Annotated in this window: 102 protein-coding genes, 3 tRNA genes and 2 pseudogenes (1 of these 107 cut by a window edge); 63 read left to right on the top strand and 44 right to left on the bottom strand. The window is 63.3% G+C overall.

The features are described 5' to 3' along the window. The 3 genes in view from HCN50_RS17090 to HCN50_RS17080 are tightly spaced (at most 28 nt apart) and all read right to left on the bottom strand, a layout consistent with a single transcriptional unit that may run on beyond the window. Nucleotides 1-637: the 5' portion of a TRAP transporter substrate-binding protein gene (locus HCN50_RS17090; protein WP_171710843.1), read on the bottom strand. Its footprint begins 347 nt before the window's first position; the window shows 637 of its 984 coding nt (coding positions 1-637); it begins with the start codon at nt 635-637; its stop codon lies off the left edge, out of view. Nucleotides 638-665: 28 nt separating this feature from the next. Further along, nucleotides 666-1,931, bottom strand: a complete 1,266-nt coding sequence (locus tag HCN50_RS17085; RefSeq protein ID WP_171710842.1) for a TRAP transporter large permease — start codon at nt 1,929-1,931, stop codon at nt 666-668. Further along, on the bottom strand, nt 1,931-2,554 hold the full coding sequence (locus tag HCN50_RS17080) for a TRAP transporter small permease (protein WP_171710841.1): 624 nt from the start codon (nt 2,552-2,554) through the stop codon (nt 1,931-1,933). The genes HCN50_RS17085 and HCN50_RS17080 overlap by 1 nt, the downstream gene beginning before the upstream one ends. A gap of 176 nt (nt 2,555-2,730) precedes the next feature. On the opposite strand from HCN50_RS17080, the gene HCN50_RS17075 reads away from it, so the two are divergent. Next, nucleotides 2,731-3,411 (top strand): GntR family transcriptional regulator, encoded by a 681-nt coding sequence (locus HCN50_RS17075; protein ID WP_171710840.1) that lies wholly within the window; start codon nt 2,731-2,733, stop codon nt 3,409-3,411. A gap of 134 nt (nt 3,412-3,545) precedes the next feature. Here the strand turns inward: HCN50_RS17075 and HCN50_RS17070 are convergent, their stop codons facing one another. From HCN50_RS17070 to HCN50_RS17060, 3 genes are read right to left on the bottom strand one after another with little or no spacing between them, the layout of a single operon-like run. Beyond that, nucleotides 3,546-4,904, bottom strand: coding sequence for a TRAP transporter large permease (locus HCN50_RS17070; protein ID WP_171710839.1), 1,359 nt, complete (start codon nt 4,902-4,904; stop codon nt 3,546-3,548). Continuing rightward, a complete protein-coding gene (locus HCN50_RS17065) occupies nt 4,901-5,455 on the bottom strand; it encodes a TRAP transporter small permease (RefSeq protein WP_171710838.1) in 555 nt (184 codons plus the stop codon). Before HCN50_RS17065 ends, HCN50_RS17070 begins: the two co-directional genes overlap by 4 nt. Next, nucleotides 5,452-6,474 carry a TRAP transporter substrate-binding protein gene (locus tag HCN50_RS17060; protein WP_171710837.1) on the bottom strand — a complete coding sequence of 341 codons (1,023 nt, stop codon included), beginning with the start codon at nt 6,472-6,474 and terminating at the stop codon, nt 5,452-5,454. Before HCN50_RS17060 ends, HCN50_RS17065 begins: the two co-directional genes overlap by 4 nt. A gap of 396 nt (nt 6,475-6,870) precedes the next feature. Between HCN50_RS17060 and HCN50_RS17055 the strand changes: the two genes are divergently transcribed. Further along, entirely contained in the window at nt 6,871-7,107 is a 237-nt protein-coding gene (locus tag HCN50_RS17055) for a pentapeptide MXKDX repeat protein (RefSeq protein WP_171710836.1), read from the top strand. Nucleotides 7,108-7,230: 123 nt separating this feature from the next. Here the strand turns inward: HCN50_RS17055 and HCN50_RS17050 are convergent, their stop codons facing one another. Together HCN50_RS17050 and HCN50_RS17045 are read right to left on the bottom strand one after the other, a co-directional pair. Next, nucleotides 7,231-7,584, bottom strand: coding sequence for a DUF6481 family protein (locus tag HCN50_RS17050; RefSeq protein ID WP_171710835.1), 354 nt, complete (start codon nt 7,582-7,584; stop codon nt 7,231-7,233). 228 nt (nt 7,585-7,812) lie between these two features. After that, on the bottom strand, nt 7,813-8,058 hold the full coding sequence (locus HCN50_RS17045; protein WP_171710834.1) for a hypothetical protein: 246 nt from the start codon (nt 8,056-8,058) through the stop codon (nt 7,813-7,815). 210 nt (nt 8,059-8,268) lie between these two features. Here HCN50_RS17045 and HCN50_RS17040 point away from each other — a divergent pair, with 210 nt between their 5' ends. The 4 genes from HCN50_RS17040 to HCN50_RS17025 all read left to right on the top strand — a co-directional run bounded on the left by HCN50_RS17040 (nt 8,269) and on the right by HCN50_RS17025 (nt 10,199). Next, nucleotides 8,269-8,517, top strand: a complete 249-nt coding sequence (locus HCN50_RS17040; protein WP_171710833.1) for a hypothetical protein — start codon at nt 8,269-8,271, stop codon at nt 8,515-8,517. Between the two features lie 44 nt (nt 8,518-8,561). Then, nucleotides 8,562-8,864 (top strand): hypothetical protein, encoded by a 303-nt coding sequence (locus HCN50_RS17035; RefSeq protein ID WP_171710832.1) that lies wholly within the window; start codon nt 8,562-8,564, stop codon nt 8,862-8,864. Between the two features lie 717 nt (nt 8,865-9,581). Beyond that, nucleotides 9,582-9,743 (top strand): hypothetical protein, encoded by a 162-nt coding sequence (locus HCN50_RS17030; RefSeq protein WP_171710831.1) that lies wholly within the window; start codon nt 9,582-9,584, stop codon nt 9,741-9,743. A 117-nt stretch (nt 9,744-9,860) separates the two neighbouring features. After that, nucleotides 9,861-10,199: an H-NS histone family protein gene (locus tag HCN50_RS17025; protein WP_311968060.1), complete on the top strand. Its 339-nt coding sequence runs from the start codon at nt 9,861-9,863 to the stop codon at nt 10,197-10,199. 231 nt (nt 10,200-10,430) lie between these two features. On the opposite strand, the gene HCN50_RS34800 is transcribed toward HCN50_RS17025, so the two are convergent. Then, the gene (locus tag HCN50_RS34800; protein ID WP_171710830.1) at nt 10,431-10,682 is read right to left on the bottom strand and encodes a PilZ domain-containing protein; all 252 of its coding nucleotides are present in this window, start codon (nt 10,680-10,682) and stop codon (nt 10,431-10,433) included. A 260-nt stretch (nt 10,683-10,942) separates the two neighbouring features. Here HCN50_RS34800 and HCN50_RS17015 point away from each other — a divergent pair, with 260 nt between their 5' ends. Further along, a complete protein-coding gene (locus HCN50_RS17015) occupies nt 10,943-11,218 on the top strand; it encodes a hypothetical protein (protein WP_171710829.1) in 276 nt (91 codons plus the stop codon). 40 nt (nt 11,219-11,258) lie between these two features. Here HCN50_RS17015 and HCN50_RS17010 read toward each other — a convergent pair whose 3' ends face one another. The 3 genes from HCN50_RS17010 to HCN50_RS17000 form a co-directional block, all read right to left on the bottom strand. Then, complete coding sequence (locus tag HCN50_RS17010; protein WP_171710828.1) at nt 11,259-11,543, bottom strand: DUF3551 domain-containing protein; 285 nt, start codon at nt 11,541-11,543, stop codon at nt 11,259-11,261. Between the two features lie 171 nt (nt 11,544-11,714). Continuing rightward, nucleotides 11,715-11,972 carry a hypothetical protein gene (locus tag HCN50_RS17005; protein WP_171710827.1) on the bottom strand — a complete coding sequence of 86 codons (258 nt, stop codon included), beginning with the start codon at nt 11,970-11,972 and terminating at the stop codon, nt 11,715-11,717. A gap of 112 nt (nt 11,973-12,084) precedes the next feature. After that, nucleotides 12,085-12,161, bottom strand: a tRNA-Arg gene (locus HCN50_RS17000). Between the two features lie 305 nt (nt 12,162-12,466). Here HCN50_RS17000 and HCN50_RS16995 point away from each other — a divergent pair. The 6 genes from HCN50_RS16995 (at nt 12,467) to HCN50_RS16970 (ending at nt 23,646) form a co-directional block, all read left to right on the top strand. Further along, nucleotides 12,467-17,680, top strand: a complete 5,214-nt coding sequence (locus tag HCN50_RS16995; RefSeq protein ID WP_171710826.1) for an alpha-2-macroglobulin family protein — start codon at nt 12,467-12,469, stop codon at nt 17,678-17,680. 29 nt (nt 17,681-17,709) lie between these two features. After that, nucleotides 17,710-19,824, top strand: a complete 2,115-nt coding sequence (pbpC, locus tag HCN50_RS16990) for a penicillin-binding protein 1C (protein ID WP_512699170.1) — start codon at nt 17,710-17,712, stop codon at nt 19,822-19,824. A gap of 79 nt (nt 19,825-19,903) precedes the next feature. After that, a complete protein-coding gene (locus tag HCN50_RS16985; protein WP_171710824.1) occupies nt 19,904-21,646 on the top strand; it encodes an ArnT family glycosyltransferase in 1,743 nt (580 codons plus the stop codon). A 1-nt stretch (nt 21,647) separates the two neighbouring features. Further along, complete coding sequence (locus HCN50_RS16980; protein ID WP_171710823.1) at nt 21,648-22,493, top strand: phosphatase PAP2 family protein; 846 nt, start codon at nt 21,648-21,650, stop codon at nt 22,491-22,493. A gap of 71 nt (nt 22,494-22,564) precedes the next feature. Continuing rightward, nucleotides 22,565-23,308 carry a glycosyltransferase family 2 protein gene (locus tag HCN50_RS16975; protein ID WP_171710822.1) on the top strand — a complete coding sequence of 248 codons (744 nt, stop codon included), beginning with the start codon at nt 22,565-22,567 and terminating at the stop codon, nt 23,306-23,308. After that, nucleotides 23,308-23,646: a lipid-A-disaccharide synthase N-terminal domain-containing protein gene (locus tag HCN50_RS16970; protein ID WP_171710821.1), complete on the top strand. Its 339-nt coding sequence runs from the start codon at nt 23,308-23,310 to the stop codon at nt 23,644-23,646. Before HCN50_RS16975 ends, HCN50_RS16970 begins: the two co-directional genes overlap by 1 nt. Here the strand turns inward: HCN50_RS16970 and HCN50_RS16965 are convergent, their stop codons facing one another. Beyond that, nucleotides 23,647-25,335 carry a Na/Pi cotransporter family protein gene (locus HCN50_RS16965; protein WP_171710820.1) on the bottom strand — a complete coding sequence of 563 codons (1,689 nt, stop codon included), beginning with the start codon at nt 25,333-25,335 and terminating at the stop codon, nt 23,647-23,649. It lies immediately after the preceding gene. Between the two features lie 260 nt (nt 25,336-25,595). On the opposite strand from HCN50_RS16965, the gene HCN50_RS34485 reads away from it, so the two are divergent. Then, nucleotides 25,596-25,844 (top strand): PilZ domain-containing protein, encoded by a 249-nt coding sequence (locus tag HCN50_RS34485; RefSeq protein ID WP_171710819.1) that lies wholly within the window; start codon nt 25,596-25,598, stop codon nt 25,842-25,844. Between the two features lie 171 nt (nt 25,845-26,015). After that, entirely contained in the window at nt 26,016-26,843 is an 828-nt protein-coding gene (locus HCN50_RS16955; RefSeq protein WP_171710818.1) for a tetratricopeptide repeat protein, read from the top strand. A gap of 37 nt (nt 26,844-26,880) precedes the next feature. Here the strand turns inward: HCN50_RS16955 and HCN50_RS16950 are convergent, their stop codons facing one another. From HCN50_RS16950 to HCN50_RS16930, 5 genes are all read right to left on the bottom strand, one after another. Then, nucleotides 26,881-28,164, bottom strand: a complete 1,284-nt coding sequence (locus HCN50_RS16950; RefSeq protein ID WP_171710817.1) for a CpaE/TadZ family protein — start codon at nt 28,162-28,164, stop codon at nt 26,881-26,883. Beyond that, entirely contained in the window at nt 28,161-28,904 is a 744-nt protein-coding gene (locus HCN50_RS16945) for a CpaD family pilus assembly protein (protein WP_171710816.1), read from the bottom strand. Before HCN50_RS16945 ends, HCN50_RS16950 begins: the two co-directional genes overlap by 4 nt. 40 nt (nt 28,905-28,944) lie before the next feature. Next, the gene (locus tag HCN50_RS16940) at nt 28,945-30,405 is read right to left on the bottom strand and encodes a type II and III secretion system protein family protein (RefSeq protein ID WP_171710815.1); all 1,461 of its coding nucleotides are present in this window, start codon (nt 30,403-30,405) and stop codon (nt 28,945-28,947) included. A gap of 17 nt (nt 30,406-30,422) precedes the next feature. After that, a complete protein-coding gene (gene cpaB / locus HCN50_RS16935) occupies nt 30,423-31,220 on the bottom strand; it encodes a Flp pilus assembly protein CpaB (protein WP_171710814.1) in 798 nt (265 codons plus the stop codon). Nucleotides 31,221-31,500: 280 nt separating this feature from the next. After that, entirely contained in the window at nt 31,501-32,163 is a 663-nt protein-coding gene (locus HCN50_RS16930) for a GntR family transcriptional regulator (protein ID WP_171710813.1), read from the bottom strand. Nucleotides 32,164-32,281: 118 nt separating this feature from the next. Between HCN50_RS16930 and HCN50_RS16925 the strand changes: the two genes are divergently transcribed. From HCN50_RS16925 to HCN50_RS16900, 6 genes are read left to right on the top strand one after another with little or no spacing between them, the layout of a single operon-like run. Then, on the top strand, nt 32,282-33,082 hold the full coding sequence (locus HCN50_RS16925) for an enoyl-CoA hydratase/isomerase family protein (protein WP_171710812.1): 801 nt from the start codon (nt 32,282-32,284) through the stop codon (nt 33,080-33,082). Nucleotides 33,083-33,090: 8 nt separating this feature from the next. Then, the gene (locus HCN50_RS16920; protein ID WP_235977041.1) at nt 33,091-34,344 is read left to right on the top strand and encodes a CaiB/BaiF CoA transferase family protein; all 1,254 of its coding nucleotides are present in this window, start codon (nt 33,091-33,093) and stop codon (nt 34,342-34,344) included. Between the two features lie 51 nt (nt 34,345-34,395). Continuing rightward, the gene (locus tag HCN50_RS16915; RefSeq protein ID WP_171710811.1) at nt 34,396-35,388 is read left to right on the top strand and encodes a tripartite tricarboxylate transporter substrate binding protein; all 993 of its coding nucleotides are present in this window, start codon (nt 34,396-34,398) and stop codon (nt 35,386-35,388) included. An 11-nt stretch (nt 35,389-35,399) separates the two neighbouring features. After that, complete coding sequence (locus HCN50_RS16910; RefSeq protein WP_171710810.1) at nt 35,400-35,882, top strand: tripartite tricarboxylate transporter TctB family protein; 483 nt, start codon at nt 35,400-35,402, stop codon at nt 35,880-35,882. Nucleotides 35,883-35,894: 12 nt separating this feature from the next. Further along, nucleotides 35,895-37,421, top strand: coding sequence for a tripartite tricarboxylate transporter permease (locus tag HCN50_RS16905; protein WP_171710809.1), 1,527 nt, complete (start codon nt 35,895-35,897; stop codon nt 37,419-37,421). After that, nucleotides 37,418-38,449 (top strand): 4-hydroxythreonine-4-phosphate dehydrogenase PdxA, encoded by a 1,032-nt coding sequence (locus HCN50_RS16900; protein WP_171710808.1) that lies wholly within the window; start codon nt 37,418-37,420, stop codon nt 38,447-38,449. Before HCN50_RS16905 ends, HCN50_RS16900 begins: the two co-directional genes overlap by 4 nt. A gap of 149 nt (nt 38,450-38,598) precedes the next feature. On the opposite strand, the gene metC is transcribed toward HCN50_RS16900, so the two are convergent. After that, entirely contained in the window at nt 38,599-39,792 is a 1,194-nt protein-coding gene (gene metC / locus HCN50_RS16895) for a cystathionine beta-lyase (RefSeq protein ID WP_171710807.1), read from the bottom strand. 337 nt (nt 39,793-40,129) lie between these two features. Between metC and HCN50_RS16890 the strand changes: the two genes are divergently transcribed. Genes HCN50_RS16890 through HCN50_RS16875 form a run of 4 tightly spaced genes read left to right on the top strand, consistent with a single transcriptional unit; the run spans nt 40,130 to nt 44,647 of the window. Continuing rightward, nucleotides 40,130-41,143 carry an amino acid ABC transporter substrate-binding protein gene (locus HCN50_RS16890; protein WP_171710806.1) on the top strand — a complete coding sequence of 338 codons (1,014 nt, stop codon included), beginning with the start codon at nt 40,130-40,132 and terminating at the stop codon, nt 41,141-41,143. Nucleotides 41,144-41,167: 24 nt separating this feature from the next. After that, a complete protein-coding gene (locus HCN50_RS16885; protein WP_171710805.1) occupies nt 41,168-42,373 on the top strand; it encodes an amino acid ABC transporter permease in 1,206 nt (401 codons plus the stop codon). Then, nucleotides 42,370-43,893 carry an amino acid ABC transporter permease gene (locus HCN50_RS16880; RefSeq protein ID WP_171710804.1) on the top strand — a complete coding sequence of 508 codons (1,524 nt, stop codon included), beginning with the start codon at nt 42,370-42,372 and terminating at the stop codon, nt 43,891-43,893. The genes HCN50_RS16885 and HCN50_RS16880 overlap by 4 nt, the downstream gene beginning before the upstream one ends. A gap of 10 nt (nt 43,894-43,903) precedes the next feature. Next, complete coding sequence (locus tag HCN50_RS16875) at nt 43,904-44,647, top strand: amino acid ABC transporter ATP-binding protein (RefSeq protein ID WP_171710803.1); 744 nt, start codon at nt 43,904-43,906, stop codon at nt 44,645-44,647. A 75-nt stretch (nt 44,648-44,722) separates the two neighbouring features. Here the strand turns inward: HCN50_RS16875 and HCN50_RS16870 are convergent, their stop codons facing one another. Together HCN50_RS16870 and HCN50_RS16865 are read right to left on the bottom strand one after the other, a co-directional pair. Next, on the bottom strand, nt 44,723-45,763 hold the full coding sequence (locus HCN50_RS16870; protein WP_171710802.1) for a cysteine synthase A: 1,041 nt from the start codon (nt 45,761-45,763) through the stop codon (nt 44,723-44,725). Between the two features lie 90 nt (nt 45,764-45,853). After that, nucleotides 45,854-47,083 carry an SAM-dependent methyltransferase gene (locus HCN50_RS16865; protein WP_171710801.1) on the bottom strand — a complete coding sequence of 410 codons (1,230 nt, stop codon included), beginning with the start codon at nt 47,081-47,083 and terminating at the stop codon, nt 45,854-45,856. An 891-nt stretch (nt 47,084-47,974) separates the two neighbouring features. Here HCN50_RS16865 and HCN50_RS16860 point away from each other — a divergent pair. The 8 genes from HCN50_RS16860 to HCN50_RS16825 all read left to right on the top strand — a co-directional run bounded on the left by HCN50_RS16860 (nt 47,975) and on the right by HCN50_RS16825 (nt 60,745). Beyond that, nucleotides 47,975-49,378, top strand: coding sequence for an efflux transporter outer membrane subunit (locus tag HCN50_RS16860; RefSeq protein ID WP_171711414.1), 1,404 nt, complete (start codon nt 47,975-47,977; stop codon nt 49,376-49,378). Beyond that, nucleotides 49,368-50,804, top strand: a complete 1,437-nt coding sequence (locus HCN50_RS16855; RefSeq protein ID WP_171710800.1) for an efflux RND transporter periplasmic adaptor subunit — start codon at nt 49,368-49,370, stop codon at nt 50,802-50,804. Before HCN50_RS16860 ends, HCN50_RS16855 begins: the two co-directional genes overlap by 11 nt. A gap of 46 nt (nt 50,805-50,850) precedes the next feature. Further along, nucleotides 50,851-54,000 carry an efflux RND transporter permease subunit gene (locus tag HCN50_RS16850; RefSeq protein WP_171710799.1) on the top strand — a complete coding sequence of 1,050 codons (3,150 nt, stop codon included), beginning with the start codon at nt 50,851-50,853 and terminating at the stop codon, nt 53,998-54,000. Next, nucleotides 54,001-57,105 (top strand): efflux RND transporter permease subunit, encoded by a 3,105-nt coding sequence (locus tag HCN50_RS16845; RefSeq protein WP_171710798.1) that lies wholly within the window; start codon nt 54,001-54,003, stop codon nt 57,103-57,105. A gap of 36 nt (nt 57,106-57,141) precedes the next feature. Further along, a complete protein-coding gene (locus HCN50_RS16840) occupies nt 57,142-57,873 on the top strand; it encodes a tRNA-uridine aminocarboxypropyltransferase (protein ID WP_171710797.1) in 732 nt (243 codons plus the stop codon). A gap of 553 nt (nt 57,874-58,426) precedes the next feature. After that, nucleotides 58,427-58,753, top strand: coding sequence for a hypothetical protein (locus HCN50_RS16835; RefSeq protein ID WP_210264976.1), 327 nt, complete (start codon nt 58,427-58,429; stop codon nt 58,751-58,753). Nucleotides 58,754-58,955: 202 nt separating this feature from the next. Continuing rightward, nucleotides 58,956-59,915: a hypothetical protein gene (locus tag HCN50_RS16830; RefSeq protein WP_235977040.1), complete on the top strand. Its 960-nt coding sequence runs from the start codon at nt 58,956-58,958 to the stop codon at nt 59,913-59,915. 167 nt (nt 59,916-60,082) lie between these two features. After that, a complete protein-coding gene (locus HCN50_RS16825; RefSeq protein WP_171710796.1) occupies nt 60,083-60,745 on the top strand; it encodes a hypothetical protein in 663 nt (220 codons plus the stop codon). Between the two features lie 28 nt (nt 60,746-60,773). On the opposite strand, the gene HCN50_RS16820 is transcribed toward HCN50_RS16825, so the two are convergent. Then, entirely contained in the window at nt 60,774-60,953 is a 180-nt protein-coding gene (locus HCN50_RS16820; RefSeq protein ID WP_171710795.1) for a hypothetical protein, read from the bottom strand. Between the two features lie 175 nt (nt 60,954-61,128). Further along, nucleotides 61,129-61,554 carry a DUF6766 family protein gene (locus HCN50_RS16815; RefSeq protein ID WP_171710794.1) on the bottom strand — a complete coding sequence of 142 codons (426 nt, stop codon included), beginning with the start codon at nt 61,552-61,554 and terminating at the stop codon, nt 61,129-61,131. A 192-nt stretch (nt 61,555-61,746) separates the two neighbouring features. Here HCN50_RS16815 and HCN50_RS16810 point away from each other — a divergent pair. After that, nucleotides 61,747-61,820: transfer RNA gene (locus HCN50_RS16810), tRNA-Cys, on the top strand. Nucleotides 61,821-61,879: 59 nt separating this feature from the next. Here the strand turns inward: HCN50_RS16810 and HCN50_RS16805 are convergent. Together HCN50_RS16805 and HCN50_RS16800 are read right to left on the bottom strand one after the other, a co-directional pair. Next, the gene (locus HCN50_RS16805) at nt 61,880-62,059 is read right to left on the bottom strand and encodes a hypothetical protein (protein WP_171710793.1); all 180 of its coding nucleotides are present in this window, start codon (nt 62,057-62,059) and stop codon (nt 61,880-61,882) included. Nucleotides 62,060-62,316: 257 nt separating this feature from the next. Further along, nucleotides 62,317-62,970 carry a TetR/AcrR family transcriptional regulator gene (locus tag HCN50_RS16800; protein WP_171710792.1) on the bottom strand — a complete coding sequence of 218 codons (654 nt, stop codon included), beginning with the start codon at nt 62,968-62,970 and terminating at the stop codon, nt 62,317-62,319. Nucleotides 62,971-63,070: 100 nt separating this feature from the next. Here HCN50_RS16800 and HCN50_RS16795 point away from each other — a divergent pair, with 100 nt between their 5' ends. Further along, on the top strand, nt 63,071-63,892 hold the full coding sequence (locus HCN50_RS16795; RefSeq protein ID WP_171710791.1) for an NmrA family NAD(P)-binding protein: 822 nt from the start codon (nt 63,071-63,073) through the stop codon (nt 63,890-63,892). A 2-nt stretch (nt 63,893-63,894) separates the two neighbouring features. Next, entirely contained in the window at nt 63,895-64,380 is a 486-nt protein-coding gene (locus HCN50_RS16790) for an anthrone oxygenase family protein (RefSeq protein ID WP_171710790.1), read from the top strand. A gap of 40 nt (nt 64,381-64,420) precedes the next feature. Here HCN50_RS16790 and HCN50_RS16785 read toward each other — a convergent pair whose 3' ends face one another. Next, a complete protein-coding gene (locus HCN50_RS16785; protein ID WP_171710789.1) occupies nt 64,421-64,600 on the bottom strand; it encodes a hypothetical protein in 180 nt (59 codons plus the stop codon). A 270-nt stretch (nt 64,601-64,870) separates the two neighbouring features. On the opposite strand from HCN50_RS16785, the gene HCN50_RS16780 reads away from it, so the two are divergent. The 6 genes from HCN50_RS16780 (at nt 64,871) to HCN50_RS16755 (ending at nt 72,060) form a co-directional block, all read left to right on the top strand. After that, nucleotides 64,871-64,945 (top strand) — tRNA-Asn (locus HCN50_RS16780). Between the two features lie 142 nt (nt 64,946-65,087). Beyond that, nucleotides 65,088-65,753, top strand: a complete 666-nt coding sequence (locus HCN50_RS16775; RefSeq protein WP_171710788.1) for a protein-L-isoaspartate O-methyltransferase family protein — start codon at nt 65,088-65,090, stop codon at nt 65,751-65,753. Nucleotides 65,754-66,000: 247 nt separating this feature from the next. Continuing rightward, a complete protein-coding gene (locus tag HCN50_RS16770) occupies nt 66,001-67,407 on the top strand; it encodes a TolC family outer membrane protein (RefSeq protein ID WP_171710787.1) in 1,407 nt (468 codons plus the stop codon). A gap of 313 nt (nt 67,408-67,720) precedes the next feature. Further along, nucleotides 67,721-68,428: a PopZ family protein gene (locus HCN50_RS16765; protein WP_171710786.1), complete on the top strand. Its 708-nt coding sequence runs from the start codon at nt 67,721-67,723 to the stop codon at nt 68,426-68,428. Nucleotides 68,429-68,665: 237 nt separating this feature from the next. After that, nucleotides 68,666-71,533 carry a valine--tRNA ligase gene (locus HCN50_RS16760; RefSeq protein WP_171710785.1) on the top strand — a complete coding sequence of 956 codons (2,868 nt, stop codon included), beginning with the start codon at nt 68,666-68,668 and terminating at the stop codon, nt 71,531-71,533. A 140-nt stretch (nt 71,534-71,673) separates the two neighbouring features. Beyond that, nucleotides 71,674-72,060: a VOC family protein gene (locus tag HCN50_RS16755; RefSeq protein WP_171710784.1), complete on the top strand. Its 387-nt coding sequence runs from the start codon at nt 71,674-71,676 to the stop codon at nt 72,058-72,060. A gap of 152 nt (nt 72,061-72,212) precedes the next feature. Here HCN50_RS16755 and HCN50_RS16750 read toward each other — a convergent pair whose 3' ends face one another. Next, nucleotides 72,213-74,462, bottom strand: coding sequence for a glycoside hydrolase family 113 (locus HCN50_RS16750; protein ID WP_171710783.1), 2,250 nt, complete (start codon nt 74,460-74,462; stop codon nt 72,213-72,215). A 730-nt stretch (nt 74,463-75,192) separates the two neighbouring features. Here HCN50_RS16750 and HCN50_RS16745 point away from each other — a divergent pair. The 4 genes from HCN50_RS16745 (at nt 75,193) to HCN50_RS16730 (ending at nt 79,940) form a co-directional block, all read left to right on the top strand. Beyond that, nucleotides 75,193-76,035 carry a helix-turn-helix domain-containing protein gene (locus tag HCN50_RS16745; protein WP_235977039.1) on the top strand — a complete coding sequence of 281 codons (843 nt, stop codon included), beginning with the start codon at nt 75,193-75,195 and terminating at the stop codon, nt 76,033-76,035. A 187-nt stretch (nt 76,036-76,222) separates the two neighbouring features. Beyond that, complete coding sequence (locus tag HCN50_RS16740) at nt 76,223-76,849, top strand: (2Fe-2S)-binding protein (RefSeq protein ID WP_235977070.1); 627 nt, start codon at nt 76,223-76,225, stop codon at nt 76,847-76,849. 2 nt (nt 76,850-76,851) lie between these two features. Continuing rightward, nucleotides 76,852-77,829 (top strand): FAD binding domain-containing protein, encoded by a 978-nt coding sequence (locus HCN50_RS16735; protein WP_171710781.1) that lies wholly within the window; start codon nt 76,852-76,854, stop codon nt 77,827-77,829. Next, nucleotides 77,826-79,940 (top strand): xanthine dehydrogenase family protein molybdopterin-binding subunit, encoded by a 2,115-nt coding sequence (locus HCN50_RS16730; protein WP_171710780.1) that lies wholly within the window; start codon nt 77,826-77,828, stop codon nt 79,938-79,940. Before HCN50_RS16735 ends, HCN50_RS16730 begins: the two co-directional genes overlap by 4 nt. Before the next feature lie 441 nt (nt 79,941-80,381). Here HCN50_RS16730 and HCN50_RS16725 read toward each other — a convergent pair whose 3' ends face one another. Next, a complete protein-coding gene (locus HCN50_RS16725) occupies nt 80,382-80,987 on the bottom strand; it encodes a DNA-3-methyladenine glycosylase (RefSeq protein ID WP_171710779.1) in 606 nt (201 codons plus the stop codon). 158 nt (nt 80,988-81,145) lie between these two features. Between HCN50_RS16725 and lipA the strand changes: the two genes are divergently transcribed. Both lipA and HCN50_RS16715 read left to right on the top strand, forming a co-directional pair. Beyond that, nucleotides 81,146-82,105: a lipoyl synthase gene (lipA, locus tag HCN50_RS16720; RefSeq protein ID WP_171710778.1), complete on the top strand. Its 960-nt coding sequence runs from the start codon at nt 81,146-81,148 to the stop codon at nt 82,103-82,105. Between the two features lie 9 nt (nt 82,106-82,114). Beyond that, on the top strand, nt 82,115-82,594 hold the full coding sequence (locus tag HCN50_RS16715; protein WP_171710777.1) for a type II toxin-antitoxin system RatA family toxin: 480 nt from the start codon (nt 82,115-82,117) through the stop codon (nt 82,592-82,594). Here HCN50_RS16715 and HCN50_RS16710 read toward each other — a convergent pair. Next, complete coding sequence (locus HCN50_RS16710) at nt 82,591-83,322, bottom strand: FadR/GntR family transcriptional regulator (RefSeq protein WP_171710776.1); 732 nt, start codon at nt 83,320-83,322, stop codon at nt 82,591-82,593. The two genes, HCN50_RS16715 and HCN50_RS16710, sit on opposite strands and share 4 nt — an antisense overlap. A 178-nt stretch (nt 83,323-83,500) precedes the next feature. Between HCN50_RS16710 and HCN50_RS34795 the strand changes: the two are divergent. The 3 genes and pseudogenes from HCN50_RS34795 to HCN50_RS16700 all read left to right on the top strand — a co-directional run. After that, nucleotides 83,501-84,028: pseudogene (locus tag HCN50_RS34795) on the top strand (NAD(P)-dependent oxidoreductase); the annotation flags it as partial. After that, on the top strand, nt 84,026-84,469 hold the full coding sequence (locus HCN50_RS34790) for an NAD-binding protein (protein ID WP_376700303.1): 444 nt from the start codon (nt 84,026-84,028) through the stop codon (nt 84,467-84,469). The pseudogene HCN50_RS34795 and the gene HCN50_RS34790, both read left to right, overlap by 3 nt. Nucleotides 84,470-84,573: 104 nt before the next feature. After that, entirely contained in the window at nt 84,574-86,247 is a 1,674-nt protein-coding gene (locus HCN50_RS16700; RefSeq protein WP_171710774.1) for a thiamine pyrophosphate-binding protein, read from the top strand. A gap of 6 nt (nt 86,248-86,253) precedes the next feature. Here the strand turns inward: HCN50_RS16700 and HCN50_RS16695 are convergent, their stop codons facing one another. Further along, nucleotides 86,254-86,856 carry a CinA family protein gene (locus HCN50_RS16695; RefSeq protein ID WP_171710773.1) on the bottom strand — a complete coding sequence of 201 codons (603 nt, stop codon included), beginning with the start codon at nt 86,854-86,856 and terminating at the stop codon, nt 86,254-86,256. 1 nt (nt 86,857) lies between these two features. Continuing rightward, complete coding sequence (locus HCN50_RS16690) at nt 86,858-88,054, bottom strand: bifunctional 2-C-methyl-D-erythritol 4-phosphate cytidylyltransferase/2-C-methyl-D-erythritol 2,4-cyclodiphosphate synthase (RefSeq protein WP_171710772.1); 1,197 nt, start codon at nt 88,052-88,054, stop codon at nt 86,858-86,860. A 284-nt stretch (nt 88,055-88,338) separates the two neighbouring features. Here HCN50_RS16690 and dusB point away from each other — a divergent pair, with 284 nt between their 5' ends. The 3 genes from dusB to ntrC are packed head-to-tail and all read left to right on the top strand — an operon-like array spanning nt 88,339 to nt 91,964. Next, nucleotides 88,339-89,340, top strand: coding sequence for a tRNA dihydrouridine synthase DusB (gene dusB / locus HCN50_RS16685; RefSeq protein ID WP_171711412.1), 1,002 nt, complete (start codon nt 88,339-88,341; stop codon nt 89,338-89,340). Then, nucleotides 89,337-90,512 (top strand): two-component system sensor histidine kinase NtrB, encoded by a 1,176-nt coding sequence (locus HCN50_RS16680; protein ID WP_171710771.1) that lies wholly within the window; start codon nt 89,337-89,339, stop codon nt 90,510-90,512. Before dusB ends, HCN50_RS16680 begins: the two co-directional genes overlap by 4 nt. Before the next feature lie 9 nt (nt 90,513-90,521). Next, entirely contained in the window at nt 90,522-91,964 is a 1,443-nt protein-coding gene (ntrC, locus tag HCN50_RS16675; RefSeq protein WP_171710770.1) for a nitrogen regulation protein NR(I), read from the top strand. A 45-nt stretch (nt 91,965-92,009) separates the two neighbouring features. Here ntrC and HCN50_RS16670 read toward each other — a convergent pair whose 3' ends face one another. The 8 genes from HCN50_RS16670 to HCN50_RS16640 form a co-directional block, all read right to left on the bottom strand. Further along, a complete protein-coding gene (locus tag HCN50_RS16670) occupies nt 92,010-93,629 on the bottom strand; it encodes a DHA2 family efflux MFS transporter permease subunit (RefSeq protein ID WP_171710769.1) in 1,620 nt (539 codons plus the stop codon). After that, a complete protein-coding gene (locus HCN50_RS16665) occupies nt 93,626-94,672 on the bottom strand; it encodes an HlyD family secretion protein (protein WP_210264998.1) in 1,047 nt (348 codons plus the stop codon). Before HCN50_RS16665 ends, HCN50_RS16670 begins: the two co-directional genes overlap by 4 nt. Nucleotides 94,673-94,771: 99 nt before the next feature. Next, nucleotides 94,772-95,725 carry an MBL fold metallo-hydrolase gene (locus HCN50_RS16660; RefSeq protein ID WP_171710767.1) on the bottom strand — a complete coding sequence of 318 codons (954 nt, stop codon included), beginning with the start codon at nt 95,723-95,725 and terminating at the stop codon, nt 94,772-94,774. 103 nt (nt 95,726-95,828) lie between these two features. Then, nucleotides 95,829-97,034 carry an NAD(P)/FAD-dependent oxidoreductase gene (locus HCN50_RS16655; RefSeq protein WP_171710766.1) on the bottom strand — a complete coding sequence of 402 codons (1,206 nt, stop codon included), beginning with the start codon at nt 97,032-97,034 and terminating at the stop codon, nt 95,829-95,831. A 540-nt stretch (nt 97,035-97,574) separates the two neighbouring features. Further along, complete coding sequence (locus tag HCN50_RS16650; RefSeq protein ID WP_235977037.1) at nt 97,575-97,832, bottom strand: hypothetical protein; 258 nt, start codon at nt 97,830-97,832, stop codon at nt 97,575-97,577. A 100-nt stretch (nt 97,833-97,932) separates the two neighbouring features. Continuing rightward, nucleotides 97,933-98,061: a hypothetical protein gene (locus HCN50_RS34275; protein WP_283812105.1), complete on the bottom strand. Its 129-nt coding sequence runs from the start codon at nt 98,059-98,061 to the stop codon at nt 97,933-97,935. A gap of 19 nt (nt 98,062-98,080) precedes the next feature. After that, a complete protein-coding gene (locus tag HCN50_RS16645; protein WP_171710765.1) occupies nt 98,081-98,743 on the bottom strand; it encodes an SDR family NAD(P)-dependent oxidoreductase in 663 nt (220 codons plus the stop codon). A gap of 102 nt (nt 98,744-98,845) precedes the next feature. Next, entirely contained in the window at nt 98,846-99,784 is a 939-nt protein-coding gene (locus tag HCN50_RS16640) for a helix-turn-helix transcriptional regulator (protein WP_376700293.1), read from the bottom strand. On the opposite strand from HCN50_RS16640, the gene HCN50_RS16635 reads away from it, so the two are divergent. Continuing rightward, nucleotides 99,783-99,935 (top strand): hypothetical protein, encoded by a 153-nt coding sequence (locus HCN50_RS16635; RefSeq protein ID WP_171710763.1) that lies wholly within the window; start codon nt 99,783-99,785, stop codon nt 99,933-99,935. The two genes, HCN50_RS16640 and HCN50_RS16635, sit on opposite strands and share 2 nt — an antisense overlap. A 268-nt stretch (nt 99,936-100,203) precedes the next feature. Further along, a complete protein-coding gene (locus HCN50_RS16630) occupies nt 100,204-101,136 on the top strand; it encodes an AraC family transcriptional regulator (protein WP_171710762.1) in 933 nt (310 codons plus the stop codon). Nucleotides 101,137-101,163: 27 nt separating this feature from the next. Here HCN50_RS16630 and HCN50_RS16625 read toward each other — a convergent pair whose 3' ends face one another. Further along, the gene (locus HCN50_RS16625; RefSeq protein WP_311968081.1) at nt 101,164-102,018 is read right to left on the bottom strand and encodes a catalase; all 855 of its coding nucleotides are present in this window, start codon (nt 102,016-102,018) and stop codon (nt 101,164-101,166) included. A 368-nt stretch (nt 102,019-102,386) separates the two neighbouring features. Between HCN50_RS16625 and HCN50_RS16620 the strand changes: the two genes are divergently transcribed. The 4 genes from HCN50_RS16620 to hflX all read left to right on the top strand — a co-directional run bounded on the left by HCN50_RS16620 (nt 102,387) and on the right by hflX (nt 108,047). Beyond that, on the top strand, nt 102,387-104,720 hold the full coding sequence (locus HCN50_RS16620; RefSeq protein ID WP_171710761.1) for a sensor histidine kinase NtrY-like: 2,334 nt from the start codon (nt 102,387-102,389) through the stop codon (nt 104,718-104,720). Nucleotides 104,721-104,737: 17 nt separating this feature from the next. Beyond that, the gene (gene ntrX / locus HCN50_RS16615) at nt 104,738-106,108 is read left to right on the top strand and encodes a nitrogen assimilation response regulator NtrX (RefSeq protein ID WP_171710760.1); all 1,371 of its coding nucleotides are present in this window, start codon (nt 104,738-104,740) and stop codon (nt 106,106-106,108) included. Between the two features lie 302 nt (nt 106,109-106,410). Next, on the top strand, nt 106,411-106,659 hold the full coding sequence (hfq, locus tag HCN50_RS16610) for an RNA chaperone Hfq (protein ID WP_006020546.1): 249 nt from the start codon (nt 106,411-106,413) through the stop codon (nt 106,657-106,659). 11 nt (nt 106,660-106,670) lie between these two features. Further along, nucleotides 106,671-108,047, top strand: coding sequence for a GTPase HflX (gene hflX, locus HCN50_RS16605; RefSeq protein WP_171710759.1), 1,377 nt, complete (start codon nt 106,671-106,673; stop codon nt 108,045-108,047). 6 nt (nt 108,048-108,053) lie between these two features. On the opposite strand, the gene mazG is transcribed toward hflX, so the two are convergent. Then, nucleotides 108,054-108,869, bottom strand: a complete 816-nt coding sequence (gene mazG, locus HCN50_RS16600; RefSeq protein ID WP_171710758.1) for a nucleoside triphosphate pyrophosphohydrolase — start codon at nt 108,867-108,869, stop codon at nt 108,054-108,056. A gap of 128 nt (nt 108,870-108,997) precedes the next feature. On the opposite strand from mazG, the gene queC reads away from it, so the two are divergent. Further along, complete coding sequence (queC, locus tag HCN50_RS16595; protein WP_171710757.1) at nt 108,998-109,711, top strand: 7-cyano-7-deazaguanine synthase QueC; 714 nt, start codon at nt 108,998-109,000, stop codon at nt 109,709-109,711. Here the strand turns inward: queC and HCN50_RS16590 are convergent. The 3 genes from HCN50_RS16590 to nthA are packed head-to-tail and all read right to left on the bottom strand — an operon-like array spanning nt 109,708 to nt 111,400. Further along, nucleotides 109,708-110,094, bottom strand: a complete 387-nt coding sequence (locus HCN50_RS16590; protein ID WP_171710756.1) for a nitrile hydratase accessory protein — start codon at nt 110,092-110,094, stop codon at nt 109,708-109,710. The genes queC and HCN50_RS16590 overlap by 4 nt on opposite strands. Continuing rightward, entirely contained in the window at nt 110,091-110,753 is a 663-nt protein-coding gene (gene nthB, locus HCN50_RS16585; protein ID WP_171710755.1) for a nitrile hydratase subunit beta, read from the bottom strand. Before nthB ends, HCN50_RS16590 begins: the two co-directional genes overlap by 4 nt. Continuing rightward, complete coding sequence (gene nthA / locus HCN50_RS16580) at nt 110,753-111,400, bottom strand: nitrile hydratase subunit alpha (RefSeq protein WP_171710754.1); 648 nt, start codon at nt 111,398-111,400, stop codon at nt 110,753-110,755. Before nthA ends, nthB begins: the two co-directional genes overlap by 1 nt. A gap of 62 nt (nt 111,401-111,462) precedes the next feature. On the opposite strand from nthA, the pseudogene HCN50_RS16575 reads away from it, so the two are divergent. Both HCN50_RS16575 and HCN50_RS16570 read left to right on the top strand, forming a co-directional pair. Then, nucleotides 111,463-112,223, top strand: a pseudogene (locus HCN50_RS16575) (PA4824 family protein). Nucleotides 112,224-112,292: 69 nt separating this feature from the next. Next, the gene (locus HCN50_RS16570; RefSeq protein WP_171710753.1) at nt 112,293-113,099 is read left to right on the top strand and encodes an enoyl-CoA hydratase/isomerase family protein; all 807 of its coding nucleotides are present in this window, start codon (nt 112,293-112,295) and stop codon (nt 113,097-113,099) included. Nucleotides 113,100-113,127 lie beyond the last annotated feature (28 nt).

Raw genomic sequence — 113,127 nt, 5'->3', positions numbered from 1 at the left:
GATCCGCCTCGAGACCGTCGACCTGGCCGTTCGCCATGGCATCGAACACCTGGGGCGTCGGGATCGGCGTCGGCGCCGCGCCGAGCGACGAATAGAAGTCGCGGTAGACCGGCGTCGGGTTGATGCGCAGCTTCATGCCCTTAATATCGGCCAGACCAGTCAGGTCTTTCGACGAGAAGATGGCGCGCATGCCGGTGATGCCCCAGCCGAGGCCGATCGTGCCGGTTTCCTGTGGCAGCACGTCGAACAGCTTGATCGCTGCCGGATGGCGGACGAATTTCGCCACCGACGGTGTCGAGCGCACGATGTAGGGCGCATTGATTGCCGCGATGTGCGGAACGCGCGAGCCGAGCTCGGCGGCTTGGATGAATCCCATGTCGAGCGCGCCGGACTGCAATTGCTGCATCATCGCCGGCTCGTTGCCGAGTTGGCCGGAGTGAAACACCGTCATGGTCAGACGGCCGTTGGTCGCCGCCTTGAGATCGTCGCCGAGCTTCAGCGCCGCCTTGTTCCAGGAATGGCCATTGGGCGTAATCAGGCCGAGGCGGAATTCCTTGGCTTGAGCCAGCGCCAGCGACGGCGCGAACAGCGGCACGGCCGCGCTGGCGGCAAGGAAGCGGCGACGCGAAAGAGACATGGCAAGGCTCCTAAAGGGGTTTTCGGGTTTACTTGATGAGGACGAGGGAAAGGGGCGGGTAGAGCGACAGCAGCACCAGAAGGATGCAGGAGATGCCGAACAGCGGCAGCGTCACCATGAACATCTTTCCGGGCTTGGCGCCGGTGACGGCGGCCGCCACGAAGAAGCAAAGACCGACCGGAGGTGACAGCAATCCGAGCACGAGATTGATCACCACCACCACGCCGAACTGGCGCGGATCGATGTGATAGACCTCGGTCGCAACCGGCAGCAGGATCGGCACCGTCATGATCAGGCCGGGAATGCCATCGATCACCGTGCCGATGATCAGCAGGATCACGTTGCAGAGGAGCATGAAGCTGACGGGATCCTTGGCGACCGACTGGATCCAGCCCGCGGTCTCCTGCGGCACCTTGCCGAAGATCAGCACCCAGGAGAACACGGCGGCAGCCGCGACCAGGAACAGCACGATCGCCGAGTAGATGCCGGCGCGCAGCATCATCTGCGGAAGCTGCGAAAACTGGAATTCCTTGGTCCAGTATTTTCCGACCAGCGCGGCGGCCACGGCGCCGACGGCCGCGGACTCCGTCGCGTTGGCGAGCCCGCCGAGGATGCTGCCGACGATCACGATGGGAATGAGAAGCGTCGGCGATGTCCGCAGGATCGTCGCCACGCGCTGCCGTGGGGTCTGATAATCGGCCTTGGGATAGTTGTAGATGTATCCCATCAACGCGATGACGATGCAGAACATCACTGTCAGGATCACGCCCGGTACGATGCCGGCAATCAGCATGTCGCTGACGGAAACCTGCGCCAGCACGCTGTAGACCACGAACATCACCGAGGGCGGAATGATCGGTCCGAGCATGCCGCCGTAGGCGGTCAGACCGGCGGCAAAGGTCTTGTCGTAACCCTTCTTTTCCATCTCCGGCACCATGATCTGCGCCATGATTGCGACCTGCGCCGTCGCAGATCCCAGGATGGAGGAGATGAACATGTTGGCGAGGATGTTGACGTAGGCGAGCCCGCCTTTCAGCGAGCCGACAAAGGCCATTGCCATGTCGACAATGCGCCGCGTGATGCCGCCGCCGTTCATGATTTCGCCGATCAGGATGAACAGCGGGATCGCGATCAGTCCATAACTGTCGACGCCGCCGAAAAGCTGCAGCGGGTAGGACTGGAACAGCACCGGATTGCCCGACGCGATGATGTAGACGAAGCCGGCCAGGCACAAGCAAAGGCCGATCGGCACCCCGACCAGCATGATCGCGATGAAGGCGGCTGACGTGATCACTAGTTGACCCCGTCGAGTTCGGAGAGCTGAAAGCCCTTCGGCGGCGTCCGCGGCACCAGTTCGAGATCTTCGAGCAGGTTTGCGAGCCCATGAACGGTCATGGAGACCGCGAAGATCGGCAGCGTCAGATAGAGCACCCAGGTCGGCCAGTTCAGCGTCTGCGTTCGCTCGGTGTAGAGGAAGTTGAACGTCTCGGCGGCGAGCTTGCGCGCGTCGAAACCGGCGCGGGCCAACCCGATCGGATCCATCCAGAGGAAGCAGGTGATGATCAGGGTCACGCCGAACACGACGACCATTGCCGTCGCGATGACCTTCGCGATCTTCTGATTCCGCGCTGACAAGCGTTCGGTCATCATCGTGACCGCGAAGTCGAGCCGCAGCCGGGTCATGGCGGAGGCGCCGATGAAGGTCAGCCAGACCACGCAATAGACCGCCGATTCATCGATCCAGTAGATCGGGAAATGCGAATAGCGGGTGACGACGTTCACCAGGATCAATGCCGTCAAGAGATACATCAGGCTCATCAAGGCGATGCGCTCGAAGGCGAGCAGGAGACTCGAAGCCCTGACAACGATCCGCCAGGCGCTGAACGCCGGCGCTTGCGCAATCGTCTGGTCGATCATGAAGAGCCCCGCTGCCCCCTCGGAAATTTCCCGTGCTATTCGAGGGTGTATAATTTATACAATCTTGTCAAATGGTGATTGTGGGCACGGACAGCTTTTGCTGGGGCGGGGCCACGTCAACGTGCGAAACAGGGCCGCCTCGATCGGAAGGGCCGGCAATGATGACGGAAGATCAAATGAAAGGCGCTCTGAAGCACCGGACGCTGTCGGCCGCGATCGTCGACCAGCTCAGGCAGGCCATTCTCGACGGCACCTATCCGGCCGGCTGCCAGCTGCGGCAGGATGCGCTCGGCGACGCGTATGGCGTGAGCCGCATTCCGGTGCGCGAAGCGCTGTTTCAGCTCGAGGCCGAAGGGTTGGTGCGAATCGTCCCGCAAAAAGGCGCGATCGTCTCCGAGCTGTCGCTCGACGAAATCAACGACGTGTTCGATCTTCGCGGGATCATGGAGCCGCGGCTCCTGGCGCAGTCCGCACCGCATTTTGCGGAAGCAGATTTTGCCGCGCTGGACGATATCCAGAAGCGCTTTGAGAAGGCGATCAAAGCGGGCAATGTCAGCGAGTGGGGGCAGCTCAATGCCGATTTCCATATGGCGCTGTACGCCCACGCGCGGCGGCCGCGGACCAAGGCGATCGTCGTGGCGCTATTGCAGACCAGCGACCGCTATACGCGCCTGCAGCTTTCCAACACCAAGGCGATGGGGAAGGCCGAAAAGGAGCACGCCCATCTGATCGCGCTATGCCGGGCGAAAAAGATCGACGAGGCCTGCCGGTTTCTCGAGCGGCATATCGAGGCTGTCAGGACGGACCTGTTGCAGGTGGTGGGCGGCGGCTCGATCGCGGCGCGGGCCGGGCGGTGAAGGTTGACATCGGCGCAGGCCTAACCGCGTCATTGCGAGGAGCGAAAGCGCGAAGCAATCCATCCTTCCTCATACGCGGAGGGATGGATTGCTTCGCTTCGCTCGCAATGACGGGGTGAGAGCGATCGGAAGCCTCACCTCCCTCCATCCGGGCCCATTACGAGATCCGGCAGCCAGGTCGAAATCCCCGGGAAGAAGCACAACAACAGCACCGCCAGCATCATCAGCAGCACGAAGGGCAGGGTGCCCCAGATCACTTCGCTCAAGGGAATGTCGGGAGCGACGTTGCGAATGACGAAGATGTTCAGGCCGACCGGCGGGTGGATCAGCCCCATCTCCATCACGATCGTCATGACCACGCCGAACCAGATAATGTCGAAATTGGCGGCGCGCAGCGGCGGCAGGATGATCGGAGCGGTCATCAGGATGATCGACACCGGCGGCAGGAAAAAGCCGAGCACCACCACCATCAGCAGGATCGCGGTCAATAGCTCCCAGCGCGGCAGATGCATGGCGACGATGGATTCCGCCGCCGACTGCGAAATGTGCAAATAGCTCATCACGTAGGAATAGAGCAGCGACATGCCGATGATCATCATCAGCATGGTCGATTCGCGGATGGTGGATTTGAGGATCGGCGACAGGTCGCTCGGCCGCCATACGCTGTAGATCACCGCAATCAGCGCCAGTGCCAGAAGCCCGCCTAACCCTGCGGTTTCCGATGGCGTCGCGTAGCCGCCATACAGCGCGATCATCACGCCGGTCAGCAGCAGCACGAACGGGATCACCCGCGGCAGCATGGTGAAGCGCTCGGCCATCGTGAATTCGTCGCGCTGCAGGATGGCGGCTTCCGCTCCGGTCTTTTCATACAGCACCTGCGCTGCCGCAAACTCCTTGCGGAAGCGCAGCACCGCGTAGATGCCGAACAGCGTCACCAGGAGCAATCCCGGGCCGATGCCGGCGAGGAACAGCCGTCCCAGCGATTTCTCCGCGGCGACCGCGAACAGGATCATGGTGATCGAGGGCGGCAGCAGGATGCCGAGCGTGCCGCCGGCGGCGATGATGCCGGCAGCAAAGCCGCCGGAATAGCCGCGCTTGCGCATCTCGGGAATGCCGGCCGAACCGATCGCCGAGCAGGTCGCGGGCGAGGAGCCCGCCATGGCCGCAAACAGCGCGCAGGCGAATACGTTGGCGACGCCAAGTCCGCCAGGCACGCGATGCAGCCAGGCATGCAGCGCGGAATAAAGATCCTGACCGGCGCGCGATTTGCCGATCGCCGCGCCCTTGAGAATGAACAGCGGGATCGACAGCAGCGTGATCGAGGCCATTTCCTCGTAGACGTTCTGCGTCACGGTATCGAGTGACGCAGCCGGCATGTAGATCGCCATGAAGACGACCGCGACGGCGCCCAAAGCAAAAGCAATGGGCATGCCGGAAAACATCGCAAACAGGGTCGCCAGTCCGTAACTGATACCAATTCCAAGAACGCTCATCGACGTGAAGCACCAGCAAAGGGAATAATGATCTGCAACAGGATCTGCAGGCACAGCAGCGTCATGCCCAGTGCCATCAGGACGTAGGGGATCGCGAGCGGCGGCGACCACATCGAGTTCGACACCTGGCCGTCGACATAGGCCTCATGCGCCAGCGTCCAGGATTTCCAGGCAAAGAAGGCGCAGAACAACAGGCTCGCGACATCGACGAGCCACAGCCGGATGCGGTTGGCGAGCGGCGACATCAGCCCGACAAAGGCCTCAATGCCGATATGGCCGCGCTGGCCCTGCACATAGGCAGCCGTCATGAAGGTGGCGCCGACGAGCAGAAACACCGCCGCCTCGTCCTGCCAGTAGTTGGGGCTGTGGAACAGGGCGCGGCCGAGCACGCTGTAACTGAGGATCACGCAGGCCGCGATCAGCGCGAGCGCGGCAAAGACCACGATGACGCTGTTGCATAGCGCCAGCGTCCGGCCGAGCGCCGCCACGAGCGGATTGCCCGTGGCGGCTTCGGAATGGTCCTTCTGATCCGGAACCGGACCATGCATCATGCGGCAACGTCGCTGGCAAGCTTCAGCAGATTGGCCGACGTCGCCGTCTTGGCGCTGTAGTCCTTCCACGCGGTATCGCGCGCGATGTCCCGCCACTTGCCGACGGTCGCGACATCGAGCTTGCTGACCTTGGCGCCGGCCTTCTCATAGACCTTGGCGACCTCGATATCGTCGTCCTGTGCGCCCTTGCGGCCGAACGCTTCCAGTTCGCTGCCGACCGACAGGATGATGTCCTGGTGGTTCTTGGGCAATTTGTCGAAGATCGCCTTCGACATCATCAAGGGCTCGAGCATGAACCAGTAAGAGGCGCCGGCACCCGAGGTCAGCGACTTCGCGACCTCTTCGAGGCGGAACGAGATCAGGCTGGTGGAGGAGGTGATGCCGGCATCGCAGGCGCCGGTCTGCATCGCGGCGTAGATTTCGTTCGACGGCACCGAGAGCACGGCAGCGCCCGCGGTCTGCAGCACCATGTCCATTTCGCGCGAGCCGCCGCGCACCTTCAGCCCCTTGGCGTCTTCGGGGAGGACGATCGGTCGGGAACGGCTGGCGACGCCGCCAGCCTGCCAGATCCAGGTCAGCAGAATGATCCCCTTGTCGGCGAGGAAGTCGGTCAGTGCCTTGCCAACCGGCTCCTTCTTCCAGCGTAGGCCCTGGTCATAGGTTGCAACCAGGCCCGGCATCAGGCCGATATTGGTCTCCGGCAATTCGCCGCCGGCGTAAGGCATCGGATACAGGCTGATATCCAGCGCACCTTTGCGCATCGCCGAAAATTGCGCGTTGGTCTTGATCAGCGAAGAGTTCGGATAGACTTCGGCCGCGATCTCGCCGCCGCTTCGCTTGGCGACTTCAGCGGCGAAGGTGCGGCACAGCCGGTCGCGGAAGTCGCCCTTGTCGATGGTGCCGCCCGGGAATTGGTGCGAGATCTTCAGCGTGGTGGCGGCATGGGCGGTGCCGGTGCCGAAGCGAAGAACGGCGGGCGCGGCAAATGCCGATGCGATGAGATGGCGGCGTGTGAGCATGGTTTCTCCCCTGCAAATGGTTCTTGGGTCGGCGATCCGGACCGGCAGCCCATCCAAGCCGGTATTCGTCCCGAAGTGGCTCTAGTCTGATAGTTCGAGGCGGTGTGATAGGTCGAGGTGGTGCGCGACGGCAAGCCCTGATCCCAGCCCCAGACCAAAGCCCGCTACGGTTGCGGCGCACGCCCCGGGGACAGCCGTTCGCAGAAGACTCCGTCAATAATGCGTCCAACATCGGGCACCCGCGGAGCACGAGCGCCATCATTTTGCCGGCTTCAACTAACCGTGAGAATGGAAGAAATTTTTGGGTATGGCGGGTAACGAAGCCGGTCGCAGCATCGTCGTTGGGGAAGCGGCAGATGTCGCATCTTGAGAAACCAACCCAAAGGACGACCACCCATGACCACGACCCGCTTCAGCCTCGGCCTTTCTGCCGCGCTCGTTTCGCTTGGCCTTGCCTTCGCGCCAGCCGCCTTCGCTCAGGACAAGATGGGCAAGGACGACGGCATGAAGAAGGAATCCATGTCCAAGGACGCGATGAAGAAAGATGACGGCATGATGAAGAAGGACGGCATGAAGCACGATGGCATGATGAAAGACGGCATGAAAAAAGACGACGGCATGAAGAAGAACTGAGCCGCACCGTCATGCCGGGGCGATGCACAGCATCGAACCCGAGATTCCGGGTCTGGTGCTAACGCACCACCCCGGAATGACCGAGTCCGGGCAGGCGTGCCAGCACGGACCGCGCCTCGCCGCCTACCTCTTCTTGCCCTTGCTCTTGCGCGCGGCGTACCGCGCGTCGCGCTTGGCCTTCTGCTCGGCTTCCAGCGCCGCCTGTCTGGCGGCCTCCTCTTCCTTCTCGCGCGCGATCCTGGCCGCTTCCGCCGCAGCGGCCTCGGCCTCGCGGCGCTTCTGCTCGGCCTTTTCGGCTTCCTTTGCCTCTCGTGCCTTGGCGCGGGCGGCGGCGAGGGCCTCGCGCTCGGCCTGACGGCGCTTCACCTCGGGATCATCAGGTCCTGGTTGGGCGCGAAACTTGTTCAGGATGTTCTGCCGCGCCTGCATCGCGGCCTTCTGGCGGTCCGCGAAGTTCGGTTCCTTGAATCCACTCATTTAAAGAGGCCTTGTCGCTTTCACTCTTGGGGTTGGGCGCCCACGGGCGCGGAATGGCGCCTAGGTAAGTGAACCCGGGCCAAAATGCCAGCGTCGAAAGCGAGCCGGCAGAGCAGGGGAGACTTGCGTGAATAGCAAATGACCCGAACCGACGCTGACGAGCCGACTACATCAGGCTTGCGGTGCTCTACGGATCACGTCCGGCAGGCATACTTTGCTTGAAACGCGCTAGAAGCTTTCGCGCCGCCCGCCGGGCCGGAGAACGCGGGCGACGGTCATCGCCGTCATCGCCACCCGATCCGCGATCCGCTGTGCCTCCAGCCTTTCGCGGGCTTTCTCCCTGACAATGATCTCGATCAGTTCGAGCCGCCTGGTCTCGTCGACTGCATCGGCCAGCAATTGCTTGTAGCGAAGGTAGTCGTAGCTTGCTTCCTGCTTGCCGGACTCCTGCCCGCCTGTTTCCTGCCTGTCCATCGCACGCCCCGCACACGCGCTCGCATCGAACCGGCAATTTCGATCAAGGGTTGCGGGCGTGCAACGGATTTGCGCGACTTATACCCCGTTTCCCCGTCCACGGGCTCTGCACACAAGCCCATGTAATGTGATTTTCTTCACAGGGCCAGGGCCGGGGCGACCCTATTTTCCGGGCTTCCAAAACAGCTTCCAAAACAGGAGCGACCCGCCATGCCACACAATTGGTGGACCCGCAAAAACCTCGTTCTGGCCGCCGCGGCCGTCTCGCTGGCCTGCATCACCGCTTTCGCGATGTTCGGGCTGTCCACGCCGGAGCCGGTCTTGAGTGCAGCCCTTGGTCCGGAATGGCAGTGCAGCCGGTTGGCATTCGTGTTCACGACCTGCAGCCGGGTCAAGAACAGCCAGTCTACGCCCGTCCGCGTTGCCAAAGTCTCGGTGTGCGGCCGGTTGCGGACGTAATAGGATTGGGCCGGACGCGGTGTGGCCTCAAACTGGAGTTTCCTATGCGAAAACTGACTCGTTTTGTGGTGGCCGCATCCGCGGCGGCACTCACATTCGTGCCGGCCGGCGTCGCTCTGGCGCAAGACAAGGCGGGTGGCGGAACCACCACAACGGCAGACCCACCGGCGGCCGCGCCGGAAACCACCCCTGAGAAGGGCAATGCCGCGCCGAAGAAAAAGAAACCGGCCAGGATGACCCGGCAGCAGGAGATCGACCGTTCGATCGACCGTGGCACGGTGCCCGCGCGTTACCGGAGCTCGGTGCCGAAGCAGTATCATCAATATATTCCGTTCGATAAACGGTAAGACGCGGCGAATAGCTGCATCCGCTACAATCAATTTGTCACACGGAACAGTCCGGCGCTTGCTCACCGTACTCGTACGGATTGGCTGCGCCGAGAAGGCGCATCTATAACAGCGGCGCTTGCAGCGGGGGGCAGGGCGTTCGTTCATCACGACGAGCGCGACCACTGGAGGCCACGAGGCCCGGACTCCTAGGCACTCCGGGCCTCGTCTACTCGCCAGTCACGGCGGCTGAGCCACTACCGGCTTGTCCCGAACTAACCCAGCAGCCGGTAGATGATGCCGGTCGACGCGCCGGCCAGGCAGAACGCCAGCGTCATGCAGACCAATGCCTCGTCGCGATCCAATTCGGGGGGTGGCGGGCTCAACAAATCCTCGCGCGGCCGTTTCACTTCATGCAGCAGGAAAACGCTTTGAGGGCATTCCGTTCCTGGCGCGAGAGGTTTGTGCCCATCTTAGCGCCGATTTCGGTTCCGCAGGAGGCCCCCACCGCTCGATAGGATAATCTGCGCCGGATAAAAATCGTTATGATTCAAGAGCTTTTTAAAGTTCCCTTAAATCATAAATGAGTTCCTGTTGAGGCCGCACCGCCGCGCGGCCCGAATAGCCGGGCGCCGCTCCTATCACCTACCCCAGGGGGACGAGCGCTCGGCTATTATGGGCATCCCCTGATCGTGCGGACAAAAGCCGCAAGTGATCCCGTCGTGGAGGCTTGGAAGAATGGCCGGCCGCGCGATTGGTAACGATGAAAATCCTGCCGAACGCCCCGTCTCGCGCGCGCTGCAACCGGGTTGTGTCCGCGATCAAATCATCAACAGTTGTGCGACGCTGTGGATGGAAATCTGGTGCGGCTTCAAGCGGATTCCATTACGGTTGCGCTGAGTAAGAAATACAAATCTGCTGGAACTTTTCGGGCCGAACGAGGTTCTCAATCGGCCTTATTCTGCTCGTTTGCTTAGCAACGATGACAACCACATCGAATCATGATTGGGGACGGTCGTGAACCGAATTGACTTCAAATCAATGTCCACGGACGAGCTATGGGCACTCCACGAAGAAGTTGCTGCCAGGCTTGCAACGGCACTGCTCGCGGAGAAGCGTCTGCTCGAAGATCGCCTGAAGCAACTCAACGGCGGCATTGAAGCCGAGCGCACAAAATCATCGAGCCCAAGATCGTCGACCGGGCGGCGTCCGTATCCAACGGTCGTTCCGAAATTTCGAAATCCGGATCGGCCATCCGAGACTTGGGCAGGGCGAGGGAAGACGCCCCGCTGGCTTGTTGCAAAACTGAAGTCCGGCAAGCGGATCGACGACTTCCGCATAAGGCACGTAGCGTAAGCAAGCGCCGGCGGCCTCTTTGGCAGAGGTAGCGGCGCAGAGCGAACGGACGATCCCAGGACATTGCTCGAACACCTGTCGCGGACCAAGACGGCTCGCGCGCGAGAGGATTGCACGAAAGCTCCCAGCCGGCGTTGGGATGTTCAAGTGCAACCGAAAGCAGCAGGTTCGACGCAGCGCGTTCCTACTAGTTCCAATCCTGGCGCTGTTTCGTTGCCGGACGTGGATCGATCAGTTTTGAAACGCAACACCGATGAAATCGCCTTGCCGCCAGATCACGCGGCACTCGCGAACGGTATGAAATTTGTCGAAAGTCAGTTCGAAATTCAACGGCAGCAAATTCAGACTGTGAAGTTCAATGCCGGCCCCGGAATTCGTGATGTCCTGAACGCGGCAGGTAAGGACGCCGCGCTGGGTGTCAAAGAACAGCAGCGCGTCTTTTGAGATCGTTGTCCTCGCGATAGATCGGCGTTCAAGTTCCATCCTAATACCACCAGTTCGTGCCTGCCCTGGCAATCAGAGGCTATCGAATGGCCCGCAGGCAGCAACCAGCTTCGGTCTTCTTCGTAAACAATCAATTTTAATCATCCCAAAAAGCCGGGGTGATTCCGGGAGCGGCCGTCTCCGAATGGCCTGCAGTTGCGCCTTAAGCACAGCTCGGGCTGTTCCGTGTGTGGAACTCATGAACGGACTTGATGCATGGGCGAAAGCCGTGGCCTCTCTAATACATAGAGGGGAATCAGATGATCTTACGTTGGGTGTATGTGCTGGCGCTGTGTCTTGGAACATCAAGCGCCGGATTTGCGAGCGAACAGTCAGGCATCTTGCGTCGGATTTCATGCCCTGTCGTGCGGTACTATGTGGCGAAATACAGTGCGCCCGCTGCGGAGCAATGGGCCCGGAGCAAGGGCGCGAGCGACGCCGAGATCGATGCGGCCCGGCGCTGCCTGAAGCCCGAAACCACGCGAACGGCGAAGACTCCATCCCGGCCGCTTGCGCTCGGCACCTACGGCTGGTGACCTCGGGCGCCGAGGCCGGCGGCGTGCAGCAGACCGGCTTTCAATACGGCTGATAGCGCCTCTGGCGTTTGCCGCGCCCGGCGTTCGGCCCGCCGTAGTATGGATTGACGACGCATTGGGCGCTGCGGCCCGATGCCGACGCCTGACACTGCGCCATCGTTCGATAGTGGCACTCGAAGTAGTAATCCACGAAGCCCTGGTAGACCTGCAGGCAAACGGGGTAGCTCGGATCGTAGGTCTGGGCGCGGGCGGATGAGGGCGGGGCGATCGTCGCGGCTAAAACTGTCAAAGCGATTGCTGTGGCAGATGCATGCGGCAGCTTCATCCTGATGTCCTCCCAGACTTCCCCGCGGAATTATCGCGGTCCTCTCCCAACGACAAAACACCAGCGCGCGGAGCTTGTTCCGGCAGGAAGCAGGTAGCCCGCATTCGCGCCTTGGGGCGCGCACTCGCTCGACCCGTTGATCCATCCGACGTTGGCGGCGCGCAGCTCAGTTCAGACTTCCCAGTCCTCAAACCCATATTCCCGATAGATCGCGGCGCGATCCGAATGGGGGTTCAGCCGGCACTTGGCCTGGGCGAGATGCAGGTTGATGGTGCCGGGCTGGCAATTGGCCGCCAAGAGTTTCCGGATGTCGTCCATCTGCTGGCGCGATTGCTGGGTTGGTTCGAGCTGCTCGAGCGCGACCAGCGCCGTCGCCAGCGCTTCCGTGACCACCCATTCGTCGTGGCCGGTGATTCCCTTTCTTGGCATGACGACCGTATCCTTTGTCAGGGCAACGGAAGCAATTCTTGGCCGGCATCATAGGCCCAGAATCCAACCGAGACGACAATGAAGTCGAAATTGCGGAAAGGCGTAGCGGTAGTGGCGATCCCGGCAGGATTCGAACCTGCAACCCGCGGAGTAGAAATCCGCTACTCTATCCAGTTGAGCTACGGGACCGTCTGGAGCGATAGGCGGCTGGCAACCACCTAGGTCTCTCTAGCACTGCCAATATGAAAAATCCGCTTTCCCGCCAAGACGGTCGAACCGATTTCCTTAAAGGTGCGACAAAGCCAGACGACGGGCCATAGCCCCGCCCCTGACACATATGCCTGTCCGCCGGCGAGGCGGCGGGCGGGACCGGTTGGACTGCCTAAGCCATGCACGCGACCTTTTCGCAAGCCAATGCTGCCGCCATCAGTCCGTCACCTTTTCGCGCCTTTTTTGATCGTTACGCGGCATCTGTCCGCCGCAAGGAGCCCATCATGATCGGTTTGGTTCGCGCCTCAGTGATTTGCGCAGCGCTGGCGCTCGGCCTGACGGCGGCAGGAGCCGCAGACAAGGCGTTCAAGCGCGATGAGCTGGCCGATTCGGCCGTGAAGCTGGAGGCCCAGATCAAGAGCGAGGCGGGGCCGGTCGCGAAATCCTCCGCCACGCTGCGCAACGATGCCGACGCCGCTTTCAGGCGCTCCGACTTCCGCGTCGGCTTGCAGATCCTGGGCCAGATCGCCGCCACCACGCCGGAAGACAGCGCCAACTGGCTGAAGCTCGCCAAGACCATCTTCCAGATCCGCGCCGCCAGCTCCAGCGAACAGACCTTCCTCTATGAGCGCGCCGCGACCGCCGCCTACATCGCCTATCAGCGCGCCGGCAACCAGGCTGAGGAGGCCGATGCGCTGGCCGTGATCGGCCGGGCGATGTCGGAGCGCAAGCTGTGGCGTCCGGCGCTGGATGCTTTGCGGATGTCGCTCGATATGCGTGAAGTCGCCGAGGTCCGCGGCCAGTATGAGAAGATGCGCGACCAGCACGGCTTCCGTCTGCTCGACTATACGGTCGATTCCGACGGCGCCTCGCCGCGGGCCTGTTTCCAGTTCTCCGAGGACCTTGCCAAGCGGGTCGATTTCGCGCCCTTCGTGGCACAGGCCGGCACCGACAAGCCGGCGCTGACCAGCGAGGGTAGGCAGCTCTGCGTCGACGGGCTGAAGCATGGCGAGCGCTACAACATCAACCTGCGCGCCGGCCTGCCGTCCACGGTGAAGGAGAGCCTGCCGAAGTCGGCCGAATTCAACATCTATGTCCGCGACCGCAAGCCGTTCGTGCGCTTCACGGGGCGCGCCTATGTGCTGCCGCGCACCGGCCAGCGCGGCATTCCGCTGGTCAGCGTCAATACACCTGCAGTGAACGCCAACGTGTTCCGGATCGGCGACCGCAATTTGATCAACACGGTGGTCGACAGCGATTTTCAGAAGACGCTTTCCAGCTACCAGCTCTCGGATTTGGGCAACGAGCGCGGCGTCAAGGTCTGGTCGGGCGAGCTCGCGACCGCCTCAACGTTGAATCAGGACATCGTGACCGCGTTCCCGGTCGACCAGGCGCTCGGTGACCTGCAGCCAGGCGTCTATGTCATGACGGCAGCGGCCAAGGGCCCCGGCAGCAGCGGCGACGATGACGGCTCGCTGGCAACGCAATGGTTCATCGTCTCCGACATGGGCTTGACGGCGTTTTCCGGCAATGACGGCATCCACGTCTTCGTCAATTCACTGGCTTCGACCGAACCGGTCGCCAAGGCCGAAGTGCGGCTGGTGGCGCGCAACAACGAGATCCTGGCAAACCGCAAGACCGACGAGGCCGGCCACGTGCTGTTCGAGGCAGGGCTGGCGCGTGGCGAGGGCGGGCTGTCGCCGGCGCTTCTGACCGTCATGAGCGAGAAGGCCGACTACGCCTTCCTCAGCCTGAAGACCAATGCCTTCGACCTCACCGACCGCGGCGTATCCGGGCGGGTGGTGCCCCCTGGCGCCGACGCCTTCGTCTATGCCGAGCGCGGCGTCTACCGCTCGAACGAGACGGTCTATCTGACCGCGCTGCTGCGCGACGGGCAGGGCAACGCGATGGCCGGCGGGCCGCTGACGCTTGTGATCGAGCGGCCGGACGGCGTCGAATTCCGCCGTGTCGTGCTGCCTGATCAGGGTGCCGGTGGGCGCTCGATGGCCGTGCCGCTCAATTCCGCGGTCCCGACCGGAACGTGGCGGGTCCGCGCCTTTACCGATCCCAAGGCTTCGTCCGTGGGCGAGACCACCTTCATGGTCGAGGACTACATCCCCGAGCGGATCGAATTCGAGGTCTCGGCCAAGGAGAAGGTGATCAAGGCTGAGTCTCCGGTCGAACTGAAGGTCGCTGGCAAGTTCCTTTATGGCGCGCCGGCGTCCGGCCTGCAGCTCGAGGGCGACATGCTGGTTGCGCCGGCGGCTTCAGGGCGACCCGGCTATCCCGGCTACCAGTTCGGCGTAGCGGACGAGGAAACCGCCTCCAACGAGCGCACACCGATCGAAAACCTGCCCGAGGCCGACGCCAATGGCGTCGCGACTTTTCCAGTGTCGCTAGCCAAGGCGCCGACGTCCACACGTCCGCAGGAGGCGCAGATCTTCATCCGCATGGTGGAGACCGGCGGCCGTGCGGTCGAGCGCAAGCTGGTGCTACCCGTGGCGCCGCAAGGCGCGCTGATCGGTATCAAGCCGCTGTTCGGCGACAAGAGCGTTGCCGAGGGCGACAAGGCCGAATTCGACGTCGTGTTCGTCAGCCCGGATGGAAAACAATTGGCGCGGGATGGCCTGCGCTACGAACTTCTGAAGATGGAGTCGCGATATCAGTGGTATCGGCAGAACTCGTCCTGGGAATATGAGCCGGTTAAGTCGACCAAGCGCGTTGCCGACGGCGACCTGACGCTGACCGCTGACAAGGCAGCGCGCGTGTCAGTATCTCCGGAGCCTGGCCGCTACCGCCTCGACGTCAAATCGAACGAGGCCGATGGTCCGATCACCTCCGTGCAATTCGACGTCGGCTGGTATTCCGACGGCAGCGCCGACACGCCGGATTTGTTGGAGACCTCGGTCGATAAGCCGGAATATGCTTCGGGCGACACGATGGTGGTGTCGGTCAATGCCCGCACCGCCGGCAAGCTGACCATCAACGTGCTCGGCGACCGCCTGCTGACGACGCAGACTGTCGACGTCAAGGAAGGCACGCAGCAGGTCAAGCTCACCGTCGGCAAGGACTGGGGCACCGGCGCTTATGTGCTGGCGACGCTGCGCCGTCCGCTGGATGCAGCGGCGTTGCGCATGCCCGGCCGGGCAATCGGCTTGAAATGGTTCGGCATCGACAAGAAGACGCGGACGTTGCAGGTCGCGTTGTCGCCGCCGCCGCTGGTTCGGCCCGGCACCAGCTTGAAGATTCCCGTCAAGCTTGGCGGACTCAATCCGGGAGAGGACGCCAAGATCGTCGTTGCCGCGGTCGATGTCGGTATTCTCAACCTGACCAATTACAAGCCACCGGCGCCTGATGATTACTATCTCGGCCAGCGCCGGCTGACGGCTGAAATCCGTGATCTCTACGGCCAGTTGATCGACGGCATGCAGGGTACCCGTGGCCAGATCCGCACCGGCGGCGATTCCGCCGGCGCCGAGCTGCAAGGCTCGCCGCCGACGCAGAAGCCGCTGGCGCTCTATTCCGGCATCGTTACGGTCGGCGCCGACGGCACCGCCGAGATCAGCTTCGACATTCCGGAATTCGCGGGCACCGCGCGGGTCATGGCGGTGGCGTGGACTGCGACCAAGCTCGGCCGCGCGACGATCGACGTCACCGTGCGCGATCCCGTGGTGCTGACGGCAACCCTGCCGCGCTTCCTGCTCAACGGCGACAAGGGCACGGTGAGCTTCGATCTCGATAATGTCGAGGGCGCGCCCGGCGACTACAGCATCAGCGTGAAGACCTCGGGTCCGGTGAAGGTGACGGGCAACCCGACCACCACCGTCAAGCTCGCGGCCAAGCAGCGCACGTCGATGTCGTTGGCGCTCGATGCCGGCGGCGCTGGCACCGCCAATCTCGACGTCGACATCAAGGGCCCGAACGGGGTGACGCTGGCGCGGCATTATGCGCTCGACGTCAAGGCGGCAACGCAGGTGCTGGCGCGACGCTCGATCCGCACGCTGGCCAAGGGCGAGAGCTTGACGTTGTCCCCGGACATGTTCTCCGACCTGGTGTCGGGCACCGGCAGCGTGTCGCTCTCGGTCAGCCTTTCCACCGCGCTCGATGCGGCGACCATCCTGAAGGCACTGGATCGCTATCCGCACGGCTGCTCCGAGCAGATCACGAGCCGTGCCATGCCGCTGCTCTATGTCAACGACCTCGCGGCGGGCGCGCATCTGGCGATGGATACCGCCATCGACCAGCGCATCAGGGATGCGATCGAACGGCTGCTGGCACGGCAGGGCTCGAACGGCTCGTTCGGCCTGTGGTCGGCGGGCGGCGAAGACGCCTGGCTTGATGCTTATGTGACCGACTTCCTGACACGAGCCCGGGAGAAGGGCTTTGTGGTGCCTGATGTGCTGTTCAAGAACGCGCTGGATCGTATCCGCAACTCGGTGGTCAACGCCAACGAGCCGGAAAAGGACGGCGGCCGCGATCTCGCCTACGGCCTCTACGTGCTCGCCCGCAACGGCGCAGCTCCGATCGGCGATTTGCGCTATCTCGCCGATACCAAGCTGAACAATCTCGCAACGCCGATCGCGAAGTCACAGCTCGCCGCGGCGCTGGCGCTGGTCGGTGACAGGACGCGGGCGGAGCGGGTCTATGCGGCGGCGGTGGAAGCGCTCGCGCCGAAGCCTGCGTTGGAGTTCGGCCGCGTCGATTACGGTTCGCAGCTTCGCGATGCGGCGGCGCTGGTCTCGCTCGCCAGCGAAGGCAACGCGCCGCGCGCGACGCTGACGCAGGCCGTGCAGCGGGTCGAAGCGGCGCGGGGGCTCACGCCCTACACCTCCACACAGGAGAATGCGTGGATGGTGCTCGCCGCGCGGGCGCTGTCGAAGGAAACGCTGGCGCTCGAGATCGATGGATCGCCGGTCAAGGCCGCGGTCTATCGCAGCTACAAGGCGGAGGCGGTGGCCGGCAAGCCGGTCAAAATCACCAACACCGGTGATGCGCCGGTCCAGGCGGTGGTCTCGGTGTCGGGTTCGCCACTTACGCCGGAGCCGGCCGCGTCCAACGGCTTCAAGATCGAGCGCAGCTATTTCACGCTCGACGGCAAACCCGCCGATGTGACCAAGGCCAAGCAGAACGATCGCTTCGCCGTGGTGCTGAAGATCACCGAGGCCAAGCCGGAATACGGGCACATCATGGTGGCCGATTATCTCCCGGCCGGCCTTGAGATCGACAATCCACGCCTGGTGTCGTCGGGTGACAGCGGTACGCTGGACTGGATCGAGGACGGCGAGGAGCCGGAGCACACCGAGTTTCGCGATGACCGCTTCACGGCGGCGATCGACCGCGCCAGCGACGACCAGTCGGTGTTTACGGTGGCCTACATCGTGCGCGCGGTGTCGCCCGGCAAATACGTGCTGCCGCAGGCCCATGTCGAGGATATGTACAACCCCTCGCGCTACGGCCGCACCGGCACTGGCTCGGTTGAGGTGCGTCCGGCGAAATGAGCAAAGAGTTGCGCCAACAAAAGGGAGACGTGGGTGCCCGGGCCAAGCCCGGGCATGACGGTGGTATGGGCCGTCGCCGCTTCTTCCGGATCGCGGTGTCTCTCGCCTTCGTCCTCATCGTAATCACTACCGCGTTCACCGCCTGGATCGCCTCACTCGGCCCGTTGCCGCTGGAAGCGGCGCGCAAGGTTTCGACCACGGTCGTCGACCGCAACGGCAAGCTGTTGCGTGCCTATGCGATGGCTGACGGCCGCTGGCGGCTACCGGTGGATGCGAAGACGTCCGTCGATCCCGGCTATCTCAAGCTGCTGCTGGCCTATGAAGACCGCCGGTTCTGGTCGCATGGCGGCGTCGATCCGCTGGCGCTCGGGCGCGCGGTGCTACAGTTCTCAACTAGCGGCCATATCGTGTCCGGCGGCTCGACCATTACGATGCAGCTGGCGCGGCTCATCGAGCCGCGGCGCGAGCGTTCGGTCTACGCCAAACTGCGGCAGATGGTGCGCGCGATCCAGCTCGAGCAGCAACTGAGCAAGGACGAGATCCTCGATCTTTATCTGGCACTGGCGCCGTTCGGCGGCAATCTCGAAGGCATTCGCGCCGCTTCCATCGCCTATTTCGGCAAGGAGCCGAAGCGGCTTTCGCTCGCCGAAGCCGCGTTGTTGGTCGCGCTGCCGCAATCACCGGAACGCCGCCGGCTCGACCGTCATCCGGAAGCGGCGCACGCCGCCCGCGACCGCGTGCTGGCGCGGATGGTCGAGGATGGCGTGGTGTCGAAAGAGGATGCGGCGCAGGCCAAGGCGGTTGCCGTGCCGCGGCTGCGCAAGCCAATGCCGATCCTGGCGCCGCATTCCTCCGATGCCGCGATGGCGACGGTGAAGGATGCGCCGCTGATCAAGCTCACGCTGGACGCGGGCTTGCAGAAAACGCTGGAGACGCTGGCGCGCGACCGTGCCGTGGCGCAGGGGCCGAACATTTCGGTCGCCATCGTCGCCGTCGACAATGAAAGCGGCGACGTGCTGGCCCGCGTCGGCTCATCCGACTATTTTGACGAACGCCGCGCCGGGCAGGTCGACATGACCCGCGCGGTGCGTTCGCCGGGATCGACGCTGAAACCGTTCATCTACGGGCTCGCGTTCGAGGACGGGTTTGTGCACCCCGAGAGCCTGATCGACGACCGTCCCATTCGTTTCGGCTCCTATGCGCCGGAAAATTTCGACATGACATTCCAGGGCACGGTGCCGGTGCGCAAGGCGCTGCAGCTCTCGTTGAACGTGCCGGCGATCGCGCTGCTCGACCGCGTCGGCTCCAGCCGGCTGTCGTCGCGGCTGAAGCAGGCCGGTGGCAATCTCGTGCTGCCGAAGGACGAGGCACCGGGTCTCGCGATGGGCCTTGGCGGCGTCGGCGTCACGCTCCAGGATCTGGCGCAGCTCTATGCCGGACTGGCGCGGCTCGGCGCGGCCAAACCGCTGCGCGAGGTCATGCTGGCCAACGATGATCGCGAGCCGTTGCGCCTGATGGACCAGGTCGCCGCCTGGCAGGTCGGCAATGTGTTGCTCGGCACGCCGCCGCCGGAAAACGGCGTGCACAACAAAATCGCGTTCAAGACCGGCACTAGCTACGGCTATCGCGACGCTTGGTCGGTCGGCTTTGACGGCCGCATCACGATCGGCGTGTGGGTCGGGCGCCCCGACGGCGCGCCGGTGCCGGGTCTGGTCGGCCGCACCGCCGCTGCGCCGATCCTGTTCGACGCGTTTGCGCGCACCGGCAAAATCCCGGCCGCGTTGCCGAAGGCGCCGAAAGGGGCGCTGATTGCTGGCAACGCCAAGCTACCGCTGCCGTTGCGGCGCTTCCGCCCGGTTGGCGAACTGATCCGGACCGGCAGCGATGCTGCGCCGCGGATCCAGTTTCCGCTGAACGGCTCGCGGATCGATGTCGACCGTTCAACCGGCGGGCAGGGCGCGCCCATGCCGGTCAAGGTGGCCGGCGGCGTGCTGCCGCTGACCGTCATGGTGAACGGCACTTCCGTCGGCGAGATCGACAGTCGCCGCCAGCGTCTGGTCGACCCGCCCGGACCGGGCTTTGCCCGGCTGACCGTGATCGACGCGACGGGGGCGGCCGACACCGTGGTGATCCGGGTACAGTGACGAAAAACCCTTCTGTTGACCACGACTTAGAGGGATTTGTGGTGTTGTTTGCAGTGCGGTTTCATCGTATGCGAACGGCATGGTGGAAACCTTGCACCCCCCACGCTTTGGATCGGGCCAACAGCCAGTAAAACCTGCGCATTCCGGCCGCAGGCTGGCCGTTGCGTTCGACTTCGCCACTGCGAACCATTTTCGCGCCATCGCGTTCCTGATGCTCTGCTGCATCGTGCTTTTCCTGCCCGGATTCTTCAACATTCCGGCGATCGACCGCGACGAGGCGCGCTTTGCGCAGGCCACCAAGCAGATGGTCGAAAGCGGCGATTACGTCGATATCCGCTTCCAGGACGATGTTCGCTACAAGAAACCGGTCGGCATCTATTGGCTGCAGGCCGCCGTGGTCGAAACCGCTTCATCGCTCGGGCTGCCGCGGGCGCAGTTGCGCATCTGGCTCTACCGGATTCCCTCGCTGATCGGCGCGATCGGCGCGGTTCTCCTGACCTATTGGACGGCGCTCGCCTTCGTCACCCGGCGCGGGGCCGCGCTGGCGGCGCTGATGATGTGCAGCTCCGTCCTGCTCGGGGTCGAAGCGCGGCTCGCCAAGACCGACGCGATGCTGCTGTTGACCGTTGTCGCTGCGATGGGCGCGATGGCGCGGGTGTATCTGGCCTGGCAGCGCGGCGAGGACCCGGTGCGGCCACCCTGGACCGCGCCCGCAATCTTTTGGACGGCGCTGGCCGGCGGCATCCTGCTCAAAGGGCCGCTCATCCTGATGTTCGTCGGACTGACCATCCTGGCACTCGCGATCCTCGACCGCTCGGCGGCATGGCTCTGGCGGCTGCGCCCAGTGTGGGGGCTGATGTGGACGCTGGTGCTGGTGCTGCCGTGGTTCGTTGCGATCTTCTGGCGCGCGGGTGAGGCGTTTTTCTCCAATTCACTTGGCGGCGACATGCTGAGCAAGCTGGGCGCGCAGGAATCCCACGGCGCGCCGCCCGGGCTTTACCTCTTGCTGTTCTGGGTCACGTTCTGGCCGGGCGCGGCGCTGGCGGGAATGGCGGCGCCGGCGGTATGGCGCGCGCGGCGCGAGCCCGGTGCGCAATACCTGCTGGCATGGCTGGTCCCGTCATGGATCGCGTTCGAGCTCGTGCTGACCAAGCTGCCGCATTACGTGCTGCCGCTCTATCCAGCGATTGCGATCCTCACCGCCGGCGCGCTCGAGCGCCGCGTGCTGTCGCGGTCCTGGCTGATACGCGGCGCGGCCTGGTGGTTTGTCATTCCGGCGGGGGCGTCGGTGATAACCGTTATCGGCGCCATCAAGCTGACGCATTACCCTGCGTTTCCGGCTTGGCCGTTTCTGGCGGCCGCGATGATCTTCGGGCTGATCGCCTGGTGGATGTTCGAGGACAGCCGCGCCGAACGCTCGCTGTTGAATGCCGTCGCCGCCGCCATGTTTCTGGCGATCGGAATCTACGGCGTCGTCATGCCGTCGCTGACCGCGATGTTTCCGAGTGCCGAGATCGCGCGCGCGCTTCGCAACGTGGTCTGCGTCGGGCCAAAGGCCGCCGCGGCGGGCTTTCACGAGCCGAGCCTCGTCTTCATGACCGGTACCGGCACGCTGCTGACCGACGGCTCGGGCGCTGCGGATTTCCTCGGGCAGGGCAGTTGCCGCTTCGCGCTGGTGGAATCGCGCACCGAACGCGCCTTCGTGCAGCGCGCCGAAGCAATCGGGCTGCGCTACAATGTAGCGAAGCGGATCGAGGGCTATAACATCTCGCAGGGCAAGGCGGTCTCGATTGCGATCTTCCGCTCGGAAGGCACGGAGTAAGATGGCTGCGCCTCCTGCTGTCGGCGAATCTAAAAACTACCTCTCGCGCTTCGTCACGCTGGCGTGGCAGTCACTGGCGCAACTCGTGCGCTCGCCGTCACATTCGCGGCGGGCCGAAGCCGCGCGCCGGGCGGCGCGGCACGTGTTGTGGCTGACAGCCGGCCTCGGCGGTGCGGTCATCGTGCTGATGTACGCGATCGATGTGTGGGAAATCAGCCAGATGCCGAAGCGCGGCACACCCTCGCTGTGGTGGGTTCGCATTCTCACTGATTTCGGCAAGGACGAATATGTGCTGGCGGTGCTGGGCGTGCTGCTCATTGCAGTTGCGGTCGTCGCACCAGCCCTGGATGGCATCAAGCGCTCGCTGCTGCTCGGCCTGGGAACGCGGCTGCAGTTCCTGTTCTGCGCGGTCGCCGTCTCCAGTCTGGTGACCGAAGTGCTGAAATATTGCGTCGGCCGCGGCCGGCCCTTTGTCGGCGGCGAAGCCAACGCCTTCCACTTCTCCCACTTCGCAGGAAACCCGGCCTATTTCAGCTTCCCCTCCGGGCACGCCACCACCGCCTTTGCACTCGCTTTTGCGGTATCGGCGCTATGGCCGCGCGCACGGGTGGCGATGGCCGTTTACGCTGCGATCATTGCGGCGACCCGTCTGGTGCTGCTGGCGCATCATCCGAGCGATGTGGTCGCCGGCGCCCTGATCGGCATCATCGGCGCAATGTTCGTGCGATACTGGTTTGCGGCCCGGCGCCTGGGGTTTGCGATCCAGCTTGATGGCAGCATTGTGCCCCTCGTTGGGCCCTCCTCGGGGCGCCTCAAAAGGGTTGCCGGGGGGCATTTCGCCCCATAAAAGCGGACGCCGCCAGACGGCCCGAGTTGCCCGGTTCCGGGTGCTCCCAAACCAACCAGACGAGTGCCGATTTGACCCCAGCCGACAGAGATGCGGTCGCCGTTTCGATCGTTGTGCCGGTGCGCAACGAGGCGGACAATGTCGCGCCGCTGATTGCGGAAATCGTCGGTGCGCTCGGCAGCCGCTGGGCCTACGAGATCATCTACGTCAATGACGGTTCGACGGATGCGACCGCCGAGCGGCTGGCGGCGATGATGAAACAATATCCACAGCTCCGGCAACTGAAGCATGACACATCGTCCGGCCAGTCGGCAGCGGTGCGCAGCGGCGTGCGGGCCGCGCGCGGCATCATTGTGGCGACGCTCGACGGCGACGGTCAGAACAATCCCGTGTTTCTGCCGGATCTGATTGCCGCGGTTGAACAAGGCGGCGGCCGCATCGGCCTCGCCGCTGGCCAGCGGGTCGGGCGCAAGGATACCGGTTTCAAGAAGCTGCAGTCGCGGATCGCCAACGGCGTTCGCAAGGCGATCCTGCACGACGGCACCCGCGATACCGGCTGCGGGCTGAAGGCGTTCCCGCGCGACGTGTTCCTCTCGATGCCGTATTTCGACGGGCTGCATCGGTTCCTGCCGGCGCTGGTGCGCCGCGAGGGCCTCGACATCGCCTATGTCGACGTGATCGACCGGCCGCGGCGGTCCGGCGTGTCCAATTACGGCTTCTTTGACCGGCTATGGATCGGGATCATGGATCTCGCCGGCGTGTGGTGGCTGATCCGCCGCAAGAAGCCGACGCCTGTTGCGACCGAGGTATCTTGATGCTGATTCAATACGGCCAGGCGCTCGGCGATTACCTCTATGACGTCTTCGTCGCCAAATTCGATTTCTGGCTGGCCTTTGGGCTGATCGCGCAATTGCTGTTCACCGCGCGCTTTCTGGTGCAGTGGATTTCGAGCGAGCGCGCCGGACGAAGCGTGATCCCGATCGCGTTCTGGTTCTTCTCGATGGGGGGCGGGACGATGACGCTGATCTACGGCATCGCCAAGCGTGAGCCCGTGATCATCATCGGCCAGTCGCTGGCCACGATCATCTACATCCGCAACATCATGCTGATCCTCAAGCACCGCGGCAAGGCATCGAAGACGCTGGATCGCTGATTACGGGCGGCTCGGCGCCGCCGTGGGCAGCGCGGGCAATTCGCTTTCGGCGCTGCGATGGGCGGCGAGTTCGCCGGCCGCGTCCAGCACGGGGTAGGCGACCGAGCAGATATGCGAATGGATGCGTCTGAGATCGCGCAGCACGTCGAGATGAAGTGACGTGGTCTCGATGGTTTCGGGCCGGCCTTCGCGCAAGCGGTCGAGATGCCGTTCGGTCGCGGCGAGCTCCGTGTTGCGCAGCGCGGCTTTCTCCGCCAGCAGCTTCCGTGCCTCGTTGACGTCCCCGGACATGAAGACGCCGAACGCGATCCGGAGCGAATCCATCGTCCGCTTGTGAAAGGCTGAGAGCTCCTCGGCGCCCTCGGCCGAGAACTGGAATCGCCGCTTGATCTTCTTGGTGGCGAGCTCGCTCAAATTCTTGTCGATGATGTCGCCGATATGCTCGAGGTTGATGGCGAAGGAGACGATCTCCATCGCCCGCTGCCCCTCGCGCTCGTCGAGGCTGCCGCGGGTGAGCTTGGTGACATAGAGCTTGATCGCCTCGTCGAGGCTGTCGACGCGGTTGTCCATCCGCGACACCTCGTCGACCAGCGCGCGGTCGTTGGTTATCATCGCCGCCATCACCTTGCGCAGCATGATTTCGACGTGATCGCCCATATGCAGGGTCTCGCGGGCAGCATCGGCCAGCGCCAGCGAGGGCGTCTCCAGCGCGCTCTCATCGAGATAGCGCGGCCCCAGCGCGTCGGCCTCCTTGATGCGTTCGGGCAGCAATCTCTTCAACAGCCGCGCCAGGCCGTCGAGCAGGCCGATGAAGAGAAGGGCGGTCGCGCCATTGAAGGCGATGTGGAATAGCGCGGTTGCCTTGGCGGCATCCGGTTGCCAGGCGATCAGGAACTCCGCGATCGGTTGCAGGAACGGCGCCACCAGCAGGATTCCGACCACGCGATTGAGCAGGTTGCCCAGCGGCAGGCGATAGCTTGCGGGATTGTCGCGGCGGGCGCCCTCGACGATCGGGTTGATGGCGCTGCCGAGATTGGCGCCGAGCACGAGGGCCAGCGCCGCGTAGGGCGTGATGAAATGCGCATAGGCCAGCGACATCACCAGCAGCACGCTGGCAACCGAGGAATGCACCACCCAGGTCACGATCGCCGCGAACAGGATGCAGAGCACGGGATCGCCGGTGATCGCATTCATGAACACGCGCACGCCCGGTGCATTCTCCGCCGGCGCCAGCGTATTGAGCAGGATATGCAGCGCCAGCAGCATCAGGCCAAGCCCGATAAAGACACGGCCGATGTCCTTGACGCGCGAGCGCGGCCCGCTGCGGAAAGCGACCAGGCCGATGATGAACAGCACGGGCGCGACGGCGGCGATGTTGAACGAGAGGATCTGCACGATCAGCGTTGTGCCGACATTGGCGCCGAGCATGATGGCAAGCGCGGGCACGAGGCTGACGAGCCCCTCCGACGTAAACGAACTCGTGATCAGCGCCGTGGCGGTGCTGCTCTGGAGCAGCGCAGTCAGGCCAAGGCCGGCGGTGAAGGCGGTGAACCGGTTGCTCAGGGCCTTTGCGAGCAAGAGACGCAGGTTCGGCCCGAACGCGCGCAGGATCCCGCTGTGGACCATGTGGAGGCCCCACAGCAGCAGCGCCACGCCGCCCATCAGGTCGAGAAGAACGAGGCTTCCCATGCGCGTCTGTTTCCGCCAAATCGAGTCGAGCGGTCAGGCTATCGCCTCACGAGGGGGGATCAACCCTTTAATTTGCCGAAAATTGCGTCGCTGAGCATGTTGCCCCGCCACGACCTGGTTCGAAGTCCTAGGGCCGGCTTGGGTAAACAGAGTTCAAATACAACCGCTACATTGCGCGCCGCCGCGCTAGGTCAATTCCAACGATTCTTCTGTAAAGCTGGCCTTCGAGTGAATCACATCGAGCAGGGTCAGGGACCGACATGTTGGCAGCGAATCGCCGCAGAAGCGAACGACGTGCGTGTAGAAACTTTGCGAAAATACAGTTTGCGACCGGCGGATTGCCGCGTGACTGCATGATCACGGACATGTCGGATGGCGGTGTAAAGATCATCGCCGAATATCCCGAAATCCCTTCCGAATTCACGGTGATCTTCTCGGAGGGAAGGCCGCGTCAGTGCCGGTTGGCATGGCGGATCGGCTGCGAACTCGGCGCGCAATTCCTCGACTAGCCATCCTGATCGCGTCGACCGACACGGCCAGTGCAGAGCGGGGCACCAAGGCGCAACTGGCCACGAGGCCCCGCGAAGGTTGCTCATTACCGTGGCAGCGGGTCAGTTTAACCCGAATTTAGGGTTAAGCTGGGAACACTGCTGGACAGTTGCCGCCGTGAGTCCCGCTACATGCTCCAGAAGTTGTCCCATCCGCCCCGCGCCGCGCGACTGCTTGCGTGCGCATCCACCTTGATCCTGGCGTTGGGCCTTGGCGGCTGCCAGACCTCAGGGCTGTCAGACGTTACCGGTTCGATCGACGAGAAGGCCGAGGCCAGCCGGGCCAGCGATCCGCGCCGCGATGTCGAACTCTATCAGGAACGCTATCGCAGCAATCCGAAGGATGCCGACGCGGCGCTGAAATACGGCAAGGCGTTGCGTGCCACGGGACAAAGATCGCAGGCGGTCGCGGTGCTCGAACAGGCTTCCATCGCCCATCCGGGTGACAAGCGCTTGCTCGCCGCCTATGGCCGTGCGCTCGCCGACAACGGCAACTTCCAACAGGCCTTCGACGTGCTCGGTCGCGCCCACAGCCCCGACGATCCGGATTGGCGGCTGCTCTCGGCACAGGGGGCGACGCTGGATCAGCTCGGCCGCTATGAGGAAGCGCGACAATATTATGCGAGCGCGCTGAAAATCGCCCCCGACCAGCCGTCGGTGCTGTCCAATCTCGGACTGTCCTACGTGCTTTCGAAAGAATTGCCCAAAGCCGAGGAGACGCTGCGCCGCGCCCACAGCGTTGGGGGAAGCGATCCGCGCGTGCGCGCCAATCTGGCGCTGGCGGTTGGCCTGCAGGGCAATTTCACCGAGGCGGAAAAGATTGCGAAGGCCGACCTACCGCCCGCCGAGGCCGCCGCCAACGTCGCGCAATTGAAGCGGATGCTGTCGCGAAAGGACAAGGAAAACGCGCGAGCCGAGGCCGGCAGGCTGCCGATTGCCGCGGCCGGACGTTCCGATTAAGCGCCGGCGGCCAGGTGCGGCCGCCGTCATTCTTTGCTCACGCCCTGCGGGCTGTGGCACCCTGCAGCTTTTTGATAATCGGGGTCAGGAACGATGTCCGCGACCGTTTGCTCACGGCATGGCCCGTCATGCGCTGCGCGATCTGCAGGAACATCTGGGCGGTGCGATGCCGGGCTGAGATCTGCGCGATCATCTGGCCGTTATTGGCGGCGGTACCGAACATTTTCGAATCGAACGGAATGGCGGCGATGGGCTGGCTCTCGATCGCCTTGGCGAATTCGCGTACCGAGATTTCGGGACGCTTGTGCATGCCGACCTGGTTGAGGCAATAGAGCGGCGGACGGTCGTTGGGCCGCGCCGCCTTCAGCACGTTCAGCATGTTCTTGGCGTTGCGGAGGTTGGCGAGATCGGGCTCGGCAACGATCAGAATGTCGTCGGCGCCGACCAGCGTGCGCTTGGTCCATGCCGACCATTGATGGGGCACGTCGAGCACGACGCAGGGGGTCGTCATCCGCATCGTATCGAAGATCGCATCGAACGCGTCGGCACCGAAATCATAGACCTGGTCCAGTGTCGCCGGCGCCGCCAGCAGGTTGAGGCGGTCGGTGCATTTCGCCAGCAGACGTTCCATGAAGGCCGAGTCCGGCCGTTCCGGCTGAAAGACCGCGTTGGCGATGCCTTGCACGGGATCCTGGTTGTAGTCGAGGCCGGCGGTGCCGAAGGCGAGGTCGAGATCGATCACGACGGAATCGAGTGCAAGGTCGCGCGCAATCGCCCAGGCGACATTGTGCGCGACGGTGGATGCACCGACGCCGCCCTTGGCACCGACGACGGCGACGATGCGGCCGACCGCCACGGCCTCGGAAGCCGCGTAAAGGCCGCATATCGCACGGACGACGTCGATGGGTTCGATCGGGCCGGTGACGTAGTCGCTGACGCCGCGCCGCACCAGTTCTCGATAGGGCGTGACGTCGCCGGCGTTGCCGATCACGACGACGCGGGTGCCGGCGTCGCACACGGTCGCGAGCTCGTCGAGCCCCTCGAGGATATCGGAGCCCGGTTCGGTCTCCAGCAGAATGACATTCGGTGTCGGCGCGGTGTGGTAGGCCTCGATGGCGGCGGCAATGCCGCCCATGTGAACCGTGAGGTGGGCCTTGCCAAGACGGCGGTCTTCGCTCGCCGCGCGCACTGCGGTTGCGATTGCGACGCTGGCGCAAAACGCCTGTACCGATACGCGTGGCGCCGGCGAGATGTATTCCTCGGGCTGCGCCGGCGCGTCGTCAAGTTGATCGTCGGAGTTTGGAAAGACGCGGCTGATCATTTGCCTGTATCGCTGAGTTTGGCCTTGTCGGCTTCGGGGTAAGTGGTCGCGGTCGACGTGCCCTTGCGGTATTTCTCAAAGGCGATGTCGCGCCGTGCCGTATAGGCGGCGCTCTCGGGACGCGGCTGTTCGAGATCGGCGGGATTGTCGATCATCGCAGCGAGGTTGCGCTGGGTGGCGCAGCCAAAATTGTGGTAGGAGCGGTTTTCGCTATAGGCGACATTGTCGATGTTCGGCCCGAGGTCTTGCGGCCACAGCCCGCACGGACCGGCCACGGCTGAAATCTTCGGGTAGCTCAGCCTGATCGTCGGCAAGGTCCTGCTATCGTCGGGGTGGTAGTGACGCCGCGTGATGGCGCGCGCGGGCACGCCGCCCGCCATCAGCACCGATCGGATTTCCTGATACGACGACGCGGCCGCGTGCGCGTTCGCGGTGTCGATCGGGACATCGGCGACGATTGCGCCGGTGCCTTCGCGCATCCAGGCCTGCGCCAGGCCCATGACGTCGGCGCGTTGCGGCCCGGAGAGGCCGCCGCGGCCGCGGCCGACGAACACGACGATCGAGTGATCGGCTTCGGTTACGGCAATCGGATGACGGTGGCGGTAATCATCAGATACGCTCGCGGTCGTCACGATTTCCGTGGATTGCCACGTGCAAGCGCCGAGTGTCGCCGAAAGGCCGAGAAGGGCGCTAAGCAGCCCCCCGACCTTAACGCGATGGAGCGGTGTTCTGGTTGTCATCGGTCTGTCCTCGTCCCCACGCGGTGAACAGTTCTGAAACTCAATCAATGATGAAGCCAAAGTTGCCCTGGACGCCGGCGACCGGATCGACGCGGGCAGCGAGGCCGTAGATGCGGTTGATGCGCCCGAGCAGCGTGGACTGGGAATCGGCAGCCGGCGCGAAGCCGTCATCGGGCCGCGACAGTTCCTTCTGCGCGACCGCGCGCACGACATACGGCGTCACGAGAACCATCAGTTCGGTCTCGTTGTTGACGAAGTCCTGGCTGCGGAACAGCGCGCCCAAAACCGGCAATTGATCAACCCCGGGCAGGCCGTTGACGGCCTGCTTGGTCTGCTCCTGGATCAGGCCGGCCATCGCCATCGAGCCGCCGGATGGTATTTCCAGCGTGGTCTCTGCACGCCTCGTCTTGATCGAGGGAATGGTCGTTCCACCGGCACCGCCAGTCAGGGAGTTTTCGGTCGAGACTTCCGACACTTCCGTCATCACCCGCAGGCTGATCCGTCCCTCAGTCAGCACTACCGGCGTGAAGTTGAGCGAGATGCCGAATTTCTTGAAGCTGACGGTCTGGACGCATTGTCCGATCGTACCAGGCGTGGTTGTTTGGCAGGTCACCCCGGTCGGAATGGGAAATTCGCCGCCCGAGATAAACGTTGCGGATTCGCCGGAGATCGCGGTGAGATTGGGTTCGGCAAGCGTCCGCACCACACCGGCGGTTTCCATCGCGCGAAGCGTCGCCCTGACCGACGGCGCCGAGCCGAATTGCCCGATCAGACTATTGCCGGGGACGAGCGGCGCGTTATTTGCCGTGAAGGGATTGTTATTGTTGAAAAGCACCGAGGTGTTGCCAACATTCATGCTGGCGCTGAGATCGATGCCCATCTGTTTGATGATATCGCGACGGACTTCCGCGACAGTGACCTTCAACATCACCTGGTCGCGGCCGCGAACGACGATCGAGTTGACGACCTTCTCGGATCCACCGACCAGCCGCGCGGCGATCTCGCCGGCCTGCTGGGCTTCGACCGGGCTCGATACCGAGCCGGTCAGCAGCACGCTGTCGCCGACGCCTTCGATCTGGATTCCCGGCATCGCCTGTCGCAGCGCGGCACGCACGCCGTTGAGGTCGCGCTTGACTGCGATGTCGTAGGACGCGATCTGCTGGCCATCGCCGTCGAAAAACACCACGTTGGTCTGGCCGACGGCGCCGCCGATGATATAGGCGCGTTGCGGGGAGCGAATAACGGCATTGGCGATCTTCGGATCGGCGACCAGCACATCCTTCACGTCGCGCGGCAGATCGACGACCATCGACTTGCCGATGCCGAGCGACAGGAAGCGCATCTTGACCGGACCGATGGCGGAGGTCGTCACCGGATCTTTCTCCGACTCGGCTGCGACGACGGGCAGCAACGGGCCGAGCGTCAGCGCGCCGACGGCCGACAACAACAGGGCGCGCACCGCCACGGTCCGCATCGCCGACTTATTTTCCCCAAACTTCATTTCAGGAGTCCTTTCGGTCACTTCTGTGCCGTCGTTTGATTGGCGACTCCGTAGCGAACCACGTTGACGCTCTCGCTTCGTCTTTTGACCTGTTCCTCGGTCTGGCCCTCGGGCGCATTGGCATCGGTGATGCTGCGCAGCGCGAGCGAGAGCGAGCCGCTCTGGCGTGCACGCGCCAGCGTCTCGGCCTGCTCGGGCTTCAGTTCGAGTGTGGCGGTGCGGCCGACGAGGGAGTTGCTGCCCTCTTTTTCTTTCGGCGCCTGATCGATCGCCAGCACGCGGATGTTGGAGAGAATGATTTCCGACTGGGCGACGTCGGCTCCCTTGCTGTCCGGATTCTTGTCGCGCTTGGAAAGGATGACGTCGACGCGGTCGTTGGGCAGGATGAAGCCGCCGGCGCCGGTTTCCGGCGAGATCTCGGTCGAGATCGCCCGCATGCCGGTCGGCAGGATGGCGGCCATGAAGCCGGAGCCGTTGGCTTTGACCAGCTTCTGCTCGCGGATCGGCTCGCCTGCGAAGAACGGGATGCGCGCGATCGAGCCGGCGGTTTCCTGGATGGCGTTGGCCTTGCTGGCACGGTTGATCAGATTGCTGCCAGCGGCCGCGGCAGGCCAGGCCTGCCATTGCAGGTCCTCGGGCTTGACCTGCTGGCCGAGCCCGATGTCGGACTTCGCAACCAGAATTTCCACCGTGGGCAACTGTACGACCGGTTCGGGCGCCGGTCGGGATTTTTCATCCGTGCCACGGACGAGATAGGCGGCGACGCCGCCGGCACTCAACGCGATAGTCAGGACGACAACACGTGCGATGTTCATACGCTTTACGATCTACTCTTACGCCTACGCAGGGATGCCCCGCCAACACAGCCATCCCGAAAGGATGACTAGGCATCAAAGGTATAAGGGAACTTGAGGCGTGAATTATTTGGTTGATCGCGCGGCGGGATTCGCCGTCATGGTGAACGACTGGTTATCGTTCGGAAGGGCGCACTCTGAAAAAGACCGCAGGCCGCCCAATGCGCGCACCAACGGTCGACGTCGTCACTAGAGATGGACATGCGCTTCGGGCGTCCATCAGGCCTCAGGCCTGACGCTGCTATGACGCGCGGGCCTGTTCTGCCGGTTCGGTCTCCGCGAAGCCGGCCTGCAGGACCTCGTCGCGCTTGTGGCGCAAGTGCGCGCGCAGGATATGCGACAAGCCCACACTGTCACGGCGTTGCAGTGCATTGAGGATCGCTTCGTGCTCCTGCACCGCCAGCGCCCAGCGTCGCGGCGTCATCGGCGTGACATAGCGGGCACGGCGAATGCGTGCCGTGACCGATTCATAGAGGCCCGACAACACGGGATTGCCGGCCGCGGCAATGATCGCCTCGTGGATGGTGCGGTTGCAGCGGTAGTACTGCAGAAGGTCGCGATCGCCGTAGTGGCGCAGCATCGCTGCATGAGCAGCCGCGATGTCGGCGATCTCGGCGTCCGTGATGCGCTCGCAGGCGAGTTCGCCGGCCAGCGCTTCAAGCCCCTGGCACACCTCGAACAGGTCGCGCATGTCCTTGTCGGTCAGCCTGGCTGCCCGCGAGCCGCGGTTCGGCAGCAATTGGACCAGGCCTTCTGCGGCAAGCACCTTGAGGGCTTCGCGCAACGGCGTCCGCGAGATCTGCAGCCTTTCACAAAGGTCGCGCTCAGGGATCCGCGCCCCCGGTGGAATTTCGCCATCGAGCAGCATCGCGCGGACGCGGCCTACGACTTCCTCATGAAGCATCCCAAAATCCAATTTGAATGCAAAAATGGCTATATCACCGGATTCTTTCCTGTTCCAGCTTGATAAATGGAATTTTTGCATTCAAATTGGTAAAAATCCATTAATAAGGGCCAGCAGCATGGATCAGGACGTGGCGGTACGGGAGGGTGATCTACTGTTTGACCTCGAAGACGGCATCGGCCGGATAACCTTCAACCGGCCGCAGGCGCGCAACGCCTTTACCTTCGAGATGTACGAACGGCTGGCCGAGATCTGCGAGCTCGCCAACCGCGACCATGCGATCAAGGTGCTGCTGCTGCGGGGGGCCGGCGACAAGGCGTTTGCCGCGGGCACCGACATCAATCAGTTCCGTGCCTTCGCGGCGCCGCAGGACGCGCTCGACTACGAGAACCGCATCGACCGCGTGCTCGGGATTCTGGAAACATGCCGGGTGCCGACCATTGCCGCCATCAACGGCGCCTGCACCGGCGGCGGGGCGGGCATCGCGGCCTCTTGCGATCTGCGCATCGGCACCAGAAGCACGCGGATAGGCTTTCCGATCGCACGCACGCTCGGCAATTGCCTCTCGATGTCGAATGTCAGCCGCATTACCGCGTTGATCGGCCCGGCGCGTGTCAAGGATCTGATCTTCACGGCACGGCTTGTCGACGCCGAGGAGGCGGCCTCGGTGGGCCTGCTCAACGAGGTCGTCGCTGATCTCGCAGCGCTCGAGAAGCGCGCCGACGAGATCGCGCGGCTGGTTGCCGGCAATGCGCCGCTCACGTTGAGTGCGACCAAGCAGGCGGTGGCCCGGCTGCAGAAACGGCTGACGCGCGAGGAGGGCGAGGACCTGATCCTAATGTGCTACACCAGCCAGGATTTCCGTGAAGGGCTCGACGCGTTTCTCACCAAGCGCCCGCCGCAATGGCGCGGCCAATAGGAGCCCGCATGTCCCTTCAAGACGACACGATGCCGCGTTCGGGGCCGCTCGCCGGCCTCAAGGTCATCGATCTCACCCATGTGATGGCGGGGCCGACCTGCACGTTGATGCTCGCCGACATGGGCGCCGACGTCATCAAGATCGAGAAATGGCCGAATGGCGACGACACGCGGCACTCGGTGCCGCCGAAGATCGGCGACGAGGCGGCTTCCTTCCTGATGATGAACCGGAACAAGCGCGGCATCGTGCTCGACCTGAAGACCGCGGGAGGTAAGGAAGTGCTGCGGCGGCTGATCGCCGACGCCGACGTGCTGGTCGAGAACTTTGCGCCGGGCGCGATGGAGCGGCTAGGCTTCGGTTATCAGGAGCTGCATCGGGATTTTCCGGCGCTGATCTATTGCTCGCTGTCCGGCTTCGGCCGCACCGGCCCCTACAAGCATCGCCGCGGCTTCGATCTGGTGGCGCAAGCGATGAGCGGCATCATGAGTTTTACCGGCGAGCGGCCGGACGGTCCGCCGGTCAAATGTGGCCCGCCGCTGTCCGATATCACGGCCGGTCTCCTCGCCAGCATGGGCATCCTTGCCGCCTATTCGCACCGGCTCAAGACCGGCGAAGGGCAATGGGTGGAGACCTCGCTGTTTGAGGCGGCGCTGGTTCAGACCTATTGGCAATCGACGATAGCGCTCGCCAGCAACTTGGCGCCGCGCGCCATGGGCTCGGCCCATCCGCTCAACGCGCCGTATCAGGCGTTCGAGGCGTCCGATGGCTGGCTCGTGGTCGGCGGCGCCAACAAGAAGCACTGGCTGTTGATGCTGGAAGCGCTCGGCGCGCTGGAGCTGGCTTCCGACCCGCGGTTCGTCAACGGCTCCGACCGCATGGCGCATCTGAAGGAGCTCGAATTCGAGCTGAGCGCGCGCTTCCGCAAGAACACGCGGGCGCATTGGCTGGCGGCGCTCGACGAGAAGGGCGTGCCCTGCGGCCCCGTGCACGACATGCTGGAAGCGCTGAACGATCCGCAGACACTCGCGCGCGACATGGTGGTCGAAGTTGAGCATTCGACGCTCGGTCCGGTCAAGACGATTGGACTGCCGGTCAAATTCTCGGCGACACCCGGCAAGGTGCGTTCGGGTGCGCCGGTTTATGGCGAGCATACCCGCGAGGTGCTGCGCGAACATGGTTTTGACGAGGCGCAGATCGACGCGTTCGAGCGCGAGGGCGCGATCGTTGCCGCCGCGGCCGGCCGCAAGGAGCAGGTCGCCTGACGAGAAAACGAAATACGAACCGCAACAAAAATGTCTACCCGGAGGAAAGCCATGAAGATCGTGTCAAAACTCCTGCTGTCCACGACATTGCTCTTGCTCGGGGGCGCGCTTCCGGCAACTGCGGCCTGGAAGCCGCAGAAGCCGATCGAGTTCGTCGCAACCGCGGGACCGGGCGGCGGCACCGACAATCTCGCGCGCGCTGTCCAGAGCATCATCACCAAATACAAACTGACCGACCAGCCGGTGGTGGTGGTCAATAAGGGCGGCGGCAGCGGGGCGGAAGGCTATGTCTACGGCAAGGCGTCCGCGGGCGATCCGTACAAAGTGATCTTCGGCACCTCGAACGCCTGGCAGCAACCGCTCGTCTCCAAGGTCGCCTTCAACTACACCGATCTCACCCCGATCGCCGCGATGGCGCAGGACGAGTTCCTGCTGTGGGTGAAGCAGGATGCGCCCTACAAGACCGCGGGCGACTTCCTCAAGGCCGCGGCCGCGTCCGAATTCAAGATGGGCGGTGCGCAGTCCAAGGATACCGACGAGGTGCTGACGCGGATGATCGAGAAGGTGGCGAAGGTCAGGTTTACCTACATCCCCTTCAAGAGCGGCGCCGAAGCCGCAGTGCAGCTCGCCGGCGGCCATATTGATGCCCACGTCAACAATCCGTCCGAGAGCCTCGGGCAATGGCGCGGCAGCACCCAGCGCCCGCTGTGCGCCTTCAGCGCGAAGCGGCTGCCGCAGGGGCCGAAAGTCACGACGTCGGAAGGCTGGAGCGATGTGCCGACCTGCGTCGAGCAGGGGCTCGCGATCTCGCAATATGAGCAGCCGCGCACGGTGTGGCTGCCAGGCAAGGTCAGCCCCGAGCAGACGGCCTTCTACGTCGATCTCATGAAGCAGGTGCAGGCGACACCCGAATGGAAGGAGTACATCGAAAAGACCTCGCAGGTCGACACCTTCCTGACCGGCAAAGCATTCGACGATTTCATCAAGCAGGACCTCGAACACGTAAAGCAGGTCGCGGGCGAACAGGGCTGGCTGGTGAAGTAGGGGCGCGAGCGATGATCTCCCGACGTGCGCTCGAGATAACCGCTGCGGCGCTGACCGGAATCTTCGGCGTCGCGGTCATCGTATCCAGCATCGATAACGGCATCGGCTGGTCCAGCGCCGGCGTCGACGCCGGCACGTTTCCGTTCCTGACCGGCGTCATTATCGTGCTCGGCAGCCTTTACAATCTGGGGCAGGGCGCGCTCGGACGCGGCACCCTTGCAATCGTCAGGACGGCCGTCACGTCGTCCGAGTTGCGCCGCCTCGCGGGCTTGTTCGTTCCAGCCGCGATTTTCGTGGCCGTCATTCCCCTGGTTGGAATGTATCTCGCCTCCGCGGGCTATGTGTTTGCGGTGCTGGCTTTCCCGAGGCGGCAATCGGTCTTGCGCGCGCTTGTCATCGCCGCGGCGACCCCGCTGGCGCTCTACGTCGTGTTCGAGCGCATGTTCCAGGTGTCGCTGCCGCACGGCGCGCTCGCTACAGCGTTCGGTTTCTGAAGGGACGGGGCGATGGAAAATCTTCAATCGCTGCTGCACGGCTTCACCATCGCGATCACCGTTCCGCATCTGACGCTGATGGTGGTCGGCGTCCTGCTCGGCATCCTCGTCGGCGTCCTGCCGGGCTTGGGTGCGCCAAACGGCGTGTCGCTGTTGCTGCCGCTGACCTTCGGCATGCAGCCGGTGTCGGCGATCATCCTGCTTTCGAGCATGTATTGGGGCGCGCTGTTCGGCGGCTCGGTGACGTCGATCCTGTTCAACATCCCCGGCGAGCCGTCGTCGGTCGCCACCACGTTCGACGGCTATCCGATGGCGCGCGACGGCAGGCCGACGACGGCGCTGGCCACCGCCTTCGGCTCGGCGGCGTTCGGTGCGCTTGTTGGCGTGATCCTGATTACGTTTCTGGCGTCCTGGGTGGCGCAGGTGGCGCTTGCCTTCGGGCCGCCCGAATATTTCGCGGTCTATTTCCTCGCCTTCGCCAGTTTCATCGGCATGGGCGGCGCGGCGCCGATCAAGACGTTGGTGGCACTCGCGATCGGGTTTGCGATCGCGGCGATCGGCATCGACACGGTCTCCGGCAGCGTGCGGCTCACCATGGGTATCGACGAGCTGGTGAAGGGCGTTAGCTTCGTCGTTGCCGTGATGGGACTGTTCGGGATCGGCGAATTGCTGATCGCGGTGGAGGAGGAATTCCACGCCCGTGCGGTGTCGTCGAGGGTGGACTGGAAGGAAGTCTTCCGGGCGCTCGGCCGTCTGCCGCACCATGGCGTGGCGTTGCTGCGCAGCGCCGCCATCGGCTGCTGGATGGGCATTACGCCGGGCGGTCCGACCGCTGCGTCCTTCATGAGCTATGGCATCGCCAAGCGCTTCTCACGCAATGGAAGTCGTTTCGGCACCGGCGAGGCCGAGGGCATCGTCGCGCCGGAGACCGCCGACCATGCCGCCGGCACCAGCGCGCTGTTGCCGATGCTTTCGCTCGGCATTCCCGGCTCAGCCACGGCCGCCGTCATGATGGGCGGGCTGATGATCTGGGGATTGAATCCCGGACCGATGCTGTTCGTCGACCAGAAGGATTTCGTCTGGGGGCTGATCGCCTCGATGTATGTCGGCAACATCGTTGCGGTGGTGCTCGTGCTGCTCACCGTTCCCGTGTTCGCTGCGCTAATGCGGATTCCGTTCGCCGTCATCGCACCCCTGATCGTCATCATCTGCGTCGTCGGCGCCTATTCGGTCTCGAATTCCTATCTCGACATCGTCCTGATGCTCGGCTTCGGCGTCTTCGGCTATCTCTTCAAGAAGCTGCATTATCCGTTGGCCCCGCTGGTGCTTGCGATCGTGATCGGCGACAAGGCCGAGGATGCGTTTCGCCAGGCCATGCTGATGTCCAAGGGATCGCTCGGGATATTCTTTGCAAACCGGCTGGTGACGACCCTCGTTCTGGCCGGGATCGCGCTGTTGCTGCTTCCGCTCGCCCTGCAGATCGTGCGTCTGCTGCGAAAAACGGATGAAGCTGCTCATGAAAAGGTGAGGATCATATGAACGTGCAGACGCACGGCAAGCCGGTGATCGCGCTGGCGATGGGAGACCCCGCCGGCATCAGTCCGGAGCTGACCGCCAAGCTCGCCGGGCTCGACGAAATCCGCTCCCATGCACGCCTGATCGTGATCGGCGACCGCCGCGTTTTCGAGGAAGGCGCGCGTGTGGCTGGCGGCAAGGTCGACCTGCCGAATGTAGCGCCATCCGCCGATCTCAGAACAATCGGCAGTGACGCCGCCTTCATGGATCTCGGCCATCTCGATCCCGCGACTATCGAACGCGGTGTCGCCAGCCAGGCCGGCGGCGCGTTCGCGCTGGAGAATTACCGTCGTGCGCTGACGCTGGCGCGTGACGGCCGGGCCGATGCCGTCTGCTTCACGCCATTCAACAAGAAGGCAATGCGGCTCGCACGCGCGGAGTATGACGATGAGATTGCGTTCTCCGCCGAGATCGCCGGCCTGAAAACGCCGGCCAGCGAATTCAACGTGCTCGACAGGCTCTGGAATGCCCGCGTCACCTCGCACATCGCGCTCAAGGACGTGGCCTCGCGCCTCTCCATTGAACGTATTCATCACGCGCTGAAGCTGACCGATGCCTGCATGCGACGGGCCGGCTTTGCCGAGCCGCGTATCGCGGTGGCCGGGCTCAACCCGCATGCCGGGGACGGCGGCAATTTCGGCCGCGAGGAGATCGACGTGATCGAGCCTGCTGTCATGGCCGGCCGGGCCGAAGGAATAGCCGCGGAAGGGCCGTTTCCGGCCGACACGGTTTTCCTGCGCGCCAAGAACGGGGCGTTCGATGCGGTGCTGACGATGTACCACGACCAGGGCCAGATCGCGATGAAGCTGATGGGCTTCGATCGCGGCGTGACAATGCTGGGCGGCTTCCCGTTTCCGATCTGCACGCCGGCCCATGGCACCGCCTATGACATCGCAGGCCAGGGCGTCGCCTCGATTGGCGCCAGCCGCGCGGCCTTGTTGCTCGCGGCTGAGATGGCCGATGCGGCCAGGCTGGGCACTCGGGCGGCGTGAGGGGGTCGGCTACAGTCTGATGAGATTAGTCTAGCTTCAGTCGATCGCCTGCTGCGCCGGCCCTCGCCGGCTACTTTGCATGGGGTTGTTTTCGATATTTTGTTTGGACGGTCAACGAACCATCAGGCCGGACCTGATCTCATCACGCTTCAGGCGGCAGCCTTCAACGCCGCAAAACCACGCTCGAGGTCGGCCTTGAGGTCGTCGACGTCCTCCAGGCCAATGTGCAGCCGCAGCGCCGGCCCGCCCGGCGACCATTTTGTCGCGGTGCGGTATTCATTGCAGTCGAACGGGATGATCAGGCTCTCGAAGCCGCCCCACGAATAGCCCATGCCGAACAGCTTGACCGCATCGAGCAGGGCATCGACCGCTTTCTGCGGCACCGGCTTCAGGACGATGCTGAACAGGCCGGAGGCGCCGGTGAAGTCGCGCTTCCAGATGGCATGGCCGGGATGGCTCTCGAGCGCGGGATGCAGCACCGTCAGCACTTCGGGACGGCCGGCAAGCCAGCGCGCCATCTCAACGCCCGAGCTATAATGCTGTGCGAGCCGCACCGAAAGCGTGCGGGTGCCGCGCAGCGCCAGGAAGACGTCGTCGGGCCCGGCGCACACGCCGAGCAGGCGGATGCCCTCGGTGAGCAGCGGCCAGGCTTTCGCGTTGGCCGAAATCGTGCCGAACATGATGTCGGAATGGCCGCCAACATATTTGGTGGCGGCTTGCATGCTGATGTCGACACCCTGGTCGAGCGAACGGTGAAACAGGGGCGTTGCCCAGGTATTGTCGTCGATGACGAACGCGTTCCTCGCATGCGCGACCTCGGCGATGGCGGGGATATCGCTCATTTCAAACGATTGGGAGCCGGGCGCCTCGACCAGCACCGCGCGTGTATTGGGCTTGAACAGCTTTTCGATTCCGGCACCAATCAGCGGATCGAAATAGCTGACCTCGACGCCGAAGCGGGCCAGCATGCCGTTGCAGAAATTGCGCGAGGGCCGGTAGACGTTGTCAGTCACCAGCAGATGATCGCCGGCCTTCAACACCGAGAGCAGGGTGGTGGTGATCGCGGCAAGGCCCGACGGCGCCAGGCCGACGCCGGCGCATTGCGGACCTTCCAGCGACATCAAGACGTCCTGCAGCGCCCGCGTGGTCGGGCTGCCATGACGCCCGTACGAGAACTCGGCACGATGGGCATGCAGGTCTTCGGCGGTCGGGTAGAGGACGGTCGAACCGTGGTAAACCGCCGGGTTGACAAAACCCCTCTGTCCCTTGGTGTCACGGCCGGCGGTGACCAGCCTGGTTTCGGCTTTTTGCGGATTGGACGGACCGTCGTTCGAAAAGCTCATGCGTTTGCATTATCCAAGACGTTATGCCGCAGCCGCAACTTGACGGCGAAAACACCGTCGGTCCGGGGGCGGGGACCGGCTGAGTTAATAACAAGACACAGAAGTAGGCAGTCAACCCCTTGACCCGGCACGCCAGTCGTTCTGTGATGCATGCCAAACTAACACTCGCTGCATGTTGAGGGGCCTGCTGCGATACCGGATCCACCGCCTGACCGGAATGGCACGCCAAATGCACGGTCAGCATGACGCTTTTCAGCGAGGGATCAGCGGGTTGGCCCCCAACGTCAGGCGTTGCCTAGAAGTATCTTCCGGACGACCCCTTGAAAGGCCTTTGCCCATGAAACGCGTATCTCTGGTTGTTACCCTTGCCCTTGCCGGCCTCACGGCTCAGGCCGCCTCGGCGCAAACCCTCAAGACGGTCAAGGACCGCGGGATGCTGTCCTGTGGGGTCAGCCAGGGCCTGCCGGGCTTCTCGTCGCCCGATGACAAGGGTAACTGGACCGGGCTCGACGTCGATATCTGCCGGGCGATCGCCGCGGCCATTTTCAATGATGCGACCAAGATCAAATTCGTGCCCTTGTCGGCCAAGGACCGCTTTACCGCGCTGCAGTCCGGCGAGATCGACGTGCTGTCCCGCAACACGACCTGGACGCTGTCGCGCGACACTTCGCTTGGCGCCAACTTCACCGGCGTGACCTATTATGACGGCCAGGGCTTCCTGGTGAAGAAGTCGCTGAAGGTGAACTCTGCGTTGGAACTCAACAGCGCTTCCGTCTGCGTGCAGACCGGCACCACGACCGAGCAAAACCTTGCCGACTACTTCAAGGGCAACAACATGAAGTATGAGGTGATCGCGTTTGCGACCGCGGACGAAACCGTCAAAGCCTATGAGTCCGGCCGCTGCGACGTCTTCACCTCTGATGTCTCCCAGCTCTATGCCGAACGCCTCAAGCTCGCGACGCCGGCTGATCACGTCGTGCTGCCCGAAGTGATCTCGAAGGAGCCGCTCGGACCGATGGTCCGCCATGGCGACGATCAATGGTTCGATGTCGTGAAATGGACGCTCTACGCGATGGTAGGCGCCGAGGAACTCGGCATGACCCAGAAAAACGTCGATGAGATCGTCAAGTCCGACAAGCCCGAGGTCAAGCGCGCCGTGGGCACCGACGGCAATCTGGGCGAGCAGCTCGGCCTGACCAAGGACTGGATGGTGCGGATCGTGAAGGCGGTCGGCAATTACGGTGAGTCCTTCGAACGCAATGTCGGCTCCGGCTCCAAGCTCGGCATCGCCCGCGGCCTTAACCAGCTCTGGAGCAAGGGCGGCATCCAGTACGCGCCGCCGATCCGCTAAGCGCCAAGGAGAGGGGCTGCGGCGATGGCCATCGAACCCCGAAAACCTCCGTCGCAGCTACTTCCCAAGCTGCAGAGGGCGCTCGGCGGCCGAGCGGGCTGGAGCGGCTTCGTGCTCCAGCTCCTGTTCGTCGCCGCGCTCGCCTGGATCTCCTATGAGATCGTCGCCAATGCCCGCGCCAATTTGCAGGCGCAGCGGATCACCGCCGGCTTCGGCTTCCTTGCCAACAATGCGGGCTTTGACGTCAGCCAGAGCCTGATCCCGTATTCCGGCTCCGATCCCTACACGCGCGTCTTTGTCGTCGGCCTGCTCAATACGCTGCTGGTCTCGGTGATCGGCATTTTCTTCGCCACCATCATCGGCTTCCTCGTCGCGCTTGGCCGTCTGTCGCCGAACTGGCTGCTGTCGCGGATCTCGGGCGGCTATGTCGAACTGATCCGCAACCTGCCGCTGCTGTTTCAGATTCTGTTCTGGTATCTCGCGGTGCTCGCTGCCTTGCCCAATCCGCGGCAGAGCATTTCGATCTTCAACGGCATCTTTCTAAGCAATCGCGGTCTCGTCATTCCCAAGCCGATCGGCGAGGCCGGTTTCGAACCGTTCGTCGTCGCCCTGCTGGCGGCGATCATCGCTGCAATCATATTGTGGCGATACGCGCGCCGGCAGCTCTTCCAAAGCGGCAAGGTGATCAAGGTGTGGCCCTATGCGCTCGCCATGATCATCGGCCTGCCGCTCATCAGCGTGCTGATCTTCGGCGTCCCGGTCACGTTCGAGGTGCCGGTGCTCAGAGGCTTCAACTTCGCCGGCGGCTCTCGGCTCATTCCAGAATTCGTCGCGCTGACGCTCGCGCTATCGACCTACACGGCAGCCTTCATCGCCGAGATCGTGCGCGCGGGCATTCTTTCCGTGCACAAGGGCCAGATGGAAGCCGGCTCCTCGCTCGGACTGCAGCGCGGCTCGGTGCTGCGGCTGATCGTGATCCCGCAAGCCTTGCGGGTGATCCTGCCGCCGCTGACCAACCAGTATCTCAACCTGACCAAGAACTCCTCGCTGGCGGTCGCGATCGGCTACCCCGACCTGGTTTCGGTGTTTGCCGGAACCACGCTGAGCCAGACCGGGCAGGCGATTGAAATCATCGGCATCACCATGGGCGTCTATCTCCTGATCTCGCTGGTCACCAGCGCGATCATGAGCTTCTATGGATGGCGGATCAGCCGGAGCATGGGCGGATGAGCGATATCACGTCATCCAATTTCGTCCGTCAGGATCTCGTGCCGGAGCGACCCGCGCCGGTGAAGACCACCGGCTTCATCGGCTTCCTGCGCACGCGGCTGTTCAATTCCCCGACCAACATCCTCATTACGATCGTCAGCCTGTTGCTGCTGTGGGTCGTCGTCGTTCCCGCGGTGAAATTCGCGCTGATCGATGCGGTCTGGTTCGGCAAGGATCGGACGGCCTGTCTTGCTGAGAATGTCGGACGCCCGGTCGGCGCCTGTTGGCCATTCGTTCAAGCGAAGTTTTACCAGTTCATCTATGGCTTCTACCCGGAGCCGGAGCGCTGGCGCGTCAACCTGACTTTCCTTCTTTCCGCTATCCTGCTGGTTCCGCTTCTGATTCCGCGACTGCCGGCCAAGGGACCCAACGCGCTTCTGTTCTTCGTGGCGTTACCTGTGGTCGCCTTCTTCCTGCTGCGCGGCGGTGGACTTGGCGGCTTCGGCGTGAGTTGGACTGCAGGGCTTCTCTCAGGCTTCAACGACAGTATCGGCGACGGCGGCAGGAAGTTGGTGGCCGCGGGCGAGACAACGGCCATTATTGGACCGCTGCTGTGGGTGCTCGGCAAGCTGATCGTGCTGCTGAGCACGCTGATCGGCTGGCTGCTGCTACCGCTGACCTGGCTGCGCGATCAGATCCAGGCGTTCGGTCGTCCGGTCTGGGCCGACCTCGGGGCGACCGCCGTCATTGTCTCGGCGCTGCTGTTCTGGCTCGGCGGCGGCCTACGATCCGGCTGGCGGCCGCTCATCACCTGCCTGGCGATCTTCGTGGGCATTGGCCTCGTCATCGCGGTGATGGGGCTCGATAGCGGCGGCCTTCCGGAGGTCGATACAAGGCTGTGGGGTGGGCTGCTGGTAACGCTGGTGGTTTCCGTTGTCGGCATCGTCGCCTCGATGCCGGTCGGCATTGCGCTCGCGCTCGGGCGGCGCTCGACCATTCCGCTGATCCGGATTTTCTCGATCGCCTTCATCGAGTTCTGGCGCGGCGTTCCGCTCATCACCGTGCTGTTCTTCGCCACCTATATGCTGCCGCTGTTCGTGCCGACCGGCTTCACCATCGACGGGCTGATGCGCGCCCTGATTGGCATTGCGCTGTTCGCCGGCGCCTATCAGGCCGAAGTCATCCGCGGCGGCCTGGCGGCAATCCCGCGCGGGCAGGGGGAGGCGGCGAGCGCGCTTGGCCTGTCCTGGGGCAAGACCACGGCGCTGATCGTGATGCCGCAGGCGCTGCGCCACGTTATTCCCGGCCTCGTCAACAGCTTCATCGCGCTGTTCAAGGACACATCGCTGGTCTCGATCGTGGCGCTGTTTGATCTGCTCGGCAGTCTGCGCGCCTCGTTCTCCGATCCGGTCTGGTCGACACCGACGACGCTGTTTACCGGCTTTGCCTTTGTCGGCATCATCTATTTCGTCTTCTGCTTTGGGATGTCGCGTTACTCGCTGTTCGTCGAGAACCGGCTGAACGCCCACCATCGCAACTGAGTATAGGACCATGACCGCAACCTCGATCGTCGGCATCAACGCGCTCAATAAGTGGTACGGCGACTTTCACGTGCTGCGCGACATCAACCTTGACGTGGCCAAGGGCGAGCGCATCGTGATCTGTGGCCCCTCAGGCTCGGGTAAGTCGACGCTGATCCGCTGCATCAACGCGCTGGAGGAATTTCAAGAAGGCAATATCGTCGTCGATGGCATCGAACTCGGGCCGAACCTCAAGCGGATCGACGAGGTCCGCCGCGAGGTCGGCATGGTGTTCCAGAGTTTTAACCTGTTTCCGCATCTGACCGTGCTGGAGAACTGCACGCTGGCGCCGATCTGGGTACGCAACATCCCGAAAAAGGATGCCGAAGCGACCGCGATGAAATTCCTGGAGCGTGTCAAGATCCCGCATCAGGCCAACAAATATCCCGGCCAGATGTCGGGCGGTCAGCAGCAGCGCGTCGCGATTGCCCGGGCGCTGACCATGAATCCCAAGGTGATGCTGTTCGACGAGCCGACCTCGGCGCTCGATCCTGAAATGGTCAAGGAGGTGCTCGACACTATGGTCGATCTCGCCAGGGAAGGCATGACCATGCTGGTTGTCACCCACGAAATGGGATTTGCGCGCGAAGTCGCCAACCGCGTCGTCTTCATGGACGCCGGACAGGTGATCGAGTCAAACACGCCGCAGGAATTCTTCGCAAACCCGCAGCACGCGCGGACGAAGTTGTTCCTGAGCCAGATCTTGCGGCATTGAAGATGGCGAATAGGGAGTAGCGAATAGCGAATAGGCGGAACTTCATTCGCTACTCGCTATTCGCCACTCGCCTCCTCACACCTTCTCGAACGGCACGTCGACCTTAGTGCGCTTCTCCAGCCATGCCGGCACCGGCAGGTTCTTCGAGCGCATGAATGCCGGATTGAACAGCTTTGACTGATAGCGGCCGCCGGAGTCGGCAAGGATGGTGACGATGGTCTTGCCAGGCCCGAGCTGCTTTGCGAGCCGGATCGCACCCGCCACGTTGATGCCGGTGGAGCCACCGAGGCACAGGCCCTCGTGCTCGAGCAAGTCGTAGATCACCGTCACGGCTTCCTCGTCCGAAATCAGGAACGCGTCATCGACCTTGGCTGTCTCGATGATCGGCGTGACCCGACCGAGCCCGATGCCTTCGGTGATCGAGTCGCCTGGCGTCGATTTGGCCTGGCCATGCTTGAACAGTTCGTACATCGCAAAGCCGTGCGGATCAGCGCAGGCGGTCACGATGTCCTTGTTCTTCTCCTTCAGAAAGCGGCTGGCGCCCGCGAGAGTGCCGCCGGTGCCTACCGAGCAGATAAAGCCGTCGACCTTGCCGCCGGTCTGCTCCCAGATCTCCGGTCCAGTAGACTCGTAATGGGCCTTTGCATTGTCGAGATTGTTCCACTGGTCGGCGAACAAGACGCCGTTCGGCTCGGTCTTGCGAAGCTGGGCGGCCAGCCGCCGCCCGACATGCTGATAGTTGTTCGGATTGGAATAGGGCAGCGCCGGCACCTCGACCAGCTCGGCGCCGCATAGCCGCAGCATGTCCTTCTTTTCCTGGCTCTGCGTTTCCGGGATCAGGATCAGCGTGCGATAGCCGCGCGCGCTCGCCACCACCGCAAGCCCGATGCCGGTATTGCCGGCGGTTGATTCCACCACGAGCCCGCCCGGCTTGAGGTCGCCGCGCTTTTCGGCCTCGAGGATCATCCATTTGCCGGCGCGGTCCTTGACCGACTGGCCGGGATTCATGAATTCGGCCTTGCCGAGAATGGTGCAGCCGGTCGCTTCGGAAGCGTGCTTCAGCTTGATGAGGGGCGTGTTGCCGATCGCTTCGATGACGTCTTTGTTGAAGGTCATGTCTTTGAAATCGCCGGTTTGTTTGCCTAATCGTTAGGCGACCCTAAAGGAGGGCCGCCGGCCATACAAGCCAGCGTTGGGGTAGGGCCGTCAGGGCGATTTTGCAAACACCACCTGGCGCACGTCGATATTCCCGGACAGGAATCCGGCCTCGCAGTACGCCAGATAATATTCCCACAGCCGCCGGAAGCGGTCATCGAAACCTGACGGCATCAGGTTCGGCCAGGCCGCGCGGAAATTGCTTCGCCAGATCGCGAGCGTCTTGGCATAATCTTGCCCGAAAATGCGCTCGCGAATGACGGGAACGCCGAAGCGCTCGCCGAGCGTCTTTAGGATCTGCGGCGAAGGCAGCATGCCGCCCGGAAAGACATAGCGCTGGATGAAATCGACCTCGCGGCGATAGGCCTGGAACAGGCTGTCCTGGATGGTGATGGCCTGGATGCCGGCGAGCCCCCCGGGCAGCAGGCGGTCGCGCAACTGTGAGAAATATTTCGGCCAGAACTGCTCGCCGACCGCCTCGATCATCTCGATTGAGACGATCCGGTCGTAGCGGTCGCGCTCGTCGCGATAATCCTGGAGTTTGATCTCCACGCGATCGCTCAGCCCCGCGTTGAAAATGCGCGCCTGCGCGAAATCGCGCTGTTGCTTGCTGATGGTGAGCCCGACCACTTTGGCGCCGAACGTCTTGGCGGCATATTCGGCAAAGCCGCCCCATCCGCAACCGATCTCCAACAGCTTCTGGCCTGGCCGCAGATCGATCGCCTCGGCGAGCCGGCGGTACTTGTTGTGTTGCGCAGCGGTCAGGTCGGCGGTGTCGTCTTCGAACAACGCCGACGAATAGGTCATGCTGGGATCGAGCCACGCCGAATAGAAGGCGTTACCAATGTCGTAATGCGCATAGATGTTGCGACGGGCCTGCCGCCTTGTGTTGCGGTTAAGCCAGTGCCTGACGGCCTGGAACGTGCGTGTCAGCGGATTGGCGACCAGCATCGTCTGCATCCAATCCTGGTTGACGCAGAACAGGTAAAGGAATTGCGTGAGGTCGGGCGTGTCCCATTCTCCACGCAGATAGGCTTCCGCAATGCCGATGTCGCCGCCGCGCAGGAGCCGCGACGCAAAGCCGTAATCGTAGATCTTCATGACAGCGGCCGGCCCCGGCCCGTTGCCGCCCAACCGTACCGTGCGGCCGTCGGCCAGCGTTACGTCGAGCGTGCCGTGCTGCAGCTTTGAACCAAAGCCCAGCGCCAGCCGGACCAGGCGGGGCAATTCCGGAAACGTCGCGTCTACGGTTTCCGATGTGACCGAAATCAACTCGGACATGGGCGATCCATCGAATGCGGTTTAACCCGGGCTTCGCACGGCCGATCGACCCTGCTTCAATCCTTGGAACGGGTGGACAACGCCGGTGAAGTATAAACGTTGCTTTTCCCGCTCGCCAAGCCGCTATTCAGGACTGCGTGCTTCCGCGGCACCAGCCGTGCGTCCAGATCGCCGCCATGACCTTGAGTGTGACCAGCGGTAGAGTGAAAAACACCCGCGGCAACTCCTTGGTGCGGAGCGCGCGCATCTCGTGCGATGGCCTCGACCAGATCGCGGCGCCCATCGGCGCCAGACAACCGGCGAGTAGCCGCTGCGCAAAACGGCGTGTGCGAAAATATTCGCCGACCGCAAACAACCAGCGCGCCGTCTCGAACCAGTTGTTGCGTCCGGCTCTGAGTTGGCGGTCATAGACGGTGACCGGACAATGTGATTCCCGTGCCGATCACCGGGGGCTGTTCCCGGAGTTTCAAATTGGCCACAGGTGCCGCTTCAGGGTTGCGCGGGAAGCGGATGCTGAAGGTCAGAACAGGGGAAAAGCCCCATGAAATCTTCGTAAGATTTCGACCGCGTTGTGGTGTCCCGACATCGCTCCGGCCCTATAAAACAAGGGAAGTGAGCGCTTTGCTGCCCGTTTTGCGGGCCCGGGCGAATGGCTGGCGAAGCGCTGCGCGGGACTGTCCGCGCCGCTATCGCAAGGCTAATATCCGGTTCGGTTCAACGGAAGCATCACCCCGTGATTGTCGTGCAGGCCAACAGGAGACTCGCTCGCTATGCGCCGGGCCGGGATTTGCCCGGTGGAGAACGGGTGTGACCCAGCGAATTGCAACGGCTGCGATCAAAGGCTGGTCTGCTCTCGTCCGCGGCCGCCGGCGGCTGGCGCGATCCTTTGCGATGCTCGGCCTCGTCTTTAGCTCCGCCGGCTGCGTCCTGACCAAGGACCTTCCTGATCCCGCGCTCGACATCCCCGATGGCTACAAGGCGGCGAGGCTTTCGAAGGCTGCCGACGCGCCGCCGACGCTCGACTGGTGGCGCGGCTTCCGCTCGCGGGAACTGACGGTCCTGATGGAGGAGGCGCAGTCCGTCAATCTGGACATTGCAGCCGCCACCGCGCGGTTCAAGCAGGCCGATGCGCAGGCGCGAATCGCCGGCGCTGCGCTGTTGCCCAGCCTCAGCGCTAGCGGCTCGGAGACCTATTCCCGCACCTCCCGTTCGAGCTCCAGCGGCCTGTCGATTGGCGGGCGTGAAGTGGTCAACTATTCGGCCTCGCTCAGCGCCAGCTATGAACTGGATTTCTGGGGCAAGAACCGTGACGCTGCGCAAGCCGCGGAAGAGACCGCGGTTGCCAACCGCTTTGACCGCGACGTTATCGCCCTGACCACGCTGACGACGGTCGCCAATGCCTATTTCCAGGTGCTGGCCGCGCAGGACCGGATTCGCACCGCACAGCGAAACATCGCCAGCGCCGAGCGCATCCTCAATGCCATCCGCGACCGCTTCAAGGCCGGCACCGGCACCGATCTCGATGTCGCGCAACAGGAGAGCATCCTCGCCAACCAGCGCGCACTGGTGCCGCCGTTGCGGCAGACGCTCGACCAGAACCTCAACGCGTTGGCAACCCTGGTGTCGCGTCCGCCGGAATCCGTTCGCGTGACCGGCGGCTCCCTCAACCAGATTGCCGCGCCGCGCGTCACGCCGGGTCTGCCTTCCGAATTGTTGACGCAACGTCCTGACATTCGCCGCCAGGAAGCGCAGCTTGCCTCGGCTACCGCCAATGTCGGCAGCGCCCGCGCGCAGTTCTTTCCGAGCATTCAACTGACCGGGCAGGGCGGCTATCAAAGCTCAGCCCTGACGTCGCTGTTTCAGCCGCAGGCCGCGTTCTTCAGCATGGTCGGCAGCCTGACCCAGCCAATTTTCGACGGCGGCAGGATTCTCGGCAATTTCGAGCTCACCAAGGCGCGGCAGGACGAGCTCCTGCAGACCTATCGCAAGACGGTGGTGCAGGCCTTTGCCGATGTCGACAACGCCCTGATGTCGATCCGCCAGACCACCGAGAGGCTGCGGCTGCAGCGCGAGGTCGTGGCAGCGTCGCGGCGGGCATTTGAATTGTCCGAGCAGCAGTTGCGGGCTGGCACCGCCGACATTGTAGTTGTGCTAAATACGCAACTGACGTTGTTCCAGGCCGAGGATGCGCTGTCGCAGGCCCAATTGGCCCGGCTGCTGGCGATCGTCAGTCTCTATCAGGCGCTGGGGGGCGGCTGGGAGCCCAGGATGGAAAGGCCGGTCAATGCTCTTTAAGCCCGAAGTCAAGGACACGAAGACAGCGGGCAGGCGCGTTGCGCGCGGCATCGGCCGTCGGATGGTGTCGCTGACGATCACGCTGCTGATCCTCGGCGGGCTCGGCTATCTCGGCTGGAACGCGTTTCAGCAGAAGCCGGCCGGTCGTGGCGGGCCCGGCGCGCGTCCAGACTTGCCCGTGCCGGTGCTGGCGGCGATGCCGCGCACGCAGGATGTCCCGGTCTATCTCGATGCGGTCGGCTCGGTGCGCGCGCTCAACACGGTGACGGTGCGCTCCCAGGTCGACGGCAAGCTGATCAAGGTGAATTTCGTCGAAGGCCAGGACGTCAAGCAGGGCGACGTGCTCGCCGAGATCGACCCCGTGATCTACCAGGCGCAATACGATCAGGCGGTGGCCAAAAAGGCCCAAGATGAGGCGCTGCTCGCCAACCAGAAGCTCGACCTGGCGCGCTATCAGCAGCTCGCCGCCTCGAATGCCGGCTCCAAGCAACAGGCCGATACGCAGCGCGCGGTGGTCGCCCAGCAGGAAGCGCTGATCCAGGCCGATCAGGCCGCAATCGACAATGCGCGTGCGATGCTCGGCTATACCAAGGTCATCGCGCCGTTGTCGGGACGCGCCGGCCTGCGCCAGGTCGACCAGGGCAACATCATCCGCGCGACTGACGCGACCGGCCTCGTCGTCCTAACGCAGTTGCAGCCAATCGCGGTGCAGTTCAGCCTGCCGCAGCAGCAGATCGTGCGCGTCAACGCCGCCGCCGCCAAGGGCGCGCTCCTCGTCGATGTGTTCGGCAATGATGGCGTCACCGTGATCGACACCGGTACGCTCAAGGGTATCGACAATCAGGTCGATCCGACCACGGGCACGCTGAAGCTGAAGGCTGAATTTCCCAACGCCAAGTTCCAGCTCTGGCCCGGGCAGTTCGTCAATGTGCGGCTGAAGGTCGAAACGCTGGAGAAGGCGATTGTGGTGCCGACGTCGGCAGTGCAGCGCGGCCCTGTCGGTACGTTCAGCTATGTGATCGGCCCCGACAACATCGCAACCGCCAAGCAGGTAGTGGTAACGCAGCAGAACGAGAACGACGCGGTGATCGCGAGCGGTCTTTCGACCTCCGACCGCGTCGTGACCACCGGCTTTGCCAATTTGTCCGATGGCGCCAAGGTTCTGATCGGGGCCGATGACCGGGCGCCGACCCCCGACCTCGCGCCGCGCAAGCGCAGCCGTTCGCCGGACGCCAAGGCAGGTCAGGGCAAGGACGGGCCGGCCGTTCAAGGCAAGGACGGTCAGGGCGGAGAGAGCCAAGGCAAGGAGGGCCAAGCCAAGGACGGCGAACGCCGCGGCAAGCGCGAGCGCGGCGACGGCGATCAGAAGGGGCAAACCGGCCCGGCACCGGCCGAGCCAGCGGGCGCTGCAAAGTCGCAGCCGTGATTGACGCCGCTCCGCCTGAAATGAAGTTGCAAGTGAGGACGCAACCATGAGCGTCTCCGAACCGTTCATCCGCCGGCCGATCGCGACCTCGCTGCTCGGGATCGCGCTGATGATCGGCGGTGCGCTCGGCTATTGGGCGCTGCCGGTGTCGGCGTTGCCGCAGGTCGATTTCCCGACCGTGCAGGTGACCACGCAATTGCCTGGCGCGAGCCCAGACGTGGTCGCGTCCCTGATCACGGCACCGCTGGAGCGCCAGCTCGGGCAGATTCCGTCGCTGTCGTCGATGCAGTCGACCTCATCGTTCGGCGTCAGCCAGATTTCGCTGCAGTTCGACCTCAACCGCGATATCGACGGCGCCACCCAGGACGTGCAGGCGGCGATCAACGCGGCCGCCGGAATCCTGCCGAGAAACCTGCCGTATCCGCCGACCTACGCCAAGGTGAATCCCGCGGACGCGCCGGTCCTGACACTGGCGCTGACGTCGGAGACGATTTCGCTGCGCGCGATGAGCGACATCGCCGACACCATCCTCGGCCAGCGGCTCAGCCAGATTTCCGGCGTCGGACGCGTCGCGATCCTCGGCGGGCTCAAGCCGGCGGTGCGGGTGCAGGCCGATCTGGCCCGGCTCGCCGCCTACGGCATTTCGATGGAGGATTTGCGCAACGCGATTGCCGGCGCCAACGTGTCGGGGCCGAAGGGATCGCTCGACGGCGCGCAGCAGGCCTACACCATCGCCGCCAACGACCAGATTGCGGCGGCAGAGGCCTACAAGCCGATCATCATCGCCTATCGCAACGGCTCGCCGGTGACGATCGGCGATGTTGCGATCATCGTCGACGGGCTGGAGAACGATCGCACCGGCGGCTGGTATCAAGGCACGCCGGCCGTGATCATCGACATCCAGCGGCAACCCGGCGCCAATGTGATCGAAGTCGTCAGGCAGATCCGCGACGAAATCCCCAAGGTGCAGCGCGCGATCCCGGCCGGCGTCAACCTGACGATCGTCTCCGACCGCACGGTCACCATTCGCGCTTCGGTGCGGGACGTGCAGTTCACGCTGATCCTTTCCGTGGTGCTGGTCACGCTGGTGGTGCTGTTGTTCCTGCGGTCGCTCCGCGCGACCCTGATCGCGGGCGTGGCGCTGCCGCTGTCGCTGATCACGAGCTTCGGCATCATGTATCTTTCCGGCTTTAGCCTCGACAATCTGTCGCTGATGGCGCTGACGATCGGCACCGGCTTCGTCGTCGACGACGCGATCGTGATGATCGAGAACATCGTCCGCCATATGGAGAACGGCGAATCCGTGATGGAGGCCTCGCTGAAGGGCGCCAGCGAAATCGGCTTCACCGTGATTTCGCTGACGGTGTCCCTGATTGCCGTGTTCATCCCGCTTCTGTTCATGTCCGGCCTGGTCGGACGCATGTTCCGCGAATTCGCGCTGACGCTGACAATTGCGGTGGTGACGTCGGCGATCGTGTCGCTGACGCTGACGCCGATGATGTGTTCGCGGCTGCTCAAGCATATCGGGGAAGAGATGACGGTGCCCGGGCTTGCCGCGGTCAGCCGCTTCATCGACCGCATGGTTGCCTTCTACCATCGCACGCTGCTGTGGGTGCTGCAGCGGCAACGCGCGACGCTTCTGGTGACGTTCGCCACCATCGGCGCGACGCTCGTCATGTATGTGATCGCGCCGAAGGGCTTCCTGCCGCTGCAGGATACCGCGTCGATCACGGCGGTGACCGAGGCTGGCCCCGACGTATCGTTTGCCGAGATGCAAAGCCGTCAGGCGACGGCGGCGGCCGCGATCCAGGCTGATCCTGATGTGGTCGGCGTAGTCTCGGTGATCGGGGCGGGCTCGGTCAATCCGACTACCAATGTCGGGCGTCTGGTGATGACGCTGCGGCCACGCGGCGAGCGGCGCGACGACATTTCCGTCGTGGTCGACCGGCTGAAGCAGCGCACGGCGTCGATTCCCGGCATGACCATCTATTTCCAGCCGGTGCAGGATGTGCAGATCTCGACCCAGTCGAGCCGCTCGCAATACCAGTATACGCTGACCGGCACCGATGCGGCGCAGGTCTCGCTATGGTCGCAGAAGCTCGTTGCCGAGATGCGCCGCGATCCGCTGTTCCGCGACGTCTCGTCGGAAGCGCAGGAAGGCGGCCTGCGCGCTGCGCTCAATATCGATCGCCAGCGCGCCGGCCAGCTTGGCGTCAGCATCCAGGCGGTCAACGACACTCTCAACGACGCGTTCGCGCAGCGGCAGATTTCGACCATCTACGGCCAGGCTAACCAGTACCGCGTGGTGCTGGAGGCGATGCCGATGTACCAGCGCGATCCGTCGATCCTGTCGAAACTCTATCTGCCAGGCGCGGCGAGCACGATCGCCGGCGCGCCCGGCGCCCAGGTGCCGCTGTCGGCGGTGGCGACGCTGACGCGCACCACCGCGCCGCTGGCGATTTCGCATCTGGCGCAGTTTCCGGCGGTGTCACTCAGCTTCAACCTCGCGCCGGGCGAGGCGCTGGGCGATGCCGTCGAGGCGGTCAAGAAGATCGAGACCAGGATCGGGATGCCCGGCAGCATTGTCGGCGTCTATGCGGGCGATGCGGCCGAGTTCTCGAAATCGCTGGCCGGCCAGCCATGGCTCATTCTGGCCGCGATCGTCACCATCTACATCGTGCTAGGGGTGCTCTACGAGAGCTACATTCACCCGATCACCATTCTCTCGACGCTGCCATCCGCAGGCGTCGGCGCCATCCTGGCGCTGATGCTGTTCGGGCAGGATTTGTCCGTGATCGGCCTGATCGGCATCATTCTCTTGATGGGTATCGTCAAGAAAAACGCGATCATGATGATCGACTTCGCGCTCGAGGCCGAACGGCATCAGGGCATGTCGCCTGCGGACGCCATCGTGCAGGCCTGCCTGCTGCGCTTCCGCCCCATCATGATGACGACGCTGGCCGCGCTGTTCGGCGCACTGCCGCTGGCAATTGAGAGCGGTACCGGCGCCGAATTGCGCTTTCCTCTCGGCATCTCCATCATCGGCGGATTGCTGCTCAGCCAGTTGCTGACGCTCTATACGACGCCGGTGATCTATCTGGCGCTCGATCGGATCAATCGCAAGATCGAGAAGGCCGTGCCGGACCCAGGGCCGCCTGGGCCAACGGTCGCCGGCGCCACCGAGGGAATGCAATAGATGGCATCGATCTCGGAGCCCTTCATTCGCCGGCCGGTTGGCACCACGCTGCTGGCGATCGGGCTCTTTCTGGTCGGCATCGTCGCCTATGTCTTTCTGCCGGTGTCGTCGGTGCCCAATGTCGATTTCCCGATGATCCGGGTGTCGGCCACGCGGCCTGGCGCCGACCCCTCGGTCATGGCCGCGACCGTCGCCGCGCCGCTGGAGCGCCGGCTTGGCCAGATCGCGGGCCTCGACCAGATCACCTCGACCAGCTCGCTCGGCTCGACCAGCATCCAGTTGCAATTCTCGATCGGCCGCAACATCGACCGCGCCGCGCGCGACGTGCAGGCGGCCATCAATGCGTCGCTGGCGGACCTGCCGAGCGACCTGCCGTCGCTACCGCGATTCCGCAAGGCCAATCCTGCAGCCGCCCCGGTGTTCGTGCTGGCGTTGACGTCGAAGACGCTGACGACAAGCGCGATGTACGACGTTGCCGACACCGTGATCGCGCAGCGCATCTCGCAGGTGCCCGGTGTTGGCGAAGTCAATGTCACGGGCGCCGACCAGCCGGCGGTGCGCATCGCACTCAATCCGGTGGCGCTGTCGAACGCTGATATCGCGACCGACGACGTGCGGCTTGCGATCATCAACGCCAATCCGCTCGGCCCCGTCGGCATCTTCAACGGCGGCCGGCAGAGCGAGACGATTTCCACCAACAGGCAGATGCGCACCGCGGCCGAATTCCGCGACATCATCATCAAGAGCTCGGCCGGCAATTTCGTTCGCCTCGCTGATGTCGCCGATGTCGAGGACTCCGTCCGCAACAGCCGCTCGATCGCCTGGTTCAACAAACAGCCGGCGGTCCTGATCCAGATCACCAAGCAGGGCGACGCCAACGTGATCGACACCGTCGATCGGGTGAGGGCGCTGCTCCCCGAACTGAAGCAGTGGCTGCCCGGCGGGGTGGAAATTTCGACGCTGGTCGACCGCACCGGCACCATCCGCGCCAGCGTGCTCGACATGCAATATACGCTGCTGGCGACCGCCTTCCTGGTGATGGTCGTGGTATTCGCCTTCCTGCGACGGCTGACGCCGACGATTGCCGCCGGCGTCTCGGTGCCGCTGGCGCTGGCCGGCACCTGCGCTGGCATGTGGCTGGCCGGCTTCTCGATCGACAATCTGTCGCTGATGGCGCTCGCGATTTCCGTCGGCTTCGTGGTCGACGATGCGATCGTCATGATCGAGAACATGTACCGGAATCTCGAACAGGGCATGGCGCCGTATCCGGCGGCGCTGGAGGGCGCCAAACAGATCGGCTTTACCGTGCTCTCGATCAGCCTGTCCCTGATTGCGGCGTTTACGCCGCTGATTTTCATGGACGGGATCGTCGGCCGGCTGTTGCGCGAGTTCTCGCTGACATTGACCTTCGCGATCGTGGTGTCGACCGTGGTCTCCCTCACGATCACGCCGATGATCTGCGCGCACTATATCAAGGAGGCGACGTCGGATCGCGCCACTTGGTTCGACCGCCTGGTCGAGGGCACGCTGTCGCGCGTCGTTTCTTTCTACACTTGGACGCTGCGGGCGGTGCTGGGCTTTCCGTTCCTGACACTGATCGTGTTCTTTGCGACCATCGCGCTGACGGTTGTGCTCTACATCAAGACCCCGAAGGGCTATTTTCCGACCGACGACAGCGGCTTCGTGATCGGCGCCACGCGTGCGTCTCCCGATACATCATTCCAGGCGATGCTCGGACTGCAGCAGCAACTGGCCGATATCGTGATGGCCGATCCGGCGGTGGCCGGCGTCGGCTCTTCGCTCGGCGGCCCCGCCGGTCCGGGCGGCGGCGGCTCCAACCGCGGCACCATGTTCATCAGCTTGAAGCCGCCGGAGGAGCGGGCGGGTCAATCGACCGCGCAGGTGATCGATCGCCTGCGGCGCAATCTCTACCGGGTGGCCGGCATCCGCTTGTTCATGTTCGCCGCCCAGGACATCCGCACCGGCGGCCGGCAGAGCGATTCCGACTATCAGTATACGCTATCGAGCACCAACCTCGATCTCCTGCAGAAATGGGCGCCGCTGGTCGCCAAGCGCATGGAGACGGTGGAGGGCATTACCGACATATCGAGCGACCGCGATCCTGGCGGGCTGCAATTGTCGCTCGTGATCGACCGCAAGAGCGCTTCCAGCCTCGGCGTGCGCGTTCAGGATATCGACAACGCCCTGAACAACGCATTCGCCCAGCGGCAGATTTCGATCATCTACACCCAGCGCAACCAGTACATGATCGTGCTGGAGATCGATCCGAAGTTCCAGGCTGATCCGTCCAACCTCGATCGCATCTTCGTAGCCGGCGCCAACGATGCCCAGGTGCCGCTATCGGCCGTGGTGCGCTACCAGCGCGGCCTGTCGCCGCTGGCGGTCTATCACTCGCAGTCATTCCCCTCGACCACGGTCTCGTTCAATCTGCTGCCCGACGTGCCGCTGGAGGTCGCGACCTCGAACATCCAGCGCGCGGTCGAGGAACTGCACATGCCGGAAGGCATCCGCGGCAGTTTCGACGGCAACGCCGGCGACTTCAACAGGACCAGCGGGCGGCAGCCGCTTCTGATCCTGGGCGCGCTGGTGGCGATGTATATCGTGCTCGGTGTGCTCTATGAGAGCCTGGCGCATCCGATCACGATCATCTCTACCTTGCCGTCGGCAGGGTTAGGGGCGCTGTTGGCGCTGCAGGTGTCGAATACGCCGCTGACCGTGATCGCCTTCGTCGGCATCATTTTGCTGATCGGCATCGTCAAGAAGAACGGCATCATGATGGTCGATTTCGCGCTCGACGCTGAACGCAACCGCGGCCTGTCGTCGGCGGATGCGATCTTCGAAGCATGCCGCGCCCGATTCCGCCCCATTCTGATGACGACGATGGCGGCGCTGTTCGCCGGCATTCCGCTGGTCATCGCCACCGGCCCCGGCACCGAGCTGCGGCGGCCGCTCGGCATCACCATCATCGGTGGCCTGCTCGTGTCGCAAATCCTGACACTGTACACGACGCCGGTCATCTATCTGCTGATCGACCGGCTGCGGCAGCGCCGCCGGCCGGCCGCGGTTGCAGCGCCCGCCGAATAGTTGGATTACTGCCTGCGGAAAGCGTATAGCGGGCGGATGTCAGAACAACCGAACTCCCAGACCGGCGCCACCATGGAGGCGGTTCCGGACTGTCCGCGTTGCGGCAAGCCGCTACCGCTTTGCATCTGCGACAGCGTTACGCCGATCAAGAGCAGGATCTCGCTTCTGATCCTGCAGCATCCGCAGGAGCAGGACAGGGCGCTCGGCACCGCGCGGCTGACGGCGATGCATTTCAAGGATGCGGTCGTCAAGATCGGCCTGTCCTGGCCAAGCCTCTCTAAGGCGCTGGGACGGCCGGTCGATGATCCGTCGCGCTGGGCGGTGCTTTATCTCGGCTCCGCCAAGGTCGCCGATCTCGATACCGACGCCGAGATTGTCGCGATCAACCGCAAGGGCGAAGTCGAGCCGCATCAGCGCGCCATCCTCGCCGACATCGAAGGCATCGTGCTGCTCGACGGCACCTGGAGCCAGGCCAAGGCGCTGTGGTGGCGCAATGCATGGATGCTGAAGTGCCAGCGGGTGATTCTGGGCCCGAAGCGCCGGTCGCGTTACGGCCAGTTGCGCCGCGAGCCGCGCCGCGACGGCCTCTCGACCATCGAAGCCGCTGGCCTGGTACTGGCCGCTCTCGAGAAGCGCCCGGAGATTGCGGAGGCGCTCGAGGCCAGCTTCGAGCGCATGCTGGCTCGCTATCGGCAGGTACAGGCGGAAATGCCGGAACTCGCGCCGAAGCCGAAGAAGCGGGACTGGCGGCGGCGCAAGCGAGGCTAGCTCTACGGTGTTCATAAGCCCCTCATAGTGAGGAGCGCCACCGGGTCCGCGCGTAGCACGGCCCGATGACAGGCTCCGCGCGTCTCCGGCCGATGCTTCGCATCGCCGGGAGAACCATTAGGCCTGGGCCTACTGCGGAGACGCCCGCTTCTCGCGGGCTCCTCACGATGAAGTTTGAGTGGTCGTGACGCAGCAGAACTAACTCGGCTTCAAACATAGGCTGCGTCGATCGGATCGGCTATCTAGAATTGCGCAGCGTGGCACTGTGGCGACCCACTATCGCCTCCCATCATTCCGGTTCCAATGTCCGAATCATGACATAGCGAGCTGTGGACAATGGTGACACCGCTCTTGACGGTGATAAATTCCTTACTCCGCGTAACCATTTGGAGCTTAGTCGATGACTTTAAGCACAGAAATACTCACGCGTTCTCCATTGCTCAACGCTGATGACCTCGAAGGAGAGATCGGCAATATTATCCAGAGAACCCGGCGAGGGCCCGTCATCCGAGAAGTATCCGAAAGTCACGATCATCCGTTACCGGAAGGCCCGATGCCCGACTACGTCGAGCACAGAGAAGGCGTCAATCAGGTCGGCAAGCTCTCGGCCGAAGCCGTGGTCCGCGAATACGACGCGGCAGTGAAGGAGATCGAAGCGCTCGGTGCCGAACTGGCTGAGGCCGCCAAGAAATGTGAGGCGATGGTGGCCGGCGTTCATGCCACGGTGTCGGAAATCAAGGAACTGGCGGCGAACTACCGCGAGGAAGGCAAGCGCTACTTCCTGCAGATCGAGGATTGTTCACTGATGACGTCCGAAGTCCGTAGCGTCTGCGAGACCCTGAAAAAGAAAATTGCCGCCGGCGGCAGTCTCGCCGCCTGATGTTCCGGCTGTGGCCGCTCTTGCTGATGACCGCGCCGTTCATTGTCGCGGCCATCAGCGGGATATTTTGATGCCGCAGCGGGCATTCAGGCGAACACAGCCCGACATTCGCGGCTGTTGCCTGGCTGGTGAGCTTGCCATTGTGGCGATATGTCGCCGACGCCGCCTCAGGCGGAACGGGAAGCGATTTGCAGGCTTAATGATGATCTGGGCCAGACGCATCTGGAGCCGGGCGGCTCGGGCGTGGCTCGTCTCCAACAATTTCACTGCTCTGCGCGCCCTAGGGAAAGGACATTGGCTCTTTGTCGTCTTCAATTACCTCTCATCTTCCTTTCGGTGGCGCCGAACTCAGCCTCCGGAAGAAATTCGCCTGTTCTTCACGGTCGGCATCATCGTCCTGTTACTCGGCGGCGCCAAGGCCGTCGTTCACTATTTCGGACTCGAGTTCCTTGACCTCAACGGGCTGGTGACAAGCGGCATTGGTGGCGCCATCTTCATCATCGGCTTCCTGCTGTCGAGCATTCTCAAGGACTACAAGGAAGCCGAACAGATTCCGACGGCACTGCGCACCGCCATCGAAGCGATCGACGGCGATCTGGAATGCTTCGCGCGGACCAACGAGCGCTTCAATCTCAGGGAAGCGCGGCTGATTCTGATCCGGGTGATCGCAAAGCTGCGCGAAGGTCTGGACCGTGCCTACGACCACAAGAACATTTCCCCCGTGCTCCATGAACTCGGCAAGCTGACGCCTATCCTCGGCCGGTTGGAAGGCATGGGCATGGCTGCGAATTTCGTCGTGCGTCTGCGCACCCATCAGGATGCGATCCGCAGGGCGCTGTTGCGCATCTACACCATCCAGCGCGTCGAATTTGTCCCATCGGTGCATGTGCTGGTGCAAACGCTGGTCTTCTCGATCATCGTCCTGCTGCTCCTCTTGAAGACGGAGGGCGATCCGGCTGCGGCCCTGTTGTTCGGCTTCATCACCTACATGTTCGTCTACGTCCTGTATCTGGTCCGGCTGCTCGAACAACCCTTCGCCAAGGGACACGGCTCTGTCGATGACGTCAGCTTCTTCCTGCTGGATGAGCTAGAGGTGCAATTGCGGCGCTCGCTCGACCTCACCGCGGGACGGCCGCGACTTCAGGCAATGGAACGGGTCTGAGGACCGCCCTGACCACGGCGACAGTGATCCGCCGATCGCCACCGACAAATCCGTCGCCGAGATGTCAATGACCGCACGGCCAGACGGCTGGATCATGCAGCCACACGTTGCTCCGTTCCATCTCTCGCACTATGACGGATGCGGTTGGATGCGAACGGAGCGATGGGATGGAATTGGTTGCGCAGTTGCGCCTGTCGAAACAGGCTTCGATTGATCTCGTCTTCTTCGGCGGTGTCCCGATCGTGCTGGCGATGCTTTCGGCCGTTCTCGGGCCGTATGCGGCCATCATGGGAGGCGCCGGCGCGGCGATCTATGTTCTCGCGCTCGCTGTCGTGCCCTGGTGGCTGAGCGGTCTGGTCACCCAATTGGTGAGCAGGAGAGCCGGGCGAAAGCTGCCGCTTTGGCTGGTCGCGGGTATTGGCGCCGTGGCCGCGGGTCCCTTCGTGTCGCTGTACGTCTATTTCGTCAGCTCGGCCGCGGGAGACATCTGGCCCGCGCTGGACACCTTGCGGCCGGCGGCGCTCAGCGCGGGACACCTCAAATCGGCGGCCTTGTCCGAAGGGCGGGCCATCGTTCTCTGGATCGCCTTAGTCGTCATTTTCCAGGAGACGCTCGGCTGGGCGCGATTTGCGCCGCCTGCGGCGGAAACGAGCCGCGAAGAACGTTTTCAACTCAGCGGCGCTGAATGGACAGCGGAAGACGATGCGCTATTGCGTGCCCTGATCGGCAGCGGCAAGCCGCCGAGGGCCATTGCGTTGGAAATGAAGCGGACGGTCGGCGCCATCCGCGCCAGGACCGCCAAGCTGGGGCTTCGGAACAATCGTGTCTAGGATAGATCCGCGGCATTGGCAGATCGCTCTAATCGGAGCCGGTTTTGCCGACGATGTTCTGGCCATGAACCGTGCCGGTTCTCGTGTCCTTGAGACCGGGAAGACCGGAGAAGGATAGTAAGACAAGTAGCGAGACACCAACCAGGCCGACGACGATCACGGCGATCAGGCTTTTTGGCCGAGGCCCTGTTTCGGGTGCGGATTTCATCTCGCTCTCCATTGCATGCAGGGACAATGAATGGGCGCGAACCCGCGTTCCGTGACAGATCAATGAACTTGCTATGCTGTGACGCAGGCGAAACCAGAGGGCTCAAAAACTCTTCATCGCGTTCTCGTGTCGGGAGAGGTGACGAACCAGCCCGGGTCGACGCTGGCCTTCCATGTTAGTGCTTGATGTTCGCCTTCAGGAGTCGAACGAAGCGTGTGTCGGTGTGACGGCCTTCGTATTCGTCGTCGATTTTCTTGAGGAGATCATCAGCTTTTTTCGGATCGACTGCCAGCAGGATGGCGTCGATCTTTGCTTCCATCCGATCGTCGCCTTCCTTGGACTGCGGCGAGCCAACGTGCAGCAGGATGGCAAGGCCGGCAACCTGCCAGATCAGCTGCAGGAACTCGGACTGCCAATTCTCCAAAGTGTCCCGCATCATTTGGATGGTGTAGGCGCCGAATTCGACCGGTTGTTGAAGCGAATGCTGCTCGTTGACGTAAGCAAACCAGCCAAAGATCCAATGGCCTGACAGGGTGATGACGAAGAGGGCGCCCGTCACCCAAGCGAAGCCGTACCGCTTCCAGATCGATTGTCGTTTCATTTTGAGGTCCTCCGCGTAGGACCTCAATCCGGTTTCGATCTCGCTGTTCCGCCGCGTGGGCAAGCTGCTTCAGGTGCTGATTCACGCTATCTGACGGCGTAGCCTGCGAGACAGGGGTTTGAGAAGTTTTGGGGGAGGCGGCAGAGGCAGGTTGCCTAAGTGATTGATCGTCTGTATTGATCCGCCCGGTGGGGCCACGTGGCGGAGTGGTTACGCAACGGTCTGCAAAACCGTGTACACCAGTTCAATTCTGGTCGTGGCCTCCATCCATATAATCAACGACTTAGACGGATTATATGAGAGGCCGTGGCAGGCGGGCCGGTGGTCAGCAGGCGGCGTACCAGCCTTCAGGGAACGGAACCAGCGGCCAGGAGGCCCCATTGTCGTTTGCTGCGCGCGGCAATGGATAAAGGCGCTGGGTCTGGATCACGAAATCCTCCTCCAGGGCAGGCGCAATGGCCGTTTGAACGGCTTCCAGCAGCAAATCGTATTCAACTTCGCTCATCGCGCTCTCCGTGTTCCGGAGGCGATGATCTCAAACGGTTTTTGTTACCGGATTGCGCGGATCGCTCGAATTTTAGCAATTCGGCGAGCGCGACAAAACTGGTTACTAAAGTGTTGGGTTCCGTCTGTGGACATTAGTCACGCGCAGGTGGGACACCGTGTGGGAAAAATCACATTTCGCAAGATTTAGCTCGCGTATCCGGCTGGATGACGCCTGCCTTGTCAGGCGGGCATGATCTTAGGACGCGCGGTCATTCCTTAGATCTCCAGCGCCGCCAGATTCTTCGGCAGCATCCGCTTGAACAAATTCAGGAGACGGGCCGCTTCTTTCACGTCTTGCGTAATCGCGTGGCGGACGGTCGCTGCGATCAGGGTCATGATCAGTTGGGAAAACGAGGCGAGGGCGGCTGCAGGCGCATCAGGCGCGATCCGCCGCAAGGCGTCGCCGAGCAGGCCGGCGAGATAGGCGCCATCCTCCTCGTCGAGTTTCTGCAGGGCGCGGTCGGCCTGCGTCGCCTGCCAGATGTCGCGCATAACCGGCACATCCATGAACATCTGATAGTAGCTGTCGGTTATGCGGCACAGCGCCGGATGTAGATCCCGGACGGTCTTGACCATGGCAAGATCGCGCCCGACACAGCCGCGGCCGACCGCGTTGTAGCGTTCCGCCAGCGTGCCGATGATCGCTGTCTTGTCCGGAAAATATTGATAGAGCGAGCCGAACGGCACGCCGCTGCGCTCGACGACGTCGCTCATGCGGAAGTCTTCGCTGCCTTTCTCGGCCATCAGCTCGGCCGCGCATTCCAGTATTTTTTCAAACCGCTCGCGGCTGCGCTGCTGGGTCGGGACCAGGCGCGCCAGCGCGGGCGCGGCTGCGGCGGCCGTCTTCGGTCCGGCTTTTCCCTTTGGCATGGGTCCTCACACAAAAGCGACTTGACGTTGCTAATACGAGAGTTTATCGGGTTTGGCAAATACGAGATATTCTCGTATTCCGAGCCAGAAAGGATTACCCATGCCAGAACTCCCGATCCTGATCGTCGGCGGCGCGGGCAAGACCGGCGCGCGCGTCAATGCGCTGCTGCAGGCGCGCAGGGTTTCGACGCGGCCGGTATCGCGTTCGGCGCCGGTCCCGTTCGATTGGACCCGGGCCGAGACATGGCCGGCCGCGTTTGCCGGCGTTTCGATGGCCTATGTCACCTACCAGCCGGATCTTGCGGTCGAGGGCGCCAGCGATGCGATCGCCGAAGTGGGGCGATTGGCACGCGCGAATGGGCTGGAGCGCGTCGTGCTGCTGTCGGGGCGCGGCGAGCCGGGTGCGCAACGGGCGGAGGCAGCACTGCAGCAGTCCGGCGTTCCCTGGACCATGGTGCGTGCGAGCTGGTTCGACCAGAATTTCTCCGAGGGCCATCTGCTCGACGGCGTGCTGGCCGGTGAAATCGCGCTGCCGACGGGCGCCGTGCCGGAACCGTTCGTCGACGCCGACGACATCGCGGAGGTCGTGGTCGCCGCGCTGACAGACCGACATCATGCCGGCAAGGTCTATGAGGTGACGGGCCCGCGCGCGCTGACATTCGCGCAGGCTGTGGACGAGATCGAGCACGCGGCGGGCCGGCCGATTCAGTACCGGCAGATCGCGCCACAGCAATTTGCCGCCGCCATGCAGCCCCATGTGCCCGGCGACGTCATCGAACTGATGCTGGAGCTGTTCACCGTCGTGCTCGACGGGCGCAACTCGGCCGTTGCCCACGGCGTCGAGCAGGCGCTCGGCCGTCCGGCGCGGGACTTTTCCGATTATGCCCGCCGGACCGCCGCAACCGGCGTGTGGAGGGCATGACCATGCTGCAGATGCTGATTACGGGCCTGCTGTGGTTTTCGGCCGTCGGCTGCGGACTGCTCGCCGGCCTCTACTTCGCGTTTTCGACCTTCATCATGACGGCGCTCGCCCGCACCGGACAGGCGGCGGGCATCGCGGCGATGAATGCGATCAACGTCACGATCGTGCAGTCGCTGTTCATGCCGGTCTTCCTGGGAACGACGGCGGCGAGCACCGGGCTCGCGGTGATCGCCATCTTTCGCTGGAGCGAGCCGGGCGCCATGGCGATGCTGGCCGGCGGCACGCTCTATGTGCTCGGCATGTTCGTGGTCACGATGATTTTCAACGTGCCGCTGAACAACGCGCTTGCCGCAACGGACCCGGCAAGCCAGGAGGCCGCATCGCTATGGGCGCGCTATCTGACGGAATGGACGTGGTGGAACCACGTACGGACAGTCGCATCCACGGTGGCTTGCGCGCTCTTTATTGCGGCCATTGCGGCGAGGTAGGGCGCCTGATCGATCACCTCAGCCCAATTCGGGTAAAGAACTACTCGATCGTGACAGCGAGCCGGGCGATCAGCCGCGCGACCTCGTTCAGATGCTCGGCATCATGCTCTTCAACGGCTTGCGCGAGCCGACGCAGGCACTCGTCGTCGCTCATGGCGGGCATCTCGCTCGGGATGATCGAGGGGGCGGCGCGGATCGGGTGCGTTGCAATGGCTGGCATCGAATCTGCTCCCATGAACCCAGCTTGGCTGGAGCCTCAGGACCGATTGAGTCGAATTGGCGACCCCCGATCCATGGCCTGTGGATGACGCAATGGCGCCGTCCTGGTTCCAGCCCCGCTATGCCGGGCGGTCGAAAGCGCCGACAAATCGTTGTGACGCAGGGGCTTTCCCGCTCCGCTTCAAGCAAACAGGCGGGTTGCGATTTGGTCCTTTGCAAGCCCGAAAGGCTTTGTTATACGCTCCCCGCTCGCGAACCTTTGTTTCGCTATTCCTCGGTAGCTCAGCGGTAGAGCATTCGACTGTTAATCGAATGGTCGCTGGTTCGAATCCAGCCCGGGGAGCCAATTACAGCTACCAGCCTCGCCCACATTTCGGTTGCTCACGGCTCTGGCCCCGGCATGTTGCGTTTTGCCGGCGCCTGTACCAAAGATGGCCCACTTTTAGCTGTTTCGGCGGCAACGCCGTGTGCTTTCGGGGTCTTAGCCTATGTCCGGTTTTGCGACCGCACGCCAGAAGATGGTCGATGGTCAGGTGCGTCCGAGCGACGTGACCGATATCCGCATTCTCGATGCCATGCTGGCGGTGCCGCGCGAGGATTTCGTGCCCGAAAACAAGCAGGCGCTGGCCTATCTGGACCTCGATCTCGACGTCAGCGAGGGCGGCTCGGCCAAGCGCTACCTGATCAAGCCGGCGGTGTTGGCGAAGATGCTGCAGGCGGCCGAAATCAAGGAGACCGACCGCGTCCTGGTGGTCGGCTGCGCGACCGGCTACGCCGCCGCCGTGATCGCTCGATTCGCCGCCCAGGTGACCGCGACGGAAAGCGATTCGGCGCTAGCGACGAAGGCGCAGTCTATTCTGGCGCGCCACGGCTATGGAAATGTCACAGTCCGAACTGCGGCACCGGCCGAGGGTGACCCCACCAACGCGCCCTATGATGTCATCGTGCTGAACGGCGCCACCGCGATCGTGCCGGAAGGGCTCTACAGGCAACTGCGCAGCGGCGGCCGGTTGGTGGGCGTTTTTGCGACCGCGCGGCCGGCGCGGGCTTCCATCGTGACTTGTTCGCACGGCGATTTCGGCCACCGGACGCTGTTCGATGCCGCTGCCCCGGTGCTGCCCGGCATGGAACTTGTTCCAGCCTTCGTTTTCTAGCCTTTCAGCCCTTTCCACGCCCAATATTCGCCCGCCGTGGCCGGCTAAATCCCCTTCGAAATCAGAAGTGTGGCCCGTTTGCCCCACGTGAAGAGTTTCGACGGCGGACACTTACAGGGTAGTTCCGTCCGGCCTATGTGCGGACTAAGGTGAGCCGGGACTCACTTCGAGTGAAGCGACGTTCGGTTAATGATCGTGTGCCATCATGGTCATGGACCGGCGACCAAAAATGATTGGATTGCTTGGGATGCGTGGGGTGAAGGCATTTGCCGGGGGCGCGGCTTCGGCCCTTCTAATAGTGTGCATGGGCCCGACGCCCGTCTTAGCCGATACGATCGAGGCAGCGCTGGTGCGCGCCTATCAGAACAATCCGCAGCTCAATGCACAGCGCGCGCAGGTGCGCGTCACGGATGAGGCAGTGCCGCAGGCCCTGTCGGGCTACCGGCCGAAAGTCGCGGTCACGGCAAGTGCGGGCGTCCAGTACACGGACGCGCTGAGCACGCAGGGCGGCGACGCAACCCGCCTCGTGAAAACCCCGATTGTCGGCGCCAATGCGCCGCGCAGCATCGGCGGGACCGTCACGCAGACGCTCTTCAACGGCCAGCAGACCGCGAACCGAACCAGGTCGGCGGAGAGCCAGGTATCAGGCGCACGGGAAGCGCTGCGATTCATGGAGCAGAGCGTTCTGCTCAGCGCCGCCACGATCTACATGGACTATCTGCGCGATTCGGCGATCGTGGAGGTGCAGAAGAGCAACGTGCGCGTGCTGGAGCAGACGCTGAAACAGACCCGCGACCGCTTCAACGTCGGCGAAGTCACGCGCACCGACGTTGCGCAGTCGGAAGCCCAGCTCGCCGCCGGCAAGACGCAGCTCCTGACCGCCGAAGCCAATCTGACGACGACGCGTTCCAATTTCCGGCGCATCATCGGCAACGAGCCGGCGAACCTTGCACCGGGTTCGCCGGTCGACCGCTTCCTGCCATCGACGTTGCCGGCTGCCGTCGAACTGGGTCTCATCCAACACCCGAACGTCACCGCGGCGATGTTCGGCATCGACACGAATTATCTGAACGTCAAGGTGGCGGAAGGTGCGCTGTTGCCGACGGTCACGCTGCAGGCCTCTGTGCAGCAGTCCTATGAGCAGAGCCTGATCCAATACCGCTCGTTCGGCGCATCCGTGATCACGCAGCTCAACGTTCCGGTCTATCAGGGCGGCGCCGAATATTCGCTGATCCGCCAGTCCAAGGAAACGCTGGCGCAGCAACGTCTCGTGCTCGATCAGACGAGGGACCAGACCCGCGCCAACGTCGTCACGGCGTGGGGGCAACTCGTCGCCGGCAAGGCGCAGGTCGCCTCTGCCCAGGCGCAGGTGCAGGCGTCCGAAATCGCCTTGAACGGCGTGCGCGAGGAAGCCAAGGCCGGACAGCGCACCACACTCGACGTGCTGAACGCGCAGCAGGCGCTAGTCAACGCGCGCGTCGCGCTGGTCACCGCGCAGCACGATCGCGTGGTGGCATCATACTCGGTGCTGGACAAGGTCGGGCGGCTGTCGCCGCAGGTGCTCAACCTGCCGACCACGATCTACGACCCGAGCGTGCACTATCATCAGGTGCGCGACAGCTGGGCCGGCGTTCGCACGCCGGACGGCCGCTGACGTCGGCGCGAATTTCGCGCAACACGGGACGAATATCATCGCCCGCCGCCTGAAGCGGCGGGCGCTTTGCTTGCAATCATTTGCGGCCATGACGTACCGTTTCCGGGGCGAGCTGAGCGATTCGCGCCGCGTCCTTGCATCGAGGGACGCGAGGCGGATTGCCTTGAGGGAATAGGTCCCCCCGGCATGATGCAGCGGGCGGGCTTGATCTGGGGACAAGTCAGGCCGTGCGGTGAAAAGCCCGGCCTGCATATCCGGAACCGGCAATTCCTTCGTGGCTTTGGTGTAAATTGGTTTCGATGTGGAGTCGGAGATGACGCAACCTGCAAAGGTCCAAGAGCCCTCGATGGAGGAGATTCTGGCGTCGATCCGTCGCATCATTGCCGACGACGAGGCAAAGCCGGCGGCCGTCAAGCCGGAGGCTGCCGCGCCGCCAAAGCCTGTGATGAAGGATATTCCTCCATCGGCGATTGCTCCGAAGCCGGCGCCGGCGCCAAAGCCGGCCCCAGCTCCGCCGCCGCCCGCGCCTGCACCAGCACCGGCCGCCAGCAATAGCCAGGACGACATCGACGCGATGCTGGCGAGCCTCGATGCGGCAACTCCGGAAGCCGAAATCAGGCCGGCGCCGCAGCCCGAGGCCGAGCCCGACGTGTTCGAGCTTACCGACGAGATGGCGTTGCCCGATCCGGCGCCACCACCACCGGCTGCGTCGTTCAACAAGATCGAGCCGGCGGACGATATTGAATTCAGCGAGTCCAGAAACCGACAACCGGCCCACGAGCCGCCGCCCTACGATAGCCCACCTCAGCAACCGATTTTGTCACGTTCGACCGTATCCGCCGTGGAATCCGCCTTCAACTCGCTGGCCAATACCGTGCTGAGCAACAATGCGCGGACGCTCGAGGACCTGGTCAAGGAAATGCTGCGACCCATGCTGAAATCATGGCTCGATGACAATTTGCCGGGACTGGTGGAGCGGATCGTCAAGGCCGAAATCGAGCGGGTTTCGCGCGGACGCTAGTTCCCGACCAAGCTTCGGTGTCGCTTGAGCGTCCCGATTCTGCGGGCTGGACCGGAGCTGGGCGGCTCCAAAATCGACCTGTCAGGTTGACTTGAGGCGCTGCGGCGGCTTTCTAGGGGCCGTCCGGCGACGATCCCATCTGAACCCGGCGGACCCACGTTGTTTTGATGCGTATTCTTTGGGCGGACCGGCGACGGATCGCTCGAGAGCGCGCCCATCATCCCCAATTGCATCGTCATGATCGAGAAAAACTACCAGCCCGCCGATATCGAGAGCCGCATGTCCCGGATCTGGGAGGAGAGCGGCGCGTTCAAGGCCGGCCGCCCCGAACGGCGGGATGCCGCCCCGTTCACCATCGTGATCCCGCCGCCGAACGTGACGGGCTCGCTGCATATGGGCCACGCGCTGAACAACACGCTGCAGGACATTCTCTGCCGCTTCGAGCGGATGCGCGGCCGCGACGTGCTGTGGCAGCCGGGCACCGACCATGCCGGCATCGCCACCCAGATGGTGGTCGAGCGGCAATTGATGGAACGGCAGGAGCCGGGCCGCCGCGATCTTGGCCGCGCCAAATTCCTCGAACGTGTCTGGCAGTGGAAGGCGGAAAGCGGCGACACCATCGTCAATCAGTTGAAGCGCCTCGGCGCCTCCTGCGACTGGTCGCGCGAACGTTTTACGATGGACGAGGGGCTTTCGCGCGCGGTCGCGAAAGTGTTCGTCGAGCTGCACCGCGAAGGCCTGATCTACAAAGACAAGCGGCTGGTGAACTGGGACCCGAAACTGCTCACCGCGATCTCCGATCTCGAGGTGCAGCAGGTCGAGGTCAAGGGCAGCCTGTGGTATCTGCGCTATCCGATCCAGGGCAAGAACTTCAGCCCCGACGACCCCGCGACGTTTGTTGTTGTCGCGACGACGCGGCCCGAGACCATGCTCGGCGACACCGCCGTCGCGATTCATCCGGAGAACGAGCGGATCGGACATCTGATCGGCCAGCACGTCATCCTGCCGCTGGTCGGCCGCCGCATTCCGATCATCGGCGACGACTACGCCGATCCCGAAAAGGGTTCGGGCGCGGTCAAGATCACGCCGGCGCACGACTTCAACGACTTCGAGGTCGGCAAACGCCACGGCCTCCCGCAGATCAATGTGTTCGATCGCGAGGGCTGCATGGCCCTCGTCGACAACGAGGACTATCTGCGCGGCCTGCCCGAAGGCGCGCTGATGCTGGCGGAAGAGCTGCACAATGTCGACCGCTTCGCCGCGCGCAAGAAGATCGTGGCGCGGCTGGAGGATTTCGGCTTCCTGGAGAAGATCGAGCCGAACACGCACATGGTGCCGCATGGCGACCGCTCCGGCGTCGTCATCGAACCCTATCTGACCGACCAGTGGTATGTCGACGCCAAGACCATGGCGCAGCCGGCCATCGCCGCCGTGCGCTCGGGCGCGACCAGCTTCGTGCCGAAGAACTGGGAAAAGACCTATTTCGAATGGATGGAAAACATCCAGCCCTGGTGCATCTCGCGCCAGCTCTGGTGGGGCCACCAGATCCCGGCCTGGTACGGGCCTGACGGCAAGGTGTTCGTCGCCGAGACCGAAGACGAAGCCGTCGGCAACGCGCTCGGCTACTACGTCGAGCAGGAAGTGATCACGCCGCAGCAGGGCCGCGAGATGGCGCAGGATCCGGCCAAGCGCGAAGGCTTCATCACGCGCGACGAGGACGTGCTCGACACCTGGTTCTCCTCCGGCCTGTGGCCGTTCTCGACGCTCGGCTGGCCCGACGAAACGCCGGAAGTGAAGCGCTATTACCCGACCAACGTGCTCGTCACGGGATGGGACATCATCTTCTTCTGGGTCGCCCGAATGATGATGATGGGCCTGCACTTCATGAAGGACGCGCCGTTCTCGACCGTCTATATCCACCGCTTGGTTCGCGACGAGAAGGGCGCGAAGATGTCGAAGTCGAAAGGCAACGTCATCGATCCGCTCGGCGTCATCGACGATTTTGGCGCCGACGCGCTGCGCTTTGCGCTGGCGCGCGGGGCGGCCCTTAACCATGACATCAAGCTCTCGCCGCAACTGGTCGAAACCAATCGCAATTTCGCGACCAAGCTCTGGAACGCCTGCCGCTTTGCCGAGATGAACGGCTGCGAGAAGCCAGACGGCTTCGATCCTGTGAATGCCAGGGAGACGCTGAACCGCTGGATCGCGCATGAAACCTCGCGCGCCACGCGGGAGGTCACCGAGGCGATCGAGTTCTATCGCTTCAACGATGCGGCGAACGCGATCTATCGCTTCGTCTGGAACGTCTATTGCGACTGGTATCTCGAACTCGCAAAACCGGTGCTGATGGCCGAGGAGAGCGCGGCGAAAACCGAAACCCGCGCCATGATCGCCTGGGCGCGCGACGAAATCCTCAAATTGCTGCATCCATTCATGCCCTTCATCACCGAAGAGCTCTGGGCGGTGACGGCGAAACGCGATCAGCTCCTGGTGCTGGCCGAATGGCCGCGCAAGGCGAGTACGGTCACGCCAGAGCAGATCGCCGCGATGTCGATGGCGGGACCCGGCGATCCTGTGATCGCGCCGGCCATGGCCGCGCTCGATGCCGGCGATTTCAGCGATCCCGCGGCCGAGGCCGAGATCGGCTGGGTGGTTGATCTCGTCACCGCCATCCGCTCGGCGAAATCGGAAATGAACATTCCGCCGGCCACGCTGATCCCGCTGGTGCTGTCCGGTGCATCTGCCGAAACGAAGGAGCGCGCAGCGCGCTGGAACGACATCGTCAAGCGGTTGGCGCGGCTCGCCGAGATTACCTACGCCGACCGGCCGCCGGAAGGCGCGGTACAGTTGCTGGTGCGCGGCGAGGTCGTGGCGCTGCCGCTCAAGGGCGTGATCGATCTTTCGGCCGAGAAGGCCCGGCTCGACAAGGAAATCGTCAAGGCCGACGCCGACATCAAGCGCGTCGACGCCAAGCTCGGCAACGAGAAATTCGTGGCGAATGCGCCCGAAGAGATCGTCGAGGAAGAAAAGGAAAAGCGTGAGGCAGCGGTCGCGCGCAAGGCAAAGCTGCAGGAAGCGCTGGAGCGGCTGAAGATGGCGTCGTAAGGCCGGCGCCGGACTACCGCATCATCACGAGCGAAACGAAGCAATCCATAGCGTCGCGAACGGATAGATGGATTGCTTCGTCGCTTCGCTCCTCGCAATGACGGCTTAGCCAGTTTGAGTCACCATCGAGGAACGGATCGATGCTGGACCACGTCTCCATCACGGTTTCAGATTTCGCCGCCGCCGAGCGCTTCTACGACGCCGTCATGAAAGCGCTCGATGTGGTCAAGGTCGGCCGCAGCGACCGCTGGCTCGGCTACGGCGAGCGGGCCGACGCGCAGTATCCGGACCGGGTCTACATTGCGATCTACAAGGGCGAGAGGCCAGACGAGGCCACCAGCCGGCACTGGTGCTTCAAGGCCAAATCGCGCAGCGAGGTCGACGCGTTCTGGCGCGCCGGCATCGCCGCCGGCGGCACCGACGACGGCCCGCCGGGCCTGCGCCATTATCACGCCGCCTATTACGGCGCCTTCCTGCGCGACCCCGACGGCAATAAGGTCGAGGCCGTGTGCCACCGCGCGGAGTAGTGGTAAGGCGCAAAACTATCCCCGTTATTGCGAGCGGAGCGAAGCAATCCACATCGCGGCATGACGGATAGATGGATTGCTTCGGCGCTTCGCTCCTCGCAAGGACGACGGAGGTGTCTCAGTCGTCATCGAGGACCTGATCATGGGTAACCTCACGCAAACAGAAAATCGCTGGCATGGAGTTGGCTCAGCGTCGTGTTCTTGATTTCGATCGTATTGTTGGCGTCGACTGTGATCACGACGCTGGTGCCGACCTCGGCTATGTGCGATTGCAGCGCGCTGAAGTCGGCAAACATTGTCTTGTCGAGCTGAATGATATCCTGCACGCCGCTCGTGTTGTGGAAGTCGGCAATGGTGTCCTTGCCCAGGGTGGATGCGAACACGAATGTATCGTTGCCGGTGCCGCCGGCGAGATAATCGTTTCCGCCGCCGCCGATCAGGCGATCGTTGCCGCTGCCGCCATACAGGAACTCGTTGCCGGTGCCGCCCTTGAGCTGGTCGTCGCCGGCGTTGCCGTGCATCGTGTCCTGCCCGCCACCGCCGGAGAGATAGTCGTTGCCATCTCCGCCGTTCATGACATTCGCCGCGCCGCTGCCGTAGAGCTGATCCTTGCCGGCGCCGCCATAGAGCAGGGCGCCGGTGTCGCCGGTGCCGGCCTTGATGATGTCGTTGCCGTCGTCGCCGTAGAGCTGATCCGTCGCCGTCGTGATGCCGGCGCCGCTGTTGATCGTGTCGTCGTCGGTGCCGCCATGGATCACATCGGCGCCGGGGCCGCCGTTAATGGTGTCGTTGCCTGCGCCACCCTGGATCGTGTCCGTCCCGGCGCCGCCGGTGATCAGATCCTTGCCCGGACCTCCCTCCAGGCTGTCGTCGTCGGTCGATGAGCCGAAGAACAGGTCCTGATGCCCGGTCATGTCATAGTGGATCGACTTGTTCTGGTAGAGGTTCCAGGTTCCCGGCGAACTGGGATTGATGCCTTCGGAGACCGCAAGGTGCTCGCCGTTGACGGTGATGTCCTTGATGTAGAGGTTGCGGTCGCCGCCACCGGTAACCGCGTCGTTGATGAACGCGATATCCAGGCTGCTGACGATGGCCGGGTTGTGAAACTTGAATGTGTAGGTCTGATATTCCGAGGAATCGGCCGCGGCGTGGAATTCGACGATGTCGCCGATCTGCTGGCCATTGATCAGCAGCTTCATCTTTGCGCCGATGCCGTCGACGACGGGGCTGTATCCGGTGACCGTGATCGTCGTTTCCGTGAGTTTGGGGATCACATCGGGACCGCCGGTAATCGTGTCGTCGCCGGCGCCGCCCCTGATCACGTCGTTGCCGATGTCGCCGGACAGGGTGTCATAGCCCCCGCCGACATCGATCAGATCGGCCGATGGCGATCCGGTGATGGTGAGGGAAGGCGGCTGGTGCTGCCCGCCATACCATTCGGTGATCAGCTGCTCGGCCGGCTTGCCCATCGGCGAGTAGCCGGTCGGCGAATACAAATTGTTCGCGTCCCAGTTCCAGATCTGGGCGCCCTTGAACCAGCTTCCGCCTTCCGAACCCCAGACCTGAAAGAACGCGTTGAACGCGTCATACTGCTCCTGCAGATCCTGTGTGGTGCCGCCCCAGCCGCCCGGGCTGATATTGGTGCCGTCGACGCTGCGGTAGCCGGTCTCGGTGAACACGACCGCCTTGCCGTATTTGACCGCGAGCGAATGGAAAAAGTCGACCGGCGACATGTGATCCATCACCGCCGCCCAGTAATTGTCTGTGGGCATCGATTTCCAGGCGGCAATCATCTGATCGACCGAAGGATCAAGGCTGGTCGTCAGCGGCGGATAGGCATTGATGCCGATCTCGTCGACCTTGTCCCAAAAACTGACATTTATCGCTTCGTCGGTTGCGGCCGCATAGGTGATCTCGCCGTGGAACACGGCGCGTACGGAATCGATGATGTCGACCCAATAGCTTCGATATTGCGGTCCGGAGAGCTTGCCCAGCTCATTGCCGATCGCGAGCATGGTCGCGCCGGCTTGCTCGGCGATTTCCGCCATGTGAACGATTTCGGCTTTGTAGGAGGCGAAGAAAGCGGCGGGATCGCTCGGAATGAGTGCATATGCGAGCGTGCCATCAAGGGCTGAGACCATAGGCTTCAGCGTGACCGAAAGACCGAGCGACTGCGCATTTGCCGCGGCCTTAAGAATGTTGGCGTCGCTCTCGGTCTTGTTGGGGTCGGCGAAGACGTCATTCGACGTCCTGGTTTGCATGAAGAGCCGTGGCGCGAGCTCGATCGAGTTTGCATTGGTTGCCGCGATCGCCTGCATGGCAGCCTGCGCGGAACTGGCGACGAATGCACCATTGTAGTTGGAGAGGAATCCGAATCCTTGAACAGGAAACACGCCCGCCATTTACAGCTCCTTTTCTTTTGCAGTTTTCTGTTGCTGGTTGGTGGCGCCGTCGTTTGCGCAAATTCACCACTCTCTGTGTTCCGCATGTTCGCCGCAGCCCAATTTGTGAGCACTTCACTCGCGCAAAGCGAAACAGCGGACCACACTTACGTGCTCAACGTGGGCGTGTCGTGACCGGATTGAGTCGATGTTGCGATTGTTGATGAAGCGATGCGCGTCGTTACGGCGATGTCGACCAATTCAATTCGAAACGGCCCGGTCAGGGAATTCGAGTCATTCAACCGGCAGCGCCATGGCAGTTCCACTGCCTCAGTGCGCCGATGCGCACGCTTGCGATGATGTGGATTTTGCTCGAGCGCATACGGACTCTCGCCCGAGCGGACCGAGGCAATTGGCAAACCCGACGCGAGGCTTAGGCTTCGCCCGAACCGCGCTACCATCAACAATGCGCTGACCATTTTGTGGGCAGACAACCGACGGCACCCGCGAGCGTCGCGGATGTTTTTCTAGAGTCCTTTTGCCAACCTTCGTATGCCCTGCGGGTCCTTTCGTATAATGTAATGGAGCCTCAATCTCAATCATTGCAAGTATTTAGCAGCTCGAGGAGGGCGACAGTTTGGACCAGCGGCTGTTCCGTACCCGAAGCAGGGCCGCGTCAAGTCCAAGCGGCCTGCCCCGATCTGCGGCTGGCCACCCAAGTCCCGATGCTGCCACTGAGATGGCGCGCATCTTGGACGAGCCACCGGTACTGGTGCCAGAGGTTTTGCGCGGTGATACGCGGCTGACGCGAAAGTGGGCGCATGGTGGGCTGCAAGAGGATTACATGCGCGGCGTGGCTGGATATGTTGCGGTCGGCTGCTACGAAGGACAGCACGAGATATCCTGGCGGATCGAGAACAAGCGCCTGACTTCCCGGACCAACCCGAAAGCCTTCACCCTCATTCCGAAAGGCGTTGACGGCCACTGGAATATTGCCGGCCCGGTGGTCGTTTCGCATGTCTACCTCACTCAGGAGCGCCTCCAGGCATGCGCCGACGAGATTGCGGGCGGAAGACGTATCGAGATTCTTCCGCGTGTGGCTTTCGCCGATCCCGCGGCGGCAGGGCTGCTTGAAATTCTCAGCCACGAGGCGGCGCGGGACAGTGCATCGTCCCGTCTGTTTGTGGAGCAGGCGATCGACCTCCTTTGCGCGCGGCTGATCCGCGAGCATTCATCATCTGGCAGCTTGCCTGCTCAGGTCAGAAAGGGCGGCCTTGCTGACTGGCAGGTGCGGCGTGTCACGACGTTTATGCGCGAGAACCTCGAACAGCCTATCGGACTCAATGAACTCGCCACGCTTGTCGGTTTGAGCCGCTTCCACTTCTGCACGGCATTTCGGCAATCGACCGGCCAGACCCCGCATGCATGGTTGACAGCGCAACGCATGCGCCGCGCCCGCGAGCTTCTCGCCCATTCGGGCCTGAGTGTCACAGAGGTCGCGCTTGCAGTCGGATACGAGACGCCGTCAGCCTTCGCAGCGGCTTTCCGAGCGATCGTCGGAGTGACGCCATCGGCGTTCCGACGCGCTCTGTAGGTGCCTAGCGGCAATTCATCGCAACACCGCGATAGTCGCCGCAATATCCGAACGGTACGCCCCATCAGGTTCATGCTTAGTTCGCGCTGTCATCTGAGGCGACGGCTTGGCTGCGGCGTTGTTCGGCTCGGTCAATCTCTTCTCCTTCAGCAGTCAGCGAACGATCGTCAGCAAGCGAGCAGAGACCATGAAGAACGATGAGCGGTTAACCGACGGTGCTGTTGAGACCGAAGAACGGCGTGGCGGATTATCGCGTCGTTCGATCCTGCTTACGGTCGGGGGAGTGGCCACTCTCGCGGCCGTCTCGGAAGTTGCCGCGCAACCCATATCCGAACGGCCTCCCACCGCATCCACGGGACGGGTCCGCCTGGTAGTCAACGGCAGGCAGCATGAGCTTGACCTGGATCCCCGCCGCTCACTGCTCGATGTGCTGCGCGAGACGCTCGATCTCACCGGCACGAAGAAGGGGTGCAATCAGGGCGCGTGCGGTGCTTGCACCGTCCTTCTCAACGGCAGGCGGATCGTCTCCTGCCTGACACTGGCTGCGATGCATGAGGGGGCTGAGATCAAGACGATCGAGGGCCTTGAAACGAATGGTGAGCTTCATCCGCTCCAGGCTGCGTTCGTCGAGCACGACGGTTTGCAATGCGGCTTCTGCACCCCCGGACAGATCATGTCGGGAATAGGCTGCATCGCAGAAGGCCATGCAGGTTCGCCGGATGAAATCAGGTTTTGGATGAGCGGCAATATCTGCCGTTGCGGCGCCTACCCAGGCATTGTCGCTGCGGTCGCCGACGCTGCCAAGAGGGCCTGACCATGCTTCCATTCACGCTCGAGAAGGTGACTTCCGTCCAGGCCGCCATCGCCGCCGCATCGTCCGGCCGCCGTTTCATCGCCGGCGGCACAACGTTGATCGACCTCATGCGGGAGGAGGTGGAACGGCCGGAACACCTCGTCGACATCAACACGCTCCCGCTTTCCGAAATCCGCATCGAGGGTTCCGATCTCGTGATCGGCGCGCTCGCTCGCATGGCCGATATTGCCGCCCATTCCGACGTACAGCGCCTGCACCCGCTCGTCGCCGAAAGCCTGATAGAGGGCGCCTCGCCGCAATTGCGCAACATGGCTTCCATCGGCGGCAACCTGCTCCAGCGCGTGCGCTGCCCCTATTTCCGGATGCACGACGCGCCCTGCAACAAGCGCACCCCGAACTCCGGCTGCGCCGCCATCGATGGCCTCAATGCCGGCCACGCCATTCTCGGCACGAGCAATCATTGCGCGGCAACGCATCCTTCGGACGTTGCCGTCGCGCTGGTCGCGCTCGATGCCACGATGCAGGTGAGGGGGCCGCGGGGCGAGCGCAGTTTTCCAGTCGAGGAATTGTTTCGCTTGCCGGGCGATACGCCGCATCTCGAACACACGCTGCTGCCTGGCGAACTCATCCTCGCGGTGCGGGTCCCCGGCGGTCCGTACAGCCGGCGGGCGCGCTATCTCAAGGTGCGCGACCGCGCTTCTTATGAGTTCGCGCTCGTATCCGCCGCCGCCGCACTCGAAGTCGGGGACGGCGTGATCCGTCAGGCGCGGCTCGCTGTCGGCGGCGTGGGCACCCGGCCATGGCGCCTGCGCACGGTGGAGAAAGCGCTGACTGGCAAGGCACCGGATCGCAAAATCTTCGAAACGGCCGCCCGGCTGGCACTCGAAGGAGCCCGACCGTTGTCGGGCAATCATTACAAGCTCGAACTCCTGCCCCGGACGATCGTCCGCGCTCTTGAAATGACGGGAGAAGCCGCATGACGACGAACGTGATCGGAAACCCGCTGCCGCGCGTGGATGGTCGCGCCAAGGTCACGGGCGCGGCGCGCTATGCGGCCGATTTCAACCAGAGCGGCCAGGTCTATGCGGTGATCGTCGCTGCCACGGTGGGGCTCGGCCGCGTGACCGGTATCGAGACCGCGCCGGTTGAGAAGATGCCGGGCGTCGTTGCCGTCATTACGCATCGCAATGCGCCGCGCCTGCCATACGCGCCCCACAAGAGCTATATCGATCCGGCCACAGGAGAGCGGCTGCATGTGCTGCAGGACGACCAGGTGCGCTTCTACGGGCAACCAGTAGCGATCGTCGTCGCCGATACGCTCGACCAGGCGGAGCGCGCGGCAGCGGCGCTGCGCATCTCCTACACGGCCGAGCGGCCGCTCGTTGATCCTGCCGACCCAAAAGCCCGACCTGTCGTTCCGGAAGCCGGGAAGCAGCCGGATGCGAGGCTGCCGGCCGACACCGCGCGCGGCAATGCCGACCGCGCACTCGCGGACGCGCCGGCGAAGGTCGACGAGATCTACGAAATCGCGCGCGAGAACCACAATCCAATGGAGCCGCACGCCACCGTCGCGGCCTGGAATGGCAATCGGCTGACGCTGTGGAGCAAGAGCCAGTTCGTGGTCAACGAACAGGCAGAGATCGCAGCCGTATTCGGCGTGCCGCCCGAGAACGTACAGGTGATCTGTCCGTTCATTGGCGGTGCCTTTGGCACGTCGCTCAGGACGTGGCCGCATGTGACGCTTGCGGCCATGGCGGCGCGACAAGTGGGACGTCCCGTCAAGCTCGTACTCACGCGCAAGCAGATGTTCTTCACGACGGGCCACCGGCCCCGCACCCTACAGCGGATGGCTCTCGGGGCCACGGCAGACGGCAAGCTCACCAGCATTGTGCACGAAGGCACCGGCGAGACGAGCCGCTACGAAGAGTTCATGGAGGCCCTGACCTCGGTCACGCGCTTCCTGTACTCCACGCCGAACGTGCGGACCCGCTACCGGCTGCTGCCACTCGATATCGGCACGCCGAACCATATGCGCGGCCCCGGCGAGGCAAGCGGTGTCTTTGCGCTCGAATGTGCCGTAGATGAACTGTCGTATAAGCTCGGAATCGATCCGATCGACCTGCGGCGTCGCAACGAGCCGGCGATCGATGAGGGCGAGAACAAGCCCTTCTCCAGCCGGTCGCTGATGAAATGCCATGACCTGGCCGCCGAACGTTTCGGCTGGTCGCGGCGGTCGCCCCAACCTCGTTCGATGCGCGATGGCCGGCTGCTGGTCGGCATGGGTATGGCATCGGCGAGCTATCCGGCCTTCCATGCGCCGGCGAACGCGCGGGCGCGGCTGCTCCCGGACGGCGCCGCTGAAATTGAAGTTGCGGCAAGCGACATGGGTCCCGGCACCTACACCTCCATGACGCAGGTTGCCGCCGAGACGCTGGGGCTACCTGTTGAACGGGTGCGTTTGAGCCTTGGCCGCTCTGACTATCCGCCGGCTCCATCCCATGGTGGCTCATGGACGATGGCCTCGGTCGGCTCTGCGATCCGCGCCGCCTGCATCGCCGTGCAGGAGGAAGCCGCAAAGCGCCCGCGGGACGGCCGACCCGTCGAGGCTACGGCTTCGGCTCAGCGCGATCCTGATGCTGCGGCCCGATTTTCGATGCACTCCTTCGGAGCCGTATTTGCGGAGGTGGCCGTCGATCCCGATGTCGGCACGATCCGGCTGCGCCGCGCCGTGGGCGCCTATGGCATCGGCCGCGTCGTCAATCCGCGACTTGCGAGGAGCCAATGCATTGGCGGCATGATCGGCGGGATGGGCATGGCGCTGATGGAACGCACGGTCCTCGATCCGCGCGACGGCCGTCCGGTCAACGCCCATATGGCCGATTACCTGCTGCCCGTGAATCTCGACATTCCCCAGCTCGAAGCGCACTTCGTCGAGGAGATAGATCCACACGTCAATGCCCTTGGCGTCAAAGGCCTCGGCGAGATCGCACTCGTCGGCATGGCCCCCGCCATCGCCAACGCCGTCTTTCACGCCACAGGCAAGCGCGTGCGCAGCTTGCCGATCCGGATTGAAGATGTGCTGACCGTGTAGCTCTCACCTGAAGAGTCAGGCAGGTCATCCGGTGGGGCAAATCACTTCTGATGTTCAGAAATCATGTCAGGCCCCGTCAACCCATCGCGCAGGAATGCCGGGCTGCTCCGGCTGTACCTGTATGTTCGTGTGCGCACTTCTTAAGTGCATTTGCACACGAGACCACGGGTGCCAGCCGGCACCCGGCATTCCCTGCGCCCTCTCGCCAGGAGAGGGCAGAAAGTTTCAGGCAAGCCTCGGGCAGTTCATGTCGCGAGAATGCAGACGCACATTCAAATGTCTCCGTCCGCCAATGGGTCGCGCGAATGCGCGCCCGATGACAGGCTCCGGCGGACGATCCAGTATTCCAGAGACAGCAGTGATGGAATTGATAAGTCGCGGCGTACTGGATCACCCGCGTTCGCGGTGACGACAGCAATTGATGTTGACGCAGCCCACCCTTCAAAACGGTTTGCTCAAATACCTCGATCCCTTCCATCCATAGCGCCAAGGCAGATCGATCGCTTTTGTTATCCCGATCCGCACGCCGACAATGGTCTCCGGTCTGGCCGTCCGCGCATGTAACGCGAGCGGCGGCTGATCCAGCGGCAACTCATTGTGCTTGATCGTGATGCCGAGCGCTTCGCAGAGCTTGCCGGGGCCGGAGCACAGCGCGCGCTCATCCTGCAGGCCGCGGCGGCGGCGCATTGCGGCCAGACCATGGGTCGGCTGCAGCGCGCGGATCAGCACAGCGCTGGCCGAGCCTTCCTCCTCGCAGACAAAGTTCACGCACCAATGAATGCCATAGGAGCGGTAGACGTAGGCAAAGCCGGCCGGGCCGAACATTACCCGGTTGCGCGACGTCGGCCCGCGGAACGAATGCGCGGCCGGATCCAGATGATGATACGCCTCGACCTCGACGATGAGGCCGCCGACGCCGTCGACCAAGAGCGTCGCCCCGATCAGGTCGGGCGCGACCTCATGCACGCTGCGGTCGAAAAACGAGCGTTTCAGCGGCTTGCCGAGCCGGGGGACAGCCGGATCGGCAGGCTTGGGAGTTTGAGCCATCTTGAGGTGAGAATCATTCGCGGAACAGTGAAAACCGGCAATATCTTGCACGGTTCTGACAAGTTTCGCGAGTCAGCACCGGGCGCTCTCCGCAACCCGGGTTGCAGCCGTCGGCGACACGGATTAGCTAGGTGTTCTCGCCATTTCCGGACTTAAACATGGTCGTCCTCGTCGATACCGTCTCCGCCAACCAGGTGCGCCCGCGTCACCCCGAAAAGGTGAACCGGCCGGATGCGCTGTCGCCGCCGAAGCCGGACTGGATCCGGGTGCGCGCGCCGAACACCCGCGGCTATGCGGACACGCGAAAAATCGTCAAGGAGAACGGCCTGGTCACCGTGTGCGAGGAGGCGGGCTGCCCGAATATCGGCGAGTGCTGGGACAAGAAGCACGCCACATTCATGATCATGGGGGACACCTGCACGCGAGCTTGCGCCTTCTGCAACGTCAAGACCGGCATGCCCGGCGCGCTCGACGCCAGTGAGCCGGAGCATGTCGCGGAAGCAACCTTCAAGCTCGGGCTGACCCATGTCGTGGTGACCTCGGTCGATCGCGACGATCTCGCTGACGGCGGCGCGGAGCATTTTGCGCAGACGATTCGCGCCATCCGCGCGCGTTGCCCGACCACGACCATCGAAATTCTCACCCCCGATTTTCTGCGCAAGGAAGGCGCGCTGGAGGTGGTGGTGGCGGCCAAGCCCGACGTGTTCAACCACAATCTCGAAACCGTGCCGGCGCGTTATCTCACCGTGCGGCCGGGTGCGCGCTATTTCCATTCGATCCGGCTGTTGCAGCGGGTCAAGGAGATCGATCCGACGATCTTCACCAAGTCGGGCATCATGGTCGGGCTTGGCGAGGAGCGCCATGAGGTGCTGCAGGTGATGGACGATCTGCGTTCGGCGGACGTCGACTTCCTGACCATCGGGCAATATCTGCAGCCGACCCGCAAGCACCACGCCGTGATGCGCTATGTGACGCCCGACGAATTCGCGGGCTACGAGAAGGTCGCTTACACCAAGGGCTTTCTGATGGTGTCGGCGAGCCCGCTGACCCGCTCGTCGCACCATGCGGGCGAGGATTTTGCCAAGCTGCAGGCGGCGCGGGCTGCACTGCACCGCTGAGCGCGTCAAATGCCACGCTTTTCCAGCAAGCGCAGGGTCCACCACACCGCACATCAGATGTTCGATCTGGTCGCCGATGTCGAGCGCTACCCGGAATTCGTGCCGCTGTGCCAGTCGCTGCGGGTCCGTCAGCGAACGTCGAAGGCCGATGGCACGGAGGTCGTCGTCGCCGACATGACCGTCTCGTTCAAGCTGGTGCGGGAATCCTTCACCAGCCGGGTGACGCTGGACCGGCCGAACCTGAAGATCATGGTCGAATACCTGAAGGGCCCGTTCAGCAATCTCGAGAACCGCTGGACGTTCGAGCCGAGATCCGAAACCGACTGCGAGGTCGGGTTTTTCCTGTCCTACGAGTTCAAGAGCCGGATGCTGGCGATGCTGATGGGAACGATGTTCGACACCGCGTTCCAGCGTTTTGCCGCCGCGTTCGAAAAACGGGCGGATGCGATTTACGGAAAATCCGGGGCAGGGCCGGCGAAGGCCGGCTAGACGTCTGCGAGATCGGCGCGGTCGGCCAGGCGCTGGGCGGCGTTGTCGTAATGCTGGCGTGCCTGGTCCCGCGCCGCGACGGGATCGCCGCTTTTGATGGCCTCGACCAGATGCGCCTGCTCCTCGATCGCGACCGCAGCGAGTTCGGTTGCCTTGGTGTTCTTGACGGCCACTGAGCGGAGCTTTTCGGCAATCTGGCTGTCGATCATGACGATGAAATTGAGCGCGTGCTCATTGTCCGCCACCTTGGCAATGACGTGAATGAGCTGACGTTCGGCCTCGAAATGACGCTCGGCGCCGTGCTCGCGATCGCCGATCGCCTCCCGCATCTCCTTGAGAATGGCCTCCATGCGGGCGATGTCACGTTTGGTGCGGGCCAACGCCGCGTCCGCCGCGACCTCGATCACGACGCCGTTGCGCAGGCGCAGCAGCTTCAACAGTTCCTTGCGCTTCTGGAAGCAGGCGGGGCTGATCCGAAAGGCCGTCCGCTCCTGCGGCGGGGCGATGAAGGCGCCGACGCCGACCCGGCTCTGGACGATGCCGTCATATTTGAGCTGCGAGATGGCTTCCCGGACAACGGTTCGCGCCACGCCGAACTCGGTCGCCAGCGCCTGTTCGGAGGGCAGGCGATCGCCCGGCCGAAGCTCGCCCGCGTGCAGGGCGCTGGTCAGGCTGGCAACAATCTCCTCCGGCAACGAAGGGCTACGCTCGACGGATTTGAATTTCACCAGATCGTCCTGTCCAGATGGCCTCGCCCGCGAACGCGCCGTTGCAATCCACGCCAGTCAGCAGGGATATCGAAATAGGCCAAGAGCTGCAATTAATTAATCAGGTTGTCAGACAGGCTGTGGCCATGGTAGCCGAGCGGAAAAAAGCTGGCGGCGCGGGGACGCCGCCACGCGCAAATGCCAGAAATTCCAAGAGACCGACAAACCAAACGGAAGGCCGGAGATGACGACATTCGAACGCGTTGGCTTTATCGGCCTTGGTGGAATGGGACGTGGATTGGTGAAAAACCTCGTCGCGAAGGGCGTGGCGGTCACCGCCTATGACCTCAACCCGGCCGCAGTGGCGGTCGCCAAATCGTTTGGGGCGACGGCTGCGAACGGTATTCAGGAAATTCGCGACAATTGCCGCATCATCATGATTTGCGTCAACGAGGCCGAGGATGTTGAGGCGCTGATGATCTGCGGCGATGGGCTGCTCGCCGGTCCGGCGCCGGGGTTCATCATCGTGGACCACACCACGGGCAGTCCACAAATGGTCGCGAAGCTCGACCGCATGGTGCGCGCGGCCGGCGGTCGCTACGCCGAGGCGCCGATGACGCGAACCCCGAAACACGCCGACGCCGGCAAGGTCAACGTGCTGTTCGGCGGCGAGCGCGACCTGCTCGACGACCTCAGGCCCTATTTCAATCTCTACGCCGAAAACATCTTCCATATCGGCCCGCTGGGACACGCCATTCGCCTCAAGCTCATTCACAACTACATCGCCTTCGCCAATGTGGCGGCGTGGTGCGAGGGCTTTGCCCTCGGGGCCAAGGAGGGGCTCGACCTGTCGCAGGTAATCGGCATCATCTCGGCGGCCGGCGCCAAGAGCGGCATGCTCGATCTCTATGGCCAGGCGACGCTCGAAGGCGACTTCACTCCACTGATGTCGCTGGCGAACGCCCGCAAGGATGTCCGCTATTATGCGCGCTGGCTGGAGGAGGCGGGCCTGCCGGGCTTCATGGCAGAAGCGGTGCACCAGACCTACCGGCAGGCAGCGCTGCTCGGGCACGACGGCGAGTCCTGCACCGCCGTCATCAAGGCCTATGAGGCCGTGACCGGCGTGGACGCGCGGGTTGGCGCGAAAGCCCCGCAACAAGGAACATGACCGGCGGCATATCAGGGTTCGCAACAATCCCGGTTGCTGGCACCGATGCCATTCAGTAAGCCGGGTCCAAAATCCGCGATCCCGCGACGGAGGGGACAAAGACGATGGACGCAAAACTTCGAACCGGTGGGCACATTCTCATCGAGCAACTGGCCCTGCACGGCGCCGACACCGTGTTCGGCGTGCCCGGCGAGAGCTTCCTGGCTGCCCTCGACGGCATGTACCAGAGTCAGCGCGTGCGGTTCATCAACGCGCGGCAGGAGGGGGGCGCCGCTATGATGGCAGAGGCCTATGGCAAGCTGACGGGCAGGCCCGGCATCGTGTTCGCCACCCGCGGCCCCGGCGCAACCAACGCTTCCTCCGGTGTCCACGTCGCATTCCAGGACTCGACGCCGCTGATCCTGCTCCTCGGTCAGGTCGGGCGCGACATGATGGAGCGCGAAGCGTTCCAGGAAATCGACTATCGCCAGATGTTCGGGCCGATGGCGAAATGGGTCGCGCAGATTGATGATGCGCGGCGAATTCCCGAGTTCATTTCGCGCGCCTTCTTCACCGCGACCTCGGGCCGTCCCGGCCCGGTCGTGCTGGCGCTGCCTGAGGACATGCTCACCGACACCGCCGATGTGCCGGATGCGCCGCCCTACAATCCGCTTCCGATCGCGCCCGATGATGCCGCCTTGCGGCAATTCCATGCTTTGCTGTCGGAAGCGAAGCAGCCGTTCCTGATCGTCGGCGGCGGCGGATGGAGCGATCAGGCGCGCCGCGATCTCGAAGCGTTTGCGTCGGCCCACGAGGTGCCGGTCGGCGTTTCGTTCCGCTGCCAGGACTATTTCGATAATCTTCATCCCTGCTATGGCGGCCATGTCGGCATTGGCCTCGATGCCAAAATCGCCGAGCGGGTCCGCAACAGTGATCTGGTGATCGCGCTTGGCGCGAGGCTGGGGGAGGCGACCACATCCGGCTACACGCTGTTCGACATTCCGAAGCCGAAGCAGCCACTGGTTCATATCTATCCCGACCCGGAAGAGATCGGCCGCGTCTATTCGCCGACGCTCGGTGTGGTCGCGAGCAGTGCAGCCTTTGCGGCTGCGATCAAGCGGCTGGAGCCTAAGCATCATTCGCGCGCCGACTACGTCAAGGCGGCGCATGCCGACTATCTCGCCTTCACCGAGCCGACGCATTCGCCCGGCGACGTGCAGCTTTCGCAGGTCGTGCGTGGTTTGAGCGATCGGCTGCCCCATGACAGCATCATCTGCAACGGCGCCGGCAACTATGCCGTCTGGGTGCACCGCTTCTGGCGCTATCGGCAATATCGCACCGAACTCGCCCCGACCTCGGGCTCGATGGGCTATGGCCTGCCTGCGGCCGTTGCCGCCAAGCTGCAGCATCCCGAACGCATGGTCATCGCGTTCGCCGGCGACGGCTGTTTCCAGATGACCGGGCTGGAGTTCATGACCGCGGTCGAAAACCGGCTGCCGCTGATCGTGATCGTCTGCAACAACGGCATGTACGGCACCATCCGGATGCATCAGGAGCGGACCTATCCCGGGAGGGTCTCCGGTACCGATCTCGCCAATCCCGATTTCGCGGCGCTGGCCCGCGCCTGCGGCGGGTTCGGCGCCCGCGTGGATCGAACGGAGGATTTCGCGCGCGCCTTCGACGAAGCCGTGGCCAGCGGACTTCCGGCCATCATCGAGCTTTCGATCAGTCCGGAAGCCTTGACGCCGGTAAGCTCGCTCAGCGAAACGCGCGCCAAGGCGCTGGCTGCCCAGGCCTGATCGGCTTCAGGTTCGTGTCGGCCGGCGTCGTTTGACGGCGCTGCGTCGTGGCGTTCGCGCTACCCGGGGGCGCAGCCGGTTCATGGTCTGACGTGGCGGCTTGACCGGCGGGTGCGGGCCGCGCGCCAGCTCCATCAACAGGCGCAGCGCCTCCACCACTGAGCGCTGGCGCACACTGCTGCGGCCGATCGCGCCAAAACGGAATTCGCGGTGCAAGATCTTCCCGTCGCGCGAGGCGACCGCGAAATGGACGAGACCGACCGGCTTGCCCGGCGTGGCGCCGCCCGGACCCGCAATGCCGGTAATGGAAACTGCGAGATCGACGCCGGCCTTTTCCAGCGCGCCCACCGCCATAGCGGTCGCGGTTTCCTTGCTGACCGCGCCGAAGGTTGCAAGCGTCGAGGCCTTGACGCCGAGCATCGCGCGCTTGGCATCGTTGGAGTAGGTGATGAAGCCGCGGTCGATCACATCTGACGAACCGGGAATATCGGTGAGCGCGCCGGCGACCAGGCCCCCCGTGCACGACTCCGCCGTCGCGATCGTCAGCTTGCGCATCCGGCACAAATCGAGCAGCGAGCGGGAGAGGGCGCGCGCGTCGCTGCCGCTCATCTTACTCGCCCCAACCTTTGTCGTTCCAAGGCAAGCGAATGGTGGCGCTCGCGGTTGCGGCGATGCCTTCCTCGCGGCCGGTGAAGCCCAGCCGTTCGCTGGTCGTCGCCTTGACGGCGACGCGCGAGATGTCGAGCCCGGTAATCTCGGCGATGCGGGCGCGCATGACGTCGCGCAACGGTCCGATTTTCGGACGCTCGCAGATCATCGTGACTTCGAGATTGGCGATCCGGCCGCCCCGCGCGGTGACGCGGTCGACGGCGTATTTCAGGAATTTGTCCGATGCGGCGCCTTTCCACTGCGGATCGGTCGGCGGAAAGTGCGAGCCGATATCGCCGTCCGCCAGCGCGCCGAGAATGGCGTCGACGAGGGCATGCAGGCCGACGTCGCCGTCGGAATGGGCGAGAAAGCCGCGGGTATGTGGCACCCGCACGCCGCATAGCATCAGATGGTCGCCGTCACCGAAGGCGTGCACGTCGTAGCCCGTGCCCGTCCGGATGTCGCCGAGCTGGGCGGCGAGGCGAGCTTCTTCGCGGATGAAATCTTCTGATGTCGTCAGTTTCATGTTTGCAGGATCGCCTTCAAATGTCGCCACCGTCAATCCCGTCCATTCCGCGAGCGCCGCATCGTCGGTGAAATCGCTGCGGCCCTCGCGTGCGGCACGGCGATGGGCATCGAGAATGACATCGAAGCGAAACGCTTGCGGCGTTTGCGCGATTCGCAGCTTTGCACGTTCGGGCGTTGCCTCGACGTTACCTGCATCACTGACCTGCTTGATCGTATCTGTGACCGGAATTGTCGGAACGGCGGCGCCCGTTCGGCCGGCAGCATCGATCGCGCGCGAAATAACGCCCGGGGTCACGAAAGGCCGTGCGGCGTCGTGGATCAGAACGATGTCGGGCTTCTCCGCTGCCAGCGCCTCGAGCCCGGCATGGACCGATGCCTGGCGGGTAGCTCCGCCATTGGTTGGCGGCTGATGGCGCAGTCCCGCGACAGCCTCGTTGAATATGGCAGCGTCATCGGGATTCACCACCGGCTGCACAGCGAAGATGTCCGGATGCCGGCAGAACGCCTGCATGGCGCGGAAGATCACCGTCTGCCCGCCGATCTCGCGATATTGCTTGGGTCCTCCGGCGCCGGCGCGAAGCCCGCGGCCGGCTGCGACGAGAATGGCTGCGGTACGCTCAGGTCTGGGCATCTGGACTCTAGTAGGGCGAATCGGGGTTGAGTGGGGTGTCGGCGCGCTGGCGCGCACAGCCCTTACCATGCCGGATACGGAAAAACAGAGCGTTTCCCATGCACTGGGGAAAAGCGGTTTTTGTTGCAGTGCACTTGCACAGATGATAGATCTGTCTAAAGTGTAGGCAAGAAGCTTGACTGCCCAAGATTTGTGCTCACAATATGCGTCGACGGTTGCAATGACGCCGCCGCCTTAACCATGAGAACGCCGTGACCGGCCCGGAAAGTTCACGCTCTAAGCCGTTGAAAATAGGCGAGATTGCTGTCGCCAACCGGGTTCTCCTGGCGCCGATGTCCGGCGTCACCGATGCCCCCTTTCGACGTCTTGCGGCTACGCTCGGCGCCGGATTGGTCGTCTCGGAGATGACCGCCAGCGACGAACTCGTGCACGGCAGGCCGATGTCGGTTCTGCGCTGCGAGAGGGCCGGCGTTGGACCACACGTCGTTCAGCTCGCGGGCTGCGAGGCGCACTGGATGGCAGAGGGCGCGCGCGTTGCGGAAGCCGGCGGCGCCGACATCATCGACATCAACATGGGTTGTCCGGCGCGTCACGTCACCGGCGGGCAGTCCGGTTCCGCGCTGATGCGTGATCTCGATCATGCGCTCGAGCTGATCGAAGCGACGATCGCGGCCGTGAACGTGCCGGTGACGCTGAAGATGCGGCTCGGCTGGGACGATCGTTCGCTCAATGCGCCCGAACTGGCGCGCCGCGCAGAAGCCGCCGGCGTGCAGATGATCACCGTGCACGGGCGAACGCGCTGCCAGTTCTACAAGGGCGAGGCCAATTGGAATGCCGTGCGCGCGGTCAGGGATGCGGTCTGCGTGCCGCTCGTGGTCAACGGCGATATCACCTCATTCGAGAGAGCGGTGCAGGCGCTGGAAGCGTCGGGGGCGGACGCCGTGATGATCGGGCGCGGCGCGCAGGGCCAGCCTTGGTTGCCGGGACAGATCGGCCGCCGGCTGGAAACCGGGAAGGCGGAAACCACCCCCTCGCTCGCCGAACAACTCGAGCATGTGCGCGCACTCTACGACGAGGTTTGCAGCCATTACGGGCTGCGCGTCGGACTCAAACACGCACGCAAGCATCTCGGCTGGGCCTTGGAGATCGCGGGCCAGTACAGCCGCGCGCCGGCGGAGACGTTGAAGGGGTGGCGGCAAAAGATCCTGACGTCGGAGGATCCGCGCCGCGTGCACCGATCGCTGCAGGATGCGTTCGACGATTTCGCATGGAGTGCCGCTGCATGAATTCAGCCGCAGAATATCGTCGCGCCGTGCCCTCGGAAAGCGAAGCCATCCTCAATGCGCTGCCCAATCCGGTGCTCTTGATCGCGCCCGACGGCCGCATCGTCGATGCCAATATCGCCGCCGAATCCTTCTTCGAGATTTCGACGCAGTTCCTGCGCCGCCAATCCCTGAAAGAGCTGGTGCCGTTCGGCAGTCCGTTGCTGGCGCTGATCGACCAGGTGCGTTCCAGCGGCTCGCCGGTCAACGAATACAAGGTCGATCTCGGCACGCCCCGCATCGGCGGCGATCGCCAGGTCGATCTTCACGTCGCCCCGCTCACCGAACGGCCGGGCCATATCGTCGTGATGCTGCAGGAGCGCACCATTGCCGACAAGATGGACCGGCAGCTCACGCACCGCAGCGCGGCGCGCTCGGTGATCGCATTGGCTGCGATGCTGGCGCATGAAATCAAGAATCCACTGTCCGGCATCCGCGGCGCAGCGCAATTGCTGGAGCAGGCGGCTTCATCGGAAGACCGCATGTTGACCCGGCTGATCTGCGACGAGGCCGATCGTATCGTCACCCTGGTCGACCGCATGGAAGTGTTCGGCGACGACCGTCCGGTGGCGCGCGGGCCGGTGAACATCCACTCCGTGCTCGACCACGTCAAACGGCTGGCGCAGTCCGGCTTTGCCCGCAACATCCGCTTCATCGAGGAATACGATCCGTCCCTGCCGCCGGTGCTTGCCAATCAGGATCAGCTCATTCAGGTGTTCCTCAATCTCGTCAAGAACGCCGCCGAGGCTGTCGCCGATCTCGGCAGTGACGCGGAAATTCAGTTGACCACGGCGTTCCGCCCCGGTGTTCGCCTGTCGGTGCCGGGCAAGAAATCGCGGGTGTCGCTGCCGCTTGAATTCTGCGTCAAGGACAACGGTTCCGGCGTGCCGGAAGACCTGCTGCCGAATCTGTTCGATCCCTTCGTGACGACAAAGCAGACCGGCAGCGGGCTGGGCCTCGCGCTGGTCGCCAAGATCGTCGGCGATCACGGCGGCATCATCGAATGTGAATCGCAGCCGCGGAAGACAACGTTCCGCGTGCTGATGCCGATGTTCAATCCCGCCAAACAGCTCGACCAAAGCAACCGCGACAGCGTTCCGGGTACGCTGCCGCCTGCCTCACAGGACGCAAGATGAGGAATAACGATGCCCGCAGGTAGCATACTCGTTGCCGATGACGACACCGCCATCCGCACGGTTCTGAACCAGGCGCTTTCGCGCGCCGGATACGAAGTTCGCCTGACCGGGAACGCGGCGACGCTGTGGCGCTGGGTAAGTCAGGGCGAGGGCGATCTCGTCATCACCGACGTGGTGATGCCCGACGAGAACGCATTCGATCTGCTGCCCCGCATCAAGAAGATGCGGCCTAATCTTCCCGTCATCGTCATGAGCGCGCAGAACACCTTCATGACGGCGATCCGCGCTTCCGAACGCGGCGCGTATGAATACTTGCCGAAACCGTTCGACCTGAAGGAGCTCATCACCATCGTCGGCCGCGCACTGGCTGAGCCGAAGGAGCGGGTGACGAGTGCGGCCGACGATTCCGAATTCGATTCGATCCCCCTGGTCGGCCGTTCGCCGGCGATGCAGGAGATCTATCGTGTGCTGGCGCGGCTGATGCAGACCGACCTCACGGTGATGATCTCCGGCGAGTCCGGCACCGGCAAGGAACTGGTCGCCCGCGCGCTGCACGACTACGGCAAGCGTCGCAATGGCCCGTTCGTCGCCGTCAACATGGCGGCGATTCCACGCGACCTTATCGAATCCGAATTGTTCGGCCATGAGCGCGGCGCGTTCACCGGCGCCAATACCCGCGCTTCCGGCCGCTTCGAACAGGCCGAAGGTGGGACGCTGTTTCTCGACGAAATCGGCGACATGCCGATGGAGGCGCAGACGCGGCTGCTGCGCGTGCTGCAGCAGGGCGAATACACCACGGTCGGTGGCCGTACCCCGATCAAAACAGATGTTCGGATCGTGGCTGCGAGCAACAAGGATCTGCGCATCCTGATTCAGCAGGGGCTGTTCCGGGAAGATCTGTTCTTCCGCCTCAACGTTGTACCGCTGCGTTTGCCGCCACTCCGCGAGCGAATCGAAGATCTGCCCGATCTCATCAGGCATTTCTTCTCGCTCGCCGAAAAAGATGGCTTGCCGCCGAAGAAGCTCGACGCGCTGGCGCTCGAACGGCTCAAGCAGCACCGCTGGCCTGGCAATGTGCGCGAGCTCGAAAACCTTGCACGCAGGCTGGCCGCGCTTTATCCGCAGGACGTCATCACGGCCTCGGTAATCGATGGGGAGCTGGCCCCGCCGGCGGTCACTTCGGGCAGCAATGCGCCGATGGGCGTGGAGAATCTCGGGGGCGCGGTCGAAGCCTATCTCTCCTCGCACTTCTCGGGTTTCCCGAACGGCGTGCCGCCGCCGGGCCTCTATCACCGTATCCTCAAGGAGATCGAGGTGCCGCTGCTCACCGCCGCGCTGGCGGCCACGCGTGGCAACCAGATCCGGGCGGCCGACCTGCTCGGTCTCAACCGCAATACGCTGCGCAAGAAGATCAGGGACCTCGACATCCAGGTCTACCGGAGCGGCGGCTAGCAATTCACAAGCCTATCCGCCGGCATCGGACCAGAAGGCTGGTACTTAACGAACGGCGCTGCCGTTCGTTATTTCATCCGAGGTCTTCGCACGCATTTTCGCGTGCAAGGCGAACGCGAGCTTGATGGTGACCAGCACGGGTGCAGCGACGAGAAAGAGGAGGGCAATCGCGACGAATCCCGTATCGAAAGCAAGCACGGTGGACTGACCGGTGACGGCCCGACCCAGCAACCCCATCGCAGCCCGGCCGGCGCTCACACCGTCCATGCCCCGTCCCACGAGCATCGTGCTGATCGTCGCCAGCCGTTCGTCGACGGCGGCTACGCCAGAGGTGACGCTGGCGCCAAGCACGGCGGCATTGGTGGTGACGTTATTGTCGATCATGGTCTGGAGCGCGGCTACTCCGATCAGGCCCCCTAGCTGACGGCCCGTATTGAAGAGACCGATGCCGAAGGCGAGGCTGCGGTCGTCAAGATCGCTGAAGGCGATCAGCGTAATCGACAGAAAGAGAAGTCCAAGTCCAAAGCCGCGCAGCAGGATAGGCGCCATCATGTCGTCGGCGCCGCTCTCGATGGTTGAACCAGACATCGTCCACATCGCAATCATGATCATCAGGATGCCGAACGGCACTGTGACGATTGGCGGAGCGCGGCGTACCTGCATGAGGAAGGCGGCCACCAGGAGCGCGCCCAGAAAAAATGCGCCGCTTGGCAACAGGAGCTGTCCAGCATCGGTAGGCGTGAACGCGAGGACTGACACGGCGAAAGATGGGATCAGGAAGGCGCTGCCGAATAAGGCGGCGCCGGCGACAAAACTGACGATGAAGGCGAACGAGAAGTCGCTCGACCGGAACACGCCGAAATCGAGCACACCTCGCGCTTTTGACACCGCCTGCTGGCCGAGAAACGCCAGCAAGGCCGCGACGCCGATCAGGGTCAGCCAAACAATGCGGGCCTCTTCGAACCAGCGCCACCGGCTGCCCTGATTGAAGACATAGGTAAGGCAGAAGAACGCAACCGATATTAGCGCGAGACCGATCCAATCAAGTGGATACCGCTCCTTCGCAAATTGCCTCGCGCTCTCGGCGATTAATAGCAGTCCAATGGCGGCGAGGGCCAGCGGAACAACACTGAAGAATATCCATGCCCACGACTGGCTGTCGATCAGCCAGCCCTGGAGAGCCGGGGCGATGGTGGCCGGAGCGACGACAGAACCCATTGCAAACAGGGCTTGCAGGATCGGCTGCCGCGCGCGCGGATAGGCAAGAAAGATGATCGACTGCCCAGCAACAAGCAAGGTGCCGCCGCAGAAGCCTTGTATTGCCCGGAGCACAATCAGCAGGTCCAACCGATCAGTGATGGCGGCTGTTCCGCATGCGACGCCCATGAGCAACGTCGACCAGATGACCAGGCGACGGGGATCGAAGCAGGTCATGAGCCAGGCCGCGGTCATGAACCCGATAAACTTCGTGGTCGTGTATCCGACGTCCAGCCAGGCGAACTCGTCAGGAGTTGCATGGGTGTCGCCGATGATGTCGTTGCGGCCGAGCGACAGTACGGTACTCGCGATTGCTTCGGTCAGAGTAGCAAGCACGATACCCGCGACGAGGGCGGCTCTTGCCGCGCGCCCGTCAAGACGCGGTGCGGCGTTGACAATCGTAGTCATGTGCCGCTTCCCCGGTCGATCTCGACGCGGGCGGAGAGGCCGGGCACGACGCGGCCGGGCAATGGATTGCTGATGAAGCGAAGTTTCACCGGCACGCGCTGCACGACACGAATGAAGTTGCCGGTCGCATTATCGGTAGGGAGCAGGGTGAATGCGGACCCACTCCCGGGCGCAAAGCTGTCAACGACCCCGTCAATTGTGCGGTGGGGATAACTGTCTACCGTGATGCGAGCGCGCTGACCGGGTCGGATATGTTCGATCTGGGTTTCCTTGAAATTTGCCACAACCCAGACATCGTTGACGGGAACGATGTCCAGCAGGGAGGCGCCCGGCGCGACCAGTCGGCCGAGGCGAACCTGGCGATTGCCTACGACGCCGTCGATCGGTGCACGCACCACGGTATTGTCGAGATCGATCTGAGCGAGATCGCGCGCGGCCTCGGCCTGAGCCACGGCAGCGACAGCAGCTTCCTGCTGGCTGGCAAGGACGACGATGCGTTGCCGCTGGGCCTCCAGCGTTGCGGATGCCGCGGATACCCCAGCCTCTGTTCTCGAGAGCGCCGCATCACTCTCGTCGACCTGGGCCTGGCTAACGGCGTTGGTGCGGATCAGTTCGCGGCGCCGATCGGATGCCTTGTGGGCCAGGTTCATCTCGGCCACGCTCGCAAGTCTTTGGGCTTCGGCCTGCCGTATCAGCGCGTGCTGGAGCTTGGTTTCCGCCTCGACGTTGGTGAGGCGGGCTCGAGCGGCTTCAACGTTGGCCACGGCTTGCGCAAGGCGTGCCTGATAGTCCCGGTCATCGATCCGGAACACAACGTCACCGGCGCGAACGGTCTGGTTGTCCTGAATCTCCACGGCCGTGACGTAGCCCGCGACCTTTGGGGCGAGCGACGTCATCTCGCCTCTGACGTAGGCGTTGTCGGTGAATGTGCGGTTCGAGCGGGCATAGGTCCAGCCACCTGCCACCACGACGATTGCGCCGAGGCACAGCAACAAGCCGGCTATCTTTTTCCTTTTGGGACGTGTCACGACAGTCTCCTGCAGCTAAGGCCATGCGCGTTCACCCGCGGTGGAGCACAGAAAGGCGACGGTGCCGCCGAGTTGTGAGCAGGGCCGCGGTCGCGGCCCTGCTCCAACAGTCAGTCAGTAATCCCACCAGGCCGGCACCCAACGAAAGAGGTCGCCGGCGGCAGCGACCCGGCCGATGGAGGGGAACGGCATGTGCGTGGCTACCAGCCACGAACCGGTAGTCGCCAGCTCTCGCAAGAGTTGGAGCCGGACGCGGGTTGCCTCCTCTGGGTCATGCTCAAAGCCGTTGTGCCATTCGGGATGATCGAACGAGACCGGGAATATGGCGTCTCCGGCGAACATCAGGCGGTCGCCGCCGGATGCCAGGCGAACCACGCTGTGGCCGGGGGTATGGCCGCCGGTGCGACTGACGACTACTCCCGGCGCCACCTCGGTGTCCTCCTCGAACGTCCGCAGCTGGCTGCGGTACTCTTTCATGAATCGCAGGGACGCCCGTCGAGCCACGTCAGCGAGCTCCGGCGGCATGCCGGTGCGGGAGAAATCGGGCGACGCCCAGAACTTGACCTCGGCGGCGGACAAGTGAATCCGCAGGTCCGGCCGCAGCCGCTCCTTCACGCCATCGACGAGCAGTCCGCCGACGTGGTCGAAGTGCATGTGGGTCAGCACCACGTCGGTGACAGACGAAAGATCGATGCCGGCAGCCTCCAACCGATGGATCAGATGCCCGGCCCGCTTGAAGTCCGGAACCTCCGCCCCAAGCCCACTGTCGATGAGAACGGTCTGGCCGCCGCTACGCACCACTACCTCGTTCAGCGCCCAATCGAACGCGTCGTGCGATAGAAACATGTCGTCCAGCCAGGCCGCGCGGGCGGCAGGGTCGGCGTTGGTGGCCATTGACTCCGCTGGCGGCGTTACGATCCCGTCGCTGATCACCAGCACGTCAATCTCGCCGACTCGAAGCGCATAACGCGAGGGAACCAACTCATCGGCCCGGGCTCTACCGTGGTGTGGAATGTCGTCCTGGCTCTCGATTGTCTTCTGCCGAGTATTGCGGATCATCTGGTTCATGTTGAAGGCTCCACTGCTCAATGTTGACGTTGGGTCTTGGTGCTAGATTCCAATCTGGCCGCGCTTCACGCGCGGTAGGCGCGGCCGGCGTTGCGTCGGGCGCCTATAGCTTTGTGACTTGCTCCGGATCGGCCGAGGCGAGTGCGGCAGCACGCTCGGGCTTGGGCGGATAGATCCAGACGCCGTTGATCTCCTGCTTGGTTTTCTTGGCCACCTCGCCGACCATCTCCACCGTGCGCTCCCAGCCGCGCGTGAACAGCGCTCCGGCCTCCCCAAGGTCGAGGCAGGTGACATATGCCTTCTGGTGATAGGGTTTGGTCGGAACACCGAGGAGCTCCGCGGCGGCGTTGTTGCCGGCGAAGGCGCCCATCCGCGTGGCATGTTGGCACGACATCAGCGCATAGTTGCCCTCATCGTCGCATGCGGCGCGAGCGGCATCGCCGGTAGCGAACACGTCGGGCACGCCCGGCACGCGCAAACACAGATCGACCAGCAGCCGGCCGAAATTATCGCGCTCGGCGGGGATCTGTTGCGTCAACGGGGCAGCGCGAATGCCGGCCGCCCAGATCACCGTCTCCGTCTCGATGTGATCGCCGTTTGAAAGCGTGACGCCGGATTTGTCCAGCGAGGCGACGCCGGCGCCGACCCGGGTTTCCACGCCCACCTTTCGCAGGGCTTCCTCGATGACGGGTCGGGGGCCTTCGCCCATGTCGGGGGCAATCGCCGGATTGCGTTCGACAATGATGACACGCGGCTTGGCACCCTTGCCGAGGATCGCGCGCAGCCGCGTCGGCATTTCGGTTGCCGCCTCGATACCGGTGAAGCCGCCGCCTGCGACGACGACGGTATCGCGACCATTCACCGCGGGCCGCTTGGGCAAGCCCTGCAGATGCTGGTCCAGGGCAACCGCATCATCGAGCGAGTCGATGGAAAAGCCGTGTTCGGCGAGGCCGGGAATGTTAGGGCGGAATAGCCGGCTGCCGGTCGCCACGACCAGTCGATCGTAGGAGAGGCTCTTTCGCGTGCCTTTGTTGGTGGCGATTTGCACCATACGAGATTTGGTGTCCACGGTCTCGGCACTGCCTTGCACGTAGACGACGTCGATGGCGTTGAGGACATCGAGCAGGGGCGCAGTCATGGTTTCGGGCTTCGGTTCGTAGAGCCGCGGGCGGATGACGAGCGTCGGCTCGGGCGCAACCAGCGCTATTTCGAATTCCTCCGGCGAAACACCCTGGATATCGCGCAGGCGTGCGGCGGAGAGGGCGGCGTACATGCCGGCGAAGCCGGCGCCGATGATGACTAGTCGCATGTGTTTGCTCCTGTGGTTGGACTTCCAAAAGTCCGCGCGCTACCGCTCGCTGATCTCGTTGAGGGCAGCGCTCGATGACGACACGAAGAGGTGAAACGAAAAATCTCAATCCTTACGGACGGAGGCAGTGCTGTATCGACAGCCGCGGCATCGACGGCTCACATGCCGATGCGGCAGCCAGCCGAACCCAGAGGCCAGCCGGGGCGGAAAACCTTCGGCTGCGCGTTCGGGGCCCAGTCCTCGTAGGACAGCCGGGGGCTGACCGCAGTCATGATTGACATTATCGGTTTGGTCCTTTGCACGGACGGCGCCGGAATCTCCACCTCCTCCCCCGCTGCTGAAGTGAAGCGAACGGCTAGCGAAAGTCCGTACACGACTGCTGTCGCGAGACCTCTGCGCCGTGATGTGATTTCCAGCCGGTTGACGAAGTTCCTCCAGGTCATTGTATGTCTCCGTCGTTTGGGTTTGGACAGGCGATGTCTAACTGATCGGGTCGGCCGCTGCCCCAGCGCGATTGCCGTACCTAGCGAGCTATTGCTGCTAATGCATGCGCCCGCGCCAATCGCTTGGGGCAGATCCCAGCCAAGGCTGATGCTTGGCGCGCCATTTCGGGCCGGGGCCGCGCATGTAGTGCAGTTCGGGCCGGTAGCAATCGCGTACGTCCATGAGCAGATTGTGAACGACGCTGGCGAAGTCAGAGACCGTCTCAGCCGTCTTACTGGCAAAACCAGACATCGCTGACCAGCGCGCAGAAGCCGGTGCGATCACACCGAGACCGACGATGCTTTTCCAAATCATCTTTTCTCTCCATCCAGTTGGATGTGGGAACGGTGATGATCTAGCGGATAAGAGTTGCGGCTGCGCCAGCGCGATTGCGGTACCTGTAGAGCGATTGCTGTTAACGGTTGCGCTCTGCCAATCCCTCTCTTTCGCCGGTCAGCTTTCCGAATGCCGTAGCGAAAGCGGTCTGCGACGAACCAAATGCGGCCGCAATCGAGACGAGCGATTTGCCGGCATCGTGCAGCATGTTCGTCGCCTCCCTGTTATCAGGTGCTCGCGGGGGCGTAGTTCGTTTCGGCGGTCCAGGAGTCCTTCGGCTGGCTATACAGATGCCAGAAGTGTTCGGCGACCGATGAGGCCTCCTCCGATCCCGGAGAAACAAAGGTGCAGACCGTCACTGTCGCGACGTGAATTCCCTTTTCCCGGAACGGCTCGAAAAGTCCGTGAGCCAAGGCGCGAATGCCGGCCTTGCCGATGCTGATCGAAAGATAGTCCGGGCTGGGTGCGAGCGCGAAGCCACCTCCCGTCAGCAGGATCGCACCGGACTTTTGCTCTTCCATCTTCGGAGCGACAGCCTGAGCGGCGACAAGCGCTCCTCCGATGTTCACGGCGAGATCACTGTTGAAGCTGTCGCGCGGCTGTTCGGATAGTGTCGCCTTGCGCGTGGATGCGGCGTTGTAGTGCAAGACGTCGATTGAGCCGTGCTGCTCCTGAACTTCAGCGACCAGTTCCGCGACGCTCTTCGGGTCGCTTGAGTCCCCTTTGCGAGCGATGGCCTTGTATCCGCTTTTTGTTAGCCTTTCGGCCAGCTCTTGCGTCTTGGCGATGCTTCGAGCAGCCAATACCACCTGGAAACCTTCCTTGGCAAAGCGTTCGGCGGTCGCGAAACCAATCCCCGGGCCCGTTCCGATGCTGAGAAATGTCTTCATCTCCTGTTTCCTTTCGATGCTGCACTTGAGATCGGTTATGGCATCGTTGCCGAAATAATCCGTTGCCGGGAAACATTGCTTCTCCGCAGGCGAAGAAGATGTTTACCGCATGCGTCTTCGCCAATCGCTCGGCGTTTCACCGGTCAGCTTTCGGAACGCCGCAGCGAAGGCGGTCTGGGAGGAATAGCCGAGTGCGGCTGCGACCGAGACAACCGACACGTCGGTGTCGCGCAGCATTTTCATGGCCTGCTCGAGCCGGTGCTGCCGCAGCCAGGCATGCGGCGACAACCCGGTGCTTTCCTTGAAGGCGCGACAGAAGTGGAAGCGCGACAGACCGGCATCGGACGCCAACGCCGCCAGCGAGACGTCCGTATCACTGTCCGAACGCAGGCATTCGATGGCGCGTCGGAGCACCTTGGGCGACAGCCCACCGATGGCCAGCTCGAACGTTGCAGGCGAGCCGGCGTGCGCCGCGAGCAGGCGCGTAGCCAGAAGGTCCGTCAGTTGGTGCCTGAACAGCGCATCGAGAGCTGCGCTGCCTTCCAGGGCGTCGGCCGCGCTCAGTAGCAAACGGGATGTAATTGGGTCGGGATGCGCCGTTCGCTCCACGAGGTCGCCGGGAGCGGTTGTGCCGGCTTCGTGGGCAACGCGCTTGAGCGTTGTCTCCGGAAGGTAGAGCTGAACGACACTCAATGGCTGGTAGATGTCCCATCGCGAGGTTGAACCCGCAGGGATCACCGTCACGGTCCCGGGACGAGTCATTCCACTCACAAAGGCTTTCCCCTCGCGACGCTCGAACCGCACTGGCTCGGCGGGGAAAGCCATGATGACGTGATCGGCCATAGGCGCGACGACGTCGTGCAGGGGATCGTGCCTCCAGAAGGTGATTGAACCGCTGGTGGGGTCCGATGCCATGCTGACGGGCTTCGTCTTGAGCACGCGTGCCATCTCCATGTCGGCAGGGCGTGGCTCGGTGATCGGCAAATCGTGTCGGGGTGTTGCGGGAGTGTCTGGCTGACTCTGTCGCGAAAGATCGCGCATGGGCTGGCAGCTCATGGACCTGTCCTCGCCGTTGAGAAGCATTTTGATCGAGCGTTCGGCGCGCGTTCTAGGCGTGCAAAATTACGGGGTCTTTCCCAAAGCGGCGGTGCTTTGCCTGATCTTGCTGAAAGCGGCCATCAAGCGTTTGTGACCATAGCCGCTCAATGGTTGCGCAGGGGCGGCCTCTGCTGTCGAATGAGGCAATCGGGTTCTACCATTGCGTGCACTTGGGCCGCAGTGTTGCGGATGGACAACAGCGCTTCCATCCAAGGCCGCCGGGCTTTGTGTCATAAAACTGGTGTGATAGCGGCCTCGGCCAAACGTCGTAGACGGCCGCGCTCCGAAAGCAGATAATATGCATGCATCTCGCTGACGCCGCGATGACCAGCCCTTCCAACTTTAAAAGTGAGATAACGCATATGGCACAGGTGGGAGCCTTCGGCGCGAGGCTCGGGCGATTCCTGCACCTGAAGGATGCGCCGCCGTCGCTGGTCACGCGTTCACTGCGCGGCGTTGAACTTGCGGTCACCGAAACGCGTGATGATAGCCCGGTACCCGGCCTTTCCGGCTCGCTGACACCGGAGGACGCCTTTCTCGTCAGTCTGAAGCTTCACGATTATCCGGACTGCGAGCTTTGGGAGCGCGGCAAGTGCATCATGAAGAGAGATGTCCGGGCCGGCGCAACCTATCTGTACGATCTCAAATGCGATCCGCGCTATGTGATCGACAAGCCGTTTCATTCCCTGTTTTTCCATCTCCCACGCTCGGCGCTCGACCGCATCGCTGAACAGTCCGGCGCGCCGCGCATTGGCGATCTTGCGTGTGATCTCGGCGTCGGCCACGACGACACGGTCGTCCGTCATATCGGCGCCTCGTTCCTGGAAGGATTGCGGCGGCCGTCCGAGGCGAACCAGCTTTTCATCGATCACATGATGCTCGCGCTGACCGCGCACGTTGCCCAGACCTATGGCGGACTGCGGCGCAATACCGAGCTGGCCCGCGGCGGCCTTGCGCCGTGGCAGGTCAAGCGCGCGTGCGAAAGACTGGAGGCCGACCTCGGCGGGACACTTTCCTTGCAACAGATCGCGGCTGAATTCGATCTCTCGGTCAGCCACTTCTCGCGCGCCTTTCGTATCTCCACCGGCCTGCCGCCACACCAGTGGCTGCTTCGCCAGCGTGTGAAGGCGGCCAGGCAGCTTATGACCGTTCGCGACCTGCCGCTGTCGGAAATTGCGGTGGCGGCGGGGTTCGCCAATCAGAGCCACTTTACGCGGGTGTTTACCTCCGTGATCGGCGTCAGCCCGGGAGTGTGGCGTCGCGAAATGCTGGGCGCGCCGGAAAGCGCAACGTGATCGGAGCACGGCAGCAGCCTCCTCCGCTCAGCGACGCGTGGTCTGCGAGATGGTGTAGGCGGCGCAGCGGGCCGCAAACATCTTGTCCGGCGGATGACCGATGCCTTCGGCCAGAGTTGCCGGATTGAAGACGGGCTCGTCGCTCGCACCGTTTGGTTCAACACCGGTGATGACGATGGTTCCGAGCCGCACTGCTTCGCGCTCGTCCTCATCCGGCCATCGGATGGTCACGTCCATGACGGGGTCACCGGGACGATCCAGCAGCGCCATTACGCTGAACCTGATATCGCGAGCCGCGATCCGGGTTTCGAGATCGTGCAGCAGCTCGGCAGGCTGTACGCTGACCTTGGGCTCCGTCGCCTGTTCGCTAACTGGCGTGACCTTGAACTTGATGAATCTGGTCTCGCCCCTTGAATTCGTGGCGGGAAACGCGTGCACGCCCCAATAGGTTGTGCAGGCAAAGCTTGCGGGAGGCGGATGCGCGGCCATGTAGCTTGCCTGATGCAGCGTCTCGGGATTGGCTACTGAGAATGCCTCGACCGTTTCCACGTCCGCCTTGCCGTCGGGTGCTGGAATGCGCGCTCGGAGGAAGCCCAACATCTGGTCAAGCGTCCTCGCGAAATGAACCGGGGCGCTCTGTGTGCACACTTCCGAGCGCTGGCCATCGCTCCCGAGCCCGAAGCTGAAGCCACGCAGCAACGTGTCGTTGGTGCCGAAGCCCCCTTCCACCGAGAAGCGCGCCAACACACGGGACGGCTTGGTGAAGCTTCGGGACTTCGTGATCTCCTTGGCCTGATCGGATGGGGCATAGGTGCCGCGAACGCATCGACCCCTGGCAAAGCTGGCACGTGCCTTTGGCGGAAGACCAGCTACCTGCTTCAGAGCGGCAACGATGGATGCAGGGCTGGCAGGGCCGCGCCGGAACTTGGGCAGGATGGGACCTCGGGTTTGAATGTTGGTCCACGTTTCTGACGCAGGACAGCTTGGGCGTCTTTCCCGAATCCCCCATGCCTTGTCCGATTTTGCGACAAAGCAGCTTCCCCGATGTCGTCACGTTGCGGCGAATTGATTAGGGAAAGACCGCATCGCGATTCGGTGTTTTGGCAATTTTACCACTTGCCTGAAAAGAATGCTCGTAAGCTACTGATATCACGAGCATCTTACTGATGCCGCATTTCGGCAACATTGTGATATGAATGCATCAGTCCGCGACAGGCGGCCTAAGCCCTTTCAGCCCACCGATTGCCGGAATGACCACCGCAGAGACCTCGGCACCATCATTCAATCCGTCGCTTACGGAATCCGGAGGAGGGATCCTGCGGAAGTGGGTGGCGCCGTTTGCGGTCGCCATCGCGCTGCTATCGGCATTTCTGACCTTCATGGTGCTGAGCGGCCTGACGCCGATCGAGCCGACCCGCAACGTTGTCTATTCGTTCCTGCTGATCAATGCGGCGACTATTCTGCTGCTGGTCGGCATCATTATCCGCGAAGTCTGGCTGGTGATCCAGGCGCGGCGGCGTGGCCGGGCCGCGGCCAGGCTGCACGTCCAGATCGTCAGCCTGTTCTCCATCATCGCCGTGCTGCCGGCGGTGCTGGTCGCGATCGTCGCCAACGTGACCATTGACCGTGGCCTGGACCGGCTGTTCTCCGGCCCGACGCGCGAAGTGATGCAGAACTCGCTGACCGTTGCCCGCGCTTACATGCAGGAGCACGCGAAGCTTATCCGTGGCGACATCTTGGGCATGGCCAACGATATTGCCCGTGCCCGGCCCTTGTTCGACCAGGACCGCCGATCGTTTCTGGAACTGCTGACCGCAAATGCGGTCGCGCGAAACCTGCCAGCAGCAATGCTGGTCGACAAGGACGGCAACATCCTGGTGACGGCGAAGACCGGCATCCAACAGGAATTCACGACGCCGCCGCAGGACTTTCTCAATAACGTCAATGAGGAAGAGCCGGCAATCGCGGTTTTCCCCGAGGCCAATTATGTGGCCGCGGTGATCCGGTTGCGCGCCTTTGACAATACTTTCCTGTACGTCGCGCGGCTGCTCGATCCGCGCGTGATCAGCCAACTGAAGCAGACTGAGGCCAGCGTCGCCGAATATGCCCAGATCGAATCCCGCCGGCTCGGCATTCAGGTGGCTTTCGCGCTGATGTTCGCCGTGATCGCGCTGACCATTCTGATGGCATCGGTGCTGATCGGGTTGAATTTTGCCAACTGGCTGGTGTCGCCGATCCGCAATTTGATGAGCGCTGCCAATATCGTCTCGACCGGCGATCTGCATGTCCAGGTGCCGGTGCACAAGTCCGAAGGCGATCTCGCGCAGCTCGGCGAGACCTTCAACAAGATGACGGCCGAATTGCGCACCCAGCGCGACGAACTGGTGAACGCCTCGGACCTGATCGACAGCCGCCGGCGCTTCATCGAAGCCGTGCTGTCGTCGGCCAGCGCCGGCATCATCGGCGTCGATGCTTCGGGCAGCGTCGGCATCCTGAACCGCTCGGCCGAGAAACTCATCGGCCATGCCGAATCGGAGACGCTGGACCATCCGCTGTCGGACGTTCTGCCCGAGCTCGACGACATGATGAAGACCGCGCGCGAGGGGACACAGCGCCTGGTGCAGGGCCAGATCACCATCATGCGCGACGGCCATGAGCGCAACCTGTCGGTCCGCGTCAGCGCCGAGCAGACCAGCCAGTCGCGCGACAGCTACATCATCACGCTCGACGATATCACCGAGCTCGTCTCCGCGCAGCGTACCTCGGCGTGGGGTGACGTCGCGCGCCGCATTGCCCATGAAATCAAGAACCCGCTGACGCCGATCCAGCTCTCGGCCGAACGCATCCGCCGCAAATTCGGCAAGGTCATCACCGAAGACAAGAATATCTTCGAACAATGTACCGAAACCATCGTGCGACAGGTCGACGACATCAGGCGGATGGTCGATGAATTCTCCCGCTTCGCGCGGATGCCAAAGCCGGTCATGGAAGGCGAGGACGTCGCCGACACCGTGCGGCAGGCGGTATTCCTGATGAAGGTCGGGCATCCCGATCTCGATATCGAGGCCGATATTAAGCAGGACCCGATGCGCGCGCAGTTCGACCGTCGGCTGATCTCGCAGGCGCTGACCAACATCATCAAGAATGCGACGGAGGCGATCGAGCAGGTGCCGCCGGAAGAGCTCGGCAAGGGACGCATTGACGTCATTGCCGCGCGGGAGAACGACGACATCGTGATCGATGTCATCGACAACGGTATCGGCCTGCCCAAGGTAAGCCGTGCGCGATTGCTGGAGCCCTATGTGACGACACGGCAGAAGGGCACCGGGCTTGGGCTCGCCATCGTCGGCCGCGTGCTGGAAGACCATGGCGGCCGCATCGAACTCAAGGACGCCTCCGATTTCCGGCCCGGGCAGCGCGGCGCCTGGATGCGGTTGCGGTTCGCCGTCTCCGGCCATGCGAAGCAGCCGTCTGCGGAAGCAAATCAACCGCGCAATGAATCAAAAGGGTCGTCCAGCGAAACCAATGAGGCGGCATCCGCGACCAATCATGAAACAAAAACCGAAGCCGCAACGGGCAACTGACAAGACAGGTGTAACCCATGGCAAGTGACATTCTGATTGTCGACGATGAAGCTGATATTCGTGACCTCGTTGCGGGCATCCTGGAGGACGAAGGCTTCAACACGCGTACCGCGCGCGACAGCGATTCGGCGCTGGCGGAGATCTCCAGCCGCCGCCCGCATCTGGTGTTTCTCGACATCTGGCTGCAAGGCTCCAAGCTCGACGGCCTGCAATTGCTCGAGCAGATCAAGAAGGAGCACGCCGACGTTCCCGTGGTGATGATCTCCGGTCACGGCAACATCGAGACCGCCGTGGCCGCGATCAAACGCGGTGCCTATGACTTCATCGAAAAGCCGTTCAAATCCGACCGGCTGATCCTGGTGGCGACGCGGGCGCTGGAGAACTCGCGCCTCAAGCGCGAAGTGAAAGAGCTCAAGCAACTGGCTCCCACCGCGAGCGTTCTCACCGGACGCTCGGCCTGTATGAACCAGTTGCGCCAGACCATCGATCGGGCCGCAAAGGCCAACAGCCGTATCCTGATCGTCGGTCCGTCCGGTTCGGGCAAGGAACTGGTCGCGCGTACCCTGCACAATGCATCAAGCCGTGCAGAAGGGCCATTCGTCGTCATCAACGCCGCGGCAATCACGCCGGAGCGGATGGAAGTCGAGCTGTTCGGTATCGAGCAGACCAACGGCGAGCACCCGCGCAAGCCCGGTGCACTGGAAGAGGCGCACGGCGGCACGCTATTCATCGACGAAATCGCCGACATGCCGCGTGAAACCCAGAACAAAATTCTGCGCGTGCTGGTCGATCAGACCTTCCAGCGCTCGGGCGGCACGGCCAAGATCCATGTCGACGTCCGCATCATCTCCTCGACGGCGCGCAATCTGGAGGAGGAGATCTCGGAAGGGCGCTTCCGCGAGGACCTCTACCACCGGCTGTCGGTGGTGCCGATCCGCGTCCCACCGCTGTCGGAACGCCGCGAGGACATCCCGGAGCTGATCGACTATTTCATGGACCAGATATCGGCGGCGACGGGCTTGCCGAAGCGGCAGATCGGTCAGGACGCGATGGCCGTGCTGCAGTCCCATGTCTGGCCTGGCAACGTCCGCCAGCTGCGGAACAATGTCGAGCGCGTGATGATTCTGGCCGGCGGCGGCCCGGAAGCGATCATTACCGCCGACATGCTGCCGCAGGATGTAGGCTCGATGGTGCCGGCGATGCCGACCAGCAACAATGGCGAGCACATCATGGGGCTGCCGCTGCGCGAGGCGCGGGAAGTGTTCGAGCGTGACTACCTGATCGCGCAGATCAGCCGGTTCTCGGGCAATATTTCGCGCACCGCCGAGTTCGTCGGCATGGAGCGTTCGGCGCTTCACCGCAAGCTCAAGGCGCTTGGGGTCGGCTGAAGGCCTAAGTGAATCGCTTGTTCGCTAAGCGCCGGATTCGCGGCTCATCTTGCTCGGTTTGCACCGATCCATGCACTTGCTTTGGAATATTTATCTCTTTCGGTGCTTTTTCGGGGAATGGCCACTGGGTTCCTGCTAGGCGGGGCCCGAACTGGCTTGCCTTAAAACCGCGCGTACCCTCTAATCAAACGGCCGAGCCACCAGAGGGGGATCTCAGGGTAAGCCGGCGAGTCGGGGCAGGCTCCGTCAGAGAGCAACAACCGGCTTAACAAGAAGAAGCACGAGACGGCGGGACAAAAACAATGGCGGCAGACCGCGCACAAAACCTACAAGACACCTTCCTTAATCACGTTCGTAAAACAAAAACGCCACTGACGATCTTTCTGGTCAATGGAGTGAAGCTGCAGGGAATTGTTACCTGGTTCGACAACTTCTGCTTGCTGCTTCGGCGCGACGGTCACTCGCAGCTCGTCTACAAGCACGCGATCTCCACCATCATGCCGGGAGCCCCGATCCAATTGTTCGAAGGTGGCGAGGATGCGCCGGCTTGAGAGTAAACTGATTGGAACCCCTCGACCGTAAAGGGAGCGCCGATCGTCCGCGGTCGGCCGAGGGTAAACAAAGCGGGCGGGTGATCGTCATCGGCCCTTATCTGCGAATGCGCCGCGGCGATGCCGACGCGCAGGCGAACGATTCCGCACGTGATTTCGAAGCCCGGCTGGACGAAGCGGCTGGGCTCGCGCGGGCCATCGACCTCACCATCGCCGATGCGCTGATCGCGCCAGTCGGTCAGATCCGGCCGGCGACCTACCTCGGCAAGGGCAAGGTCGAGGAGATTACCGGCCTGATCGCCGGCCACGATATCGAACTGGTGGTGATGGATTGCGCGCTGTCGCCGATCCAGCAGCGCAATCTCGAGAAAGCCTGGAATACCAAGGTGCTCGACCGGACCGGCCTGATCCTGGAGATCTTCGGCCGCCGCGCCAAGACCAAGGAAGGCGCGCTGCAGGTCGAGCTCGCGCATCTGAACTATCAGCGCAGCCGCCTGGTGCGGTCCTGGACCCATCTGGAGCGCCAACGCGGCGGTTTCGGCTTCATGGGCGGCCCCGGCGAGACCCAGATCGAAGCCGACCGCCGCCTGATCGGCGACCGCATCACGCGGCTGGAGAACGAGCTCAAGAAGGTTCAGGCGACGCGGCGGTTGCATCGCGCCGGCCGGCAGCGCGTGCCGTACCGCGTGGTCGCGCTGGTCGGCTATACCAATGCGGGCAAATCGACACTGTTCAACCGGCTAACGCGTGCCGACGTGCAGGCGGCCGACATGCTGTTTGCAACGCTCGATCCAACCTTGCGCGCGCTGAGCCTGCCGCATGGCGGCAAGGCGATGCTGTCTGATACCGTCGGATTCATTTCCAACCTGCCGACGCAGCTCGTCGCCGCCTTCCGCGCCACGCTGGAAGAGGTGCTGGAAGCCGATATCATTCTCCACGTTCGCGACATCTCGCATGAGGACGCGGAGGCGCAGGAGCGCGACGTCGACGCCGTGCTGCGTCAGCTTGGAATCGATCCGAACGCCGGCGGACGTATCCTCGAAGTCTGGAACAAGATCGACCGTTTCGATCCCGAGGAGCGTGAGAATCTGCGCAACATCGCGTCCCGCCGTCCGCCGGAACGGCCGTGTTTCCTGGTCTCCGCCGCGACCGGGGAGGGAATCAACGAACTGTTGACCGCGATCGAAGAACGGCTGGCGGCCACGCGCACGACGCTCGATCTATCGATCGACGCGTCCGACGGCGCGGGGATCAGCTGGCTGCATCGCAATGCCGAAGTGCTGAACAAGGAGCTTCACGACGGGCGCTTCGACATGACGGTACGCGTCGACGAGACCAAGCGCGATATCGTGGTGTCGCGCTTCGATGCAGTGCCGCGCGTGGCGTGAATTCGTTTAGCGCGCGCTCTTTGCTTCATTCCACAGCGCGTCCATTTCTTCCAGTGTTGCGCCCTCGAGTGAACGTCCTTTTGCCGCGAGCGCGCGCTCGATATGGGCAAAGCGGCGCTCGAATTTGGCGTTGGTAGTACGCAGCGCGGCTTCCGGATCGGCCCCGATGTGGCGGGCCAGATTCACCAGCGCGAATAAAAGATCGCCGGTTTCTTCAGCGAGCTCGTTGGCATCATTGCGATCGAGCGCGGCCTCGATCTCGTCGGTTTCCTCGCGAATCTTGCTAAGCACCGCACGGGGATCGTTCCAATCGAAGCCGACGGTCGATGCCTTGCGCTGCAATTCCATGGCGCGTGTGAGCGCCGGCAGCCCCGCCTTGACGCTCGAAAGCAGCGATTGGTGGGTGGTTTTCTCCGCCGGACGCCGTGCCGCGCGCTCGGCCTTTTCCTCGGCTTTGATGCGTTCCCAGGCGCTCTTGACGCCAGCGGGAGCGATATTGCCGTCCTTATCGGCGAATACGTGCGGATGGCGGCGTATCAGCTTCGTTGTGATCGCTTGGACCACGTCACCGAAAGCGAAGGCGTTTTGCTCTTCCGCCATGCGGGCGTGGTAGACGACCTGCAGCAGGAGATCGCCTAGTTCCTCGCGCAGATCGTCGAGATCGCCGCGCGTGATCGCATCGGCCACCTCATAGGCCTCCTCGATCGTGTAGGGCGCAATCGTCGCAAAGTTCTGTTCCAGATCCCATGGGCAACCCGTCACAGGCGTGCGCAGCGCCGCCATGATTTCGATAAGGCGTGAAATATCGCGGGAAGGGGTCATGGCGTTTCCGTCGCAGGGGAGGACAGGCGCTTTATGCCGCAAGCGGCGCGCCGATCCCAGTGGAACACGCTGATTTCGAGCAATTTCCACCGATTGGCGTCGAGGCGCGGGAATGCTATTGGCCCCTTATGAGCGACCAATCCTCGTCCGAAACCGCGCTGGTGCTGTTCTCCGGCGGGCAGGATTCCACCACCTGCCTGGCCTGGGCCTTGCAACGTTTTGCCCGTGTCGAAATGCTTGGTTTCAGCTACGGCCAGCGCCATGCGGTCGAGCTTGAATGTCGCGATCGTCTGCTGTCCGGCATGAAATCCCTGCGGCCGGATTGGACGGCAAAACTCGGCGACAGCCACACGCTGGAAATCCCGACATTGGCCGAAATTTCCGAAACCGCCCTGACGCGCGACGTCGCCATTGCGATGGGCGAGGACGGCTTGCCCAATACATTCGTGCCGGGCCGCAACCTGGTGTTTCTCACCTTCGCGGCGGCGCTGGCGTACCGGCGCGGCATCCGCCACATCGTCGGCGGCATGTGCGAGACCGACTACTCCGGCTATCCGGATTGCCGCGACGAGACCATCAAGGCGCTGCAGTCCGCGCTCAATCTCGGCATGGCGAAGAGCTTTGAGCTGCATACGCCGCTGATGTGGCTCGACAAGGCATCCACCTGGAAGCTCGCGCATCAGCTCGGCGGGACAGGGCTGGTCGACCTGATCCGCGAGCATTCCCATACCTGTTATCTCGGCGAGCGCGGTGCGCAGCACGATTGGGGCTATGGCTGCGGCGAATGTCCAGCCTGCACGTTGCGGGCAAAGGGCTGGCGGGAATATGCGGCGCTGGATTAGCGGCCAAAATCCCTTGGCGTCAACTCGATCGGCGCGCCGTGCGGCGTGCGTTCGGCCGCATGATCCCAGGCATCGCGGTAGCGATGCAGGAGATCCGATGTTGCGACGCCCTTGGCGGCGACCAGCGTTTCCAGCGTTGCGAGCCAGTGCTGATAGTAGGTTTCGCCCGTATCAGGATCGCCATCGGCCTGCGCGCGCTTGATTTGCGCGCCCAGCGTCTCGGCCCATTCCTTCCAGGTGAAGACACCGGCCTCGTGCAGCGCCAGCGCCATGGCGAAGGCGCGCGCCTCCCACGGCTCGCGAAACACCGGACCGTCCTCGTCGCGCGGCACGCCGGGGACGGCGACAGTCGCGCGCATCGCCTGTTGCGGCGTCAGATTCATCGTACGCGCTCCAGATAGGATTCCCAGGCATCGACGGAGACGCTGAGCGTCGGGTCGCTATCCTTGCCCCATAATTCCGGCCCGTCGAAACGCACGGTGTAGAGCCATTGGGGGTCTTCGCCGTTGCCGAGCGAGTTGGTGTCCGGGAAGACGTGGCAGCCGTGATTGAGTTCGACGGTGCCGAGATGGCCGCGGACATATTGCGGCAGCCGCGTATGCGTCACCGGATGGATGTTCTTCATCCGCACGGTCTCGCCGATCGCAAACAGCGCGGGCGCTTTCGGCTCACGTTCGGTCGGGCCACCGCGCCGGATCGCCGGCGTGACCTCATTCGGCGCGATCGGCTTGACGCCGGGCTTGGGAGGGGAGAGCACCTTGCCGGCCTCGATCTCCTCGCGCGTCACCAGCCCGCGCTCGATCATCAGCGTTTCCAGCCCGGCCAGCCAAAGCTCGAAATAGCTCTTGCTAAGGTAGTCCTCGGGTGGCCGGTTCTCGCGCGCAAACCGCGACATATCGATGTTCCAACCGCCCGGGCGTGCCATCGCGACCGTCAGCGCAAAGGCACGGCGCTCCCATTCGTCGTGAAACACCGGCTCATTCGGCTCAGGCACGACGGGACCAAAGCCCTTGACGCCGCCCATGTCATGCGCGCCATCCATCACGCAATCTCGCTCGGTTGTTTCGGCAGGCCTGTGCCGATCATGCTGTCGCGGGTGACGAGCTCGGCGAGCTGTTCTTCGCTCCAGCCTTCGGTGCCCTCAGGGCGCATCGGCAGCACGAGGTAACGGACTTCCGCGGTGGAATCCCAAACCCGGATTTTGGTGGTCTCCGGCAGCGTTACGCCAAAGTCCTTCAATACGCCGCGCGGATCGGCGACGGCGCGTGAGCGATAGGGCGCGGATTTGTACCAGACCGGCGGCAGGCCGAGCACGGGATGCGGATAACAGGAGCACAGCGTGCACACGACCATATTGTGCTGCTCGGGCGTATTCTCCACAACCACCATGTGCTCGCCCTGGCGGCCGGAATAGTCGAGCTCAGCGATCGCGGCCGTCGCATTCTTGATCAGGCGCTCGCGATAGGCCGGATCGCTCCACGCCTTGGCGACCACGCGCACGCCGTTGCGCGGACCGATTTTCTTTTCATAGAGGTCGATCAGGACGTCGAGTGCGGCGGGATCGACATAGCCTTTCTCGGTCAGGATCGATTCCAGCGCGCGCACGCGCAGTTCGGTCTCCGACAGCTCGGAATGATCGTGGCCATGGTGGTGATGATGGCCGTGGCGGTTATGATCATGGTCGCTCATGCCGTCAGGATAGGCGCAAAATCCGGGCTATGTCGAGGCAGGGACTCTGCTAGCATTCGCCGATGGGGATCAGGGCAGGGTACATCGGAGCGGCCGTTGCGGCGGGCATATTGGCCTGGCTTCCGGCCGGAGAAGCGCAGGCGGCCAACGGCGCCTATGCGGTCGACGCCGCCGACATTTCCGACGTCGGATCATGCAAGATCGAGAGCTGGCTGTCGGCAGCGTCCAACGCCGACTTTTCGGCGGTTGCCAACCCGTCCTGTGTCGTCAACCCATTCAAGCCCGTCGAACTGAGCATGCTCACCAACCGTGCGCGCAGCGACGGCGAATGGAGCACCGCGATCCAGCCGAAGGCCAAGATGAACATTGCTCCCACCGGCATTGGAAGGCTTGGCTTTCCTTTTATGCCGGCGGCTCCTTCGATGTCCTGACAGGCGAGAACCTCACCGCCTTTGCGGTGGTTCCGGCGACGTTCCGGCTCACCGAAAACATGCGCCTCAATTTCAACGGCGGTTGGCTGTGGGATCGCAGTGTCGATCGCCATTACCTGACTTACGGGATCGGCTTCGACTGGAAGTTCACGAAGACCTTGCAGTGGACCATCGAAGCCTTTGGCCAAGCTGGACAATCGGATACGCCAGGTGTGATCCAACCGCGGTTTCAGACCGGCGTGCGCTACCGGCCGAACGAGATTTTCTCGGTGGATCTGATCTATGGGCGCAACATCTCGGGCGAGAACGCCAACTGGATCACGCTCGGCACCACGATCCGTTTCCCGGCCCCAGGAGCCAAGCCGGAGCACCATCGCACGGGCCACCTGTAAGGCGGCGCTGCTCCCAACCGGCTCCTTGTGCGTTAAGATTTCTGGAAATAACGAGCAGGGAGGCGATGCATGGCCGACTTCGTGAAGATCGAAAGAGGGCTGGGACCGGATGGCCGTATCGCCGTTGTGCGTTTTGAGCGCGGCGACGGCATCAATGCGCTGTCACCGGAGGCGATGCGTCAGCTTACGGATGCCGCGCGCAGTTTTGAGGATGACGGCGAGACCTCGGTCGTGGTGCTGACCGGCGGCACCAGGTCGTTCAGCGCCGGCTTCGACCTGAAGGACCCGGAAGGCCGCTCGCGGCGAACCATGGATCTCGGCGCGCTACGGCGGCACTTGAAGCTTGGACCGAGGCTGACGCGGGCCTGGCAGGACATGGAGCAGATCACCATCGGCGCCATCGAGGGCTTCTGTGTCGGCGGCGGCGTGGCGCTGGCGGTCGCTCTGGATTTCCGGGTCATGGCCCGCGACGCGCACATGCGCGTGCCCGAAATCGGGCTCGGTATGAACATGAGCTGGCAGAGCGTGCCGCGCATGCTGCACTTGATGGGAGCGGCCCGCACCAAGCAGGCCGTGATCCTGGCCGACCAGCGCATCTCGGCCGCCGAGGCTTACGAATGGCGGCTGGTCGAAGAGGTCGCTGATCCCGGCAAGGCCTTCGATGCCGCGATGGCGCTCGCCGCCAAGGTTGCTGCGCAGCCGCCGCTGTCGGTCGCCATGACCAAGCTGACTGTCAATCGCCTCGCGCATGCGCTCGACGATCTCGCCAGCCACATGGACCTTGACCAGTTCGCGCTGGCAAGCATGACCGAAGATCACAAGGAAGGCGTCGCTGCGTTTCTGGAGCGCCGCACGCCGAAGTTCAGAGGGAAATAACGCAGTACGGCCGCGCTGGCCATTTTGT

Origin of the sequence: Bradyrhizobium archetypum (assembly GCF_013114835.1) — a bacterium.
In the GTDB taxonomy this organism is placed as follows: domain Bacteria; phylum Pseudomonadota; class Alphaproteobacteria; order Rhizobiales; family Xanthobacteraceae; genus Bradyrhizobium; species Bradyrhizobium archetypum.
The sequence above is the reverse complement of the archived record's forward strand: the minus strand, read 5'-3'. Positions and strand labels throughout refer to the sequence as shown.

Excerpts from the sequence above, each read along its gene's own strand:
- HCN50_RS16750 (WP_171710783.1), bottom strand. The coding sequence starts at position 74,462 with ATGGCGGGCGTGTTTCCTGTTCAAGGATTCGGATTCCTCTCCAACTAC.
- HCN50_RS16670 (WP_171710769.1), bottom strand. The coding sequence starts at position 93,629 with ATGACTACGATTGTCAACGCCGCACCGCGTCTTGACGGGCGCGCGGCA.
- HCN50_RS16890 (WP_171710806.1), top strand. The coding sequence starts at position 40,130 with ATGAAACGCGTATCTCTGGTTGTTACCCTTGCCCTTGCCGGCCTCACG.
- HCN50_RS16725 (WP_171710779.1), bottom strand. The coding sequence starts at position 80,987 with ATGGCTCAAACTCCCAAGCCTGCCGATCCGGCTGTCCCCCGGCTCGGC.
- HCN50_RS16830 (WP_235977040.1), top strand. The coding sequence starts at position 58,956 with ATGATCTGGGCCAGACGCATCTGGAGCCGGGCGGCTCGGGCGTGGCTC.
- HCN50_RS17080 (WP_171710841.1), bottom strand. The coding sequence starts at position 2,554 with ATGATCGACCAGACGATTGCGCAAGCGCCGGCGTTCAGCGCCTGGCGG.
- nthA (WP_171710754.1), bottom strand. The coding sequence starts at position 111,400 with ATGAGCGACCATGATCATAACCGCCACGGCCATCATCACCACCATGGC.
- HCN50_RS16635 (WP_171710763.1), top strand. The coding sequence starts at position 99,783 with ATGGGCTGGCAGCTCATGGACCTGTCCTCGCCGTTGAGAAGCATTTTG.
- HCN50_RS17060 (WP_171710837.1), bottom strand. The coding sequence starts at position 6,474 with ATGCTCACACGCCGCCATCTCATCGCATCGGCATTTGCCGCGCCCGCC.
- HCN50_RS16840 (WP_171710797.1), top strand. The coding sequence starts at position 57,142 with ATGTCAGAACAACCGAACTCCCAGACCGGCGCCACCATGGAGGCGGTT.
- HCN50_RS16800 (WP_171710792.1), bottom strand. The coding sequence starts at position 62,970 with ATGCCAAAGGGAAAAGCCGGACCGAAGACGGCCGCCGCAGCCGCGCCC.
- HCN50_RS17040 (WP_171710833.1), top strand. The coding sequence starts at position 8,269 with ATGCCACACAATTGGTGGACCCGCAAAAACCTCGTTCTGGCCGCCGCG.
- HCN50_RS16775 (WP_171710788.1), top strand. The coding sequence starts at position 65,088 with ATGTCCGGTTTTGCGACCGCACGCCAGAAGATGGTCGATGGTCAGGTG.
- HCN50_RS16760 (WP_171710785.1), top strand. The coding sequence starts at position 68,666 with ATGATCGAGAAAAACTACCAGCCCGCCGATATCGAGAGCCGCATGTCC.
- HCN50_RS16620 (WP_171710761.1), top strand. The coding sequence starts at position 102,387 with ATGACCACCGCAGAGACCTCGGCACCATCATTCAATCCGTCGCTTACG.
- HCN50_RS16645 (WP_171710765.1), bottom strand. The coding sequence starts at position 98,743 with ATGAAGACATTTCTCAGCATCGGAACGGGCCCGGGGATTGGTTTCGCG.
- HCN50_RS16795 (WP_171710791.1), top strand. The coding sequence starts at position 63,071 with ATGCCAGAACTCCCGATCCTGATCGTCGGCGGCGCGGGCAAGACCGGC.
- HCN50_RS17045 (WP_171710834.1), bottom strand. The coding sequence starts at position 8,058 with ATGGACAGGCAGGAAACAGGCGGGCAGGAGTCCGGCAAGCAGGAAGCA.
- HCN50_RS16680 (WP_171710771.1), top strand. The coding sequence starts at position 89,337 with ATGAATTCAGCCGCAGAATATCGTCGCGCCGTGCCCTCGGAAAGCGAA.
- HCN50_RS16655 (WP_171710766.1), bottom strand. The coding sequence starts at position 97,034 with ATGCGACTAGTCATCATCGGCGCCGGCTTCGCCGGCATGTACGCCGCC.
- HCN50_RS16770 (WP_171710787.1), top strand. The coding sequence starts at position 66,001 with ATGCGTGGGGTGAAGGCATTTGCCGGGGGCGCGGCTTCGGCCCTTCTA.
- HCN50_RS16980 (WP_171710823.1), top strand. The coding sequence starts at position 21,648 with ATGGCTGCGCCTCCTGCTGTCGGCGAATCTAAAAACTACCTCTCGCGC.
- HCN50_RS17050 (WP_171710835.1), bottom strand. The coding sequence starts at position 7,584 with ATGAGTGGATTCAAGGAACCGAACTTCGCGGACCGCCAGAAGGCCGCG.
- HCN50_RS16905 (WP_171710809.1), top strand. The coding sequence starts at position 35,895 with ATGGAAAATCTTCAATCGCTGCTGCACGGCTTCACCATCGCGATCACC.
- nthB (WP_171710755.1), bottom strand. The coding sequence starts at position 110,753 with ATGGATGGCGCGCATGACATGGGCGGCGTCAAGGGCTTTGGTCCCGTC.
- HCN50_RS17030 (WP_171710831.1), top strand. The coding sequence starts at position 9,582 with ATGGCCGGCCGCGCGATTGGTAACGATGAAAATCCTGCCGAACGCCCC.
- HCN50_RS16660 (WP_171710767.1), bottom strand. The coding sequence starts at position 95,725 with ATGAACCAGATGATCCGCAATACTCGGCAGAAGACAATCGAGAGCCAG.
- HCN50_RS16590 (WP_171710756.1), bottom strand. The coding sequence starts at position 110,094 with ATGAATCTGACGCCGCAACAGGCGATGCGCGCGACTGTCGCCGTCCCC.
- HCN50_RS17075 (WP_171710840.1), top strand. The coding sequence starts at position 2,731 with ATGAAAGGCGCTCTGAAGCACCGGACGCTGTCGGCCGCGATCGTCGAC.
- HCN50_RS16995 (WP_171710826.1), top strand. The coding sequence starts at position 12,467 with ATGATCGGTTTGGTTCGCGCCTCAGTGATTTGCGCAGCGCTGGCGCTC.
- HCN50_RS16700 (WP_171710774.1), top strand. The coding sequence starts at position 84,574 with ATGGACGCAAAACTTCGAACCGGTGGGCACATTCTCATCGAGCAACTG.
- HCN50_RS17015 (WP_171710829.1), top strand. The coding sequence starts at position 10,943 with ATGATCTTACGTTGGGTGTATGTGCTGGCGCTGTGTCTTGGAACATCA.
- HCN50_RS16850 (WP_171710799.1), top strand. The coding sequence starts at position 50,851 with ATGAGCGTCTCCGAACCGTTCATCCGCCGGCCGATCGCGACCTCGCTG.
- HCN50_RS17035 (WP_171710832.1), top strand. The coding sequence starts at position 8,562 with ATGCGAAAACTGACTCGTTTTGTGGTGGCCGCATCCGCGGCGGCACTC.
- HCN50_RS16815 (WP_171710794.1), bottom strand. The coding sequence starts at position 61,554 with ATGAAACGACAATCGATCTGGAAGCGGTACGGCTTCGCTTGGGTGACG.
- HCN50_RS16940 (WP_171710815.1), bottom strand. The coding sequence starts at position 30,405 with ATGAAGTTTGGGGAAAATAAGTCGGCGATGCGGACCGTGGCGGTGCGC.
- HCN50_RS16755 (WP_171710784.1), top strand. The coding sequence starts at position 71,674 with ATGCTGGACCACGTCTCCATCACGGTTTCAGATTTCGCCGCCGCCGAG.
- HCN50_RS16690 (WP_171710772.1), bottom strand. The coding sequence starts at position 88,054 with ATGCCCAGACCTGAGCGTACCGCAGCCATTCTCGTCGCAGCCGGCCGC.
- HCN50_RS16715 (WP_171710777.1), top strand. The coding sequence starts at position 82,115 with ATGCCACGCTTTTCCAGCAAGCGCAGGGTCCACCACACCGCACATCAG.
- HCN50_RS16915 (WP_171710811.1), top strand. The coding sequence starts at position 34,396 with ATGAAGATCGTGTCAAAACTCCTGCTGTCCACGACATTGCTCTTGCTC.
- HCN50_RS16570 (WP_171710753.1), top strand. The coding sequence starts at position 112,293 with ATGGCCGACTTCGTGAAGATCGAAAGAGGGCTGGGACCGGATGGCCGT.
- HCN50_RS16930 (WP_171710813.1), bottom strand. The coding sequence starts at position 32,163 with ATGCTTCATGAGGAAGTCGTAGGCCGCGTCCGCGCGATGCTGCTCGAT.
- ntrX (WP_171710760.1), top strand. The coding sequence starts at position 104,738 with ATGGCAAGTGACATTCTGATTGTCGACGATGAAGCTGATATTCGTGAC.
- lipA (WP_171710778.1), top strand. The coding sequence starts at position 81,146 with ATGGTCGTCCTCGTCGATACCGTCTCCGCCAACCAGGTGCGCCCGCGT.
- HCN50_RS16630 (WP_171710762.1), top strand. The coding sequence starts at position 100,204 with ATGGCACAGGTGGGAGCCTTCGGCGCGAGGCTCGGGCGATTCCTGCAC.
- HCN50_RS16790 (WP_171710790.1), top strand. The coding sequence starts at position 63,895 with ATGCTGCAGATGCTGATTACGGGCCTGCTGTGGTTTTCGGCCGTCGGC.
- HCN50_RS17065 (WP_171710838.1), bottom strand. The coding sequence starts at position 5,455 with ATGATGCATGGTCCGGTTCCGGATCAGAAGGACCATTCCGAAGCCGCC.
- HCN50_RS17005 (WP_171710827.1), bottom strand. The coding sequence starts at position 11,972 with ATGCCAAGAAAGGGAATCACCGGCCACGACGAATGGGTGGTCACGGAA.
- HCN50_RS16880 (WP_171710804.1), top strand. The coding sequence starts at position 42,370 with ATGAGCGATATCACGTCATCCAATTTCGTCCGTCAGGATCTCGTGCCG.
- hfq (WP_006020546.1), top strand. The coding sequence starts at position 106,411 with ATGGCGGCAGACCGCGCACAAAACCTACAAGACACCTTCCTTAATCAC.
- HCN50_RS16640 (WP_376700293.1), bottom strand. The coding sequence starts at position 99,784 with ATGCGCGATCTTTCGCGACAGAGTCAGCCAGACACTCCCGCAACACCC.
- HCN50_RS16650 (WP_235977037.1), bottom strand. The coding sequence starts at position 97,832 with ATGATTTGGAAAAGCATCGTCGGTCTCGGTGTGATCGCACCGGCTTCT.
- HCN50_RS17055 (WP_171710836.1), top strand. The coding sequence starts at position 6,871 with ATGACCACGACCCGCTTCAGCCTCGGCCTTTCTGCCGCGCTCGTTTCG.
- HCN50_RS16900 (WP_171710808.1), top strand. The coding sequence starts at position 37,418 with ATGAACGTGCAGACGCACGGCAAGCCGGTGATCGCGCTGGCGATGGGA.
- HCN50_RS16955 (WP_171710818.1), top strand. The coding sequence starts at position 26,016 with ATGCTCCAGAAGTTGTCCCATCCGCCCCGCGCCGCGCGACTGCTTGCG.
- HCN50_RS16875 (WP_171710803.1), top strand. The coding sequence starts at position 43,904 with ATGACCGCAACCTCGATCGTCGGCATCAACGCGCTCAATAAGTGGTAC.
- HCN50_RS16945 (WP_171710816.1), bottom strand. The coding sequence starts at position 28,904 with ATGACAACCAGAACACCGCTCCATCGCGTTAAGGTCGGGGGGCTGCTT.
- HCN50_RS34800 (WP_171710830.1), bottom strand. The coding sequence starts at position 10,682 with ATGGAACTTGAACGCCGATCTATCGCGAGGACAACGATCTCAAAAGAC.
- HCN50_RS16735 (WP_171710781.1), top strand. The coding sequence starts at position 76,852 with ATGCTTCCATTCACGCTCGAGAAGGTGACTTCCGTCCAGGCCGCCATC.
- HCN50_RS16950 (WP_171710817.1), bottom strand. The coding sequence starts at position 28,164 with ATGATCAGCCGCGTCTTTCCAAACTCCGACGATCAACTTGACGACGCG.
- HCN50_RS16910 (WP_171710810.1), top strand. The coding sequence starts at position 35,400 with ATGATCTCCCGACGTGCGCTCGAGATAACCGCTGCGGCGCTGACCGGA.
- HCN50_RS17010 (WP_171710828.1), bottom strand. The coding sequence starts at position 11,543 with ATGAAGCTGCCGCATGCATCTGCCACAGCAATCGCTTTGACAGTTTTA.
- HCN50_RS16835 (WP_210264976.1), top strand. The coding sequence starts at position 58,427 with ATGCCCGACTACGTCGAGCACAGAGAAGGCGTCAATCAGGTCGGCAAG.
- HCN50_RS16820 (WP_171710795.1), bottom strand. The coding sequence starts at position 60,953 with ATGAAATCCGCACCCGAAACAGGGCCTCGGCCAAAAAGCCTGATCGCC.
- HCN50_RS34275 (WP_283812105.1), bottom strand. The coding sequence starts at position 98,061 with ATGCTGCACGATGCCGGCAAATCGCTCGTCTCGATTGCGGCCGCATTT.
- mazG (WP_171710758.1), bottom strand. The coding sequence starts at position 108,869 with ATGACCCCTTCCCGCGATATTTCACGCCTTATCGAAATCATGGCGGCG.
- cpaB (WP_171710814.1), bottom strand. The coding sequence starts at position 31,220 with ATGAACATCGCACGTGTTGTCGTCCTGACTATCGCGTTGAGTGCCGGC.
- HCN50_RS16870 (WP_171710802.1), bottom strand. The coding sequence starts at position 45,763 with ATGACCTTCAACAAAGACGTCATCGAAGCGATCGGCAACACGCCCCTC.
- HCN50_RS16695 (WP_171710773.1), bottom strand. The coding sequence starts at position 86,856 with ATGAGCGGCAGCGACGCGCGCGCCCTCTCCCGCTCGCTGCTCGATTTG.
- metC (WP_171710807.1), bottom strand. The coding sequence starts at position 39,792 with ATGAGCTTTTCGAACGACGGTCCGTCCAATCCGCAAAAAGCCGAAACC.
- HCN50_RS16825 (WP_171710796.1), top strand. The coding sequence starts at position 60,083 with ATGGAATTGGTTGCGCAGTTGCGCCTGTCGAAACAGGCTTCGATTGAT.
- HCN50_RS16970 (WP_171710821.1), top strand. The coding sequence starts at position 23,308 with ATGCTGATTCAATACGGCCAGGCGCTCGGCGATTACCTCTATGACGTC.
- HCN50_RS16805 (WP_171710793.1), bottom strand. The coding sequence starts at position 62,059 with ATGAGCGAAGTTGAATACGATTTGCTGCTGGAAGCCGTTCAAACGGCC.
- HCN50_RS16855 (WP_171710800.1), top strand. The coding sequence starts at position 49,368 with ATGCTCTTTAAGCCCGAAGTCAAGGACACGAAGACAGCGGGCAGGCGC.
- HCN50_RS16860 (WP_171711414.1), top strand. The coding sequence starts at position 47,975 with ATGCTCGGCCTCGTCTTTAGCTCCGCCGGCTGCGTCCTGACCAAGGAC.
- HCN50_RS17070 (WP_171710839.1), bottom strand. The coding sequence starts at position 4,904 with ATGAGCGTTCTTGGAATTGGTATCAGTTACGGACTGGCGACCCTGTTT.
- HCN50_RS16865 (WP_171710801.1), bottom strand. The coding sequence starts at position 47,083 with ATGTCCGAGTTGATTTCGGTCACATCGGAAACCGTAGACGCGACGTTT.
- HCN50_RS16920 (WP_235977041.1), top strand. The coding sequence starts at position 33,091 with ATGTCCCTTCAAGACGACACGATGCCGCGTTCGGGGCCGCTCGCCGGC.
- HCN50_RS34485 (WP_171710819.1), top strand. The coding sequence starts at position 25,596 with ATGTTGGCAGCGAATCGCCGCAGAAGCGAACGACGTGCGTGTAGAAAC.
- queC (WP_171710757.1), top strand. The coding sequence starts at position 108,998 with ATGAGCGACCAATCCTCGTCCGAAACCGCGCTGGTGCTGTTCTCCGGC.
- HCN50_RS16740 (WP_235977070.1), top strand. The coding sequence starts at position 76,223 with ATGAAGAACGATGAGCGGTTAACCGACGGTGCTGTTGAGACCGAAGAA.
- HCN50_RS16785 (WP_171710789.1), bottom strand. The coding sequence starts at position 64,600 with ATGCCAGCCATTGCAACGCACCCGATCCGCGCCGCCCCCTCGATCATC.
- HCN50_RS16925 (WP_171710812.1), top strand. The coding sequence starts at position 32,282 with ATGGATCAGGACGTGGCGGTACGGGAGGGTGATCTACTGTTTGACCTC.
- HCN50_RS16965 (WP_171710820.1), bottom strand. The coding sequence starts at position 25,335 with ATGGGAAGCCTCGTTCTTCTCGACCTGATGGGCGGCGTGGCGCTGCTG.
- HCN50_RS16885 (WP_171710805.1), top strand. The coding sequence starts at position 41,168 with ATGGCCATCGAACCCCGAAAACCTCCGTCGCAGCTACTTCCCAAGCTG.
- ntrC (WP_171710770.1), top strand. The coding sequence starts at position 90,522 with ATGCCCGCAGGTAGCATACTCGTTGCCGATGACGACACCGCCATCCGC.
- HCN50_RS16765 (WP_171710786.1), top strand. The coding sequence starts at position 67,721 with ATGACGCAACCTGCAAAGGTCCAAGAGCCCTCGATGGAGGAGATTCTG.
- HCN50_RS16845 (WP_171710798.1), top strand. The coding sequence starts at position 54,001 with ATGGCATCGATCTCGGAGCCCTTCATTCGCCGGCCGGTTGGCACCACG.
- HCN50_RS16730 (WP_171710780.1), top strand. The coding sequence starts at position 77,826 with ATGACGACGAACGTGATCGGAAACCCGCTGCCGCGCGTGGATGGTCGC.
- HCN50_RS16985 (WP_171710824.1), top strand. The coding sequence starts at position 19,904 with ATGGTGGAAACCTTGCACCCCCCACGCTTTGGATCGGGCCAACAGCCA.